109 protein-coding genes, 1 tRNA gene and 3 riboswitches (2 of these 113 cut by a window edge) are annotated in these 111,865 nt (G+C 64.1%); of the genes, 52 read left to right on the top strand and 58 right to left on the bottom strand.

From position 1 onward, the window contains the following. Window positions 1-288: the beginning of a TetR/AcrR family transcriptional regulator gene (locus ACFUCV_RS03925; RefSeq protein WP_380812233.1), read on the bottom strand. 465 nt of this gene lie to the left of the window's left edge; only the first 288 of its 753 coding nucleotides appear in the window; the start codon lies at window positions 286-288; its stop codon lies beyond the left edge, outside the window. An 87-nt stretch (window positions 289-375) separates the two neighbouring features. On the opposite strand from ACFUCV_RS03925, the gene ACFUCV_RS03920 reads away from it, so the two are divergent. Further along, on the top strand, window positions 376-1,416 hold the full coding sequence (locus ACFUCV_RS03920) for a hypothetical protein (RefSeq protein ID WP_380812231.1): 1,041 nt from the start codon (window positions 376-378) through the stop codon (window positions 1,414-1,416). 17 nt (window positions 1,417-1,433) lie between these two features. Here the strand turns inward: ACFUCV_RS03920 and ACFUCV_RS03915 are convergent, their stop codons facing one another. The 6 genes from ACFUCV_RS03915 to ACFUCV_RS03890 all read right to left on the bottom strand — a co-directional run bounded on the left by ACFUCV_RS03915 (window position 1,434) and on the right by ACFUCV_RS03890 (window position 5,506). After that, on the bottom strand, window positions 1,434-2,078 hold the full coding sequence (locus tag ACFUCV_RS03915; RefSeq protein ID WP_380812229.1) for an FMN reductase: 645 nt from the start codon (window positions 2,076-2,078) through the stop codon (window positions 1,434-1,436). A 66-nt stretch (window positions 2,079-2,144) separates the two neighbouring features. Further along, window positions 2,145-3,101: an asparaginase gene (locus ACFUCV_RS03910; RefSeq protein WP_380812227.1), complete on the bottom strand. Its 957-nt coding sequence runs from the start codon at window positions 3,099-3,101 to the stop codon at window positions 2,145-2,147. Between the two features lie 204 nt (window positions 3,102-3,305). Continuing rightward, window positions 3,306-3,737 (bottom strand): protein-tyrosine phosphatase family protein, encoded by a 432-nt coding sequence (locus tag ACFUCV_RS03905; RefSeq protein WP_380812225.1) that lies wholly within the window; start codon window positions 3,735-3,737, stop codon window positions 3,306-3,308. 29 nt (window positions 3,738-3,766) lie between these two features. Continuing rightward, window positions 3,767-3,937, bottom strand: coding sequence for a hypothetical protein (locus ACFUCV_RS03900; RefSeq protein WP_380812223.1), 171 nt, complete (start codon window positions 3,935-3,937; stop codon window positions 3,767-3,769). Between the two features lie 7 nt (window positions 3,938-3,944). Continuing rightward, window positions 3,945-4,844, bottom strand: a complete 900-nt coding sequence (locus ACFUCV_RS03895; RefSeq protein WP_380812221.1) for a TIGR01777 family oxidoreductase — start codon at window positions 4,842-4,844, stop codon at window positions 3,945-3,947. After that, complete coding sequence (locus tag ACFUCV_RS03890; RefSeq protein ID WP_380812219.1) at window positions 4,841-5,506, bottom strand: TetR family transcriptional regulator; 666 nt, start codon at window positions 5,504-5,506, stop codon at window positions 4,841-4,843. Before ACFUCV_RS03890 ends, ACFUCV_RS03895 begins: the two co-directional genes overlap by 4 nt. An 89-nt stretch (window positions 5,507-5,595) precedes the next feature. Between ACFUCV_RS03890 and ACFUCV_RS03885 the strand changes: the two genes are divergently transcribed. Beyond that, the gene (locus tag ACFUCV_RS03885; RefSeq protein WP_380812217.1) at window positions 5,596-5,949 is read left to right on the top strand and encodes a DUF4193 family protein; all 354 of its coding nucleotides are present in this window, start codon (window positions 5,596-5,598) and stop codon (window positions 5,947-5,949) included. A gap of 11 nt (window positions 5,950-5,960) precedes the next feature. Here ACFUCV_RS03885 and ACFUCV_RS03880 read toward each other — a convergent pair whose 3' ends face one another. Beyond that, window positions 5,961-6,227, bottom strand: a complete 267-nt coding sequence (locus tag ACFUCV_RS03880) for a helix-turn-helix domain-containing protein (protein ID WP_380812215.1) — start codon at window positions 6,225-6,227, stop codon at window positions 5,961-5,963. Window positions 6,228-6,293: 66 nt separating this feature from the next. On the opposite strand from ACFUCV_RS03880, the gene map reads away from it, so the two are divergent. Then, window positions 6,294-7,064 carry a type I methionyl aminopeptidase gene (map, locus tag ACFUCV_RS03875; RefSeq protein ID WP_380812213.1) on the top strand — a complete coding sequence of 257 codons (771 nt, stop codon included), beginning with the start codon at window positions 6,294-6,296 and terminating at the stop codon, window positions 7,062-7,064. Here map and ACFUCV_RS03870 read toward each other — a convergent pair. The 3 genes from ACFUCV_RS03870 to speB are packed head-to-tail and all read right to left on the bottom strand — an operon-like array spanning window position 7,061 to window position 10,510. Next, complete coding sequence (locus ACFUCV_RS03870) at window positions 7,061-7,702, bottom strand: hypothetical protein (RefSeq protein ID WP_380812211.1); 642 nt, start codon at window positions 7,700-7,702, stop codon at window positions 7,061-7,063. The two genes, map and ACFUCV_RS03870, sit on opposite strands and share 4 nt — an antisense overlap. 55 nt (window positions 7,703-7,757) lie before the next feature. Continuing rightward, window positions 7,758-9,434 carry a thiamine pyrophosphate-binding protein gene (locus ACFUCV_RS03865; protein WP_380812209.1) on the bottom strand — a complete coding sequence of 559 codons (1,677 nt, stop codon included), beginning with the start codon at window positions 9,432-9,434 and terminating at the stop codon, window positions 7,758-7,760. Further along, window positions 9,431-10,510, bottom strand: coding sequence for an agmatinase (gene speB / locus ACFUCV_RS03860; protein ID WP_380812207.1), 1,080 nt, complete (start codon window positions 10,508-10,510; stop codon window positions 9,431-9,433). The genes ACFUCV_RS03865 and speB overlap by 4 nt, the downstream gene beginning before the upstream one ends. Window positions 10,511-10,795: 285 nt before the next feature. Here speB and ACFUCV_RS03855 point away from each other — a divergent pair, with 285 nt between their 5' ends. Then, window positions 10,796-12,775 (top strand): amino acid permease, encoded by a 1,980-nt coding sequence (locus tag ACFUCV_RS03855; RefSeq protein WP_380812205.1) that lies wholly within the window; start codon window positions 10,796-10,798, stop codon window positions 12,773-12,775. Window positions 12,776-12,807: 32 nt separating this feature from the next. Here ACFUCV_RS03855 and ACFUCV_RS03850 read toward each other — a convergent pair whose 3' ends face one another. After that, entirely contained in the window at window positions 12,808-13,386 is a 579-nt protein-coding gene (locus tag ACFUCV_RS03850) for a helix-turn-helix domain-containing protein (protein WP_380812203.1), read from the bottom strand. A 185-nt stretch (window positions 13,387-13,571) separates the two neighbouring features. Between ACFUCV_RS03850 and ACFUCV_RS03845 the strand changes: the two genes are divergently transcribed. From ACFUCV_RS03845 to ACFUCV_RS03835, 3 genes are all read left to right on the top strand, one after another. Next, window positions 13,572-15,062 carry a sodium:solute symporter gene (locus ACFUCV_RS03845; RefSeq protein WP_380812365.1) on the top strand — a complete coding sequence of 497 codons (1,491 nt, stop codon included), beginning with the start codon at window positions 13,572-13,574 and terminating at the stop codon, window positions 15,060-15,062. 108 nt (window positions 15,063-15,170) lie between these two features. Continuing rightward, window positions 15,171-15,281: riboswitch (SAM riboswitch) on the top strand. A gap of 12 nt (window positions 15,282-15,293) precedes the next feature. Next, window positions 15,294-15,605 carry a hypothetical protein gene (locus tag ACFUCV_RS03840; RefSeq protein ID WP_380812201.1) on the top strand — a complete coding sequence of 104 codons (312 nt, stop codon included), beginning with the start codon at window positions 15,294-15,296 and terminating at the stop codon, window positions 15,603-15,605. A 142-nt stretch (window positions 15,606-15,747) separates the two neighbouring features. Further along, a complete protein-coding gene (locus ACFUCV_RS03835) occupies window positions 15,748-16,839 on the top strand; it encodes a VIT1/CCC1 family protein (protein ID WP_380812199.1) in 1,092 nt (363 codons plus the stop codon). 234 nt (window positions 16,840-17,073) lie between these two features. Here ACFUCV_RS03835 and sucD read toward each other — a convergent pair whose 3' ends face one another. The 5 genes from sucD to ACFUCV_RS03810 form a co-directional block, all read right to left on the bottom strand. Beyond that, window positions 17,074-17,976 (bottom strand): succinate--CoA ligase subunit alpha, encoded by a 903-nt coding sequence (gene sucD, locus ACFUCV_RS03830; protein ID WP_380812197.1) that lies wholly within the window; start codon window positions 17,974-17,976, stop codon window positions 17,074-17,076. Window positions 17,977-17,989: 13 nt separating this feature from the next. Further along, a complete protein-coding gene (gene sucC, locus ACFUCV_RS03825; protein WP_380812195.1) occupies window positions 17,990-19,159 on the bottom strand; it encodes an ADP-forming succinate--CoA ligase subunit beta in 1,170 nt (389 codons plus the stop codon). Window positions 19,160-19,325: 166 nt separating this feature from the next. Further along, the gene (locus tag ACFUCV_RS03820) at window positions 19,326-20,045 is read right to left on the bottom strand and encodes a hypothetical protein (protein WP_380812193.1); all 720 of its coding nucleotides are present in this window, start codon (window positions 20,043-20,045) and stop codon (window positions 19,326-19,328) included. Window positions 20,046-20,077: 32 nt separating this feature from the next. Continuing rightward, a complete protein-coding gene (pcrA, locus tag ACFUCV_RS03815) occupies window positions 20,078-22,606 on the bottom strand; it encodes a DNA helicase PcrA (protein ID WP_380812363.1) in 2,529 nt (842 codons plus the stop codon). Between the two features lie 78 nt (window positions 22,607-22,684). Beyond that, window positions 22,685-23,575, bottom strand: coding sequence for an inositol monophosphatase family protein (locus ACFUCV_RS03810; protein WP_380812191.1), 891 nt, complete (start codon window positions 23,573-23,575; stop codon window positions 22,685-22,687). Window positions 23,576-23,607: 32 nt separating this feature from the next. Between ACFUCV_RS03810 and ACFUCV_RS03805 the strand changes: the two genes are divergently transcribed. From ACFUCV_RS03805 to ACFUCV_RS03795, 3 genes are all read left to right on the top strand, one after another. After that, window positions 23,608-24,249 (top strand): hypothetical protein, encoded by a 642-nt coding sequence (locus ACFUCV_RS03805; protein ID WP_380812189.1) that lies wholly within the window; start codon window positions 23,608-23,610, stop codon window positions 24,247-24,249. A gap of 45 nt (window positions 24,250-24,294) precedes the next feature. Continuing rightward, a tRNA-Arg gene (locus ACFUCV_RS03800) sits at window positions 24,295-24,366 on the top strand. A 69-nt stretch (window positions 24,367-24,435) separates the two neighbouring features. After that, on the top strand, window positions 24,436-24,771 hold the full coding sequence (locus ACFUCV_RS03795) for a YnfA family protein (protein WP_380812187.1): 336 nt from the start codon (window positions 24,436-24,438) through the stop codon (window positions 24,769-24,771). Window positions 24,772-25,277: 506 nt separating this feature from the next. Here ACFUCV_RS03795 and ACFUCV_RS03790 read toward each other — a convergent pair. The 3 genes from ACFUCV_RS03790 to ACFUCV_RS03780 all read right to left on the bottom strand — a co-directional run bounded on the left by ACFUCV_RS03790 (window position 25,278) and on the right by ACFUCV_RS03780 (window position 30,049). Then, entirely contained in the window at window positions 25,278-27,164 is a 1,887-nt protein-coding gene (locus ACFUCV_RS03790) for an HNH endonuclease (RefSeq protein WP_380812185.1), read from the bottom strand. A 380-nt stretch (window positions 27,165-27,544) separates the two neighbouring features. Beyond that, complete coding sequence (locus ACFUCV_RS03785; protein WP_380812182.1) at window positions 27,545-29,437, bottom strand: ABC transporter ATP-binding protein; 1,893 nt, start codon at window positions 29,435-29,437, stop codon at window positions 27,545-27,547. A 240-nt stretch (window positions 29,438-29,677) separates the two neighbouring features. Then, on the bottom strand, window positions 29,678-30,049 hold the full coding sequence (locus ACFUCV_RS03780; protein WP_380812180.1) for a VOC family protein: 372 nt from the start codon (window positions 30,047-30,049) through the stop codon (window positions 29,678-29,680). Window positions 30,050-30,107: 58 nt separating this feature from the next. Here ACFUCV_RS03780 and ACFUCV_RS03775 point away from each other — a divergent pair, with 58 nt between their 5' ends. The 8 genes from ACFUCV_RS03775 (at window position 30,108) to ACFUCV_RS03740 (ending at window position 36,526) form a co-directional block, all read left to right on the top strand. Beyond that, entirely contained in the window at window positions 30,108-30,533 is a 426-nt protein-coding gene (locus tag ACFUCV_RS03775; RefSeq protein ID WP_380812178.1) for a MarR family winged helix-turn-helix transcriptional regulator, read from the top strand. 127 nt (window positions 30,534-30,660) lie between these two features. Further along, a complete protein-coding gene (locus tag ACFUCV_RS03770) occupies window positions 30,661-31,104 on the top strand; it encodes an ACT domain-containing protein (protein WP_380812176.1) in 444 nt (147 codons plus the stop codon). 182 nt (window positions 31,105-31,286) lie between these two features. Continuing rightward, window positions 31,287-32,090, top strand: a complete 804-nt coding sequence (locus ACFUCV_RS03765; protein ID WP_380812174.1) for an amino acid ABC transporter substrate-binding protein — start codon at window positions 31,287-31,289, stop codon at window positions 32,088-32,090. Between the two features lie 30 nt (window positions 32,091-32,120). Continuing rightward, window positions 32,121-32,780 (top strand): amino acid ABC transporter permease, encoded by a 660-nt coding sequence (locus ACFUCV_RS03760; protein WP_380812172.1) that lies wholly within the window; start codon window positions 32,121-32,123, stop codon window positions 32,778-32,780. Next, window positions 32,767-33,588 carry an amino acid ABC transporter ATP-binding protein gene (locus ACFUCV_RS03755; RefSeq protein ID WP_380812170.1) on the top strand — a complete coding sequence of 274 codons (822 nt, stop codon included), beginning with the start codon at window positions 32,767-32,769 and terminating at the stop codon, window positions 33,586-33,588. Before ACFUCV_RS03760 ends, ACFUCV_RS03755 begins: the two co-directional genes overlap by 14 nt. A gap of 122 nt (window positions 33,589-33,710) precedes the next feature. Continuing rightward, window positions 33,711-34,538, top strand: a complete 828-nt coding sequence (locus ACFUCV_RS03750; protein ID WP_380812168.1) for a hypothetical protein — start codon at window positions 33,711-33,713, stop codon at window positions 34,536-34,538. Beyond that, window positions 34,535-36,067, top strand: coding sequence for a hypothetical protein (locus ACFUCV_RS03745; protein ID WP_380812166.1), 1,533 nt, complete (start codon window positions 34,535-34,537; stop codon window positions 36,065-36,067). Before ACFUCV_RS03750 ends, ACFUCV_RS03745 begins: the two co-directional genes overlap by 4 nt. A gap of 15 nt (window positions 36,068-36,082) precedes the next feature. After that, a complete protein-coding gene (locus ACFUCV_RS03740; protein ID WP_380812164.1) occupies window positions 36,083-36,526 on the top strand; it encodes a hypothetical protein in 444 nt (147 codons plus the stop codon). On the opposite strand, the gene fdhD is transcribed toward ACFUCV_RS03740, so the two are convergent. Beyond that, a complete protein-coding gene (fdhD, locus tag ACFUCV_RS03735) occupies window positions 36,523-37,350 on the bottom strand; it encodes a formate dehydrogenase accessory sulfurtransferase FdhD (protein WP_380812162.1) in 828 nt (275 codons plus the stop codon). The genes ACFUCV_RS03740 and fdhD overlap by 4 nt on opposite strands. A gap of 65 nt (window positions 37,351-37,415) precedes the next feature. Here fdhD and ACFUCV_RS03730 point away from each other — a divergent pair, with 65 nt between their 5' ends. Further along, on the top strand, window positions 37,416-39,752 hold the full coding sequence (locus ACFUCV_RS03730; RefSeq protein WP_380812361.1) for an FdhF/YdeP family oxidoreductase: 2,337 nt from the start codon (window positions 37,416-37,418) through the stop codon (window positions 39,750-39,752). A gap of 135 nt (window positions 39,753-39,887) precedes the next feature. On the opposite strand, the gene ACFUCV_RS03725 is transcribed toward ACFUCV_RS03730, so the two are convergent. The 6 genes from ACFUCV_RS03725 to ACFUCV_RS03700 all read right to left on the bottom strand — a co-directional run bounded on the left by ACFUCV_RS03725 (window position 39,888) and on the right by ACFUCV_RS03700 (window position 45,454). After that, the gene (locus ACFUCV_RS03725; RefSeq protein ID WP_380812160.1) at window positions 39,888-41,153 is read right to left on the bottom strand and encodes a molybdopterin molybdotransferase MoeA; all 1,266 of its coding nucleotides are present in this window, start codon (window positions 41,151-41,153) and stop codon (window positions 39,888-39,890) included. Window positions 41,154-41,160: 7 nt separating this feature from the next. Continuing rightward, entirely contained in the window at window positions 41,161-41,490 is a 330-nt protein-coding gene (locus tag ACFUCV_RS03720) for a DUF6457 domain-containing protein (protein ID WP_380812158.1), read from the bottom strand. 3 nt (window positions 41,491-41,493) lie between these two features. Next, window positions 41,494-42,165, bottom strand: a complete 672-nt coding sequence (locus ACFUCV_RS03715) for a molybdenum cofactor guanylyltransferase (RefSeq protein WP_380812156.1) — start codon at window positions 42,163-42,165, stop codon at window positions 41,494-41,496. A 118-nt stretch (window positions 42,166-42,283) separates the two neighbouring features. Next, on the bottom strand, window positions 42,284-43,102 hold the full coding sequence (locus ACFUCV_RS03710; protein WP_380812154.1) for an NlpC/P60 family protein: 819 nt from the start codon (window positions 43,100-43,102) through the stop codon (window positions 42,284-42,286). Window positions 43,103-43,106: 4 nt separating this feature from the next. Beyond that, window positions 43,107-43,306: riboswitch (cyclic di-AMP (ydaO/yuaA leader) on the bottom strand. Window positions 43,307-43,457: 151 nt separating this feature from the next. Then, complete coding sequence (locus ACFUCV_RS03705; protein WP_380812152.1) at window positions 43,458-44,282, bottom strand: M23 family metallopeptidase; 825 nt, start codon at window positions 44,280-44,282, stop codon at window positions 43,458-43,460. A 2-nt stretch (window positions 44,283-44,284) separates the two neighbouring features. After that, window positions 44,285-44,507: riboswitch (cyclic di-AMP (ydaO/yuaA leader) on the bottom strand. Window positions 44,508-44,758: 251 nt separating this feature from the next. Continuing rightward, window positions 44,759-45,454 (bottom strand): metal-dependent transcriptional regulator, encoded by a 696-nt coding sequence (locus tag ACFUCV_RS03700; RefSeq protein ID WP_380812150.1) that lies wholly within the window; start codon window positions 45,452-45,454, stop codon window positions 44,759-44,761. Window positions 45,455-45,709: 255 nt separating this feature from the next. On the opposite strand from ACFUCV_RS03700, the gene serC reads away from it, so the two are divergent. Then, window positions 45,710-46,837 carry a phosphoserine transaminase gene (gene serC, locus ACFUCV_RS03695; protein ID WP_380812148.1) on the top strand — a complete coding sequence of 376 codons (1,128 nt, stop codon included), beginning with the start codon at window positions 45,710-45,712 and terminating at the stop codon, window positions 46,835-46,837. A gap of 72 nt (window positions 46,838-46,909) precedes the next feature. On the opposite strand, the gene ACFUCV_RS03690 is transcribed toward serC, so the two are convergent. Together ACFUCV_RS03690 and ACFUCV_RS03685 are read right to left on the bottom strand one after the other, a co-directional pair. Then, window positions 46,910-47,587: a DUF3027 domain-containing protein gene (locus ACFUCV_RS03690; RefSeq protein WP_380812146.1), complete on the bottom strand. Its 678-nt coding sequence runs from the start codon at window positions 47,585-47,587 to the stop codon at window positions 46,910-46,912. A gap of 11 nt (window positions 47,588-47,598) precedes the next feature. After that, the gene (locus ACFUCV_RS03685; RefSeq protein ID WP_380812144.1) at window positions 47,599-47,979 is read right to left on the bottom strand and encodes a cold-shock protein; all 381 of its coding nucleotides are present in this window, start codon (window positions 47,977-47,979) and stop codon (window positions 47,599-47,601) included. Between the two features lie 187 nt (window positions 47,980-48,166). Between ACFUCV_RS03685 and ACFUCV_RS03680 the strand changes: the two genes are divergently transcribed. The 5 genes from ACFUCV_RS03680 (at window position 48,167) to ACFUCV_RS03660 (ending at window position 53,977) form a co-directional block, all read left to right on the top strand. Beyond that, window positions 48,167-48,406, top strand: a complete 240-nt coding sequence (locus ACFUCV_RS03680) for a hypothetical protein (protein ID WP_380812142.1) — start codon at window positions 48,167-48,169, stop codon at window positions 48,404-48,406. Between the two features lie 11 nt (window positions 48,407-48,417). Further along, complete coding sequence (locus ACFUCV_RS03675) at window positions 48,418-50,301, top strand: helicase-associated domain-containing protein (protein ID WP_380812140.1); 1,884 nt, start codon at window positions 48,418-48,420, stop codon at window positions 50,299-50,301. After that, window positions 50,294-51,946 carry a DNA repair helicase XPB gene (locus tag ACFUCV_RS03670; protein WP_380812138.1) on the top strand — a complete coding sequence of 551 codons (1,653 nt, stop codon included), beginning with the start codon at window positions 50,294-50,296 and terminating at the stop codon, window positions 51,944-51,946. The genes ACFUCV_RS03675 and ACFUCV_RS03670 overlap by 8 nt, the downstream gene beginning before the upstream one ends. A gap of 111 nt (window positions 51,947-52,057) precedes the next feature. Continuing rightward, window positions 52,058-52,849, top strand: a complete 792-nt coding sequence (locus ACFUCV_RS03665; protein WP_380812136.1) for a class I SAM-dependent methyltransferase — start codon at window positions 52,058-52,060, stop codon at window positions 52,847-52,849. Between the two features lie 222 nt (window positions 52,850-53,071). After that, a complete protein-coding gene (locus tag ACFUCV_RS03660; RefSeq protein WP_380812135.1) occupies window positions 53,072-53,977 on the top strand; it encodes a formylglycine-generating enzyme family protein in 906 nt (301 codons plus the stop codon). A gap of 37 nt (window positions 53,978-54,014) precedes the next feature. On the opposite strand, the gene ACFUCV_RS03655 is transcribed toward ACFUCV_RS03660, so the two are convergent. Then, window positions 54,015-54,950: a sugar phosphate isomerase/epimerase family protein gene (locus ACFUCV_RS03655; protein WP_380812133.1), complete on the bottom strand. Its 936-nt coding sequence runs from the start codon at window positions 54,948-54,950 to the stop codon at window positions 54,015-54,017. 148 nt (window positions 54,951-55,098) lie between these two features. On the opposite strand from ACFUCV_RS03655, the gene ACFUCV_RS03650 reads away from it, so the two are divergent. Together ACFUCV_RS03650 and ACFUCV_RS03645 are read left to right on the top strand one after the other, a co-directional pair. Then, window positions 55,099-56,634, top strand: coding sequence for a sulfatase-like hydrolase/transferase (locus ACFUCV_RS03650; RefSeq protein WP_380812131.1), 1,536 nt, complete (start codon window positions 55,099-55,101; stop codon window positions 56,632-56,634). A 520-nt stretch (window positions 56,635-57,154) separates the two neighbouring features. Further along, entirely contained in the window at window positions 57,155-59,530 is a 2,376-nt protein-coding gene (locus tag ACFUCV_RS03645; RefSeq protein WP_380812129.1) for a polysaccharide lyase 8 family protein, read from the top strand. Here ACFUCV_RS03645 and ACFUCV_RS03640 read toward each other — a convergent pair. From ACFUCV_RS03640 to ACFUCV_RS03630, 3 genes are read right to left on the bottom strand one after another with little or no spacing between them, the layout of a single operon-like run. Beyond that, entirely contained in the window at window positions 59,527-61,446 is a 1,920-nt protein-coding gene (locus ACFUCV_RS03640) for a DUF2264 domain-containing protein (RefSeq protein WP_380812127.1), read from the bottom strand. The genes ACFUCV_RS03645 and ACFUCV_RS03640 overlap by 4 nt on opposite strands. Beyond that, the gene (locus ACFUCV_RS03635; RefSeq protein ID WP_380812125.1) at window positions 61,443-62,438 is read right to left on the bottom strand and encodes a Gfo/Idh/MocA family protein; all 996 of its coding nucleotides are present in this window, start codon (window positions 62,436-62,438) and stop codon (window positions 61,443-61,445) included. Before ACFUCV_RS03635 ends, ACFUCV_RS03640 begins: the two co-directional genes overlap by 4 nt. Window positions 62,439-62,444: 6 nt before the next feature. Continuing rightward, on the bottom strand, window positions 62,445-63,572 hold the full coding sequence (locus ACFUCV_RS03630) for a substrate-binding domain-containing protein (protein ID WP_380812123.1): 1,128 nt from the start codon (window positions 63,570-63,572) through the stop codon (window positions 62,445-62,447). Between the two features lie 271 nt (window positions 63,573-63,843). On the opposite strand from ACFUCV_RS03630, the gene ACFUCV_RS03625 reads away from it, so the two are divergent. The 8 genes from ACFUCV_RS03625 (at window position 63,844) to ACFUCV_RS03590 (ending at window position 72,660) form a co-directional block, all read left to right on the top strand. Next, complete coding sequence (locus tag ACFUCV_RS03625; protein ID WP_380812121.1) at window positions 63,844-65,151, top strand: ABC transporter substrate-binding protein; 1,308 nt, start codon at window positions 63,844-63,846, stop codon at window positions 65,149-65,151. After that, entirely contained in the window at window positions 65,151-66,131 is a 981-nt protein-coding gene (locus tag ACFUCV_RS03620; RefSeq protein ID WP_380812119.1) for a carbohydrate ABC transporter permease, read from the top strand. Before ACFUCV_RS03625 ends, ACFUCV_RS03620 begins: the two co-directional genes overlap by 1 nt. A gap of 10 nt (window positions 66,132-66,141) precedes the next feature. Continuing rightward, a complete protein-coding gene (locus tag ACFUCV_RS03615; RefSeq protein ID WP_380812117.1) occupies window positions 66,142-67,065 on the top strand; it encodes a carbohydrate ABC transporter permease in 924 nt (307 codons plus the stop codon). Further along, entirely contained in the window at window positions 67,065-68,519 is a 1,455-nt protein-coding gene (locus tag ACFUCV_RS03610) for a sulfatase (RefSeq protein WP_380812115.1), read from the top strand. Before ACFUCV_RS03615 ends, ACFUCV_RS03610 begins: the two co-directional genes overlap by 1 nt. Beyond that, on the top strand, window positions 68,516-69,835 hold the full coding sequence (locus ACFUCV_RS03605) for a sulfatase (RefSeq protein ID WP_380812113.1): 1,320 nt from the start codon (window positions 68,516-68,518) through the stop codon (window positions 69,833-69,835). The genes ACFUCV_RS03610 and ACFUCV_RS03605 overlap by 4 nt, the downstream gene beginning before the upstream one ends. Before the next feature lie 87 nt (window positions 69,836-69,922). Then, complete coding sequence (locus tag ACFUCV_RS03600) at window positions 69,923-70,633, top strand: response regulator transcription factor (protein WP_380812359.1); 711 nt, start codon at window positions 69,923-69,925, stop codon at window positions 70,631-70,633. Window positions 70,634-70,681: 48 nt separating this feature from the next. Then, window positions 70,682-72,259: a sensor histidine kinase gene (locus tag ACFUCV_RS03595; RefSeq protein WP_380812111.1), complete on the top strand. Its 1,578-nt coding sequence runs from the start codon at window positions 70,682-70,684 to the stop codon at window positions 72,257-72,259. A gap of 107 nt (window positions 72,260-72,366) precedes the next feature. Next, on the top strand, window positions 72,367-72,660 hold the full coding sequence (locus ACFUCV_RS03590) for a WXG100 family type VII secretion target (protein WP_380812109.1): 294 nt from the start codon (window positions 72,367-72,369) through the stop codon (window positions 72,658-72,660). A gap of 46 nt (window positions 72,661-72,706) precedes the next feature. On the opposite strand, the gene ACFUCV_RS03585 is transcribed toward ACFUCV_RS03590, so the two are convergent. The 6 genes from ACFUCV_RS03585 to ACFUCV_RS03560 all read right to left on the bottom strand — a co-directional run bounded on the left by ACFUCV_RS03585 (window position 72,707) and on the right by ACFUCV_RS03560 (window position 79,193). Then, entirely contained in the window at window positions 72,707-73,753 is a 1,047-nt protein-coding gene (locus ACFUCV_RS03585; RefSeq protein ID WP_380812107.1) for a hemolysin family protein, read from the bottom strand. Then, the gene (locus ACFUCV_RS03580; protein WP_380812105.1) at window positions 73,750-75,108 is read right to left on the bottom strand and encodes a hemolysin family protein; all 1,359 of its coding nucleotides are present in this window, start codon (window positions 75,106-75,108) and stop codon (window positions 73,750-73,752) included. Before ACFUCV_RS03580 ends, ACFUCV_RS03585 begins: the two co-directional genes overlap by 4 nt. A gap of 133 nt (window positions 75,109-75,241) precedes the next feature. Then, window positions 75,242-76,216 (bottom strand): RNase H family protein, encoded by a 975-nt coding sequence (locus ACFUCV_RS03575; RefSeq protein WP_380812103.1) that lies wholly within the window; start codon window positions 76,214-76,216, stop codon window positions 75,242-75,244. 111 nt (window positions 76,217-76,327) lie between these two features. Beyond that, complete coding sequence (gene groL, locus ACFUCV_RS03570) at window positions 76,328-77,956, bottom strand: chaperonin GroEL (RefSeq protein ID WP_380812101.1); 1,629 nt, start codon at window positions 77,954-77,956, stop codon at window positions 76,328-76,330. A gap of 280 nt (window positions 77,957-78,236) precedes the next feature. Next, on the bottom strand, window positions 78,237-78,854 hold the full coding sequence (locus ACFUCV_RS03565; protein ID WP_380812099.1) for a LytR C-terminal domain-containing protein: 618 nt from the start codon (window positions 78,852-78,854) through the stop codon (window positions 78,237-78,239). A 42-nt stretch (window positions 78,855-78,896) separates the two neighbouring features. After that, window positions 78,897-79,193: a DUF3263 domain-containing protein gene (locus ACFUCV_RS03560; RefSeq protein WP_380812097.1), complete on the bottom strand. Its 297-nt coding sequence runs from the start codon at window positions 79,191-79,193 to the stop codon at window positions 78,897-78,899. A gap of 127 nt (window positions 79,194-79,320) precedes the next feature. On the opposite strand from ACFUCV_RS03560, the gene ACFUCV_RS03555 reads away from it, so the two are divergent. Both ACFUCV_RS03555 and ACFUCV_RS03550 read left to right on the top strand, forming a co-directional pair. Then, complete coding sequence (locus tag ACFUCV_RS03555; protein ID WP_380812095.1) at window positions 79,321-80,067, top strand: uracil-DNA glycosylase; 747 nt, start codon at window positions 79,321-79,323, stop codon at window positions 80,065-80,067. Window positions 80,068-80,146: 79 nt separating this feature from the next. Next, window positions 80,147-80,986: a siderophore-interacting protein gene (locus tag ACFUCV_RS03550; protein WP_380812093.1), complete on the top strand. Its 840-nt coding sequence runs from the start codon at window positions 80,147-80,149 to the stop codon at window positions 80,984-80,986. A gap of 34 nt (window positions 80,987-81,020) precedes the next feature. On the opposite strand, the gene ACFUCV_RS03545 is transcribed toward ACFUCV_RS03550, so the two are convergent. The 8 genes from ACFUCV_RS03545 to ACFUCV_RS03510 all read right to left on the bottom strand — a co-directional run bounded on the left by ACFUCV_RS03545 (window position 81,021) and on the right by ACFUCV_RS03510 (window position 88,731). Next, on the bottom strand, window positions 81,021-82,502 hold the full coding sequence (locus tag ACFUCV_RS03545) for a threonine/serine exporter ThrE family protein (RefSeq protein ID WP_380812091.1): 1,482 nt from the start codon (window positions 82,500-82,502) through the stop codon (window positions 81,021-81,023). Between the two features lie 72 nt (window positions 82,503-82,574). Continuing rightward, window positions 82,575-83,648, bottom strand: coding sequence for a lipid II:glycine glycyltransferase FemX (locus ACFUCV_RS03540; RefSeq protein WP_380812089.1), 1,074 nt, complete (start codon window positions 83,646-83,648; stop codon window positions 82,575-82,577). Window positions 83,649-83,788: 140 nt separating this feature from the next. Then, window positions 83,789-85,450: an MDR family MFS transporter gene (locus tag ACFUCV_RS03535; RefSeq protein ID WP_380812087.1), complete on the bottom strand. Its 1,662-nt coding sequence runs from the start codon at window positions 85,448-85,450 to the stop codon at window positions 83,789-83,791. Then, window positions 85,447-86,079: a TetR/AcrR family transcriptional regulator gene (locus ACFUCV_RS03530; RefSeq protein ID WP_380812085.1), complete on the bottom strand. Its 633-nt coding sequence runs from the start codon at window positions 86,077-86,079 to the stop codon at window positions 85,447-85,449. The genes ACFUCV_RS03535 and ACFUCV_RS03530 overlap by 4 nt, the downstream gene beginning before the upstream one ends. A gap of 64 nt (window positions 86,080-86,143) precedes the next feature. Next, window positions 86,144-86,557, bottom strand: a complete 414-nt coding sequence (locus ACFUCV_RS03525; RefSeq protein WP_380812083.1) for a hypothetical protein — start codon at window positions 86,555-86,557, stop codon at window positions 86,144-86,146. 46 nt (window positions 86,558-86,603) lie between these two features. Then, a complete protein-coding gene (locus tag ACFUCV_RS03520) occupies window positions 86,604-86,966 on the bottom strand; it encodes a nuclear transport factor 2 family protein (RefSeq protein ID WP_380812081.1) in 363 nt (120 codons plus the stop codon). A gap of 292 nt (window positions 86,967-87,258) precedes the next feature. Then, window positions 87,259-87,735: a hypothetical protein gene (locus ACFUCV_RS03515; RefSeq protein ID WP_380812079.1), complete on the bottom strand. Its 477-nt coding sequence runs from the start codon at window positions 87,733-87,735 to the stop codon at window positions 87,259-87,261. 3 nt (window positions 87,736-87,738) lie between these two features. Further along, window positions 87,739-88,731, bottom strand: a complete 993-nt coding sequence (locus ACFUCV_RS03510) for a Ku protein (protein ID WP_380812077.1) — start codon at window positions 88,729-88,731, stop codon at window positions 87,739-87,741. 145 nt (window positions 88,732-88,876) lie between these two features. On the opposite strand from ACFUCV_RS03510, the gene ACFUCV_RS03505 reads away from it, so the two are divergent. After that, on the top strand, window positions 88,877-91,354 hold the full coding sequence (locus ACFUCV_RS03505; RefSeq protein ID WP_380812075.1) for an ATP-dependent DNA ligase: 2,478 nt from the start codon (window positions 88,877-88,879) through the stop codon (window positions 91,352-91,354). A gap of 94 nt (window positions 91,355-91,448) precedes the next feature. Here the strand turns inward: ACFUCV_RS03505 and ACFUCV_RS03500 are convergent, their stop codons facing one another. Continuing rightward, on the bottom strand, window positions 91,449-91,661 hold the full coding sequence (locus ACFUCV_RS03500; protein WP_380812073.1) for a CsbD family protein: 213 nt from the start codon (window positions 91,659-91,661) through the stop codon (window positions 91,449-91,451). A gap of 69 nt (window positions 91,662-91,730) precedes the next feature. Further along, window positions 91,731-92,201: a hypothetical protein gene (locus ACFUCV_RS03495; protein ID WP_380812072.1), complete on the bottom strand. Its 471-nt coding sequence runs from the start codon at window positions 92,199-92,201 to the stop codon at window positions 91,731-91,733. A 336-nt stretch (window positions 92,202-92,537) separates the two neighbouring features. Between ACFUCV_RS03495 and ACFUCV_RS03490 the strand changes: the two genes are divergently transcribed. Then, entirely contained in the window at window positions 92,538-92,702 is a 165-nt protein-coding gene (locus tag ACFUCV_RS03490; RefSeq protein WP_380812070.1) for a hypothetical protein, read from the top strand. A gap of 95 nt (window positions 92,703-92,797) precedes the next feature. On the opposite strand, the gene ACFUCV_RS03485 is transcribed toward ACFUCV_RS03490, so the two are convergent. Continuing rightward, window positions 92,798-93,058 (bottom strand): DUF4235 domain-containing protein, encoded by a 261-nt coding sequence (locus ACFUCV_RS03485; protein WP_380812068.1) that lies wholly within the window; start codon window positions 93,056-93,058, stop codon window positions 92,798-92,800. A 242-nt stretch (window positions 93,059-93,300) separates the two neighbouring features. Here ACFUCV_RS03485 and ACFUCV_RS03480 point away from each other — a divergent pair, with 242 nt between their 5' ends. The 5 genes from ACFUCV_RS03480 to ACFUCV_RS03460 all read left to right on the top strand — a co-directional run bounded on the left by ACFUCV_RS03480 (window position 93,301) and on the right by ACFUCV_RS03460 (window position 97,476). Further along, window positions 93,301-93,873, top strand: a complete 573-nt coding sequence (locus ACFUCV_RS03480; protein WP_380812066.1) for a hypothetical protein — start codon at window positions 93,301-93,303, stop codon at window positions 93,871-93,873. A gap of 195 nt (window positions 93,874-94,068) precedes the next feature. Beyond that, complete coding sequence (locus ACFUCV_RS03475; RefSeq protein ID WP_380812064.1) at window positions 94,069-95,133, top strand: acyl-CoA dehydrogenase family protein; 1,065 nt, start codon at window positions 94,069-94,071, stop codon at window positions 95,131-95,133. After that, complete coding sequence (locus ACFUCV_RS03470) at window positions 95,127-96,497, top strand: PIG-L family deacetylase (RefSeq protein ID WP_380812062.1); 1,371 nt, start codon at window positions 95,127-95,129, stop codon at window positions 96,495-96,497. The genes ACFUCV_RS03475 and ACFUCV_RS03470 overlap by 7 nt, the downstream gene beginning before the upstream one ends. Then, entirely contained in the window at window positions 96,494-97,249 is a 756-nt protein-coding gene (locus ACFUCV_RS03465; protein WP_380812060.1) for a glycosyltransferase, read from the top strand. Before ACFUCV_RS03470 ends, ACFUCV_RS03465 begins: the two co-directional genes overlap by 4 nt. A 44-nt stretch (window positions 97,250-97,293) precedes the next feature. Continuing rightward, window positions 97,294-97,476, top strand: a complete 183-nt coding sequence (locus ACFUCV_RS03460) for a hypothetical protein (protein ID WP_380812058.1) — start codon at window positions 97,294-97,296, stop codon at window positions 97,474-97,476. Between the two features lie 80 nt (window positions 97,477-97,556). Here the strand turns inward: ACFUCV_RS03460 and ACFUCV_RS03455 are convergent, their stop codons facing one another. From ACFUCV_RS03455 to ACFUCV_RS03445, 3 genes are all read right to left on the bottom strand, one after another. After that, window positions 97,557-98,543 carry a DNA topoisomerase IB gene (locus tag ACFUCV_RS03455; RefSeq protein ID WP_380812056.1) on the bottom strand — a complete coding sequence of 329 codons (987 nt, stop codon included), beginning with the start codon at window positions 98,541-98,543 and terminating at the stop codon, window positions 97,557-97,559. A gap of 146 nt (window positions 98,544-98,689) precedes the next feature. Then, on the bottom strand, window positions 98,690-99,238 hold the full coding sequence (locus ACFUCV_RS03450; RefSeq protein WP_380812054.1) for a Dps family protein: 549 nt from the start codon (window positions 99,236-99,238) through the stop codon (window positions 98,690-98,692). 143 nt (window positions 99,239-99,381) lie between these two features. Next, on the bottom strand, window positions 99,382-100,470 hold the full coding sequence (locus ACFUCV_RS03445; protein WP_380812052.1) for an aromatic acid exporter family protein: 1,089 nt from the start codon (window positions 100,468-100,470) through the stop codon (window positions 99,382-99,384). A gap of 210 nt (window positions 100,471-100,680) precedes the next feature. On the opposite strand from ACFUCV_RS03445, the gene ACFUCV_RS03440 reads away from it, so the two are divergent. The 6 genes from ACFUCV_RS03440 (at window position 100,681) to ACFUCV_RS03415 (ending at window position 104,646) form a co-directional block, all read left to right on the top strand. Continuing rightward, window positions 100,681-101,160, top strand: coding sequence for a pyridoxamine 5'-phosphate oxidase family protein (locus tag ACFUCV_RS03440; protein WP_380812050.1), 480 nt, complete (start codon window positions 100,681-100,683; stop codon window positions 101,158-101,160). Window positions 101,161-101,205: 45 nt separating this feature from the next. Further along, a complete protein-coding gene (locus ACFUCV_RS03435) occupies window positions 101,206-101,643 on the top strand; it encodes a YtxH domain-containing protein (RefSeq protein WP_380812048.1) in 438 nt (145 codons plus the stop codon). A gap of 65 nt (window positions 101,644-101,708) precedes the next feature. Then, on the top strand, window positions 101,709-102,608 hold the full coding sequence (locus tag ACFUCV_RS03430) for a glucose 1-dehydrogenase (RefSeq protein WP_380812046.1): 900 nt from the start codon (window positions 101,709-101,711) through the stop codon (window positions 102,606-102,608). Between the two features lie 128 nt (window positions 102,609-102,736). Beyond that, on the top strand, window positions 102,737-103,240 hold the full coding sequence (locus ACFUCV_RS03425) for a CinA family protein (RefSeq protein WP_380812044.1): 504 nt from the start codon (window positions 102,737-102,739) through the stop codon (window positions 103,238-103,240). Window positions 103,241-103,348: 108 nt separating this feature from the next. Further along, window positions 103,349-104,395 (top strand): iron-containing redox enzyme family protein, encoded by a 1,047-nt coding sequence (locus ACFUCV_RS03420; RefSeq protein WP_380812042.1) that lies wholly within the window; start codon window positions 103,349-103,351, stop codon window positions 104,393-104,395. Then, on the top strand, window positions 104,392-104,646 hold the full coding sequence (locus ACFUCV_RS03415) for a CDGSH iron-sulfur domain-containing protein (RefSeq protein WP_380812040.1): 255 nt from the start codon (window positions 104,392-104,394) through the stop codon (window positions 104,644-104,646). The genes ACFUCV_RS03420 and ACFUCV_RS03415 overlap by 4 nt, the downstream gene beginning before the upstream one ends. Here ACFUCV_RS03415 and ACFUCV_RS03410 read toward each other — a convergent pair. Beyond that, the gene (locus ACFUCV_RS03410) at window positions 104,643-105,149 is read right to left on the bottom strand and encodes a DUF6328 family protein (RefSeq protein WP_380812038.1); all 507 of its coding nucleotides are present in this window, start codon (window positions 105,147-105,149) and stop codon (window positions 104,643-104,645) included. The two genes, ACFUCV_RS03415 and ACFUCV_RS03410, sit on opposite strands and share 4 nt — an antisense overlap. A gap of 263 nt (window positions 105,150-105,412) precedes the next feature. Here ACFUCV_RS03410 and ACFUCV_RS03405 point away from each other — a divergent pair, with 263 nt between their 5' ends. Both ACFUCV_RS03405 and ACFUCV_RS03400 read left to right on the top strand, forming a co-directional pair. Further along, window positions 105,413-106,087: a DUF6766 family protein gene (locus tag ACFUCV_RS03405; RefSeq protein WP_380812036.1), complete on the top strand. Its 675-nt coding sequence runs from the start codon at window positions 105,413-105,415 to the stop codon at window positions 106,085-106,087. A gap of 94 nt (window positions 106,088-106,181) precedes the next feature. Continuing rightward, window positions 106,182-107,357 (top strand): zinc-dependent alcohol dehydrogenase, encoded by a 1,176-nt coding sequence (locus ACFUCV_RS03400; RefSeq protein WP_380812034.1) that lies wholly within the window; start codon window positions 106,182-106,184, stop codon window positions 107,355-107,357. A gap of 17 nt (window positions 107,358-107,374) precedes the next feature. On the opposite strand, the gene ACFUCV_RS03395 is transcribed toward ACFUCV_RS03400, so the two are convergent. The 4 genes from ACFUCV_RS03395 to rfaE2 (ACFUCV_RS03380) form a co-directional block, all read right to left on the bottom strand. After that, the gene (locus tag ACFUCV_RS03395; protein ID WP_380812032.1) at window positions 107,375-108,322 is read right to left on the bottom strand and encodes an SDR family NAD(P)-dependent oxidoreductase; all 948 of its coding nucleotides are present in this window, start codon (window positions 108,320-108,322) and stop codon (window positions 107,375-107,377) included. Between the two features lie 44 nt (window positions 108,323-108,366). Further along, window positions 108,367-109,893: a D-glycero-beta-D-manno-heptose 1-phosphate adenylyltransferase gene (gene rfaE2 / locus ACFUCV_RS03390; protein ID WP_380812030.1), complete on the bottom strand. Its 1,527-nt coding sequence runs from the start codon at window positions 109,891-109,893 to the stop codon at window positions 108,367-108,369. Between the two features lie 69 nt (window positions 109,894-109,962). Next, window positions 109,963-110,667, bottom strand: coding sequence for an SDR family oxidoreductase (locus tag ACFUCV_RS03385; protein ID WP_380812028.1), 705 nt, complete (start codon window positions 110,665-110,667; stop codon window positions 109,963-109,965). 45 nt (window positions 110,668-110,712) lie between these two features. Then, on the bottom strand, window positions 110,713-111,865 hold the 3' portion of the coding sequence (gene rfaE2 / locus ACFUCV_RS03380; protein WP_380812026.1) for a D-glycero-beta-D-manno-heptose 1-phosphate adenylyltransferase. 278 nt of this gene lie beyond the right edge of the window; only the last 1,153 of its 1,431 coding nucleotides appear in the window; the start codon falls outside the window, past its right edge — the gene reads right to left on this strand; the stop codon is at window positions 110,713-110,715.

Here is a 111,865-nt window from a genome sequence, read left to right as displayed (position 1 = left end):
GAGCTGGCCGGTAAGCTGTGCATACAGAACCGTCAGCAATTCCTCCCGGGATCTGAAGGACTCGTAAAAGTACCGTTCGCTCACCCCGGCATGTTGGCACAGTTCCTTGATCTTGACGTGCGCGAAACCGCGGGTTCCAAAAAGTTCCAGCCCTGCGGCCAGCAGGCGCCCGCGCCGGGCCAAAACCCGCTCTGAAGGAACCTGCCCGGAGTAGATCCGTCCGGCGGCAGCTTCCGCGGGCCCAGCAGGACCCCCGCGTGCCCCACTTCTTGGTGTTGGCGTGCTCACAGCCCCATCCTACGCCACCATACCGGTCAGTAACGTTTGTTTGGCTGCTGACTTTGAGACTACACATGACACAATAAATACGATCCCATGAGAACTGATCCCAGCACTGAGCCCGCCGGCACGGAACCACAGACCCCCGCCGCAAAGCACGCACGGCAAATTCCGGACATGCCGCGCAGGTGGCTCCTGGCCTCCCTGGGGACCGCCGCCGTGACCACTGCCTTTGAAGCCAACATTGCCTTCGACGCCCGGCTCACCGAGCAAAGCAAGTACCGCATCACCACCCCTGACAATGCGGAGAACCAGACGGCGGCGCAGCGTTTCCCCGGCAGGACCTGGTATCTGCTGGGCGGCTTCCGGGTCAGTTACCGGGACGCGGGGCGGAAACTGGCAGCACTGCAGGCGGCCATGAACCAGCGCGCACCGGCGTCGTACATTGGCTACTCCAACGACGGCATTGACGTGGCCCAGCTTTTCATTGCCATTCAGCGCGACATCCACAGCCGCAAAATTGACACCGTGTACTTTTACGGGGACAGCTTTGGCGGCATGGCCGCCACCGTGCTGGCCTCCCTGCTGGCGAAGATCAATGTCACCGTCAAGGTCATTGTGATGGGATCGAGTCCCAGCAATGTGGCGGACACCCTGGACCCGGGCAAGGAGTACATTTCCCTGGCGGGCCGCGTGGTGCCTTATCTGGGCATTGTGGGCCGCATTGGCGCCGGCCTGTGGGGTGGATTGGCCAACCCCAATGGGCAGGGCATGTACCAGGCGGTGCGCGGCGGGGTGCAGCGGTCCTTCAGCCCGGAGAGCAATTCGTTGATTCTAAGCACCACCCAGGCCACGTTCCTGCAGGCCTTCCCGCAGCAGTACGACGGCGGCCTGCCGGTCACCACCGGGATCGGGCTCATCTACGACCCCGAGGATTTCATTGTCAGCGCCGACAGGGCCGTCCGCGGTTGGGAGGCGCTTTTGCCGCGCAATCCACGCTTTTTGTACTCAGTCCCCAACACCGGGCACGCCAGCCCGGAAATCCACCCGGAGATCTACCGCACCGCCTTGGCTGTGGTCCTCACCGAACTGGACCCGCCGCCGCTGACCACCAAACCGGTGCAGCCCATCTTCTAGGACTGGCCGCCTGCGGCTCAGCGGCGCCGGGTCTGCGCGAGCAGTTCCTCAAAGGGCAGGGACGTCATCTCCCGTGCCAGGCGTTCGGCCCGCTTTTGGTGGTGGCCGGGCGCCCCTGCGGTTCCTGCACCCAGGTGGCCGGCGAGTTCCGCGGCGCCCTGGGCAATGCGGCGCTCGAGCGTGTTCTCCCCGGAACCGCCCCAGTCCTGGGGAGAGGCGTAAACGGCTGTGGGCATGGTCAGCGCCCGCAGGTAGCTGAAGAGCGGCCGGATGGCCATGTCCAGCACCAGCGAGTGCCGGGAGGAACCGCCCGTGGCACCAAAGAGCACCGGCATGCCGTCCAACAGCTTTGGCTCCAAAACGTCAAAGAAGGACTTGAACAAACCCGAATAGGAGGCGCTGAAGGTGGGGGTGACGGCAATCATGGCATCGGCTGCCTCCACCTGGCTGATCGCCTGGGCCAATTCGGGACCGGCGTAGCCGCTGACCATGGTGTTGGCAATGCCGGTGGCATGGTCGCGCAGATCCACCACATCCAGTGTCACCTCAACGCCTTGGCCGGCAAGGGCAGCCTGCACCTGGGCGGACATTTGATCCGCCAGCATGCGCGTGGAGGACGGAACGCCCAGCCCTGCGGAAATGACTACTACCCTGCGCTGCATCTTTGACTCCTTAGTTCATGCGTTTGCATCTACTTGGATCAACTGCGCCGGGTGCCGCGTTATTCCCTACTCCACGCCCCGCAGCTCACCCACGGGCAGTCCGCCACCGAACACCTGCAGCGCGGTGAAGGGCGCCATCAGCTGTGCCTCCACGCCCAGGGCACGCAGCGCCGGAACCGCAGCGGGCATGCGCGCCCTGTCGCCGCCGTCGGAAACCTTCAGGGCCACCGCTGAACCATTGGGCAGGGCAATGAGCTGAATTCCCTCAAAACCGTCCTTGGCCAGCAGGCCCGGCACCGCCTGCATCAGGGCGGTGACGTCACGGCCGGCTCCGGCCACCAGCTGCGGGTGGGCGCGCATGGCATCGGCCACGCGGCGTTCAGGGCTGCCGGGTGCTGCGCGGACCAGGCGCGCGAAGGCCCGCGCCATGCCTGTCAGGGACAGCGCGAAGACCTCGGTGCCGCAGCCGTCGGTGCTCACGGTGGTGATGGCCTCACCCGTCAGCTCGGCCACGGTGGCGCGGATTAAAGCCGCCAAGGGGTGACCGGGAGCCAGGTAGTCCTGTGTTGGCCACCCGTTGTGCACGCAGGTGGCCAGCAAGGCGGCGTGTTTGCCGGAACAGTTTTGCGCCAGCTGCGTGGGGCCCTTTCCAGCACGGAGCCAGGCACTGCGTTCGGCCGTGCCGTAGGGCAGATCGAAGGAGTTCCCCAGGTCCTGCGGCGTCAGCCCCGCCCCTGTTAAGATGCCGGCGGCAACGTCCTGATGCTCCGCCGCACCCGAATGGCTGGCCGCGGCCAGGGCCAACTGCTGTTCAGTCAGCTCCACCCCTGCACGCAGCATGGCCACTGCCATCAACGGCTTCAAGGCGGAACGGGGGTACACTCCGGCGGTGGGCTCCCCGCGCGCAAGGAGGGTGCCGCCGTCGGGCGCCAGGGCAATAAGCGAGCCGTAATGCACGCTCTCCACCAGCTCCCCGCGGGTCTGGACGGCAAGGGGCGCATGGGCGGGGATGAAGTCATTCACGCCAAGCCACCTTACGCGCATTTGCCCGGAAGCGTCACGCAGCCGCCGGAGCCGGGCCCTGCTTTTGCCCACCGGCAGTTGGATTTACGCCACGATGCGAAGTTGGGGGCGGGCAGTTGAACCGGACCTTTGGCGCGGCTGCCCGTCAGCCCGGGGCAACACATGCCGGCAGCAATGCAGCATGCACCGGCGGCACGCGTGGATTTACAGCATTCGAGCGGCATCCAGCACCCACCGCCGCTGGCCGCGGGTCTCGATGGCGCGCCGGTGGTAGCTTCTTCGCACCCACGCTGCGGCGTCGCTGGCGGGAAGACCGGCCATGACCGCCATCAGGGCCAGGGCTGTCCCGGTCCTCCCCACACCGCTGCCACAGGCAATTTCCACGCGTTCCTCCAGTGATCTGGCAAATGCCTCCTGCAGGGCATCAAGGGCGGCCGGGGTGGAGGCAGGGATGCTGAAATCCCGCCACTTCACCCACTGGCTGTCCCATGGCCTGGCGCCTGGATCACGACCCAGCAGGTAAACGGCAAAATCAGGGTCCGGCAGTGAGCCGCGGGATTGACGCACACCCGTCCCGCGCACTTGCCGCCCGTCGGGGAGCATGACTACACCGCGTTGGCCTGTCCACGTGTTCATGGCTTCACGGTACGTCAAACATCCCAGTGTCAGGAGATTCCAGCAACGGCCACACCGGGGTCGGGGTGCGGATCCTGACCGGGCTGCGCCGGCTCAAAAAGGGTGGCCGGGGTCAAGGTCAGGAACTGCTCCAGTTTTTGGGCAGCGGCCGGGTCTTGGCAGTCCACCCAGGGAGCGTTGGACTTGATGGGGTGTTTCATAGTTGGTTTATCCTTCACCGCTGCTTTGGCCGGCAATGTCCGCGAGCGCGGCGCCGAGCGTGGGGAAGGTCCAGTGGAAACCGGCGTTTTCGAGCTTCCCGGCGCGGACCCAGCGGCTTTTCAGCACCAGCTCGGTTTCCGTGCGGATCAGCACGGCGCCAAGGCGCAGCAGCCATGCCGGGGTGGGCAGTCCCAGCGGCGCCCTGTTGGCGGCGCGCACCGCGGCCATGAGCTGGGCGTTGCTGACCACCTGGGGCGCCGCCACATTGACCGGGCCTGTGATGTTCTTGTTTTCGTGGAGGAACAGGATGGCCCGGAAAACGTCAAGGACGTGGACCCAGCTGAATTTTTGTCCGCCGTCCCCCATCCGGCCGCCAAGTCCCAACCGGGCCAAATTGTTGAAGGGTCGCATGACTCCACCGCCGGAGCCCAGGACAATGGTGATGCGCAAGGGGATTTTGCGTGTTCCGCCGGTGGGCGCCGCGGCCAGCGTCCGCTCCCATTGCTGCGCCACCTGGACGGAAAAGCCGGAGCCCGGTTCGCCGTCGTCCTCCCCCTGCGGCCGGTCCCGCGCATCCCGGTAGATGGTCCCGGTGCTGGCATTGAACCAGTCCGCCGGCGGGTGGGCACAGTGGGCCAGGGCGCGGCCCAGCTCGGCGGTGGTTTCGAGCCGGGAGCGGAAAATTTCGGCCCGGTTCGCCGGAGTGTAACGGCAGGAGACGGATTTTCCCGCCAAGTTCAACAGCAGATCCGACCCCTCCAGCAGCTGCGTGATGGCGGCGGTGTCTCCCCAGACCGCGTGGCCCGTGCGGCCCACTGTTTTCACGGTCCACCCGGCAGCTGCGAACTCCCGGGAAAAGTGCGCGCCCAGGAAGCCCGAGGCTCCGGCAATGACCACCGTCTTCATGCACGCACCCGCTCCCGCAGCGCCAGGGCCTCAACCACCAGCGGCTTGACCGCCGGCAACCGGGCAAAACCCACCATTTTGGCCACCAGCGGCGCTGCCCCGGCAATGAGCGTGCGGGTCCGGCGCTGCCCGTCCGAGCTGTCATACACCCAAAACAGCACCACGCCCATGTACCCCAGCCAGAGCAGTTCCGGCAGCTGTGCACGCAGGTATGGCGGCACCCTGGAGCCCTCCAGCACCTCCTGAAAAAGCTCGACGGCGTCCCTTCGCGCCTGCCGCGAGGGCCCGGCAAAGGGGTTCACCGCCGAGCCCGGCGGCAGCGCGCTGCCCAGGAAGGCACCGCCAAAGCGGTGGTAGGGAGTCAGGGCGTCCACCCCGGCATTGAGCGCCGCCTGCAGCCGCTCCCCCAGCCCGGTCAGACCTGACAAGGCCTCGCTTGCAGCCACCCGCTGCTCCTTCACCGATTCACGGTACAGCTCCAGCACCAGTTCATCCTTGGAGGCGAAGTAATGGTAGGCACTGCCGAGGGCCACGCCGGCTTCCGCGGCTATGGCGCGCATGGTGGTCTTGGCGTAGCCGTGGCTGCGGAACATGGAAAGCGCGGTGTCCAGAACCAGGGCCCGGGTTTGGGCCCCCTTGCCGGACAACTCGGTGTCGTTCATGGGCACTCCCTATTGTTGAACGTGTTCAACTGTCAGCATGCCATGGATGGTCGAACACGTTCAACTATGTCGGAAGAGGCTTTTCGGGCTTGTCCACCGGCGCAGGGCACGGACCTGCCCGGAGCCGACCTCTCCAACAAGGTACGGACCTGCCCGGAGCCGACCTCTCCAACAAGGTATTGATCATCCAGCTCATTCCGGCCCGGGAAGACGAGTTCAGCTGCGGTTCCTGCTTCCGGGTCCGCCACCGCACTCAGGTGGCGTGTGAGAAACAACGTGCAGGAAACATGAAACTAAGAATTCCAGTGGTCTTGGCCTGGGCGCAGCTCAAAGCAATTCCCCGGTGCCGGCCAGCTCCGGATCCTGCAACCGGGCCCGATTCCCTGCAGCTTCCCCGGCAGGGCCCTCCGCCCGAAGGGACAGGGCGGCATTTGCCCGCCTGAAGCCCCAGCGCCTAGGAGGCCAGGGCGGCCGGGGACGCCTCGTCGTTGAACGTGCTGAAGGCATCCATGGACAGGCCAAGCTCTGCGCAAATCCGGGCAATGGTGAAGAATTCCGGCGACGGGCTGCGGCCGGTTTCAATTTTTCGCAAGGTTTCCACCGAGATCCCGGCACCAAGGGCCACCTCCACCATGGTGCGTTGGCCGCGCGCCAGGCGCAGGGCGGCACCGAGGTCTTTGCCCCGCCTCACTTCTTCCGCCGTCAGCGGCACGCGTACCATGGCAACCATGCTACATCCGGTAAGGTTATACCGGTACCATCGTTGACTGCCCGAAAGGCCCACGCCGTGATTGAACTCCGTTCCCCCCAAGAGATTGAGCAGATGAAGGCTGCCGGGGAATTCGTTTCCCGCACGCTCGCGGCCCTGAAGGAGCGTGCCGCCGTGGGCGTCAACCTGCTGGAACTCAACGCCCTGGCCCATGACCTCATCCGCGAGCGCGGCGCCACCTCCTGCTACCTGGACTACGCACCGTCCTTTGGCTCCGGACCCTTTGGCCATGTGCTGTGCACCTCGGTCAACGACGCGGTGCTGCACGGCCTGCCCCATGACTACCGGCTGCGGGACGGCGACCTGCTGACGGTTGATTTTGCCGTCGCCGTTGACGGCTGGGTGGCTGATGCCGCCATCAGCTTCGTGGTGGGCACGCCCCGTCCGGAGGACTTGGAACTCATCGAAATCACGGAACGCGCCCTGGCGGCCGGGATTGCCGCCGCCGTGGTGGGCAATAAGACCGGCGACATTTCCTACGCGATCGGCCGCGTGGCAAAGGACGCGGGGTTGAAGGTCAATGTGGAATTTGGCGGCCATGGCGTGGGCAAAACCATGCACGGGGAGCCCTTTGTGGCCAATGACGGCCGCCCGGGCCGCGGTTTTCCCCTGCGCCCTGGACTCGTCATTGCCATTGAGCCGTGGTTCATGCGCGGCACCGACAAACTCACCATGGACCAGGACGGCTGGACCCTGCGCAGCGCCAATGGCAGCCGCACCGCCCACTCCGAGCACACGGTGGCTGTCACCGCCGACGGCCCGCTGGTTTTGACCCGCCCCCGCGACTAGCCGGGAAGGGCCGCCGCCAACACCACCGGGGCCTTTTGCTGCGGCCAGGTGGCCGTAAGTGCGCTGACAGCGGATCCGGCTGCCTCCGGCACCACACCGGCTGTATCCAGCACGCGGTGGATCACCAGATTGACGTCGCCGGCGGGAATCCGCGTCACCGCGTCCATGGTCACCAGCGCCCCCAGGCGCAACTGCGGCAGCCCGGCATGTGATGGCCGGGTGTTGGCCACCTGCGCGGTGAAGGGAAGTATTTCCAGCTGCCCATCCACCTCCCTGCTCTCCACCGCCTGCGGCTTGCCCGCAAGCAGTGCGGCGGCCAGTTCGGCTGCGTAAACGGGATCCCCCGCGGCGTCGTACACCCATCGGCTGCCCAGCACCGAGTGTTCCATGGTGCCCATCAAAAATTCCTCCGCCCCCTCCAGGGGTGCCCCGCGGTAGCTCAGCGGCACCTGGTAGACGCGGTCACCATGACCCACAATGAGGGTTTCCATGCCCACCACGCCGGCCGGATCGTTAAAGCGGAAGGCGCCCAGCCGGCCCAAGGGCACTTCGGCGTCAAACCATGCCTGTTGTGGCAGCCACGCTGCAATGAGTTCCATTTTTGAAGGCCGCAGCTCGGCGGCGTACACCAGTCCCATGCCCCCAGTGTAGGCATGGGACCGGTGCCATGAAACGCACATTTTGGCCCAGGCGCTAGAACTCCAGGTGGGTGGGGCCAAACATTTTCAGCAGCACATCCACCACCACCACATTGGGCCCGTCCGCGGCAAAGCCGGCCCGGAGCGCGTCCGCCACCTCCTCAGGCTTGACCCGCCGGGCCGGGACGCCAAACGACTCCGCCAGTTTCACAAAGTCGGGGCGGGCCAGTTCGGTGTGGGTGGCTTTGCCGAAGGTGTCGATCATGTACTCGCGCAGGATGCCGTAGCCGCCGTCGTCCACGATCAGCCACGTCACGGGTGCATTGTGCTGCTTGGCCGTGGCCAGCTCCGCAATGGAGTACATGGCCGAGCCGTCCCCGGACACCGCCAGCACCCGCGGCGGCCTCGCGGCGCCCTGAAGCCCCAAGGATCCGCCAATGGCGGCCGGGAAGCCGTAGCCCAGCCCGCCGGCGCCTTGGGCTGAGTGGAACTCCCCGTCCCGGGAATCCCAGCAGCTCCAGGCCCAGTAGGCGGAAATGGTCATGTCCCAAAAGGTCTGCATGTCCGCCGGGACGGCCTCACGGATGCCGGCCATAAAGGCCCTCTCCACGGCCAGGTCCTGCCCGTCCAGGCGGGCCTGCACCTTGGCCAGGGTTTCCGCCACCACCGCCTGCGCCGTGGCACCGTGCCAGTTGGCGCCGGGGGAACCGGTGCCGGCCGGACCAAGGGCGGCACCAAGTGCCTCGTCGAGCGCGGTGAGGGCCTGGCCGGCGTCGGCCCTGATGCCCAGGGCCGGACGGTTCGATTCGAGCACCCGCGGCTCGGCGTCAATTTGAATGATGCGCCCGCGCGGCTCCATGGTGAAGTAGTTGCTGGACACCTCGCCCAGGGAGGAGCCGATGACCACCAGCACATCAGCATCCTCAAGCACCTCCGTCACGTGCCGGTCCTCCACCCAGGACTGCAGCGAGAGTTCATGGTTCCACGGGAAGGCGCCATTGCCACCGGGCGTACACACCACCGGGGCGTTGAGCTTCTTTGCAATGGCCAGCAGCTGCGGCTTTGCCAGCCCGCGGCGCACACCGCCGCCTGCCACAATGGCCGGCCGGCGCGCTGCGGCCAGCCACTTCACGGCCTCGCGGACCAGCTCCACCCGGGGCGGATTGTCAAAGGGTTCAGCGAGCGCGTCCTCCACTGCGGGCACGAAAATGGGGTCCAGCAGCACGTTTTGTGGGACCTCCACCCACACGGGCCCCTGCGGGGAGGAGACGGCCTCCGTCCAGGCGTCCTGGATGGCCGAGGGGATGCCGGAGGCGTGCTGGATGAGCCGCTGGCTCTTGGTCACATTGGCGGCCGAGGCCTTTTGGTCATCGAGCTGGTGCAGCATGCCCTTGCGGCGCGCGCCCAGTCCCTCCAGCGGAATCTGGCTGGCCACCACCACCATCGGAACGCCCGTGGCGTAGGCCTCCTGCAGGCCGGCCAGGGCCGTCAAGGCGCCCGGACCCGTGGACAGGAACAGCACGCCCACCTCTCCGGTGGCGCGGGAGTAGCCGTCCGCGGCAAATGCCGAGTTGTTCTCCACGCGGGAGGAGACAAAGTGCAGCGGGGAGCGGCTCAGTGCGTCAAACAGTCCCAGGGCGTGCTGCCCCGGAATGCCGAACACTGTTTTGGCGCCAAGGGCTGTGAGGGTTTCGACGACGAGGTCACCGCCATTGCGCTGGGCGTCACTCACTGGGCACCTGCTTCGGTGCCGGCGGGCTTGAACCCGGCCGGACGGCGTCGTGCATCTGCGTCCAGCGCCTGGGCGGCGTAGCCGTTGGGGGTGCCAAAGCGGTCACCGGGGACAAAGTTGTCCGCCAGCAGGGTGAGCAGTTCGTAGCTGACATGGCTGGCGGCAACGCCGGTGATTTCAGCGTGGTCGTAGGCCGGGGCCACTTCCACGAGGTCTGCGCCCACCAGGTTCATGCCCCGGAAGCCGCGGATGATCTCGATGAGTTCGCGGCTGGTGATGCCGCCGGCTTCGGGGGTGCCGGTTCCGGGGGCATGGGCGGGGTCCAGCACGTCAATGTCCACGGAAATGTACAGGGGGCGGTTGCCGATCCGGTCCCGGATCTTCGCCACCGTCTCCAAAACGCCCTGGTGGTAGACGTCGGCGGCGGTGACGATGCCAAAACCAAAGCGGTGGTCGTCGTCGAGGTCCTTTTTGCCATACAGCGGGCCGCGCGTGCCCACGTGGGAGATGGCTTCGGTGTCCAGGATGCCCTCTTCCACGGCGCGGCGGAACGGGGTGCCGTGGGTGTATTCGGCGCCAAAGTAGCTGTCCCAGGTGTCCAGGTGGGCGTCAAAGTGCAGCATGGCCACCGGTTCCCCGGCACGTTCGGCGGCGGCGCGCAACAGCGGCAGCGCAATGGTGTGGTCCCCGCCAAGGGTCAGCAGCTTCGCGCCCCCGGCTGTCAGGTCCAGGGCATTTTGCTGGATGGTTTCAATGGCTTCATTGATGTTGAAGGGGTTGACGGCCATGTCGCCGGCGTCGGCCACCTGGCAGTTTTCAAAGGGCGAGACATCCCAGGCCGGGTTGTAGGGGCGCAGCAGGCGGCTGGCTTCCCGGACGTGGTTGGCGCCGAAACGGGCGCCGGGACGGTAGGAGACGCCGCTGTCAAAGGGCACCCCCACCACGGCAATGTCGGCCTTGGCCACCTGGTCCAGGCGCGGCAGGCGCGCATAGGTGGCCGCGCCGGAATAACGCGGGATCTGGGCGGAGTCGATCGGCCCAAGGTTGCCATTGGCCTCAATGCGGATTTCTTTCACGGGAACCTCGTTTTCTTCGGGAAGCTTGCACCGGTGCCGCGGATAGAGCTGCGTCACATGGTGCGGTTGTCCCCCATGCTACAAGCCTTGTTGTCTAATGTGAACCAAATGTTTTCCGTGAGGTACCTTCGGCCAAGATCTTCGCTGGTCCGGGCGCCTGCGGCGGGCGAAAAGGCGGGCCCTGAAAACGGGGCGTAAAAGTTTCGTCAAGACCGGGCTGCCGGGCCGTGGGGCGGTGCTAGTCTCGCTGGGCCGGGACAGTCCGGCACCGCTGAGAGGATTCCCGTGACAACCCTGACAAAAGCACCCGCCGGGCCTGGCCGGCCGGCGAAGCTGAAGGGCCGGCGCGCCCTGCGCCACTGGCTTCTGGAGGGGCTGCCCGAAGGCGGCGGGAAGCGCCAGGGTCCCCATGGACGTCCGGGGAAGAACCACAGGCGGCGCCCTTGGTGGCAGGTCATGTGCCTGACGGGGCTGGACTACTTTTCCACGCTGGGCTACCAGCCGGCCATTGCGGCACTGGCGGCCGGCGTGCTGGCTCCGCTGGCAACGGTGGTGTTGGTGTTGGTCACGCTGCTCGGCGCACTGCCCGTGTACAAGCGCGTTGCCCGCGAAAGCCCGCATGGAGCCGGCTCCATTGCCATGCTTGAGCGGCTGCTGCCCCGCTGGTGGGGCAAGTTCTTTGTGCTGGCGCTGCTTGGTTTTGCCGTCACCGATTTCATGATCACCATTACCCTCTCGGGCGCCGATGCCACCGCCCACATCATTGAAAACCCGTTCACGCCCGATTTCCTGCATGGGCACAACGTGGCAATAACCTTGATCCTCGTTGCCGGCCTTGCCGCCGTGTTCCTGCGGGGCTTCAAGGAAGCCATCAACATTGCGGTGGTGCTGGTCGCGGTGTTTTTGTCCCTGAACCTGGTGGTCATTGGCACGGCGCTGGTCCACGTGGCGGCGAACCCGCTCCCCACCGCGGACTGGTGGACTGCCCTCACCACCCAGCACGGCAACCCCCTCACGGCCGTGGCCGTGGCCCTGCTCGTCTTTCCGCGCCTGGCCCTGGGACTCTCCGGCTTTGAGACCGGCGTGGCCGTCATGCCGCAAATCAAAGGGGAACCCCTCGATACGGCCGCACACCCCGCCGGCCGGATCAAGGGCGCCCAGCACCTGCTCACCACGGCAGCTGTCATCATGAGCACCTTCCTCATCACCTCCTCCCTGGCCACCACCATTCTGATTCCCGCCGCGGAGTTCCAGCCAGGCGGATCCGCCAACGGCCGCGCCCTGGCTTTTCTGGCCCATGATCTCCTCGGTGAGGGTTTTGGCACCGTCTACGACGTCAGCACCATCGCCATCTTGTGGTTCGCCGGAGCCAGCGCCATGGCTGGCCTGCTGAATCTGGTCCCGCGTTATCTGCCCCGCTTTGGCATGGCACCACAATGGGCCGGCGCGGTCCGTCCCCTGGTGCTGGTGTTCACCGCCTGCGCCATTGTCATCACCATTGTTTTCAAGGCCGACGTCGACGCCCAGGCCGGCGCCTACGCCACGGGTGTACTGGTCTTGATCACTTCGGCGGCCGTGGCCGTGACACTGTCGGCCAGACGCCAGGGACAAAAATGGCGGGCACTGGGCTTTGGCGCCATCTCGCTGGCTTTTTGCTACACCACCGTCACCAACATTGTTGAGCGGCCCGATGGGATAAGAATCGCGGCATTGTTCATCGTGGCCATTGTGGTGGTCAGCCTGCTCTCCCGCCTGCGCCGGTCCTTTGAGCTGCGTGCCAGCTACGTTCGCCTGGATGAAGCCGCCCTGGCCTTTGTGTCAGCCGTGGACGGCGGCCACATCCGTGTCATTTCCCACGATCCCAAGACCCGCAGCGCCGCCGCCTACCGCCGGAAGCTGGCCCACGCAGCGCAGGTCAACGAGATTGGCCAGCCCTCCGCGGTCCTCTTCATGGAGGTCATCGTGGACGATTCCTCGGACTTTGAAACCGCCTTGGAGGTGCGTGGCATCACCCGGCACGGATTTAGGATTCTGGAGGTTCATTCCTCCAATGTGCCCAACACCATTGCCGCTGTGCTGCTGCACATCCGCGACATCACCGCAGTTGTCCCCCACATTTACTTCAGGTGGACCGAGGGAAACCCCATCACCAATCTTCTGAAGTACCTGTTCGTGGGTGAAGGCGAGATTGCGCCCGTCACCCGGGAGGTGCTGCGCGAGGCCGAACCGGTTTTGACCCGTCGGCCCTGGGTGCATGTGGGCTGAGCGCACCATCCCGGCCGGCTCCCTGCGCCGCCCTAGGCCCCCGAGGCGGCAGGCACCAGGATCCACAGGACCTCCACGGCCTGGGCCGAGCTGTTTTCCCAGCTGTGCGGTTCCCGGCCGGGGAAGGACAGTGTGTCCCCTGCCTTCAAGTCGTAGGATTCCTGCGTCATGTGCAGCGTCAATTCACCGCTGATGATGTGCAGGACGTCCACATCGCAGTCCACGGCGTAAAGTTCAGCCTCGCCCCGGCCAAAGGGTTCAATGACGGCGCCCAGGATTTGCAGGCGGCGCTCGGACCGGGGCGTGAGCAGCCGCTCCACGATCCCTTCGCCGCCAAGGGAAATGCGCGGGCCCTCACCTTTTCGGGTCAGATGGGTTTCCGGCGCGGCGAAAAGTTCCCCGATGGACAACGACAGGACCTGGCAGACAGTCACCAGCGAGGCCACGCTGGGTGAGGTGAGGTCACGCTCGACCCTGCTCAGGAAACCCTTGGTCAAGCCGGTGGCATCGGCCACCTGTTCAATGGTGAGGCGCTGGTTTTGGCGTGCGGCACGGATGCGGGAGCCAATGGCGACGGGGCTGACGCTGGGTTCTACAGGCAATGCTTTCACGGCGGTTCCTCACGTCCCTGACCCACGCGGGCGCTGCGGGATTGACTGTGCTAACGGTCACAGTTTAGCCTAATAGACAACAAATGTTGTTTAGAAGGCAATATTTTTGGGGGATCCTACTACTTCACTCTTTGGAGCATCGCGTGGACTTGAATATTGCCATTGTTGTTTTATACCTGGCGGCCATGCTGGCCTTTGGCTGGTGGGGAAAGTCGCGCACTAAGAACAATAGCGACTTTTTGGTGGCCGGACGGCGGCTGGGACCCTTCCTCTACACCGGAACCATGGCCGCCGTCGTGCTCGGTGGCGCCTCCACCGTGGGCGGCGTGGGGCTGGGCTACAAATTTGGCATCTCCGGCATGTGGCTGGTGGTGGCCATTGGTGTGGGCGTGCTGCTGCTGAGCCTGCTCTTTGCCCCCACCTTGCAAAAGCTGAAGATCTACACGGTCTCGCAAATGCTCAGCCTGCGCTACGGCAAGGAGACCACCAAGGCCTCCAGCATTGTCATGCTGGCCTACACCATTATGATTGCCGCCACCTCCACCGGCGCCTACGCCACCATCTTTGTGGTCCTCTTTGACTGGGAACGCTGGGTGGCCATTGCCGTGGGCGGTGCCATTGTGCTGGTCTATTCCACCATTGGCGGCATGTGGTCCATCACCTTGGCCGACCAGGTCCAGTTCGTCATTAAGACCGTGGGCATTTTCCTGCTCATGCTGCCCTTTACCTTGAACGCCGCCGGCGGCCTGGACGGGGTCCGTTCACGCCTGGAGGAAAGCTTCTTCCAGTGGGACGGCATTGGCGTCAGCACCATCGTGACCTACTTCGTGGTCTACACCCTGGGTCTTTTAATTGGCCAGGACATCTGGCAGCGCGTCTTCACGGCCAAGACCCCTTCCGTGGCCCGTTGGGGCGGCGCCACCGCCGGCATCTACTGTGTCCTCTACGGTGTGGCCGGTGCCTTGATTGGCTTGGCCGCGAAGGTGGCACTGCCCGCCATTGATGTGGCCGGCTTGGGCAAGGACGCCGTGTACGCCGAAGTGGCCACGCAACTGCTGCCCATTGGCATTGGCGGGATCGTCATGGCGGCCGCCGTCGCAGCCATGATGTCCACTGCCTCCGGCGCCCTCATTGCCGCGGCAACGGTGGCCCGCGCCGACGTGGTGCCGTTTGTGGCCAGCTGGTTTGGCAAGTCCATTGACAACTCCGACTCCGACAACCCTGACGAGGACATCAAGGGCAACCGCATGTACGTGCTGGGCCTGGGAATCCTGGTGGTGGCGATTTCCATCCTGGCCACCGACGTGGTCTTCGCCCTGACGGTTGCCTACGACATCCTGGTGGGTGGGCTGCTGGTGGCCATCATTGGCGGGCTGGTGTGGCGCCGGGGCACCGGAGCCGGCGCCGCCTGGTCCATGCTGGCCGGCTGCGCCGTGACGCTGGGATCCCTGGTGATGTACGGCACCGGCATTTGGCACAGCCTGGACCCCCTTAACGACGGCATCTTCGCCAATGAGCCCATCTACTTCGGTCTGGCAGCGTCGCTGCTGGTCTACGTGGTGGTCTCGCTGCTGTCCACGCCCACCCCGGCCCACGTCCGCCAGGGATGGGACGACCGCCTGGCGGCAGCGGCCGCCGACAGCAACCCGGAGCACACCGCCGGCGTTTCACGGTAGTTGGTCCGGCTGGTCGGCACTGCCTGCAATGGTCGACGGCGGGAGCTTGCGTCACATATGACGTAACCTCCCGCCGTCGACCATTTTAAGAAGTATTCTAGGTGGCAGCTTCAAGAGATGCGGCGCCAAGCTCCGACTGGCCGCACACCAACCCCATGCTTCACGGGTGGTTCGGATGAGGAAGCGGCCGGCGGTGACCTCCGCGGGCAAGAGCAAGCAAAGGGTTTTGTCATGCCGTTCCCCCCTGCCGTAAAGTCCGCTGCGTCCACTTTGCCCACCCGCCACCGCCCAGCCAGCGCCGGCGAACCCATAGCGATTCCCGTGCTCCCGGCCGTGGAGGTGCAGTCCGGCGCCGTGACGTTCATGACCCCGGGGAGGTTCCACCAGTACTGGTCGGCGGAAGCCTCCGAACTCAATGCCGCGCTCGATCAAGCAGTGCGGGCAGCGCAGTGGATGCCTCAAATCGGCACCCTGGTGGTGACGGTGGCCCAGACAGGCGTCCGCTCGGGACGACGCATTGGTTTCCGGCTCGCGGCCCGCTAATTTTCGGGCTGATGGGTGAGGCGTCGTGGGGTGACCACGGCACCGCAGGTTCCGGTGTCCCTCAACCTATTTGTGAGGATCACCGGCCAGACATTCCTGCCGGGAAGCGTTACAGTGGTGGCTGACTTTGAGGAGCAGTGCCGTGGCAGAAAGAATTCCCACCCCCACCGAAATCAAGCGGTGGCGCCAGTATCTGGCCGATGAACGGGCCGAAGCGGCTGTCTACCGGGATTTGGCCAGCCGACGCGAGGGTGAGGAACGTGCCATCCTGTTGGCCCTGGCCCAGGCCGAGGGCCGCCATGAACAGCACTGGTTGAAGCTGCTGGGCCCTCATGCCGAACCGCCCTTGCGGGCCTCCACCCGCAACCGGTTTTTGGCCGCGATGGCCCGCCGTTTTGGCTCGGTGTTTGTTTTGGCGTTGGCGCAGCGTTCGGAATCCCGCTCCCCCTATGCCACCGATGCCGATGCCACCGATGCCATGGCGGCGGATGAATCCATTCACGAGGAAGTCATCCGGGGGCTTGCCACCCGCGGTCGCATACGCCTCTCCGGGTCCTTCCGTGCAGCTGTGTTTGGCGCCAATGACGGCTTGGTCAGCAATCTCTCCCTGGTGGTCGGCATGGCCGCCACCGGTGTCTCCAGCCAAGTGGTCCTATTCAGCGGCATTGCCGGCTTGCTGGCCGGGGCACTTTCCATGGGTGCCGGGGAGTTTGTGTCCATGCGCTCCCAGCGTGAACTGTTGGACGCTTCCCAGCCCACCCAAATCACCCTTACGGCCGCCCCTTCACTGGATTTGGCGAACAACGAACTGGTGCTGGTGTACCGGGCCCGCGGCATGTCGCTGGAGGCGGCCGAACACCGTGCCGCCGAAAGGTTGGGCCAGTTCACCTGCGATTGCGATCCGAGCCTGTCCCTGCAGCCGGAGAACTTTGAAAAGGCCGATGAGCATGAATCGCTGGGCACCGCCTGGGGCGCGGCAGCCTCCAGCTTTTGTTTCTTCGCCTCGGGCGCCATCATTCCCATCCTGCCGTTCCTTTTTGGCATGACGGGCATCAATGCCCTGCTGCTCGCCTGCGCGCTGGTGGGAGCAACACTGATGGGAACCGGTGCCGTGGTGGGCCTGCTCTCGGGTGCCTCCCCGTTGGGACGCGGACTGCGGCAATTGGCCATTGGCTTGGGCGCCGCTGCTGCAACGTACCTGCTGGGCCTGGTCTTCGGCACCGTGGTGGGCTAGTTTTCCAGCGGCAGGCCCGCGGCGCGGCTTGGCGCGGGCTGGCGCGGCTTGGCGCGGGCCAATCCGTCGAGACCGACCCAGCGGCTTCGAACCCGACGTGGCGCTGCGGCATACCCGGCAGTGCCGGGTCGGTTTCGGCGAGGGACCCGCAGCGAAGGCGGACCGGCGGCCCCGGCCAAGGCAAGAAGAAGGGCCCCACGGGTATCCGTGGGGCCCTTCCTTAAAGCAACGGCGTTACAGTGCGGCGTATACTTCGCGCAGCAGTGTGGCGGTCTCGGAAGGCGTCTTGCCAACCTTGACACCGGCAGCCTCAAGGGCTTCCTTCTTGGCCTGGGCCGTGCCCGCGGAACCGGAGACGATGGCGCCGGCGTGGCCCATGGTCTTGCCCTCGGGAGCGGTGAAGCCGGCCACGTAGCCAACAACGGGCTTGGTGACGTTGGCCTTGATGTACTCGGCTGCGCGCTCTTCAGCGTCGCCACCAATTTCACCAATCATGACAATGGCCTTCGTCTCCGGATCGGCCTCGAACGCAGCAAGCGCGTCGATGTGCGTGGTGCCGATGACAGGGTCGCCACCAATGCCAATGGCGGTGGAGAAGCCCAGGTCACGCAGCTCGAACATCATCTGGTAGGTCAGGGTGCCGGACTTGGAGACCAAGCCGATGGGGCCCTTGCCGGTGATGTTGTTGGGCGTGATGCCTACAAGCGCTTCGCCGGGGGTGATGATGCCGGGGCAGTTGGGTCCAATGATACGGGTGATCTGGTTCCCGGAAGCATCGACCTTGGACTGGGCCAGGGCCCAGAACTCGGCGGCGTCCTGCACCGGCACGCCTTCAGTGATGACAACCACCAGCGGAACCTGCGCTTCAATGGCTTCCACCACGGCGTCCTTGGTGAAGGCCGGGGGGACGAAGACGATGGAGACGTCTGCGCCGGTCTTTTCCACGGCCTCTGCCACGGTGCCGAACACGGGCAGTTCGACGGCGCCGTGCACAACCGTGGTGCCGGCCTTGCGTGCGTTCACGCCGCCCACCACCTGGGTGCCGGCCTTGAGCATCAGGGCGGTGTGCTTGGTGCCTTCGCCGCCGGTGATGCCCTGGACGATGACCTTGGAGTCCTTAGTCAAAAAGATAGACATAGTTTCTAAACCTCTACTTTGCTGCGTGGGCGAGCTCGGCAGCCTTGTCGGCGCCCTCGTCCATCGTGGCGGCCAGGGTGACCAACGGGTGGTTGGCATCGTTGAGAATGCGGCGGCCTTCTTCAACATTGTTGCCGTCGAGGCGGACGACCAGCGGCTTGTTGGCAGCTGAGCCCAGCTCGGCCAGTGCACCGACAATGCCCTTGGCGACAGCGTCACAGGCGGTGATGCCACCGAAGACGTTGACGAAGACGCTCTTGACCTGGGGGTCGTTGAGGATGACGTCCAAACCGGCGGCCATGACCTCGGCGGATGCTCCACCACCAATGTCCAGGAAGTTGGCGGGCTTGACGCCGCCGTGGTTTTCGCCTGCGTAGGCCACAACGTCCAGTGTGGACATGACCAGGCCGGCACCGTTGCCAATGACGCCCACTTCGCCGTCGAGCTTGACGTAGTTCAAGTCCGCGGCCTTGGCCTTGGCCTCCAAGGGGTCGGCCGCTGCTGCATCTTCGAGCTTGAGGTGGTGCGGGTGGCGGAAGTCGGCGTTCTCATCCAGGGAGACCTTGCCGTCCAGGGCGACGATGTCGCCGGCGCCGGTGCGTACCAGCGGGTTGACCTCCACCAGGGTGGCATCTTCTTTAACGAAGACGTCCCACAACTTGATGATGGTGGCGGCGACCTTGGGGGCCAGCTCGGCGTTGAAGCCTGCGGCGGCGACGATTTCGTCAGCCTTGGCCGCATCGATGCCAACGGCCGGATCCACAGCCACACGGGCCAGGGCCTCGGGGCGCTCAACGGCCAGTTCCTCAATTTCCATGCCGCCTTCCACCGAGCACATGGCCAGGTAGTTGCGGTTGGCGCGGTCCAGCAGCACGGAGAAGTAGAACTCCTCGGCAATGTCGGCGCCGGCGGCGATCATGACCGTGTTCACGGTGTGGCCCTTGATGTCCATGCCCAGGATGTCCGAGGCGTAAGTGAACGCTTCATCAGCGGTCTTGGCAACCTTCACGCCGCCGGCCTTGCCGCGGCCACCGACCTTCACCTGTGCTTTGACGACTGTGACGCCGCCAATCTTCTCGGCTGCTGCCTTTGCTTCTTCAGGGGTGTGCGCCACGATGCCGGCCAACACGGGAACGCCGTGAGCCTCAAACATGTCGCGCGCCTGGTATTCAAACAGGTCCACGGATTGGTGTCCTTCTACGTCGAAGTAGTGATGATCAGGAGCGTCAGCCCCTTTTTTACACATTACCGCCTTGGCGTGGAAGCACATATTTGAATAATGCACCACAGTGCTCAACAGTTATTCGGCTCACAGAGCGGTGGCTTGGACGCACAGATGCGTTGCGCAGCTACCCGGCGGGGGCCGCCGTCGCCGCCGGGGCAAAAAGTTCATAGCTTTGCGCATCCACAAAGAAGCCGACGCCGGCGGCCAGATTGGCGCACGCGACGCCGTCGTCCATGGCCCCGCACCGGTAGCCTTGGCCGTCCATGGCCTGGCCCGGCGAGAGCACCGGCAGCTCGGCCAGTTCCTCGCTGACGGTGCCGCGGGGGCCGAAGGCCGCTTCTATGGCCGTCACTCCGGCCCGGCAGCCGCCGTAGCTTGCCTTGTCCGGGGCCAGCAACACGGTGCCGCCGAGGTAGCCAATGTTGGTGCCGGCGCAGTTCCCGTCGCGGTCCTTTTCCTGCACCGGCGGATAGTTCACCATTTGGCAGTTCACCACCGGGATGATGGGCGCGGCGGCATTGGCGCTGTCGGTGTAGTTGTTCGGTTCCCAGGGCTGGTTCAGATGTCCGGCCCGCGAGGAAGTGAAGACGCAGGCAGTGTTGCGCGAGTCCGTCACGAACTGCTGCAGCGTCTGGCCGATGGCGTCCTCGCTTGGCTGCGCCACCGGCATGGCCTTGAGCCGCTGCACATAGCTCAAGCTTTGCTCCGGTGGCTGCACCGCCGACGGTTCCGTGGGGGCCACGGGCATGGAAATGCAGCCGCTCAGCGCCAGGACGGCCGCCGCCCCCACGGCGCCCCAAGCCGCCACCGGACGTGCCGGCAGGGTGCGTTTGTTAAAAATCATGCCACCAGCTTGCCCCCTGGCGGCCCGTGGGCTCAACCATCCTCCTTCACCAGCGGCGCGTAGCGCAGCAGCAGGCGCTTCTCGCCAATCTCAAAGCGCACCTTGGCCACTGCCTTGTCCCCGGCGCCGGTCACTTCCAGCACCGTGCCGGTGCCAAAGCTGGTGTGGTTCACCTTGTCCCCCACCTTGACGGAGATGACCTCCTTTTGCGGCTGCACCCGCCCGGCCGCAGTGCGGGCGGAGATGCTGGGCGGCAGCATTCCTGCATCCGCGCCGCCCACGGCCGAACCCGCACCCCAGGAGGAGCCTGAGTAGCGGCTGGTGCCGAAGTTCCCCGTCACAGGCGCCGTCCGGGCAGCTCCTTCGCGCTTCCACGCAATGAGCTCGGCTGGGATTTCGTCGATGAACTGGCTTGCCGGGTTGTACTGGCTTTGCCCCCACATGCTGCGCACCTCGGAGCGCGTGAGGTACAGCCGCTTCCGGGCACGCGTCAACCCTACATAGGCCAACCGCCGCTCTTCGGCGAGTTCCTGGGGATCCGTGGCGGAACGGGCATGCGGGAACAGGCCATGCTCCATGCCGGTCAGGAACACCACCGGGAATTCCAGCCCCTTGGCCGTGTGCAGCGTCATGAGTGTCACCACTCCCAGCCGCTTGGCTTCGGCGACGGCGGCGGCTGCCTCGGCTTCGGAGCCTCCCGGCGCGTCCGGGATTTGGTCCGCGTCCGCCACAAGGGAGACCTGTTCCAGGAACTCCCCCAGCGTCCCTTCCGGGTTTTCCTGCCCAAATTCACGCACGACGGCGAGCAGTTCCGCCAGGTTCTCCACGCGTGACTCGTCCTGGGGGTCGGTGGAGGAACGCAGGGTGGCCAGGTAGCCGCTTTGCTCCAGCACGGCTTCCAGCGCGGTGGCGGGGGTGGCGCTGGCGGCCACTTCGGTCAGGTCCCCCATCATTTTGGCGAAGGCGTTGACCGCGTTGAGGGAGCGCGAGGCCAGCCCGGGCGCTTCCTGTGCCCGGGCCAGGGCGGCCCAGAAGGAAATCCGTTCCCGCTGCGCCAAGGCCGCAATGGCACCTTCGGCCCGGTCCCCAATGCCGCGCTTGGGTTCGTTGAGTATCCGGCGCAGGTTGACGTCGTCGTCCGGATTGACCAGGGCACGCAGGTACGCCAGCACGTCCTTGATTTCCTTGCGCTCATAAAAGCGCGTGCCGCCCACCACGCGGTAGGGCAGGCCCACGCGGACCAGGATGTCCTCAATGGCACGGGACTGGGCGTTGGTGCGGTAGAAGATCGCCATGTCGCCGGGGCGCAGATCGCCCTCGTCCTGCAGCCGGTCAATTTCCTTGGCAATGAACCGGGCTTCCTCATGCTCTGATTCGGCCACGTAGCCGACAATCTTTTCACCGTCGCCCTCAGCCGTCCACAGGCGCTTCTCACGGCGGTTGGGGTTGCGGGAAATGACCGCGTTGGCGGCGCTCAGGATGTTTTGCGTGGAACGGTAGTTTTGCTCCAGCTTGATCGTGGCCGCGTTCGCGTAGTCCTGCTCAAACTCCACAATGTTGCGGATGTCCGCGCCACGGAAGGCGTAAATGGACTGGTCGGAATCGCCCACCACCGTCAGCTGCGCCGGCTCAATGCCGCCGGCCCCGCCCACAATCTCACGCACCAGCGCGTACTGGGCGTGGTTGGTGTCCTGGTATTCATCCACCAGCACGTGGCGGAAGCGGCGCCGGTAGTATTCGGCCACTCCGGGGAAGGCCCGGAACATGTACACGGTTTGGGCAATGAGGTCATCAAAGTCCATGGCGTTGGCTTGGCGCAGCCGCTGCGTGTAACCCTTGTACACCTCGGCCACGGCTGCGGCAAAGGGGTCGTTGAAATCGGTGTTCATGGAGTTTTCATCGTCGTCAATGAGCTCGTTTTTTAGCGCCGAGATCTTATGCATGATGGATTTGGGGGTGAACTTTTTGGCATCCAGGTCCAGGCTCTTGGCCACCAGCGTGATCAGGCGCAGGGAATCGGCGGAGTCATAGATGGAGAAGTTGGAGTTCAGGCCAATGTTTTTGGCCTCCCGGCGCAGGATCCGCACGCAGGAGGAGTGGAAGGTGGAAATCCACATGCTCTTGGCGGCTTCGCCAATGAGCGCCGCAATGCGCTCGCGCATTTCCGCCGCGGCCTTGTTGGTGAAGGTGATGGCCAGGATCTGGCCCGGATGCGCCTGCCCCGTGGCCAGCAGGTAGGCAATGCGGTGGCTGAGCACGCGGGTTTTGCCCGAGCCGGCGCCGGCCACAATGAGCAGCGGCGGGCCGGTGTGCACCACTGCCGCCTCCTGCTGTGGATTCATTCCCTCCAGCAGCGCCGCCGGGTCGGGCCAGCGCCGCAGCGGATCCCGTTCACCGGGGTCCGGCACGGCACCAAAGGCGGGGCTGCCCTGCGGCCCGCCGGCACCGAATTCGGGCGCGTCGGCGCCGGGATCGTCCTGCTCGAACGGTTGCCAAGCAGGCAATCCAGCGCCTGGACTGAGTGTCACTTTGGGCTTTGGGGGGTAAGGGTCAAACAACATATCCATGGTGGAATCCAGTGTAGTTCGCCCCGCTGACAATCCCCTGACGGCCCTGTGCACAAGACCTGCGGGCGGACGCTAGGGCGCCAACTCCCCTGCCCGCAGGGCTGCGGTGAGCTGGGCCACCGCCGCATGCGGTCCCGCCACAAACCAATCAAGTCCATTGACGCGTTCGACGGCGGTGTCCCCGCCCGCAGCGACAACCAGCCCCTTGCCGGGAAGCCAGTCCCACGACGGGCAGCTGTGCTGGAACCATGCACCCAGTTCGCCCTGGGCCACCCGGGCCAAATCACAGGAACCGGAGCCCATCATGCGCAGGGTCGCGGGCAGCTGCGCCGCCTGCTGCCACGGCACGGCCGCAGCAGGCCGGCCCAGCCAGGTGGGATGCAGGTAGGTCCCGGCGGAGAGCTGCCCCAATTGGTCCTGGCCCGCCACACGGATTGTCTGGCCGTTGAGCGTGGCTGCATGTTCGGTGCCGCCCAGCCACAGCTTGTCCTCCTCCGGCTGGTACACGGCGCCGAGGAGGACCTCCACACCAGCGGGCACATCCGGCGTCGCACCCTCAGGCACGGCCGCGGATCCCGGCGCGGGGCCCACCCCAGCCACGAGCTCAGGCGCGCGCACGAGGGCAATCGCCACGCACCAGTAGGTGGACCCGCTGGCAAAATTGAAGGTGCCGTCCACGGGGTCGATCACCCAGCACCGTCCGGAGGTGCCCAGATGGGCGGCGCCCTCCTCACCTACAATGGAATCGTGGGGCCGGGCGGCACGCAGGGCAGTAAAGATGTGGGATTCGGCGGCAAAGTCCGCTGCCGTGGCAAAGTCGGACGCCCCGCTCTTGACCTGGCTTCCCGCACGCAGCTTCACCAGGCCCCCGGCCCGGATGGTCCGGGCCGCTTCCCCTGCACTGCGCAGAATACTGGCCGCCAATTCACCGTCGTTGGGCGCTGGTGCGTTAAAAGTTGCCATAGTGGAAGCCTAAACTAGGCGATAATGGGGCCATGGCCAAAACCCCAGCACAACGCGCCGCCAAGCACGGCGAAGCAGCAACTCCCCCCATTGCCGCTGCAGGCAGCCCGCAACGGACACCGCAAAAGGCGCAAAGCAATGCGAACCTGCTGCTCATTGCCGGTTCCGTGGCGGCACTGTTCCTGTTCTGGTACTTCCACCTGCTGACCCTGAACCAGATGAGCGGCATTTCCGGCGGGTTGGCCATGCCCGACTCCATGGTTCTGGGTTTTGACGTGGCCCATGTGGAGACGCTGCGGGCAGCCATGGACGACGACGCCCTGGGCCAGCTGCAGTTTGTGCACAAGACCGCCGGCATGCTGTTCCCCCTGGTTTTTGCCCTGATTTCCATGACGGTCATTGCCATGAACGTGGCCAAGCGGGCCATCCGACGCATGCTGTGGATCATCCCGATCGTCTTCGCGGCCATACAGTTGTGGGCCAATGTTGCCATTGACAACATGCTCGGTGCCGACGTGCTCGACGCCGGATCCGTCACCCTGGCATCCACCCTGGTGGTGCTCAGCTGGCTGTTTTTGGTCCTGAGCCTGGTGGCTATGGGCGTGTCGCTGTTCCTGGGCCGCAGGCGCAGGCACACGTCTCCCGCCGACGCCGGCCGTGGCCCCGCGGCCTGATCCGTTTTTTGCTTGCTTCCCACTTCCGCTAGGCTGGGGGGGCGCGCCTCTGTAGTCCAATGGATAAGACAGCCCTCTCCTAAAGGGCAGATCCGGGTTCGATCCCCGGCGGGGGCACTTTTCATGCCCGCTCCCAGGTGCCGACTGACAGCTGGGCAGGCTGGCCCGCTCGGGCACAATGGGTGCATGGGCATCATAAAAATCATCATTCTCTTTGTGCTGGCCGCGGCGGCCGAGATCGGTGGCGCCTGGCTGGTGTGGCAGGCGGTGCGCGAAGACAAGACCTGGTGGTGGGCGGCACTGGGCGTGGTGGCCCTGGGCGCCTATGGCTTCATTGCATCCCTGCAGGCCGACGCCAATTTTGGCCGCGTCCTGGCGGCCTACGGCGGCGTGTTCATTGCCGGGTCCCTGGTGTGGGGCATGATCTTCGACAAATTCAGCCCCGACCGCTGGGACATCATGGGCGCGCTGGTGGCCCTGGCCGGGGTCAGCATCATCATGTTTGCCCCGCGGGGGGCTTGAAGCCGGGCCCATATTCCGTGTGGCTGCAGCACCGCCAGCACTATACGGCCTTGACTGGCGACGTGCCGGTTTGCACTCCTTCAATGTGAGCCGCCGCTGGCCCTTGGGGTCTGCTTGCTCCCCGTTCAGCACTCGGTCGGTTGTGGATAGCCCACCATCACTTCTTCCAGCTGTGTCCCCAAGATCAAAAAGTGCGTCTGCGGTCCTGATTTTCTTTGATGCCCGTACCTTGAGGGCCTTGGCAGCGGGCGGCACATGATGGGGATCTTCCAGATATGAAACACCAGTCTTTCCCTACAGGAATGGTTGGTGTTTTAGCCGGTCCTTGCGGATCGGGATTTGCCAGCCGCCCAAAATCAGCCGCCTACGAAACGATCTCCTCGAACCTCTCGATCAACCGTCTGCGCGAAGTCCTGGCCATCGGCTGACGCACCGAGGGGCTGAGGTCAATCAACAGGACGCCGGCCGCTGGGGAACCGCCGTGCCGGAGCTGCTGCCGGCGTTTTTCAGCATCGGCGCTGCGCGTTGCGGTTGGCGTGTCTGCGTTCGGTGCCTGAGAGTGGGGGTGCGGTGGTGATGTAGCGGTGGCCGGTGGGGGTTGTGATCCGTGTTTCCGGGTGACCGTTCCCCGCCCCGGGGTCCCTTTCGAAGGACCACCCGGGGGCTTCCTTGGCCAGGTTGCACGCCGTGCACAGCCCTTGGCCGTTGGTGCTGGTGGTCGGGCCACCGGCTGCGTAGGACTTGATGTGGTCGTATTCCCTGATCGGAGCGTCACAGTATGGGCTTTGACAACGCTGGTCCCGGATCCGCAGGAATTCCTTGAGCCCTTCAGGGAACAGGCGGGCCCTGGAATCCATCGCCAAAAGGGCGTTGGTTTCCGGGTGGGTGAAAAGCCGCTTCAGCCAGACCCGCCCTGGACGGGCACCCCCGCGGCCGCCGGGGCCCGGTGCCCCGTCACCGAGGATCATGTCCCGCGCCAGGGGCGCCGGGAGGGCCTCGTAACCGACCAAAACTGCAGGCTCATTGCCATTGCCGAACAGGGCCCTGTCGGTCATGACCAGTTCCAGTGCCACCTCCGGCTGCCCCACCGCGGTGCACCACGGCTCCCGCACACCACCCACCACGGCAACGGGGGCAGGCGGGGCAAACGATGCCCTGCTGACCGCCCCACCCGGCGCGTCGCCGGTCCGGGCGGCGGGACCCGCCGGGGATCCGCGGTGGTCTGTCAACGTCCCGGCGCCCTCGTCGCAGGGTGCGTGGTGGATCAGGCGGTGCATCAACGCATCCGCCATGACCTGGCCTTTGCCCCGCCCGTCACCGGCGGCGCGGGCACTGGCGGCGACCTTGGTGAGCGTGTTCAGGATCCGCACCCCCTGCTTCAAAGGAATCAACGCGGTCAAAAAAGTCATTCCGTCCGCGGCCGGACGCAGGGAAACATAACGGTCCCCCGCCGCTTTCTGGTGGCGCTTGATGAACGACTCCGGATCCAGGGCGTAGGACGCTTTCCGCACCGAAGCCCTGAGCTCCCCCGTACCCCTGGACTCAATATTCGAGGCCGGGCCGCACATGTCTTCATCGACGCGGGCACGGTCCGTGCGGGAAAGGAAAACCGTTTCAGCGGCCATGACCGTGGCCCGGTACTCGCTGAGCCGGCCCTCGGAGAAGGCCTGCATGCTGCACGGCATCTCCCGCACCAGCACCTCGGACAATTCACACAACTGACGTCCCCGGTGCGGTGATTCACACCGGGCCAACGCAAGCTGCTGCGCAATGCCCTGCCCAAGCTTCCGGTGGGGGACCCCGTCCCGGGCCTGGACGAGCCGCTGTTGGGCCACAAACAATGCCTGCACCTGGGCTTGGGCCGCGGCCATCGCGTTCTTCGCCTTTTCAAGGACGCCCACCACATCAATCAACGCCGAAGCGGACAGGGCCTCCACTGCGGCGGCATCAAAACCACACCCCGCTGGGATCCCGCCCAACGCCATGGCCACGGCCGTTGCCTGGACGGCGAGTTCTTCGGCCTTCCCGGCCTCCTTTCGCGCCCTGCCGGCACGTTCCCGCATTGACAAGAGCCGCTCCGCAGCGTGCTGCTCCCCCACTGCGGCGGCAAAATCACCCTCCGCAACCTCTGCCCCCTCCCTGGCCCGGCCCGCAAGCTCATGGGCCAAAGCAGCATCCAACTGCGCCAATAGGGAAGGATCAAAAAACGCCATGCCGCTCTCCACGACAGCCGAGCCAAGCATCGCCAGTGAGCCGCACTTCTCCATCACCACGGCCCCGGCATTACCGACGACCTTCCCGGCGGTACCGGCATCACTGGGGGCGTACCCGGCGCCGGGCCCGTCAGCCAGAAGACCGGGACCAGCGCCTTCAACAAGCCCATCCCAGGACATGGGGGCCGCTTCCGGCCCGGCCGACGTAAAAAGCTCTGGAACCACCACCGCCACCACCACCTCTGCCGGGAGCCCGGTCTGCAGCCAAACTCCAACGAACGGAAAACAACGCACACTAAACATTCCGTTCGATGTACGTCTATTTTCCTAGTACTTCCATTCTAATTAACAGCGGTGACGTTGGTAATGGAAAAAGGAAAACCCGATAAATCTGTTGACGGACGCAGCCACGGCCGTGCCTGTGGAGGAAACAACGAGCCGAAACCCCGGCCGGGACCACATTCCAGGCCAAGATCGCCCAAACAAGGGACGCAGCACAGCCGCACCCACCACAACCATCTTGAGAACAGCCCTCCGCGCCCAAGGTAACGGCTTTGGAGTCAACCGTTCCCGGCGTCGGTCACGGCCTCCACAGCCTGGGCGAACTGCGTCTGGTGCAGCTCGGCGTAGCGTCCCGAACGGGCCATGAGTTCATCGTGGGTGCCACGTTCCACAATGCGCCCGGCTTCCAGCACCAGGATCATGTCGGCTGATCGGATGGTGGAGAGCCGGTGGGCAATCACCAACGCCGTCCGTCCCTCCAGCGCCTCGGTCAGCGCCGCCTGCACGGCCGCCTCATTGGTGGAATCCAAAGCGGCTGTGGCCTCGTCCAAAATCACCACCGCCGGCTGCACCAGCAGCAGGCGGGCAATGGTGAGGCGCTGGCGCTCGCCGCCGGAGAGCCGGTAGCCGCGCTCCCCCACCACCGTGTCCAGACCGTCGGGCAGGGCCTGGGCAAAGGCCTCCAGCCGGGCGCGGTGCAGCACATCCCAAATTTCGGCATCGGTGGCGTCGGGCTTGGCCAGCTGCAGATTGGAGCGGATGCTTTCGTGGAAGAGGTGCCCGTCCTGGGTCACCATGCCCACGCCGGCGCGCAGCCCGTCAAAGGACAGCTCACGCACATCCACCCCGCCCAGCAGCACACTGCCTGAGTCCACGTCGTACAGCCGCGACAGCAGCTGGGCAATCGTGGACTTGCCCGCGCCGGAGGAGCCCACCAGGGCCACTGTCTGGCCCGGTTCGGCGCGGAAGGAAATGCCATGCAGCACATCCTCTCCACCGCGGGAATCCAGCACCGCCACATCCTCCAGGGACGCCAATGACACCCGCTCGGCCGAGGGATAGCCAAAGCGCACGTTCCGGAATTCCACACCCAGGGGTCCCCTGGGGAGTTCGGCCGGCTGCGGCTTTTCCTCAATGAGCGGCTTGAGGTCAAGGATTTCAAAGACCCTGTCAAAGCTCACCAGCGCGCTCATGACGTCCACGCGGGCATTGGCCAAGGCTGTGAGGGGCGCATAGAGGCGAGTCAACAGCAGGGCCAGCACCACGACGTCGCCCGCGTTCAGATTGCCGCTGATGGCCAGGGAACCACCCAGCCCGTACACCAGCGCCAAAGCCAGGGAGGAGACCAGCATGAGCGCGGTGAAGAACACGAACTGCATGATGGCCGTGCGCACGCCAATGTCGCGCACACGGTTGGCACGGGCGGCGAACTCGCGGGACTCATCGGCCGGCCGGCCAAAAAGCTTGACCAAGGTGGCGCCGGGGGCCGAGAAACGCTCGGTCATTTGCGTGCTCATGTCCGCGTTGAGATTTGCCGCCTCCCGCCGCAGCCCTGCCAGCCGGGCACCGAAGCGGCGGGCCGGCAACAGGAAGATGGGCAGCAGCACCAGGGCCAGCAACGTCACCAACCAGGAAGTGTTGAGCATGACTATCAGCGTCAGAATCAGCTGTACCGAGTTGGAGACAATGCCGGAGAGGGTGCCGGAGAAGGCCTGTTGGGCGCCAATGACGTCATTGTTCAGCCGGCTGACCAGCGCGCCGGTGCGGGTGCGGGTAAAGAAGGCGATGGGCATCCGCTGCACGTGATCAAATACGGCTGTGCGGAGGTCCAAAATGACGCCCTCGCCCAGGTTTGCCGAAATCCAGCGGATCACCAACGACAGCCCGGCGTCGAGCACCGCCACTATGGCAATGAGCACGGCCAGGCGCACCACCACATCCAGCGCCGTCTGCGCCACAATGGCATCCACCACCTGGCCGGCCAGGACCGGGGTGGCCACGGCGAGCGCGGCGGAAATGACTGAAAGGACCACAAAGATCAACAGCTTGCGGCTGTAGGGCTTGGCGAACGCGATGGTTCGCCGCAGCGTGTCCTTGGAAATGCCGCCATTGGACTTGTCGTTGCGCATGGTGCTCCACAGGGAACTCCAAGCCGCGCCTTCCATGCTCATGCGTGGGCTCCTCGGGTTTCGTCAGTGGGCAAGCCACCAGCTTAACCCGCTGCGCGGGTCCATAAATTCCCCGGCCGGTGGTTCCACCCGGCAGTGGTTCCACCCGGCAGGTGCCCGCCGGATGGAACCACCATGCAGGTCCAGCTGCCGCATCAATTGTTGCCAGCACCGCAGCCATGCACCACAGGCCCTTGTTCTGGCGGCCTTTCGTTGTGCCGGCGCACGTTCCCTGCGGCAAACTCAGCCGCGGGTGGCGCGGTCGTGGATGGTCACCGCGTATCCGTCCGGATCCTGGAAGGTGAACGTGACGCCAAAGGGGCCTTCAAAAGGTTCCCGAAGGATGGTTGTCCCGGCTTCCACCAGGGTGCCGTGGAGGGCCGTGGCGTGGGGGTCATGGAGCCACAGTGCCACGCCCAAACCTGGCTGGCCCGCATCCAGATCCACTCCCGGTTCGGGATCGCGGACCGCGAACGTGGGCTGGGTGTCAAAGACCACCGCATGCGGCGGCGAGAAGGGTGCCCGGGACAGTCCCACGGTGTTCTCGTAAAAGTCGGCGGCCTTGCCAAGGTCGCGTACCTGCAGGGCGATGAAATCGGGGCCGGTGATGGTCATGAAGGGTCTCCTTGTATGTCAGTTTTCTTACATGGCAAGGCTATGTCAGAATTCTTACATGAGCAAACGGGAACAGCAGGTCGGATATTTGGTGAAACAGCTGCAATCGTTGCTGCGCCTGAACATGGAGAAGGCCCTTATCCCCCACACCCTTACGGTGTCCCAGTACTCCTGCCTTCACCATTTGCGCAGCGAACCGGGCATCTCCGCGGCGGAATTGGCCCGGGCAATTTTCATGACACGGCAATCCATGAACACCCTGCTGCAGCAATTGCTGGACCGCGGCCTGGTTGCACGCCCCGCCCGCCCGGATTCCGGCCGTGCCCTGCCAACCCGGCTCACGGCAAAGGGCGTCAAACTGCTCGAGGCAGCCCAGGCCGGGGTGGACGAGGTGGAACAGCGGATGCTCGCGGGCCTGGACCCCGCCGGACTGAGCGCCCTCAGCCAGGGACTCAATGCCTGCGTTCGGGCCCTGGGCGGCTGAGCCGGCGCCCGCAGCAGCCATGGTGTTCACCGGGTGCCTGCCGGGGCGTTGTCTGCCATACTTGGCAGGCGATCAATGTGGCGCCATCCATGGGCGCCTTCCGCGACCCTGAAGTGAAGTTCCCACGATGAAAACCTCCCTAAATGATGCGGCGTCCGCGATCAACCTTCAGCTGCTGCCGGAACGACTGAGCATCTACCGCTTCGAGCCGTCTTTTCCCGTGGCGGAGCTGCCCCGTTTCACAGGCGTGTGGTCCATCACCCGCACCCGGCGCGAACTTTCCGTGGTGGCGCCCGAAGGCAGCTGCCCTGGCGCGGACCACGAGGACCCCGGGTGGCGGTGCCTCTACCTTGCAGGCCCCATCCCGTTTAATCTCACCGGCGTGGTTTCCGGACTCACCTCGGTGATCGCCGCCCAGGGCCTGCCGGTGTTTGTGCTGTCAACCTTTGACAGTGACCTGCTCCTTCTGCGCGGCGACTCCCTGAACCAGTCCCTGCAGGCACTGGACCGGCACGGCCATGTGGTCCATCTCGAGGAACTGCCCGCCGCCAGGCGGCAACCGGACAACTGAGGCGGCAACCGGGCAGCTGAGACGGCATCGCCGCCCTGGTCAATGCGTAACAGAAGGGAATATTCATCCCCGTCCCCTTCGTTCCCAGTGGTACCGTCCACAGGACACCCCGCACCACCCCCGTACCGGAACGACCGGCAGCCCACACCCGCTGCTGCTCCACCAGCAAAGGAACACTTATTATGAATCGTCGCAGCTTTGGACTTGTTGGCCTCCTCGCAGCAGCATCGTTGGCCCTCGCAGCGTGCGGCGGTTCAAGTGACACGGCTGCAGGCGGTGACACTTCCCTGAGCGGGATTCAGGATGCCGGGGAAATCATCTTCGCCACGGAGGGCACGTACAAGCCCTTTAGTTTCCACGAGGGCGGGGCCGGGGACTTGACCGGGTACGACGTCGAGGTTGCCAAAGCCGTCGCCGGGAAGCTGGGCGTTGAAGCGAAGTTTGAGGAAACGCAGTTCGACTCGATCTTTGCCGGATTGGAGGCCGGGCGCTTTGACGCCATTGCCAACCAAATCACCGTAAACCCCACACGCCAGGAAAAGTATGAACTCTCCACCCCCTACACCGTCTCCCAGGGCGTCATAGTGACCCTGGACGGGAACAATGACATCTCCTCCTTTGCCGAGTTGAAGGGCAAAACCACAGCCCAGTCCCTGACCAGCAACTGGTACACGCTGGCCACCGAAAGCGGTGCACAGGTCGAAGCCGTGGAAGGTTGGGCCCAGGGCGTCTCCCTGTTGAAGGATGGACGGGTGGACGCCATTGTCAATGACAAGCTCACTTTCCTGGACTATGAGGTCACCAACCCTGATTCGGGCCTGAAGATTGCCGCCACCACCGAGGAGTCCTCCGACTCCGCCCTGGTGTTCAGCAAGGGTGCCACCGCCCTGAAGGAGGCGGTCGACACGGCATTGGCGGAACTGTCCAGCGACGGCACCTTGGCCGGACTCAGTGAAAAGTACTTCGGCCAAGACGTCAGCAAGTAGTCCGGAAGCTGCGTGGTTTAGAGTTCAGACATGGACCTTGACCTGTTTTGGAGTTCCCTGGGCCCGCTGCTTGAAGGTGCCGTCAAAGGGACCATCCCGCTGACGTTGGCGTCCTTCGCCCTGGGGCTGGTGCTTGCCCTCGTGGTGGCGGTGCTGCGCATCAGCTCCAACAAAGTGGCAGCGGGCCTGGGGCGCTTTTACGTCTCCATCATCCGGGGCACCCCCCTGTTGGTGCAGCTGTTCGTGATTTTCTACGGCCTGCCGGCGGTCGGTGTGAAGATTGAACCCTGGCCCAGCGCCATCATTGCCTTCTCCCTGAACGTGGGCGGCTACGCGGCGGAGATCATCCGGGCCGCCATTTTGTCGGTGCCGCGCGGACAGTGGGAGGCCGGGCACATGATCGGCATGTCCAGGAACCAGACGCTGCTGCGCATCATTTTGCCGCAGGCCGCCCGCGTGTCCGTGCCGCCGCTGTCCAACACCTTCATTTCCCTGGTCAAGGACACCTCCCTGGCGTCGCTGATCCTGGTCACCGAAATGTTCCGGGTGGCACAGCAGGTGGCCGCCTTCAGCCAGGAATTCATGCTGCTGTACCTGGAAGCGGCCGGAATCTACTGGATCATCTGCCTGATTTTGTCCACTGCCCAGACACGGGTGGAAAAGAGGTTGGACCGCTATGTTGCCCACTGACTCCGTCCTGCAGGTCCGCGGCCTGAGCAAGGCCTTTGGCGCCAACACCGTGCTGCGCGGCATCGACCTCGACGTGCCCCGCGGCAAGGTGGTGGCCCTCATCGGCCCGTCCGGATCCGGCAAGACCACCGTGCTGCGCTGCCTCAACGGCCTGGAAATGCCCGACGCCGGAACCGTCACCGTGGGTGCGCGCGACGCCGCCACCAAGGGTTCACAGCAGGATCCCCCCGCGGCACTGACGGTGGATTTCGCCGCCCTCGCCAGCAAGGCAAAACCACGGGCCCGTCAAGTGGCCCAGCTGCGCGACCGCAGCGCCATGGTGTTCCAGCAGTACAACTTGTTTCCGCACAAGACAGTGCTGGAAAACGTCATGGAAGGTCCGGTGCAGGTGCAGAAGCGTCCGCGAACCGAGGTCCTCGCCGACGCCGAGGCACTGCTGGACCGGGTGGGACTGCTGGAAAAGAAGGACGCCTACCCCTTCGAACTTTCCGGCGGGCAGCAGCAACGCGTGGGCATTGTGCGGGCACTGGCCCTCAAACCCCAACTGCTGCTCTTTGACGAGCCCACCTCCGCCCTTGATCCCGAGCTGGTCGACGACGTGCTGGCGGTCATCAAGGAACTGGCAGAGGAAGGCTGGACCATGGTGATTGTGACCCATGAGCTCGCCTTTGCCCGCCAGACCGCCGACGAGGTCGTGTTCATGGCCGACGGCGTGGTGGTGGAGCGCGGGCCCGCCAGCCAGGTGCTCCGCGAGCCGCGGGAGGAACGCACCCAGGCCTTTGTGCGCCGGCTGCTGCACGAAATCTAGGCACACCCCATGGGCAGCGCGCCCCATCGCCGTCGGCACCGCAGTGACGTAACTTGGTGCACGGATCAACAATGCCCGCCGCCGCCGGTTGGCCCGCCCACCACGTACCAGGGATGAATTTTATGAGCGAATCCGCGCAACCGCGCCCCACCGTCCTGCGCCGCGTCCAGCTCAGCACCGCCGCCTGGCAGCTGCTGTGCCAGTCCACCAGCGACACCCTGGCGCTGCCCCAGGACACGGCCGAAGGGGCAGAGGCAGCGCTCGACGGCGCCACCACCAAGGCCGCCTGGGCGGAACTTCAGGCGCTGGGCATGTCCCCACACCCCGGTGAGGTCAAGCGGCAGTGGACCGGCGCCGTCGCCCTTTTGCTCACCGCCCCCATCAAGGTCACGGCACGGGCCACCTACAACGGCGTCAGCACCACCAGTGTGCTGGGCCTGCGTGCCGGCCGCGGGCTGGCGGCCCACCAGCGGCACATTTCGGAACAGGCCGGGGCGCAGACTGTCATCACCGGCAGCGAAGACAGCATGGAAATCACCTTGTTCGACGAGGAAAAACTGTGGGGCGCCACGGCGCGGCTGCTGCCGCCGCTGGCTGCCGTGCGCGCCGGCGCCAAGGCCGCACCCCTGAATTCGCGCCCAGGAACGGAAATCGGCGCGGGGGCAACGCCGGCCCAGGCTGCGGCGCTGACGGCCGGCGAGGAAGCAAATATCACGCTGAGCGTCACCGCCGCGGCACCGGGGCTGCCCGAACGGCTCTGGGCAGGCATGTGGAGCGTACGCGGCGGGCAACTGTTTTCCATCACCACCGGCACGGCCGCGGATCCGGCGGTGCGGCTCAGCGAAGTGCCGCCGGGCCATATTGCCAATGAACTGTTGTTTGCAGTGGTGGGCGCCCATGAAGCGCTCTCCGGCGCCGGCCAGGGCGCCGGCGAAGGCGGTGCCTTATGAGCATGTTGGGCCTGGATCCACTCGCCTGCCGTGATCTGGTCCAGGTCCTGAACCGCTCGGCGCAGCAATTGGAGCAGGCGGGCACGCATCTCAACAGTGCCATTGCACGCACCAGCTGGCGGGGAGCTGACAGCCAACGCTTCCGCAGCCAGTGGCCGGCCAACCGGCAGCGGTTGAACCGTGCGGCCCGCGAGCTCGAAGGCGCGGCCACACAACTCTTGCGTGAAATTGCCGAACAGGAACGGGCCAGCGCCGTGGACGGCGGCAACAGCGGCGGCCAGGACGGCGGCGACAGCCTGTGGGACAGCCTCGTGAACGCCGGTGCAGATCTGTGGGAGGACTTCGGCGACGGCGTTGACGGTGCAGTCGACTCCCTGCGGGACGGGTTGGACTGGCTGGCCGGCGGCATCACCAAGCTTCCCGGCATCAGGTCCACCTGGAACTTTGCCGAACAACTGGGCCAGCTCGGCGCCATGGGCTTTGCAGCGCTGATCGGGAATCCGCCGTCGTTGTCTGCAGTGGTGGCCCAGTTGGTGCTGGCCGGCGGGACCGGGGTGGATGCGTGGTTCAACGCCGCCACCGGAGGCGGGGTGGACCTGCGCCTCTTTGAAGACGGTGAACCTTATGCCGGGGAGCCCATTGCCGTGGGGGAAAACCTGGAACGGAACGCCCTGACGCTGCCCACCTCCGCCAGCGCCATCTTTCAAGGCGTCATTGACGCCTACGACGCCGCAGCTGTCCCCGGCACCGAGGACGGCGAAGTGCGGATAGTGCAGGTGGAGCAGCCCGACGGAAGCTTTGCCTACATTGTCAACATCCCCGGCACCGAGGACTGGGGTGCCGCGGGCGGGGGTCAAAGCCGGGATCTGAGCAGCAACTTGATGGTCATGGCAAGCCAATCCAGTGCCGCGCAGCAGGCGGTGGCCCTGGCCATGGCACGTGCAGGCATTCCGCCCGGTGCCCCGGTCATGCTCACCGGGCACAGTCAGGGCGGCATGCTCGCGGTGGCCCTCGCCTCGGATCCGGCGTTCATGGACAACTACAATGTCACCAATGTCATGACGGTGGGATCTCCCGTGGACGGCGCCAACATTGACCCGCGCGTCAACGTGCTGCAGGTGCAGCATGCCGGCGACGTGGTGCCGCAGCTCGACCTGGGCGGGGTCCGCCACGACGGTTCGGCGCCGGAACAGCCCGCAAACGTTTCAGTGGTGACCATGGCGAACCCACCGCGCAATGCGGAACAAAACGCCGGGTTCGGCCAAAGCGGCGGCGCCATTGGTGCCGGTGCGGGACCGTGGATTCCTGGCATGGGTGAAGAAAACGGGCGAAACGCAGGCACCGCCGCCGGAGAACTGGCCAGTGATGCCATCAACAACCACGACTTTGTCAACTACCGCGAATCAATGGCCAACACCGGTGCCAATCCCGGCATCACGGACTACGAAAACGACCCGTCCATGCGGGTATTTTTCAGCGACGACCCGGACCGGGTCAGCGCTGTTGACGTTGCCACCGGACGCCGTTAGGAAGGGATGCTGGAAGTGTTCACGAAAACAAAAACGACTGTGGCCATGGGGGTCCTGGTCCTGGCTCTGACAGCCTGCAGCCCCGGCGGCTCCACCAACGGCGGTTCCTCCAACGGCGGTTCCTCCAACGGCCAGGGCAGCCAGGAAGCGCAGAACCTGCAGACGGCAATTTCCGCAGTGGACAATGTTTCCGAGGTCACGGCCCGTTACACGGTGAAAAGCGGCATGGGCTCCACGGTGAATGTGCGCATTACAGCCGCCGCCGGCACGCCCTCCCTGGAAACCGTCATGACTGATTCCCTCACCGCTTTTGCCGGCGCGGCCGAAGGGATCAAGACCACCGCAGGCGTTTCCTTTCAAGTGACGGAATCCGGAGCGGACAACACCATCAACCCCACGGCAGTGGGCCTGCAACAGTCCCCCACCGTGGCTGAAATCATCGATTTCGCCGGCCTTTAGGAAATCCGCCCCGGATGGGTGTAGATGTTCATGCTGCTCCCACGGCTGAAACCCACCAAGGTCACCCCCACCTCGCGGGCCAGTTCCACCGCCAACGACGACGGCGCACTCACCGCCGCGAGCACCGGCACCCCGGCCATGGCCGCTTTTTGCACCAGTTCAAAGGACGCCCGCCCCGATACCTGCAGGATGCGCCCGGCCAGGGGCAGCTGCTCTTCACGGAACGCAGCCCCCAACACCTTGTCCACCGCATTGTGCCGCCCCACATCCTCGCGGGAAATCAGCAGTTCCCCGGCGGCGCTGAACAGTCCCGCGGCATGAACGCCGCCGGTCTTTTCAAACAAAGCCTGCTGTGCGCGCATGACGTCGGGGAAGGTTGCCAATAGCTCAGCATCAAGGAGGTGCTCCGCTGCCTCGGGCAGCAGCGCGAAGCGGGAGGATTTGCGGACAGCCTCAATTGAATCCGTGCCGCAGATGCCGCAGGCACTGCTCACATGACGCTGCGGTGCCGCCCGGGGCAGAACCACATCCGGACGCAACTGCGCCTCCACCACATTGAAGGTCTGGCGGCCGTTCTCATCCTCGCCGGCACAAAACCGCAGGGAAATCAGCTGCCCAGGGTCAAAAATGATCCCCTCGGACAACAAAAAGCCCGCCACCAAATCAAAATCGTCCCCCGGGGTGCGCATGGTGACGCTGAAGGACTCGTGCGCCAGGCGGATTTCCAAGGGCTCCTCCACAGCCAGCGGTTCCTCGCGCACCACGCGGCGCCCCCTGGAAAGATCAATCCTTGTAGCCTTGACGCGCTGCAGCAGCCGTCCCATGCAATCCTCCAAAAGTGAATACGGTCTAAGATCACAGTAGTTGCTCAATGGCGAAGGGACCCCTCATGGCTGGCAAGGCGCCGCAGGAAAACATCAACGAACAGCGGCTCTTAGTGGGCGAAGCGAAAAAGAAGGCCGTGGGAATTCCAGGGGTCCTGCACGCTCTGGATGTGTCCCTGCGGCAAATGGGTCCCGTGCGTTCGGTGCAGACGCTGGTGCAGGTCAACCAGAAGGACGGCTTTGACTGCCCCGGCTGCGCCTGGCCCGAAACCGAACGCCGCCACCGGGCCGAATTTTGCGAAAACGGTGCCAAAGCCGTTGCCGAAGAGGCCACCAAAAGGCGCGTCCCGCCGTCGTTCTTTGCCGAGCACAGCGTGCATGAACTGCGCGGATGGGATGATTTCAGGCTGGGCCAGCAGGGCCGCCTGACGGATCCCATGTACCTGGCCGAGGGCAGCGACCACTACGTGCCCGTGACGTGGGAGTACGCGCTGGGGCTGTTGGCCGATGAGCTCAAAGCGCTGCAGGATCCCGACGAGGCCATTTTCTACACCTCCGGCCGCACCTCCAACGAGGCGGCATTTTTGTACCAGCTCATGGTGCGCGGCCTGGGCACCAACAACCTGCCGGACTGCTCAAACATGTGCCACGAATCCAGCGGCTCCGCGCTGACCGAAACCCTGGGCATAGGCAAGGGCACAGTGTCCCTGGAGGACATCCACCAATCGGAACTGATCCTCATTGCCGGACAAAACCCGGGCACCAACCATCCCCGCATGCTTACGGCCCTGGAGAAGGCAAAGAAAAACGGGGCCGCGATTGTGGCCATCAACCCGCTGCCCGAGGCCGGCTTGATGCGCTTTGAAAATCCGCAGACGCTGCGCGGGATGGCCGGTGGCGGCACCGCGCTGGCCGATGACTTCCTGCAGATCAAGCTGGGCGGGGACCAGGCCTTGTTCCAGGGACTGGGAAAGTTCCTGTTGGAAGAGCAGCGCCGCCCGGGGACCGCGCGCACGGGACGGGTGTTTGACACTGCCTTCATTGAAGCGCACAGCAGCGGCCTGGAAGCTTATTTAACACAGCTGGACCAGGTCGCGTGGGCGGAAATTGCCACAGCCACGGGCCTGTCCCAGGAGCAGATCCGGGCCACGGGCCGGCGCCTGCTGGATTCCAAGGCCACCGTGGTGTGCTGGGCCATGGGATTGACGCAGCACAAACACTCAGTGGCCATGTTGCGCGACGTGGTCAACGTGCTGCTGCTGCAGGGCAATGTTGGCAAGCCCGGCGCAGGCGTGTGCCCGGTCCGCGGCCACTCCAACGTGCAGGGAGACCGGACCATGGGCATCTTTGAGCGCATGCCGGACTCCTTCCACGATGCCCTGGATCGGGAGTTTTCCTTCGCCTCCCCCCGCGTACACGGCTTTGACACCGTGGCAGCCATTGCCGCCATGCGTGATGGAAAGGCCCGGGTCTTTGTGGGCATGGGCGGCAATTTCGTCCGCGCCACGCCGGACTCCAATGTGACCGAGGCGGCCTTGGCCCGCTTGTCCCTGACAGCGCAAATCTCCACCAAGTTGAACAGGTCCCACCTGGTCACCGGCGCCAGGGCATTGATTCTGCCCACCCTGGGCCGGACGGAAAAGGACACCCAGGCCAGCGGAGACCAGCGTGTGACCGTGGAGGACTCCATGAGCGCCGTGCATGCCTCCCGCGGCAGGTTGGCCCCGGCGTCGGAAAATTTAGTGTCCGAGGTGGCCATTGTGGCCCGCCTGGCCAAACTGCTCTTCTCCACGCCCGGCGGTGGCACCCGCCCCGGGGCACCGGCCGCCGACTGGGATGCCATGGCCGCGGACTACAGCGTGATCCGTTCCCACATTGCCGCGGTCATCCCCGGGTTCGAGGACTTCGAAGCCAAAATCGCCCAACCCGGCGGCTTTGTGCTGCCCAATGGCCCCCGTGATTCGCGCACCTTCACCACCGCCACCGGCCTGGCCAATTTCACCGCCAACACCCTGGAATACCCCAAAGTTCCCGCGGGCCGGCTGCTGCTGCAGACCCTGCGCTCCCACGATCAATACAACACCACCGTCTACGGCAAGGATGACAGGTACCGGGGCATTAAAAACGGCCGCCGGGTGGTTTTTGTCAACCAGAAGGACCTCGATGCGCTGGGCATTGCCGACGGTGCCATGGTGGATCTGGTGTCCGAATGGAAAGACAATGTGGAGCGCCGGGCAGCGGATTTCCGGGTGGTTGCCTACTCCACACCCGTGGGCTGCGCAGCGGCCTACTATCCGGAGACGAACGTTTTGGTTCCGTTGGATTCCACGGCGGACGTCAGCGGCACACCCACTTCAAAGTCCGTGGTGATCCGCCTGGAAGCCGCGGCCCAGGCGAGCTGAGGCCCCGGCCCCGGCCCCGGCCCCGGCCCCCCGAGACCGACCCAGCCCTGCCAAGGCAGACGCAGCGCCGCGTCGGTCACGGCAGGGCTGGGTCGGTTTCACGCAGCGCTCCGAGCAGGCAGGGCTGGACCGGTTTCACGCAGCGCTCCGGGTCCAGGGCAGCACCATTGCGGGCAACAACTCCCCCATTTTGGCTCCGTGCGGCGGAACCGCCATGACGCCCTGGGCTGCAGCCAAACCACGCATCATGGCCGAGTCGGTATGCGCACACGGCGACGCCAGGCCATAAACCAGCCGGTACGGCATGAGCCGGGTGGGACCGGAAAACGCCTTGATGGGCGATCCGCAGGGCACCTGCACCAACGCCGGTTCCGGCAAACTGCCCAGCTTTGCCAGCAATGGCGTACCCAACACCATCAGGCCCACCATGGCGGCCAGCGGATTGCCCGGCAGGCCAAGGATGAAACGTCCATCGGGCAGTTCAGCCAGCAGGGTTGGCTGCCCCGGGCGCATGGCGATCCTGGGAATGTGGAAGGTGCCCCCCATTGCCGTCACCGCCTCCCGCAGGAAGTCGGCGCTGGAGTTGCCAGTGGCACCGGTGGTGATCAGGACGTCGGCAGGGTCATGTTCGTCATCGGCCAGCGCAGCCAGCATCGAAACCAGGGTGTCTGCCGCGCGTTCCAAGCCCACCACAGTCCCGCCCAACATTTGCACCACTGCGCCCAGCTGTGGGGAAAAGGCGTCGCGGACAAAGCCCGCCTCCGGAATCCCTGAGGGAATCACCTCATTGCCGGTGAGGATGATCTTCACCGTTGGCCGGCCCAGGACGGGGAGCTCATCCATTCCGCCCAAGGCAGCCAGTGCCACGTGCGCGGGGTTCAACGTGGTCCCCGCCTTGATCAACAGTTCCCCGGCGGAGGCCTCCTCGCCGGCGGGGCGAATGTGCTGGGCGTTCCTGGGCTCCCCGGGACGGGCCGCACCGCCGAGTACCAGAACAGGGAGGCCTTCCTCATCCCGGCCCAGTTCCCCCGACTCGCTGCGCAGCACGGACTTCGCGCCAGCCGGAATGGTGCCGCCGGTCAGGATCGGAACGGCCTGGCCGGCGCTCAGGCGGGTCCCCCGTTCAGCCAGGATCCACGGCGGACTGCCAGCCACGGCCCAGCCATCCATGGCGGAGGATGCGTAGTGCGGCATGGGGTGGGCGGCTGCCACATCGGCTGCCAGGATGCGTCCCACCGTTGCCGCCAATGGCAGCGGGTGGGCGGGCAGCGCCTGGGCCACGTCCCAGGCGCGCTGCCGCGCCTCCAACCAGCTATGCGCAAGCCTCACGCCACCGGCAGGACCTGACGTCTCCGCCACGGCCGCTTCCACGGACGCCGGCTGCCCGGTTGAGGCGGACACCGTCTTGCTACTGTCCGGCAGGAACGGAAGGGGCGCCGGGTTCCACGGAATCAGCCGCGTCATCCTGCTCGGCGGCCTGCGCAGCTGCCAGTTGCCTCGCCATGGCCAGGGCAGCCTTCATGGCAACGGCCTCGGAGGCCTGGCCGGAACCGGCGGCAAGTCCGGCAGCAAGACCTGCCACAAAGGTGGTCAGAGGGGCAGCTGGACGCACCACCGAATGCGCAGCGACCCCTGCCACCTTCAGCACCGCGTGGATGTCCACCTCAATGTCGGCGATTTCAAAGGCCTCCAGCAGTTTTTGCGTCCACTGCTGCAACAGTTCATCATGATTTTCCATGTGTCATCCCTCCGCCGTGGCCGGCCCGGGCGCCAAGCCCTGCACGCGCGCGTCGTCCCAAGTGTCAATGTCCGCCGCGAGCCCTTCCGGCACCGGGCAGTCCTTGAGCAACACATTAGCAAGCAGGGAGAAAACCGAGGCGTTTTGAAGCCGGTGCGCCTCGCGGGCCTTTGCCACTGCGGAGCGCAGGGCACCTTCGGGATAGATGGCAGCCAGGGGCTGGGCCCGCCCGGCATCGACCGCAATCACCCCGGCGTCGCCCGCCAGCTCTTCCAACGCGCCAAAGAGGACTGTCAGCAGCTCGGCGGCACGCGGCATGTCACAGGCCAGCACCAGCACCCGGCCCCGACGGTCCGGCAGTACGGACAATCCGGCCGCAATGCCTGCCGCCGGTCCGGAGTGGGGCGGATCCTCCTGAACGACTGTGAGCTGTGGCCGGCTGTGCGCCTCCCCCAGCCAAAGGCCCAGCTGCGCGGCAGGACCGACGACGGCGATCCTGGGCCCGGTGTCCTGCGGAACCCCAGCCGTGGCCGCCAAAGCTTCGTGGACCTCAAGCAGTTGCGCAGCCGCGTCCACGGTCCGCGCCAGTAACGTCTGGCCGTGCAGGATGAGGCCGGCCTTGGGCGTGCCACCCAAGCGGCGTGACAGGCCCCCGGCAAGAACTACCGCCTGCATGCCCACCCCTGCGCCCCCATCATGTCCACCCCTGCCACTTTCGGGTTAAAGCCATGAACCCCGTTTAAAGTAATGAACCCCGTCCGGGGACGGGGTTCATTACCTGAAAAGGTGTTTCTTAGTGACCCATTGCAATGAAAACGGGACCGGAGCCGACGTTGGCTGAGAAGACGGCAGTCATGCCGCCACCCCATCCGCCGTGGACGGCCTGGCCGTTGCCAATGTAAACAGCGATGTGGGCCATGCCCATGCCGCCGTCTGCGTAGTAGATCAAGTCGCCGGGCTGTGCTTCGCCGGCGGAGACCGTCCGGCCCAAGCTCAAGTAGCTGGCCGGCCAACCGTGGTGGTTGATGCCAGCGGCAGCAAGAGCGTTGGAGGCCAGGCGGGTGCAGTCCTGTGCGACGCCGATCTGGGCCAAGGCGGCGCTGGCGATGGTGGCGCCAATTCCGCTTTGCACAACGGTTTTGGTGGGCGCGGGCGCCTCCACGGACACAGCTGCGGCGGGAGCAGCAGCAGGTGCGGCAGCAGCTGTGGCTGCCGGCTGCACTGCAGCGGCGGCGACGGGAGCAACCTCGTTGTTGGAAAGAGTTTGGCTCTGGGCCTCTACAACTACCGGCGCTTCAACAACAGGAGCCGGGGTGGAGGTGATTGCGGGGGTGGCGAAGGCAATCTTCACCGTTGACGCTGCCGTGATCGTGGGAGCAAGTCCCGTGTTCAGGTTGAGCGTCGTTGCACCATCCGAAGCGCGCTCCACGGTAGGAGTGGAGGCGTTTGCAGCGATGCCGGATGTCAGAACCAGGCCTGATGCAGCTGCAATAACAGCTGCCTGACGACCAACCCCGCCGACATTGGAGCTGACGGCTTTCGTGAGGGTGGAGATCGGGCTGGTCTTAACAACCTCGGCGCGGTGGCGCCCGAGGGCAATGTTTGAAGCCAAGAAGGATTCCTCTCCCAATGCCTGCGAGGTAAGCTGTCGGATTCGGATGGGAGTCACCCGGCCGCTCCACGTTCCAGGATCACCACGGCATCCGCCCTGATGGTCCCTGCACGTTTCGCGGCTTCACCCCAAGGGTCCTGCGCATGGCGCATGACCCGATTATTGGTTCCCCCGCCCCTGCCAGACGAATGATACGAACGGACCGTGAGCAGTGGCAGAGCTAGGCAATCCACTCACGGGCGCCAGCTTGATTCGAAGTTGGCGCGATTATGACGGTACAACAGATTTTTCCCAATGTCACGTTCAGGTCACGGTCGTGTGACTAAGTCGTGATCAAACTGGGGGTGTGGAGGACTTAAAGCCAGTCCATGGGGTCGACGGTCTCGTCGTCCACAATGACCTCGAAGTGCAGGTGGCAGCCCGTGGAGGCGCCTGTGGTGCCACTGAGTCCGACCAGTTCGCCGCGTGCGACCTTTTGGCCCACGGTGACGCTGTTCTTGCTCATGTGGTTGTAGGAGGTGGACAGCCCGTTGCCGTGGTCGACCACCACCCGGTTTCCGCCCCCAAAGTCATGCCAGCCGGAGAAGGTGACCACGCCACCGGCGGCGGCAAGCACTTCGTTGCCGCACTGGATGGCGAAGTCCTGGCCGGTGTGCTTTTCATCCAGCTGCCCGGTGATGGGGCTGATGCGGTAGCCAAAGGGTGAACTGGTCACCAGGTTCTCCAGGGGCGCTGACAGCGTTCCCTTGGAAGCCTGCGCGGTGACGTTGGAGGCGTTGACCTTCAGGGTCTCCTTCAGCTGCCCGTCCGGGTTCAACGCGCTGGCCACCTCGGGAGTGGCAAAGGCAATGGGCACATCCGCCCCGGCGGTCACCACGGCGTCAACAACCGCTGCGGCGCTGCTTTCCACCGGGAGGATCTCGGTGGCCTGCGTGCCTTGAAGGGACACCGCCATCACCAGGCCGGTGGCGGCCATGGCCACCCCGACGCGTTGGCCGGCGCCGCTGGAGGCGCCTGCCCGCAGCAGCTGGGACACGGACATGCCGGCCGGTGCCTGGGCACGCTCTGCGGCCAGGGCCTCGCGGCGGCTGCCATGGAAGGAACTGCCGGGGGTTGAGCTGAGCTCATGAGTTGCTGGCGACGACGCGCGACGGCGTCCCCGCTGCTTCACTTCTGACACTAAAAACCTCTCTGTATGGCACCTGCGAAGTTAGCTGTCGGATTCGGATCAGAGGGTTAGCTTTTGATCCGGCCCAGCCTCGTGGCGCAGCCCTGCCAGGGGGCCGTCGCTGTTGACGGCTCCTTGAAGGGCTTTGTTCGAGTTCGGGCTTCACCCCAAGACAGACTGTGCAGTCTGCCGAAAGTGGTTCCCCCGCCCTTGCCATGGGAATTGCCGCCCAGCACGCGAAGGCAAGGTTAAGTGTCGCGAGTTGGTAACGCTTTGGTCACAGCGTCGATTTATTACTATACGGTACGCACAGCGGCCGTAACAATTCCGTTATCTGCCGCGTCGATAAATTTTCATCAAAATGTGACGGGGACCTCGCTGTGCCGCTGCAGGCCAAAGGTGCCAAGGCGGATCAGGCAGGCCTCAAAGGGGACCTAAAGCTGTGATGCGGCCCGCATTGCCCATGTGGTGAAGGCAACGGAAAAAAACTAGCTCATGGAGACAAAAACATGCGCGGCAACTTCCGGAGGAAGCTCCAAAGCCCCTTCAATGCCCGGAACACGCACGGAAATGTACTCCCCCACCTGCTCCAGTGAAATGCGGGCGCCGGGACGCAGGCCGCCTTCGTCCAGCTGCTGCAACAACTCCGGTTCCACCTGGATGCGCTCGGACAAGCGGTGGATGATGACTTCCTGGCCGGGGGCATAGCTGGACATGGCTTCCACCAGCGTCACAAGCCCGGCCGTGAACACCGGCGCCATGGTTCCGCCAAGTTCTTCCAGGCCCGGAATGGGGTTTCCGTACGGGGACTCCTCGGGATGGCCCAGCAGATTGAACAGCCGCTGCTCCACGCGCTCGCTCATCACATGCTCCCAACGGCAGGCCTCCTCATGAACATAGGACCAGTCAAGTCCAATGACATCAGCCAGGAGCCGCTCGGCAAGCCGGTGTTTGCGCATCACGCGCGTGGCCTTGACCCGCCCGGCCGGAGTGAGTTCCAGGTGCCTGTCCCCTGAGACAATGACCAAGCCGTCACGCTCCATCCGCCCAATGGTCTGGGACACTGTGGGCCCGGAGTGGTGGAGACGCTCGGCAATGCGTGCCCGCAGGGCCACAATGTTCTCTTCTTCCAACTCCAAGATGGTGCGCAGGTACATTTCAGTCGTGTCAATCAGATCGGCCACGGCAGCATCCTCCTGTTGTTGGTCGCCTTGTCAGGGCAGGGACTATCCTCTCTACGTTATCGTGCTTGCCGCGTTACTGGAGAACCGGGCGGCTGAACCCGTTTCCGGCGGGAACCGTGAGCTGCGTGCCGTGTCCATTTCCTGACATGTGAGACAGCGCCGGTACATTTTTTCCTCTGCAGGGGATCTACGGCAGAATTGCCATCAGCCCCTGTCATTTTCCTAACTTCCACCGCTTAGATCCCGGAGCAACCAGTGAGCGAATCAACGCCCCTCACCATTCCAGCCCATCTGCGCCCGGCCGACGGCCGTTTTGGCTCTGGCCCCTCCAAGGTCCGGCCGGAGCAGCTTGCCGCGCTCAATGAAGCCCGCACCTTGATCTTGGGCACGTCCCACCGCCAGGCGCCGGTCAAAAACCTGGTCGGGGAGGTACGCAGCGGCCTCAAGCAGTTCTTCAAGGCCCCCGATGACTACGAAGTGGTCCTGGGGGTGGGCGGGTCCACGGCGTTTTGGGATGTGGCGAGCTTTGGTCTGGTTGAAAACAAGGCCCAGCACCTCTCCTTTGGCGAGTTTGGTTCAAAGTTTGCCGCCGCCACCAACAACGCCCCCTTCCTTGAGGCCTCCTCCATCATCAAGGCCAATCCCGGCACCCGCCCGGTGGCCGTGGCCGAAGCCGGGGTGGATGCCTATGCCTGGCCGCAAAACGAAACATCCACCGGCGTCGCAGCTCCGGTGCAGCGCGTGGCAGGTGCCGACGACGGCGCCCTGGTCCTCATTGATGGCACCTCCGCCGCGGGCGGTTTGGCGGTGGACGTGCGTGAAAGCGACGTCTACTACTTCGCTCCGCAAAAGAACTTTGCCTCGGACGGCGGCCTGTGGCTTGGCCTGTTCTCCCCGGCGGCGCTGGAGCGGGCGGCCCGCATTGGCGCGTCAAAGCGCTGGGTGCCTGACTTCCTGAACCTCACCACGGCCATTGACAACTCCCTGCTGAACCAGACCTACAACACGCCGGCGCTGTCCACCCTGGTGACCTTGAACAACCAGGTGCAGTGGCTCAACAGCAATGGCGGCATGGATTTTGCCTCGGCCCGCACGGCCGACTCAGCGGGGCGGCTGTACAGCTGGGCCGAAAAGTCCGCCGTCGCCAGCCCCTATGTGGCCAAAGCCGAGGACCGCTCCAACGTCATTGTCACCATTGACTTTGACGAGTCGGTCGATGCTGCCGCCGTGGCCAAGGTCCTGCGCGCCAATGGCATTGTGGACACCGAACCCTACCGAAAGCTCGGCCGCAACCAGCTGCGCATAGCCACCTTCGTGGCCATCGATCCCGAAGACATCACGGCATTGACCGCGTGCATCGACTTTGTCATTGAGAACCTCTGACAGCAGCCACTAAAAAGCCTCCGGGTGACGGCAAGAAACTTGCCGTCACCCGGAGGCTTTTTTTGCTTTTAGCTAGTATTCCCCGGCCGTCGGATCAACACTGGCGGCCTGGTCGGCGTCGGGGGCAAGGCCGTCGTCGGACGCTGTGGGGGCAGTTTGCTCCAGCACGGATGCCTCCGTGGTGGCGGCCGGCTCTGCCGGGGCAAAAGCAGCGTCGTCGTCATGTGGCTCCTGCCGGGAGGGCGCGGCCCCGTCCCCGGCGTCCTGCTGGGCGTCTTCGGGGCGCACCCGCTCGGCCCACGGCAACCAGGCCGGCGCCAGCACGGCGCCGTCACCGGGCAGCAGCCCCACTTCGTTGACGGTGGCTGCCTTGGCACGGGCCACCCGGGCCAGGGTGGCAAACCAGACCCAGCCGCGGTATCCCGGCTTGGTGGATTCAAACAGGTGGGTCACACAGCGCACGCCTTCACTACGCGCACCCAAATGCCTGCCAATTTCATCCTCGCCTGCAATGGTGAGCACGGCGGCGCGGGCCGTGGCGGCGTCGGCGGCCAGGAAGGCATCGGGTTTGCCCACCCGCCACACCGGAACGCCGGCACGTGGTGCGCTCTGCGGAGCGGGCGCTGCCACAACCGCAGCGGCGGCCGCTCCGGTGACGGTGCCCCGGGTGGCGGCGTCTGCTGCCTCGGCAATTTCGGCCAGGGCAGTGCTGTCGGCGGGCTCGGCGGGGGTGCCGGAAGCTTCACTCATGGCCGGCCCCGTTACGCGTCGAAGTTGTCGGCAACCTTGCGCAACGCTGCGGCAATCTTGCTCGCGTCACCCTCCGGGTACTTGCCGTTGGTCAGGGGTCCCACCGCGTGTTCCAGCAGGGAGACCAGGTCCTGCACAATGGGGGCCAGGTCCCGGGCCGGCATGCGCTTGGCCTTGGCAACGGAGGCGCTGCGGTCCAGGATTTTCGCGGCCATGGCCTGGGCTCCCTTGCGCCCGTCGGCCACGCCAAACTCCAGACGCATCCCCGGCTTGATGTCAGCGGCACCGGCCGGCAACGCATTGGCGCGCAGGAACACTTCGCGGCCGTCATCGGCGGCGATGATGCCAAAGCCCTTTTCGTTGTCGTACCACTTCACTTTGCCAATTGGCACTTGTCTTACCCCTTATAAAAGTCGTTGGCATGAACTGCTGTTGCGCTGCCTGTCCCGGGCTGTCTTCGCCGTGCCCGTGTGCGGGATGGGGGCGGACCGTGCCTGCGGCGGCAGCTTGTGCGGTTCTACTGCATCTAGGTTACCGCCTTGGCGGTGGAGCCGCGGCTTTGTGGCTAAAATTATGGGTATGAGCCCCCATTATTCAGCGCCACAGCCCCAAAGCGGCGGTTGGCAGATCTTCAACTACACGGCCATGGCGCTGGCTTTGACGGCGCTCGTGGCCCTGGTGGTGGTCCTGGTCAGCAAGTGGGCAGGAGCTGCCCCCTGGCCCGGCCTGAACTGGATTGCCATGATTTCCCTGCCGGCGGCCTTTCTCATGATGGGTGCCAGCGTCTTGCGTTCGGTGGCAATCCGACGACGCCTCTAAGCCCCCCACCCATGGGCACCCTGCCGGAGTTGGCAGCGGATTTGGCAGCCCGCACCGACGCCCAGCTGACGCGTCTGTTGATCCTGCGCCCGGACGCCATGACCCCGCCGGTCGCCAACTTTACCGACCTGGCCAGCCGCCTCTGCTCCACCCAAAGCATCAATGCGGCCCTGGACCAGCTGGTCCTGCCCGCGCTGCTGTCACTGCACCGGCCCTCCCCGCAGGCCGCGGCCTGGCTGCCGACCCTGCAGGAGCTCGCCCTGGTGGCCGTCAAGGAAACGGACGACGACGGCACCTGCCCCTTCCTGCCTCTCCCGGCCGTGAACCTCGCCTTGATTTTGTCCCCGGCACCGGATTCTGCGCACACGGCCCGTGCAGTTCGGACGGAATGCGGGTTGACCGACATGCCTCTTCCCTTCCCTGCCCTGCCCCCAGCTCCCGAAATGTTCTCGGTCAGCGGCGCACTGCGGGACAACGCCGCCGGAAGTGCCATTGAAACCCTGCTGCGCACCATGACAAATCTGCTCGAGTTGCTCTCCCACACGCCGGTGGCGGCTCTGCGGGATGGGGGCGTCGGCGTCCAGGCGTTGCGGAAGTTGTCCCGGACCTTGGATACGGAAGAAACCCTGACGGGCTTTTACCTGGAACTTGCCGCCATGGCCCGCCTCATTTCGCTGGACCGCAAGGCCCGGCACTGGGTGGCAACGGCGGAGAGCTGGCTGCCGCTGAACCGCCCCGCACAGTGGCTGGAACTGGTGCAAGCCTGGCTGGACAGCAATCGCGGCAGTGCGGCCCGCCCCCTGGCGCCGGAGCTTCCGGAACCCGGCCAGGATCAAGCCGGCAGGAGCAACACGGTCTCGATCCGCCGCATCCTGCATGCCGCGGTGCTGGAGTTGACGGGCCGCACACCATCACGGCCCGCAGCCTCGTCCGTGCGCAAGCTGCTGGACTGGCGGCATCCACGCCTCAGCACCCACTACTCCCCCCGAATCCCCGGGATCCTTCGGGAAATGGAACTGCTCGGCATCACGGGAGCGGGAGCGCCCAGCGGTCCCGGACTGGCCGTGGGCTCCGGAGTGGCCGTGGGCTCCGGACTGGCCGTGGGCTCCAGTGGCGGGACGGCCACCGACATAACCGCCGCGGTGGCTGCCCTGCTGCCGGAACCCATAGAGCACTTTGTGGTCCAGGGAGACTTGACGGCGATCGCGGCAGGGTTTCTTGCTCCCCCTGTTGGCGCCCGGCTCAAACGCATGGCGGTTTCGGAAGGACAGGGAACCGCCAGCATCTTCCGTTTCAGCCAAACCTCGCTGGAGAGGGCCATGGTGGCCGGCGAGAGCCGGGAATCCATTCGGTCGTTCCTCGCCCAACATTCCAGGACAGCTCTGCCACAGTCACTGGATTACTTAATCGATGCGGCAGCCATCCGCCAGGAAGCCGCCCACTTTGAGGCGCCGGCACGCCCCGCACCCCCGGCCGTCCGGGCCCTGCAGGCGCGGTCCACAACCAGTGGACTGGCCGGACGTGCCCCGGCAGCGGCCATTCCCGCCGCGACCGTTCCCGACCCCGCCAAGATTGCAGCGCAAATTGCGTGCCTGCGCAGTCAAGCTGCGGGGGGCGGGCAGGACGGCGGCGAATCCGGTCCGGCGCTGGTCATGGAACAATTACGACAGGCAATCAGGGCCGGTGCCGAAGTATGGCTGCGAGCGGTCAACAGCGTCGGGGACGTGGAACGGGTGCTGGTGGTGCCGACGTCGTTCGAGGCAGGGCTGCTGCGCTCACGCCTGCCAGGCACCGCCCGGGAACGGCGCTTTGGCATTCACCGCATCATTGCCGCCGAACCGGCCACACGGAACGAAGCGGACTTAGAGACCGGTAAGGGGCCATGGCATGAGTGAGGGACCCCTGATTGTGCAGGGCGACAAGACGATTCTGCTGGAAGTGGCGCACCCCGACTCCACCGAGGCCCGTCATGCCATCGCCGCCTTTGCCGAGCTGGAACGCGCCCCGGAGCATATGCACAGCTACCGGATCACGCCGTTGGGGCTGTGGAATGCCCGGGCGGCCGGGCTCGATGCCGAACACGTGGTGGACACGTTGCTGCGTTACTCACGTTACCCAGTGCCGCATCCGCTGTTGTTGGACATTGCCGAGATCATGGCCAGGTACGGCCGGCTGCGCTTGGAAAAGGACCCCCTGCATGGTTTGGTGCTGCGCAGCGATGACGAGTTGATCCTCACTGAGGTCAGCCATGCAAAGAAAGTCGCGGCGCTGCTCGGTGCCCGGATCGATCCGCTCACGGCAGTGGTCCACGGTTCGGCGCGGGGCGAGCTCAAGCAGCTGCTGCTGAAGACCGGGTGGCCCGCTGAAGACCTCGCGGGCTACGTGGATGGCACGGCGCACTTAATTGCGCTCACTGAGGGCCCCGGCTCGTGGACGCTGCGCGACTACCAGCGCACCGCCGTGGAGAACTTTTGGGCCGGCGGTTCCGGTGTGGTGGTCCTGCCATGCGGTGCGGGCAAAACAATCGTGGGTGCCGCCGCCATGGCCGCCTCCGGCACCACCACCTTGATCCTGGTCACCAATACGCTCTCGGCCCGGCAGTGGAAGGCCGAACTGTTGCGGCGGACCACCTTGACGGAAGCTGAGATTGGCGAATATTCAGGTGCCGTGAAGGAAATCCGCCCGGTCACCATTGCCACCTACCAAGTGCTGACGACCCGCAGGAATGGTGCCCACCCACACTGGGATTTGCTCAATGACAACGACTGGGGGTTGCTGGTCTACGACGAGGTCCATCTGCTGCCCGCCCCCGTTTTCCGGATGACGGCGGAGCTTCAGGCCCGCCGTCGTCTCGGCCTGACCGCCACCCTGGTGCGGGAGGATGGCCGGGAGGGCGAGGTGTTCGCATTAATTGGGCCCAAACGGTATGACGCGCCGTGGAAGGACATCGAGGCGCAGGGCTACATTGCCCCGGCCGACTGCGTGGAGGTTCGCGTGGACCTCTCACGTTCCGAACGGCTCGCCTATGCCACCGCGGAAGACGGCGCGAAGTACCGGCTGTGTGCCACCTCGCTGGCCAAGTCCGTGGCGGCCCAGGCGTTGGTGGCCGGTCATGCCGGTGAACAGATTCTAGTGATTGGGCAGTACATCGACCAGCTCGATGAATTGGCTGCCCGGCTCAATGCCCCGCTGCTGAAGGGCACCACGGCCGTGAAGGAACGGGAGCGGCTCTTTGCGGAATTTCGGCGCGGGCGGGTGCCGGTGCTTGTGGTGTCAAAGGTGGCGAACTTCTCCATTGACCTGCCCGAAGCGTCGGTGGCCATCCAGGTGTCCGGGGCCTTTGGGTCGCGGCAGGAGGAGGCCCAGCGCCTGGGACGGCTGATGCGGCCCAAATCCGACGGACGTACGGCCCGCTTTTACACGCTCGTGGCCCGCGACACGGTCGACGCTGATTTTGCAGCCAAGCGCCAACGTTTTCTTGCCGAACAGGGCTACGCCTACCGCATCACCGACGCCGCAACGCCCCCTTCCGGTTCCTAAAAAAGCCCTTTGCGCCCGCGACCTGCCGGGCCCTGCGGCGTAGGATGAACAACGAGATTCGCTGCCGGGTCCAGTGGTTCGCTGAACACGGTTCCACACCCTGAAGGCGTCATGAACACCGAAGAATCAGTTGCCGCACACTACGGCCGCAACGATGTGCAAGAGCAGTTGTTGGGCATCATCCGGGGCGCAGGGGGAAACCCGGAGAATTTTTTGCCCGCCGAGCTGCACGGTGCGGATCAACTGCACGTGGGCGGTGCGGCGGCCACCACACGGGTGGCTACCCGTGCCGGCATCAATGCCGGCAGCCACGTGGTGGATCTGGGTTCCGGGCTGGGAGGCGTCTGCCGGCACCTGGCCCATGACTTTGGTGCCACCGTCCACGGCGTGGATCTGACACCGCGGTTTGTCGATGCCGCCCGCTCCCTCACTGAACGGACCGGGTTGTCCGGGCAGGTGGCGTTCAGCCAGGGCAGCATCTTGTCCCTGCCCTTTGCGGACGACAGCTTCGATGCCGCATTGCTGGTGCACGTGGGGATGAACATTCAAGACAAGGACACGGTGTTTGCCGAAGCTGCACGGGTTTTGCGGCCCGGTTGTGTTTTGGCCGTGTACGACATCATGATTGTGGGCGGCGAGCCGGAGGAGTATCCGCTGCCCTGGGCGGTTACGCCCGACACCTCTTTTGTGCAGCCACCGCTGGCGTACAGTGACGCCCTGGCGCAGGCCGGGTTCACCGTGGATCATGAAGCGAAGCCGCTGGCCGAAGGCATTGACTTTTTGGAAAAGTCCCTGGCACGTGGCGGTCCCGCGGGAGTGGGCGAGGTGGCGTTGGAAAACCTGTTGTCAGCGTTCCGCGCCGGTTTCCTGGCGCCCGTGGAGATTTACTCGCATTTGCCCTAGCCGGTCCCGTTCTTCCGTCCGGGTCCGGATTGCGGGCCGTCGCCTGTTCGGAGCGGGCGCATTGGTGAACCTGCAGCCGAGCTGACAAACTTGTGCCACGTTGATTCCCGCCGCGAAAGAGAGCCCATGTCCAGTTGCTGCAGCCCAGCAGGCCGAGCTGAGCCCGGTCAGCCTGATGTACCCGCCGCCACAACGCCACATGGCGGAAGTCCCGCTTCGTCAATGACCTTCACAGCTGCCGCCCGCCGCGGAGCCAACGGCCACCGTGACGTTGCCATCCCCGCCGGGACCTTTGCCATGGGGGATCCGTTTGATGAGGGCTACCCGGCCGACGGCGAATCCCCCGTCCACCCCGTGCGCCTGTCAGCCTTTCGCATCGACGCCACGGCCGTGACGAACGCACAGTTCGCAGCCTTCGTCGAGGCCACCGGGTACCGCACCGAATCGGAGGCCTACGGCACGTCGGCCGTCTTCCACTTGGCCGTGCAGGCCGACAAGACGGACATTGTGGGCACGGCCGCCGGGACACCCTGGTGGTTGAATGTGCGCGGCGCCAACTGGGCTCATCCGGCGGGACCGAGATCGCATTGGCAGGATTCCCCCGAACATCCCGTGGTCCAGGTGTCCCATACCGACGCCCTGTCCTATTGCATCTGGGCTGGGCGGACGCTGCCCACCGAAGCGCAGTGGGAGTACGCTGCCCGCGGGGGATTGGTGCAGGCCCGCTACCCCTGGGGCAATGAACTCCATGGCGGGGTCAGCGGCGCCGGGCACCACTGCAACATCTGGCAAGGCACCTTCCCCACCGTGAACACGTGCGACGATGGCTTCCTTACCACCGCGCCCGTTGAGCGCTTCGAGCCAAATGGATACGGCTTGTACCAGACCAGTGGAAACGTCTGGGAATGGTGCGCCGACTGGTTCCTGCCCAAGTATTACAAGTCCTGCCTGGCCCGGGGCACGGTCGCGGATCCTCCCGGGCCTACCATTGGCCGGGGCCGGGTCATGCGCGGCGGCTCCTACCTGTGCCATGATTCCTATTGCAACCGCTACCGGCTTGCTGCCCGCAGTTCCAACTCCCCCGACTCGGCCAGCGGGAACTGCGGGTTCAGGACCGTCTCAGCTTAACCAAAGAGCCGTGCCAAGGCCCGGGGTGCGGGCAACCTCAAACGGCCCGTGATTGCGCGTCGGCTTCCTGGCGCACAGCGGGAGGGTTCACCAACACAGCCTTGAGGGAAGCCAGCGCCTCGGCGACCGGCGGCAGCTCAGGATGCCACGCCCGTTCCCATTCCAAGGACACCCATGGATCAGTAGTGCCATCTGCAGCCGCAAGGTCCGCGGCCAATGCGTGCATCCGGGCCAGCGGAAGCTCGCCCTGCCCCGGCAGTGTAAGCGTCACGGTATGCTCCCCCGGGTTCCGAACGCCGTCTTTGAACTGTGCGTACGCCAGGGAACCAGCTAACAGCTCCGCCGTGCGTTGAGGCCGTTCGTCGTACCGCCACGGATGCATGAGATCCCAAATCACCTTAACCGGCACATTGGGATCAACGTGCTCCAGAATTCGCACAACATCGGAGGCCCGCGGGTGCGAGTCGTGGGTTTCCAGCAGGATGGTCACGCCGAGTTCCCTGGCACGCGGAGCCGCGGCACTGAGCCTGCGAGCCCCCAGCCTGTCCGCCGCCACCAACTCCGGGGACGGCTCCGCCCCCGATTCACAGGGGTTGATCCCGGCACCCGGAAACACCCGCAGCTGCGCACCGGCTCCGGCGTTTCCCACCGACAGATCAGCGGCCAGTTCGAGGGCGGACAACAAGTCCGCGAGCACCGGATCTTCCGCGTTGGAGGCGCCCTGGGCGTGGGCGGCCGCAAACTCCGTCGGGGCGCACACGCGGACGTAGCTGGCCAGCGTTACAAGCGTGAGCCCGGCGTCGGCGAGCGCCGAGGCGACCGCGGCGCGGGCATCCTTGTCCATGCCGGAGTGGACGAACTCTTCGTCGGCCACGCGGATCTCCAGACCCGTGGCCCCGGAGTCCCGGGCGGTGGCCATGACCTGGGCAAGCGTGTCCCCGGGGCAACCCAAGGTGGAGAACGCCAGAGGCATGGTGGCCCCTTCCAGAGCAGTCGGTGATGTTCCTCAACACTAATCCGGCAAACGCTTTCCAGCAATGTTTGCCCCCTTTTGACTACTCCTTTATTCCTCTCCTGAAATGCTGGTATTCCTGGATGTTCCACCCTCTTAAGGAGCAATGATGACCGGTCCGGTACACCCCACCCCCGCCACCGGCAACCATTCCACCCAAGCTGGGGCATCGGAACTGCCCAACATTGTGTTCATCCTCAGCGACGACCAAGGAGCGTGGGCCCTGGGTTGTGCCGGCAATGCGGACATCCATACGCCCGTCCTCGACCGGCTTGCCGCCGACGGCACCCGGCTGGAAAACTTCTTTTGCGTCTCCCCCGTCTGCTCCCCGGCACGGGCCAGCCTGATGACGGGGCAGATTCCGTCCCGTCATGGCGTGCACGACTATTTGACGGGCATCGAGGTGGGCGCCGGCGCCCCCGACTACTTGGCCGGGCAGCGGATGTTTACAGACGTCTTGGCCGAGAACGGCTACCGGATGGGGTTGTCCGGCAAGTGGCACATGGGTGCCAACGACGCACCGCGCCAAGGCTTCGTCCACTGGTACGGGCTCGAAGGCGGCGGCAGTCCCTACACCGGTGCCACGATGTACCGCAACGGCGAGCGTGAGGAAACCACCACGTATCTGACGGACGCCATTACGGAGGACGCACAGGCATTCCTTGACAGGGAAGCGTCGCGGCAAGCTTCGGCACCTGCCGAGGGTGCGGGTCCAGGCGCCGAGCCGTTTTTCCTGGCCGTCAACTACACGGCCCCGCACAAGCCGTGGAAGGGCCAGCATCCCAAGGAATTCGAAGACCTCTACAGGGATTGCGCGTTTGAGAGCTGTCCGCAGGAGGAGCCGCACCCTTGGCAACCGGCAGTTGACGGGACGGCGATCGGCGGCGAGCCTGATGTACGGGCCGCCCTGGTTGGTTATTTCGCCGCGGTCAGTGCCATGGATGCCGCAATCGGCCGGATCATGGAGCAGCTGGACCATCTGGGCCTGCGCGAGAACACGCTTGTCATCTTCAGCAGCGACAACGGCTTCAACTGCGGTCACCACGGCGTGTGGGGCAAGGGCAATGGCACCTTTCCACAAAACATGTACGACTCCTCCGTCAAGGTTCCCGCCATCTTCCAGTGGCCCGGTCGCATCGCCAGGGGCAGGGTTCTCCAGGAACTGCTCTCCGCCTACGACGTCGCCGCCACCATCTTGGACCTGGCAGGCCTTGACGCCGAACCTTTCGAGACGGGGCCGGGCACTTCCTTTGCCCCGCTCCTGCAGGCCACGGACAGCACAGGCAAAGCTGTCAGCCGGGCGGAAAACGCCGTTGTCGTGTATGACGAATACGGGCCCGTCCGCATGATCCGCACCCGGGAATTCAAGTACGTCCACCGCCACCCGCACGGCCCCCACGAGCTCTATGACCTGGTGGCTGACCCAGGGGAACGGCACAACCTGATGGACGACGGCGTCGGCCACCCCGTACTTGCTGGCTTGCGTTCGCGTCTGGCCGGCTGGTTCACACGGCACGGTTTGCCGGAATTTGATGGCTCCGCGCTGCCGGTTGTTGGGGCAGGCCAACACAGGCCCCTCTATTGCCGGCCTGGGCAGCCGGATCCGCTGGGGGCGTTCACCGCACCGAACTGGGACGGCACCTAGGGGCGGTGCCAGGCGAACACGGTGCGCCATCGACTGGACTTGGGTGGCGGCAAAAAGCCAACGGTATCCTGCACAGGGCAGCGGCCACTGGGATGACCCACCACACCAAGACTTTCAGTTACACCCGGCAACGCCGTGCCGACGGTAAAAACGAAAAGCGCATGAAATGGATTGACAAGACATGGAAGAGTCCACATGCCAGTGTGTTCCCGTCATGCCCAATGGCTGCACCCTCGCTGCCCGGAGCGCCCGAAGAACGCAGGCTCCCCAGCGGTACCTCCACACTCAGCGATGAACAATCCCCTCGGGGCGCGACCACGCGGCCGCTGCAGCAGTGGGCATTGCACGTCGATTGATGTTCAGGGGAGAAAGGGCAGCTGCCCCTGCAACGCTGTCTGAAAGGCCAGGGTTGCAAAGTACTGCTTTATTCCTTGCTTTGCCGTGGTCTGTACTGTCAGGGACCCCAGTGATCCGGGTCACTCTCACCGGATCAAGACGCACAGACAAAAGGAATCCTGCAATGACGCCTGAACTTTCCCGCCGCCACATCCTCCAAGGCACGGCGGCCCTGACATTTGCGGGCCTGCTTGCAGCCGGCTTCACTCCCATGGCCCATGCCGCCGAAACAGCCACCCCGGCCGACCTTGACGCATTGCGGGAACGTTGGGTGGACCAGATCACGGGGCGCACAGTAATCAACCCCGCCGATCCTGACTTCGCAGCAGCCACCACCACGCTGGACAATGCCGTGGCAAAATCCATCACACTCCTGGCGCCGCGTCCCGGCCAGCTGGGTGTCTTCACGGACGCGCCCTTCTCTGGGGAAGCCCACATCGTGTCCACGTACAAGCGGCTCGCCCAGATGGCCACCGCCTGGGCCACCCCCGGCTCCAAATACATGGGCTCCGCAACGCTGCTGGACCAGATCCTCGGCGCCCTCGAGGACGGCAACACCTACATCTACAACGATGCCCAGGCCGAATACGGCAACTGGTGGTCATGGGAGATCGGCACCCCCAAGGCGCTGACGGACACTCTCGCCATCCTGGGCAGCCACGTCAGTGCCGAACTGCGTGCCAAGTACTGCTCTGCCGTGGACCACTTCATCCCGGATCCCACGAAACAGTTCCCTGACTCCCGCGGCAAGATCCTCTCCGAAGGCGCCAACCGGGTGGACATTTGCCAGGCCATCATCATCCGCTCCATCGTGGGCAACGACGCCCCCCGCCTCGCCGCAGCCATTGCTGCGCTGAGCCCGGTATGGCAGTACGTCACCTCCGGCAACGGCTTTTATGCCGACGGCTCCTTTGTCCAGCACAGCACCATCCCCTACACCGGCACCTACGGCGTGGTGCTGCTAGGCGGGCTGGCCAAACTGTTCTCACTCCTCGGCGGCTCCGATCACGCCGTGTCCGACCCCAGCCAGAGCATTCTGTTTGACACCGTGGAAAATTCCTTTGCCCCGTTCTTGCACGACGGGCTCATGATGGACTCCGTCCGGGGCCGGGCCATCTCCCGAACCCAGGAACGGGGCTTTGACGACGGGACCATCACCATCGAGGCCATTTTGTGGCTGGCCAAGGCAGCCGATGCTGCCACTGCCGCCCGCTGGCGGGCCCTGTGCAAGGGCTGGATTGCCCGCAACAAGTACAGCAACCCCTTGGCCGGAGCCTCCATCCCGCGCACCGCCCTGCTAAAGGAACTTGCGGCCTCCCCGACCGGCGCCGCGGCCGAAAAGCCCGGGCACAGCTTCTTCCCCGGCATGGACCGCTCCGTCTACCGGGGTAGAAACTGGGCTTTCGCGCTGGGACTGTCCAGCCGCCGGACCACTTGGTATGAATGCGGCAATGGCGAGAACAACCTCGGCGCCCAGACCGGCTCCGGCATGAGCTACCTCTACGCCGGCACCCAGGGACACTTCGACGACGACTTCTGGCCCACCGCCAACCTCAGCCGACTGCCGGGCATCACCGTGGACACCACACCCCTGCCGCCGCAGGTGGAAGGCCAATGGGGCGGCAAAACACCTGCGAACGAATGGACCGGGGGCGTCACCCTGGAAGGATCCGGCACCGTGGGCATGCACTTGATCGGCCCCGGCGGAACAGGCCTGCAGGCCCGCAAGGCGTGGTTCTACACCACGGACATGGTGGTGGCGCTGGGTGCCGACATCCACACAGCAAGTGGCGCCGCCGTCGAAACTGTCATGGAACACCGCAATCTGGGTGCCGACGGCGGGCAGGCCATCACCGTGGATGGCCGTCTTCACACGGCGGCGGCGGGCACGCCGGCGAGGTACGGGGCACCGAAATGGGCGCATGTCGAAGGCACCGGAGGGTACCTTCTGCTGGGTGCGGACGAACTGACGGTGTTGCGTGAGCAGCGCAGCGGCGCCTGGCAGGACATCAACACCGGCGGCACACCCGCCGTCGTCAGCCGGCAGTACGCCACCCTGCTCTTTGAACACGGCACAGCCCCGGCCGGCGCGTCCTACGCTTATGCACTGTTGCCCGGCGCTTCAGCCAAGGACACGGCAAAAGCCGTCCACAAGCTTGCTCCGCGGGTATTGCGTAATGACGCCGCGGGCCAGGGTGTGGAACTGGGAAAGAGGGCTGTGGCAGCCGTATTCTGGCAAGCCTGCACGGTGGGGCCGCTCTCCGCTGACAAGGCCGCCTGCGTGCAGTGGGAAGGCAATCCCGGCCAGGGCAGTTTGGCCGTTTCCGATCCCACCCAGGCAGCGGCCACCGTCACAGTGACGCTCGAAGGTGTCAAGTACCGGCGCCTCACCTCCGACACGGAGGCCACCATAAGCCTTGACCACCTCGGAAACACTGTGGTCATCGTTTCCGTTGCAGGGCTGATGGGCCGCCCCGCCCTGTTCACGCTGCGCAGCTAATCTTTAGGTGGTTCCCAACGGAAGACGCCCTGGTTGATCGAATCTGCCGGCCAGGGTGTTTTCCGCTGCCACGGCAGCACCAAGTGCCGCTCCCCCACACTCAGTTGCACTCCGTCCGGCGCCCACCTCCAGTGCAGGCCTGCAGCAAAGGTCTGCAGCTGGGCCAGGGTCAGGTCCAGGCCCACCAGATACAGCGCCCGGAGTTCATTGGAGCGAACCGGCAGCCAGTCAAGAACCGGCACCGCCGAGTGTGCACCTAAAATAGTCGCTCCGCCGTGGACCACTCGAGCGCCTGGCTCTGCGCTGCTGTCCAGCAGAAGCAAGCTGGAGGACGTGCCGTCTTCAGTCCCTGCCTGAGCGCCCTGCGCTTCCGTCTGCCCGCGCAGAATCCCGTGGGCGCTGCACGAGTAGCCGGAGACGGCCGGGGTCAACCCCACAACTCCCGTGAGATAAACAGCCCGCACTTCCACGCCGTCGAGCGCGGCAAAGGTGTACTGCACGTGCACGTCCCGGCCGTGGGCATCCAAGGCAAAGGAGCTGGAGCCACCGCCGGGACGCACACTGCCACCGCGCAGGCCCCGGTGCCTGCTCACGCCCCCGGGGCTCGAAACGTAGACGTCATTGTCACGGACACAGCTATCGGTTTCCAGCCACGGGACCGTGGCGGTGGAAAAGGCCATGCGCCGGTAGAGCGGGTCATCCTTTTGCGGGTGCCCGTCACTTCCGGCATTCAGTACCCTGACTGTTCCCGTGGCCTGGGTACCCACTGCCAACCAGCCGGGCCCCGCCAGCGGCAAGCTGAAGTTTCCCTCTTCCACCGGCAGTTGCCGCTCCGGCTCGGTCCAGGCTGGATGGTCGGCGGGGAGCAGCAGCCCCAGGAAACCTTTGGCGGCCCACTGCGGTGAACCCGGGGCGTTGTAGGGCTGCAGAATGCTGCTGTCCGCACCATGCCAGCCGAGGCTGAGGACACCTTCCGGGGCTGCACCGCCGTCGAGAAAGTATTTCAGCGTCCCGGAGGCAAGCCGACGGATTTGACCGGCAGGAACCACTGTGATGCCTTCGCGCAACGCCATCCAAAACGGTGCGGTGACACCCCAGCGGTAAATCAGCGACCTGCCGTGAATCAATGGCGCGCCATTGGCCCCAAACAGGTGGCTGTAGCCACGTACAAAGTGTGCCAGCCGGTCCCGATACACCTGGCGCCGGCCCGTGGCCTCGGCCTCGGCCTCGGCGAGCAAATCAAGAATAAAAAACGGGTAAAGGTGGAAGGTCCACGCGTTGTAATGGTCAAAACGGCGCCCTTCTCCATCTGAATACCAGCCGTCACCCACATACCAGTCTTCGATTCTTGCCAAGGCCCCCTCGATGCCGGCAGCGTCATGGGCGTAGCCGGCAGAAGCCAGAAAAGCTTGAATGGTGGCCGCGAACATGACGTGGTTGTTATCTGCGCCGAAGGACTGCGCCGAGGGCGCCAGCCAAGCCGCCGTATTGTCCCGAACCCGCTGCGGCACCACCTCCCATATCCACGGACGGCTAAAGTGCAGGCCCAACACCACGGCCGTGGCCTCCACGGTCGCTTGTCCATGATCGGTCAGTGCGGGCCACCGTTCAGCGGAGTGCGGATCCGTCCCGGCGTCGAGCGCCCGGGCATACCATTGGGCAGTTTCAGACAGTCTTCCGGAAAGCTCCCCCTCAGCCCCCGCCAGCCGCAATGCTGCAAGCAGGAAGGTTCTGGCAAAGCCTTCCAGCAGGTCCACACTGTCTTGTTCCCCCTCGCGAGGGAACCGTACGTGGGCCCCGCGGAAAGATGAATACCGCCAGGCCGCAGCGATTTGCTCATCAGCCACAGCCTCCCACTGCGCCCTGTCCCAGCCAGTGCAGAGGTCCGCGCCCTTTTTAAGTTCCGGGCTGATCATTGCGTGGGCTGCAGGGTTGCCGCCACGTTCACTGCCGTTCCACTGTCCGCGGAGTGGTAGGCGGCGAGCACCAGTTCCACTACATGCTTGGCATGTTGTCCACTCACACTGGGTTCGGCCCCGCCCACTGCGGCGATGAAATCAGCAAGTTGGGCCGTGAAAGCGTTTTGAATGTCTGCCGGAGTGCTGGTGTGCAAGGTGGACCGGACGCCGTCAATCTCCATGAACGAACCCCGGCGCGGATCAACGGTGACGGTGCCAAATTCACATACCACCAGCATTTCATCAATGTTTTGGGGCGTGTCAGAGACAATGGTGATCCGCAGCTGCACCCCGTTGGCCAAGAGCAGTTCCATGGTTCCATCAGTTTCCACCGGTGAACCAAAGCGGTTCAACGTGGTGGCTGATATCCGTGTCGCGGGGGCACCGCCCACCCAAAGGCTGCGGTCCAGGCAGTGGGCGCCAATGTTGATGAACGCCCCGCCGCCGGAGATCGACTTGTCAAAAAACCAGGCTGGCCGGGTACCCGGACGGTAGTCGGTGCTGCGGTAGTCGTGGATCATCAGCACTTGACCCAACGCCCCGGTGGCCAAAGTGTGTTGCAGTGCAATTTTCTCCGCCATGAAGTGCTGGATGAGGCCCACCACCATAACAACGTCGGCACCGGCGCAGGCCTGTTCCATCAGGTGACAGTCAGCCATCGTGGTCGCCATGGGCTTCTCCACCAGGACGTGAACGCCGTGCGCGGCCGCGGCCAGCACCATCTCCTTATGCAGACTGTGCGGAGTGTTAATGACAACGGCGTCCACCACCCCCGCAGCCAGCATGGCCAAGTAGTCGGTAAAGACATCAGCACCCCACGGTTCCGCCACGGCTGCGGCCGCCTCCGGCAACAGGTCACACACGGCGGTTAGCTCAACGCCGTCAAGGGCGGCTGCACCTTTTGCATGGAGTCCTGCCACTGCGCCCGCGCCAACAATTCCCAATCGCATTTTCACTCATTCCTTGTCGTGCTGCACGGATGGCGTCTTGGCCCCGCACGATTCTCTAATGACCAGCCGCGGACGCAGCCGCACCTGGTGGATGGGGCAATCGTCACCCTCCACCAAGCGGCGCAACAGAATTTCCGCCGCCATTTTTCCTATCCGGTGTTTGGCGGGGGCTACGGCGGTCAAGGGGACCTCGGCAAGGTCCGCCAATTCGTCGTCGTAGGAAACCAATGCCAGGTCCTCCGGGATCGACACGCCGGCTCGGCGTGCCGCAGCTTCCAGCAACGTTGCTTCCCGGTCTCCGAAGACCAGGGCGGCTGTGATGTGGGCATTCCTCAGGCTGGCCAGCAGCCGCTCGGTGGCACCCGCTTCCCAATCACGCTTTTGCACCGGGAAGATTAAAGGCGCAAAACCAAAATCCTTTGCGGAACGTTCATAGCCGGCCACAATGGCGGGTTCTGTGGGTGTCTGGGTCCGGGTCAGCAGCGCCACTCTGCGGTGCCCCAGGCCGATGAGGTGCTGGACGGCGTCGTACGCCCCTCCTTGGTGGTCCGAGCACACATGTTCGGTGCGGTCCCCCGGACCTAGATCCATCAAACTGCGTTCCAACAGGACCACGGGCACGTTCAAGGCGGCCAGCTCCCGCACCCGCTGCTGCGGATCATTGATTCCACTTAGAGTGGGCACTAAAATCAGCCCATCCACACCGGAATCAATGAGGAAGTCGATGCCGGCATCCTCGCGTTCCGGCTCATAGTTGTACGTCGAGAGCTGCAGACCCACGCCCTGAGCCGAGAGTGTCTCCTCGATGCCTTGAAGCACGCGCGGGTAGTACAGCTGGGTGTCCGGAAGCAGCACACCCACGGCGAGTTTGGACCGGCGCCGCACGGGCACTTGTCCGGCAACAAAGCTGCCCGCCCCCTGCCGCCGCACCACAATTCTGGCTTGCACCAAATCATCGAAGGCGCGGCGCACAGTTGTCAGCGACAACCCGGTCTCGGCCGCCAACTTCGCCTCAGTGGGCAGTTTCGCACCCGCAGCCCAGGTGCCGGCCAAAATGCCGCGGCGAAGCTCATCAGCCAGCGCTTGGAATTTCAGTTCCCTGGAACCGGCATCGCGCACTGTTCCGGATTTCACTTGTCTAGTCACGGCGCCCTTTCTGCTAGCCCGCCTGTGACGAGCCTGACAGACGAATAAGAGATGAATAAAGGTGTATTTCCAATGTATGCGCAAAATCCTGTTGCAGATTCGTTGAGGAGAAGTCTAATTTCCGGCGGTAGCGAGACAGCACTGGGATGGGTTTTTTAAAACGGCTTTCAAATACACCTTGATTCCTACCTTTTTCGACTGTTTGAGTCTTCTCACCAAGTCGTGATCCACGGCACAACAACTTCACGAGGTGTCTTGCATGAGTACCAAATTCCGCATCGTACGGACGCTGGCCGTTTTGGCTGGCTCATCATTGGCCCTGGCCGCCTGCGGCGGCGGCACAGACAACGCACAGAGCGGCACAGAGGGCGGTTCATTGTCGTACTGGTCCATGTGGAAAGAGGGTGAACCGCAGCAAAAGGTCATCGCCGAAGCCATCAAGGACTTCGAAGCGGAAACCGGGGCCACCGTAAAGGTGCAGTGGCAGGGCCGTTCCAACGTCCAAAAGCTCGTTCCCGCACTGAACACCAACAACGTTCCGGATATTGTCGACGGTCCCTACGCCAAGCTCGCTCCGGTGGTGGGCGACACCGGCCAGGCACTGCCTCTGAACGACGCCTACTCGGCGGAGGTTGACGGCAAGAAGGTCTCGGAGCTGATTCCGGCCAAATACATTGAAGTCAGCAACATCAAGGATGCCGATGGCAAACCTTGGATGCTGCCTTACAGCCTGAGTTCCGACGGTTTCTGGTACGACGCCGCCAAGAACCCCGACCTTGAAAGCACCCCTCCCGGCTCGTGGGATGACTTCATCGCCGTTCTGGACAAGTACAAGTCAGAGGGCAAGGTTCCGCTGGCTGCCGATGGTGACATTTCCGGCTACAGCTCCATGTGGTTCACCACTGCCCTGGTGCGCTCTAAAGGCACCGGCGCCTTCGCCAAGGTCGCTGAAGACAAGACCGGCGCTGCCTGGGACGCTCCCGAAGTGCTGGCAGCAGCCAAGAAAGTGGAGCAGATCGCCCAGGGAAACTACTTGATCCAGGGCTACAACGCCAGCAAATGGCCGGCACAACAGCAGGCGTGGGCCACCGGCAGCGCCGAGTTGCTCCTGAATGGTTCCTGGATTCCCACGGAGACCAGCACTTATGCAGATCCTGCCTTCAAGTTTGCGTCCTTCCCTTTCCCGCCCATGGCTGGCCAGCCGGACTCCGTGCGAGCCGACTTCGTGGGCTGGGCCGTCCCCAAGAAGGCGAAGAACCCGAAACTGGCCCAGGAATTGGCCACGTTCATGCTCGGCAAGAAATACCAGGACGCCTACGGAACCGACGCCAAGGTCCTGCCGGTTCGCCAGGATGCCGCGACAGCCCCTGAAATGGCCTCCGTGAAGAAGGCCCTGGACAACGCCGAGGAAGTGTACCTGCAAAATGACGGCGTCACCTCTCCGGGCTATGTGGAGAAGATCCTCTGGCCCATCAACGACGAACTCTTCCTGGGCAAAATCAAGGCAGAGGAATTTGTTGCCAAGATGAAGGCAGCACAGATTGGTTACTGGAAGGACAACGGCTGATGTCCACCACCACTGGACGCCGCACCGCCGCCAACACGGTTTCACCTGCCCCGGCTTCGGCGAAAAAGTCGAAGCCGGGGCAGGGCGGCAGCAGCATTGACCGGCAGCGCCGCAAGCTCCTGATCCCGTTCGTCGGCCCGGCCTTTATCTTCTACACGGTCCTGTTCATTGTCCCGGCCATCGGCGCCGGCTGGATCAGCCTGCACGTCTGGGCAGGTTCCGGTCCGATGACGTTTGTGGGCCTGGAAAACTACGTCCAGGTTTTCAAGGACGATCTGTTCATGAAGTCCTTCGGCAACACCTTGCTGTTGCTGTTTGTGGTCGGTGCCGTGATCTTCATCCTGGCGTTTGCCATGACCCTGGTGCTGCGCGATATGGCCGGGAAGAAGGTGGTTCGCAACGTCATTTTCTTCCCGCACCTGATCAACGCCCTGGTCTTTGGCGTGCTGGCCGGCTTCATCTTCAACCCCGGCGGCATGGTCAACACCCTGCTCAAGCCGTTGGGCGTCACTGAACCGCCAGCCTGGTTGGCCCAGGAAAACATCTTCCCGCTCATCATGGCGACCCTCGTGGCCACCACCACCGGTTACTTCACCACCATCCTGATGGCCGGCGTGGACCGCATTCCCCCGTACTTTTATGAGGACTGCGCCCTGGCTGGAGCCACCGCCTTCCAACGGCTGCGCTATGTGATCCTGCCCCTTACCTGGGATGTCTTTGGCACCTGCGCGGTGCTCTGGACCATCTCCTCCGTCAAGATCTTTGAAATCATCTGGGTCTTTGGCGGCAGCAGCGGAGCAGGCATTCCGCCCACACAAAGCTGGACCACCGCCGTGTACACCTACGTGACAGCCTTTTCCGGCCAGTCAACGCCCGCCTACGGCGCCGCCACAGCCTCGGCCATCATTTCTCTGGCCCTGGTCTCGGTGCTGGTTGTGCTGCTGCGTCGTGCGATGCGCCGCGACGCCATTGAATTTTAAGGAACCCTTCATGAGCACCCAGACAGATCCCCAACCCCCGGCACCGGCCAAATCCGCCGCCCGCCGTCCCAAAAACTTCCACGGCGTCAGTCCGGCCCTGCGTGCCGAACACAATGCGGTCCGCTCCGTGGGGGTTGTGCTCCTTTGGGCTGTTGTGGCCATCAGCATCGGCATCCTGTTGTGGATGCTGCTGCAGTCCTTCCGTGACACCCGGAGCATCCTCGGCGACCCCTGGGGGTTGCCGGACACCTTCGACTTTTCCAATTTTGTCCGGGCGTGGACCGTAAGCGACTTTGCCACGGCCACCTACAACTCAGTGGTGACGACGGCGGTTTCATCCTTCGTCTGCGTCGCCATTGCCGCCCCTGCCGCGTACTACCTTGCCCGCGTGGAAAGCCGTCTGACGGGCGGGCTGAGCCTGTACTTCATCCTGGGCCTGGGCATACCCGCACAGGTCATTCTCATTCCGTTGTTCGTCATGCTGAACAAAGTGAATCTGACGGACAGCCTCCTTGGCCTAAACCTGATCTACATCGCCATGTCCATGCCCTTCACCGTGTTCTTGCTGACGGCATTCTTCCGCAGCCTGCCCGTTGAAATGGAGGAGGCGGCAGCGCTCGACGGCGCGACGGCCTTGCGCACATTTGTCCAGGTCACACTCCCGCTGGCCAAGGGCGGCATCCTGACGGCGTTTGTATTGCAGGTGGTGGCGCACTGGAACGAAACGCTGCTGGCGCTCACGCTGATCCAATCCACCGAAAAGTACACTTTGCCTGTTGCCTTGATTTCCTTCGTGCAGCAGCAGACATACTCAGGCGCCGACTGGGGCGGCCTCTTCGCGGGCCTGTGCATCGTCGTCCTGCCCATGTTGATCATCTACGTCTGGCTGGGCCGTCGCCTGACCGAGGGGCTGACTTTGGGCATGGGCAAGTAATGCCGGCTTCCAACCTGTTGTTCGTTATTGCCGACCAGTTCCGGGCCATGTGTCTGGAACCAGGTGGCGACCCCGTTTCCACCCCGTTTTTGGATGGCCTCGCAGCCGATGGCGTCTCGCTGGCCCACGCCGTCAGCAACTACCCCGTGTGCAGCCCGCACCGGGCAATGATGATGAGCGGGCAATACCCGGTCTCCAACGGCGTCACCCACAATGTGAACTCCGAAACCGCCCAATGGGGCGTTGGCCTGCGGCCTGGTTCTCCTTCTTGGGCTGCCGTGCTCAGAGACGCTGGATACGCCACCGGATACATTGGCAAGTGGCATTTGGAGGCACCCGTCCCCGAGGATGCCATACACGGCACAGGCGTGTTGGCGGACGGCCGGTATTGGGATGCCTACTCCCCCCGGGACCGCCGCCACGGATTCGACTTTTGGTATTCCTATGGCTGCTGTGACGAGCACCTGAGCCCGCATTATTGGACGTCCGACGCCGAACGGCATCAGCGTCTCAACGTCACCGGGTGGTCGGCGGCCCATGAGACGGACGTTGCCGTGAAGTTTTTGCACGGTGCCGCCGGTCCCGCCCATGGTGGCACGCCCTTCGCCCTGGCGCTCTCTTGGAACCCCCCGCACCAGCCCTTTGACCAGCTGCCGCCGGACCATGAACGCGGCTACGGCGGCCTGGCCCCCGAGTCCTTGTTGAACCGGCCCAACGTGAACTTGAAATCCGATGCCGGTCGGGAGGCGGCAGCCATCGCTCCCCTATATTATGCAGCGGTCAGCGCCATTGACGCCCAGCTGGGACGGCTTCTAAAGACGCTGGATTCCCTGGACCTGGCCCGGAATACGCTGGTGATTTTCACCTCCGACCACGGCCAGCAAATGGGCAGCCACGAACTTCTTTACAAAAATGTGCCCTATGAGGAATCCATGCGGATCCCCTTTGTCATGCGGTGGCCCGAACGTCTTGACGCTTCCGCGGCTGCCACGGTGGGACTGTCCAGCGTCGACATCGCCCCGACGCTCCTGGGGCTGCTGGGTTTTAGCAGCAAGGTGCCCGCCACCATGCAGGGCCGGGACGTTTCCGGGGCATTGCTTGCGGCGGAACCCGGATCCGCAAAAACGCATGATGGTGATCTTCCGCAGGGGCAACCCGGGGCATCTGGTTCAGGGGCGCCGTCGGCCTTGTACTTCTACTACCCGCGCGATGTCCGTGACATTGATGTGCGTGGCCTGCGGACGGCCACAGGGAAATTCATTGCCCGGTTCCATCCGGATGAGGGCCTGTCCACGTCCCTGTTCAATCTGGTGGAGGATCCTTTTGAACTTCACAATATCGCGGACCCCGACCAGCTGAGCAGGTGGTCGGGTGAGTTGTTGGCGGCCCTCAAAACCGCTGGCCAGTCCTGGATCGGGGAAAACACCCTCGCGAAGTTGGTGCACCCTGCATGAACATCGTGTTGATCATGGCTGACCAGTTCGCCGCGCATGCCTTGGCGCGTCTGAGGGACACTGATGCGCATTTTCGGACACCGAATCTGGACCGGCTGGCGGCAGTTTCCACCGTCTTTACGGAGGCCTACACTTCATTCCCGTTGTGTGTTCCGGCGCGAAGTTCCATGATGACAGGCATGCACCCGCACCAGCTTGGCATCATGTCCAACGAAAAGGACCTGCCGGACAGGTCCCACGATCCCGGACACGGGACGGCGTCCCTGGGGCACTGGTTCACTGCAGCCGGATATGACTGTGCCTACGCTGGAAAGTGGCATGCCCGCCAGGCCAGCGCCACCGCCGCGGACGGCTTCGCGCCCATTCATCCCTTCGGCGACGAGGGACTGGTGGAAGCCTGCACGGACTGGCTGAGCCGGCGGGACAGCGGACAACCCTTTCTGCTCGTGGCCTCCTTCGACGATCCGCACACCATTTGTGAATATGCCCGCTCCCAGCCCATGCCGTATGGGAATGTTACTCCTGTGGATTTACTGGACGCGCCGCCATTGCCGGCAAACTTCCCCGCCGCACCCTTTGAACCCGAAGCAATGCGGTTTGAGCAGGCGGCTGCAGCACGGATGTATGGCACGGGCACGTTCGGCCCCGAGGACTGGCGCCACTATCGGGCAGCGTACGCGGAGCTGGTAACGCGCGTTGACCGGCGCATTGGGCAGCTGCTGGATTGCATCGAGCCCGCCAGCACCGCCGTCGTTTTCATCAGCGACCATGGAGACGGCGATGCGTCCCACGGTTGGAATCAAAAGACCGCCCTGCACCAGGAATGCATCAAGGTGCCGTTCATGGTGCACGTGCCGGGCCAGTCCGCGGGCGTGGTGGACATACCCGTTCCGGCCGTCTTGGGGATCCTGCCCACGCTTTGCGAGGTGGCGGGAATCGACGCGCCAGACGGCCTGGCCGCGGGTTCCCTGCTGGCGCCCCAGGCGGATCGGGTGGTGGTCCAGACGGCCTTCCCGGGCGCTGCGGACCTTCCCGGGGCTGGCACCTCCGGCCGCGCGGTAATTTTGGAGCAGTGGAAATACACCGTCTACGACTGGGGAAAGCATCGCGAGCAATTGCATGACCTCAGCGCCGACCCCGGCGAGCAACGGAACCTGGCCGTGGAACGCCAATATTTTCACGTGCTTGAACAAATGCGTGAGCATCTGCTGCAGTGGTCACGGGCCACCGGAGATGTTGGATTTTTAAAGCGGCTGGTGTTGCCCAGCTCCGCAGCGGCAGGCATGCAGCAGGAGATTTTCAAAATACCCTTCTAGTCACTGGGAACTGTCTGGGCGTAAGCTGACAGTACACATCCATGGAATAACCAGCCTATTCCCAGCCAATAGTCGGAGACTGAAATGGTGAAAAACACTGGACCTGAAGCAAAACTGCTAGTCGTCGATGATGAGCCCAACATCCGGGAGCTGCTGTCCACGTCCCTGCGCTTTGCTGGATTTGAAGTCATTGCCGCCGCCAATGGACGCGAGGCCCTGGCCGCAGCCGAAGAGCACAACCCGGATTTGGCAGTTTTGGATGTCATGCTCCCGGATATGGACGGCTTCACCGTCACCCGCCGCCTGCGTGCCGCCGGCAGGCATTTTCCGGTGCTGTTCCTCACCGCCCGCGACGACACCGAGGACAAGGTCACGGGTCTGACGGTGGGCGGGGATGACTACGTCACCAAACCGTTCAGCCTCGATGAGGTGGTGGCCCGCATCCGTGCCGTGCTGCGCCGCACCCAACCCATGGAAGACGACGACGCCGTGCTGCGCGTTGCCGATCTGGAGCTTGACGACGACGCCCACGAAGTGCGCCGGGCCGGAAAAACCGTGGAGCTCTCCCCCACCGAGTTCAAGCTGCTGCGCTACCTGATGCTCAACCCCAACCGGGTGTTGTCCAAGGCGCAGATCCTTGACCATGTCTGGGAGTATGACTTCAACGGCGATGCCTCCATTGTGGAGTCCTACATTTCCTATCTGCGCCGCAAGGTGGACATTGATGCCTCCCTGCCTGCCTTGATTCAGACCAAGCGTGGCGTGGGGTATGTTTTGCGGACTCCCGACAAGCGCTAGCACACGTTGGAATCTTGAACACCCCTGCATCCTGCTTGGCCACGTCCCTTGATTAGCCTGTGGAAAAGCGCGTCACTGCGCTCGCAGCTGGTGGCCATCATCAGTGCGCTGTTGAGCGTTTCCCTCCTTGCCCTGGGGGCCACGACCTTCCTTTTGCTGCATTCCTTCCTGGAGGAGCAAATGGACACCCAGCTGAACACTTTTCAAAAGTCGATTGTGCAGGTGGGCACAGTCAACCCGGAAAACACCCAGACCCCCTTTAGCTTTGACTACTATGTGGGCTTTCACTTTGACAACGGTGCCCTGGCTGATCAAAACCGCTCGGGTAGGGACAAGCCCGTTTATCCCGGATACACCGCAGAAGAGGCCCAGGCCCTGAGCGGCAAAATCTTTACAGTACCCAGCAGTGACAATGGCGCGCCCTGGCGGATTACAGTGGTTTCCCCGCAAAGGTTCAACTACGGTCCGGCGGATCTGGCCCAAAACAGGCCGGAGTACCAAGGCTACGTGGTGGTGGCACTGCCGTATGAAAACCTGAACATGACCATGGACCGCCTAGCGGTGGTCATTGCCGGCGTGGCAATTTTGGCAGTGACCTTGGGGACCATGATTGCCTATTGGACTGTGACACGCTCCTTCGGGCCCCTGAGCCGCGTGGAGAAAACCGCCGCCGCCATTGCCGCAGGTGATTTGTCCCGGCGCGTGGAGATTGAAAACCCCGCCACGGAAGTGGGCAGGCTCTCGGGTTCGCTGAACACCATGCTGGCCCATATTGAGCATGCCTTTGCGGCCCGTACGGCGTCGGAAAAGAAAATGCGCCGTTTCGTCGCCGACGCCTCCCATGAGCTGCGCACTCCGCTGGTCACCATCCGCGGCTTCTCCGAGCTGTACCGCCACGGTGCTTTGCAGACATCCGAGGACGTGGGGACGGCCATGGGCAGGATTGAGAGCGAGGCCAAACGGATGGGTGAACTCGTGGAGGACCTGCTGATGCTGGCCCGCATTGACGAGCAGCGCCCCTTGCAACTCAAGCCCGTGGACCTGCTCATCATTGGCCATGACGCCGTCTTGGATGCCCGTGCCTCCGCCCAAGACCGCAGCTTTGCCGTTGTTGGGCTTGACGGCGGGCCCGGCATGCAGGCGCCCAGTGTTGGGGACGAAGCCAAATTACGTCAAGTGGTGGCGAACTTGATGGGCAATGCCCTGCGGTACACCCCTGAAGGTTCGCCCATTGAAATCATGGTGGGAACCCGCACCGAGGGCGCCGCAACGTTCTCGGTGATTAAGATCCGTGACCACGGCCCGGGCATTTCGGACGAGGAGGCCCCCCGGGTGTTTGAGCGGTTTTACCGTGCTGATTCCTCCAGGGACCGCAATACCGGCGGCAGCGGTCTGGGCCTTGCCATTGTGTCCGCCATTGTTGCCTCCCACCACGGCACTGTGCGTTTGGAGCACACCCCCGGCGGCGGCGCCACCATGTCCATTGAGCTGCCGCACCATCCCCTGGGCCAGGGCGGGGACGGCCCGGGGGAAGGCGAGGGCGGGGACGGTGAGGGCGGGGACGGCCACCGGGAAGCCGACGGCGAAGACCCCGGCGCGTCCTCCACAGCCCACGCGCGGCTTTAGGCCTTCCACGGTGGCCAAGGGCAGGGCCAGGATGCTTCCAGTTTTGCCCTAGTCTGGTGTTCGTCAGGGATGCACAGGCAGCATTTGTTGGAAAGCAGGAGCCCACCATGGCACAATTCAACGTCAACAGCGACGATCTGGCGCTTAAGAGCACGGCGGTCCGGGGGTCCGTGGACAGGATCCGGCTGGAGGTGGATGCCATGAGGCGCAACCTGCTGGAACTGCAGTCCACTTGGACCGGCGCGGCAGCGAGCAGCTTTCAGGCCCTGCTGCAGGAATGGCATGCCACGGAAATGAAGGTGGAGGCGTCGCTGGAAAGCATCAATGGGGCGCTGTCGCTGGCAGCCGTCCAGTACGCACAGGCCGAAGAAGCCAACACCCGCATGTTCACCGCCAGGTGAACGCCGCGGGCATTGGCTGCTTCGGCTGTGGTGGCCCCGCCTTCGCCTAACCGGCGATGCTGGTGCTGTCCTGCACCTCACCCACCAGCACTTCAATGATGTCTTCCAAAAAGAGCATGCCGGTGGTATTGCCCCCTTGGTCAAACACCCGGGCCACATGGGCGCCCGTGCGGCGCATGGCGGCCAAGGCGTCCTCCAGTTCGCTGTCCCGGAAGGCCGAGGCGAGGATCCGCACCCGTTTGGCCGGGACCGGCTGGCTGAATTTCTCCGGGGACGTCAAGTCCATGACGTCCTTGAGGTGCAGATAACCGGCAGGCTCGTTGTGGGCGTTGGTGATGATGTACCGGGAGTAGCCGTGCTCAGCCACCGCCCGTTGCAGATCCGCAGGGGTGGAACCTTGGGGAAGCAGCACCATGTCATCGATGGGCACCTCCACATCGGCGACACTCTTGGAGGTGAACTCAAAGGCCTTCACCAAGGTGCCGCTGGCATCATCGAGGACTCCGTCACGGGTGGACTGCTCCACAATGGTCGCCACCTCATCCAAGGTGTAGGCACTGGTGGCCTCATTTTTGGGCTCCACCTTGAACAGGCGCAGAATCGAGTTGGCAATGCCGTTGAGCGTCCAAATGACCGGTTTGAAGACGCGTGCCACCATCACCAGCGGCGGGGCCAGAATCAATGCCGCCCGCGTGGGGACGGAGAAGGAGATGTTTTTGGGTACCATCTCACCAATGACCACGTGTAAAAAGGTCACCAACAGCAGGGCGACCACGAAGGCCACGATGCCGATGACGTCGGCGGACAAGGGCGTCAGTCCCAAGGGAATTTCCAGCAAATGGTGGATTGCCGGTTCCGAGACATTCAAAATGACCAGCGAGCACACTGTAATGCCCAGCTGGCTGGTGGCGAGCATCAGCGTTGCGTGTTCCATGGCCCACAGCGTGGTTTTGGCCGCCTTGCTGCCCGCTTCGGCCCTGGGTTCAATTTGTGATCTGCGCGCGGAAATCACGGCAAATTCAGCACCGACAAAGAATGCGTTGACCAGGAGCAGGACAACCAGCCAAATGATTCCGGGGAGGTATTCGCTCACTTGTTCAACTCCTGGGTCAAGCCGTCAACAATCGCATCATGGGTGCTTTGGGGAGCGGCGGATGTCTCTTCCGGGGTGAACTTCAGCCGCTCCACGTGCGTGCCCAGCACGCGCTCAACACGCAGTGAACCCTCAGCCAACGCCACCTCGTCCCCCGGTTCGGGGATGCGGTCCAGACGGTCGGCGACAAAGCCGGCAAGGGTGTCGTAGTCTTCGCCGTCCGGAACCTTGATGCCTGTCCTGTCCAGGAGCTCATCGGGACGCAGCGCGGCATCGAAGGTGATGGAGCGGCCGCTGCGGATGACGCCCACCCTGGCCCTGTCGTGTTCGTCCTCCAGTTCACCAACAATTTCCTCCACCAGGTCCTCCAAGGTCACGATCCCGGCGGTGCCACCATGTTCATCGGAGACAATGGCCACCTGCAAACCCTGCTTGCGGAGCAGTCCCAGCAGCGAATCAACGCCCATGGATTCAGGAATCATCAGCGGATCCACCATCAGCGCGGAGGCAGCAACACTGCTGCGCTGATGCATGGGCACGGCAAAGGCCTGCTTCACGTGCAGCACCCCCAGGATGTCGTCCCGGTCCCGGCCAATGACGGGGAAGCGGGAGTACCCGGTTGCTGTGGCCAAAGTCAGAATTTCGTCTGCATGGCTGTGTTCGTCCACCGCCACCATGCGCACCCTTGGTGTCATCACGTCAGCGGCGGTATGGTCTGAAAAGCGCAGCGTGCGGTGCAGCAGCACTGCATGGTCCATGTCCAACATGCCTTCCAGCGCTGAACGGCGCACCAGCGAGCTCAGCTCCTCGGCACTGCGTGCGCCGGAGAGTTCCTCCTTGGGTTCTATGCCAAAGGAGCGGATGATTTTGTTGGCGGTGTTGTTGAAGAGCAAAATGACTGGTTTGAAAATGGTGGTAAAGGCTGCCTGGAACGGCACCACTATTTTGGCCGTGGCCAACGGCAGCGCCAGGGCGAAGTTCTTGGGAACCAGTTCGCCAATCACCATGGAGAAGATCGTGGCAAGGAAGATCCCCACCACAGCTCCAATGCCCGGAACAAAGGTGGCGCTGATCCCAGCGGCCAGCAGGGGCTCGCGCAGCAGCGAACTAATGGCCGGTTCAAAGGTGTAGCCAGTGAGCAAGGTGGTCAGTGTGATGCCCAGCTGGGCGCTGGAGAGGTGGGTGGATGTGATCTTGAGGGCCTTGATGGTGGGCCCCAACCGCTTTTCACCACGGTCTTGGCGGGATTGCAGTTCGTGGCGGTCCAGGTTGACCAGCGCAAACTCGGAGGCAACAAACAATCCTGTGCCAACTGTGAGGACCAGACCGATCCCGATCATGATCAACTCATACATTGAGCGCCCCCTTTCCCACTGCATCCGGCATATTTCGGTTCAGCAGGCAAGGGGGCTGGGGCATGTGCGTTGGGGGGTCATCCATAGTAGAAGCCACTGTATCTGAGATCCTTGGGAATTGCCTGTGTTGCGCTTAACCTTCCCTTGTCCCCTGGTGGTGGCGCAGGCGCCACTGCCCCTGATGGCGCAGCCACAGGGAGCTGCGCAGGGAACTGCCGCTGCTGGCGACGCTGCGGTAGCTCAACAGGACGGCATCCTGGTCAAGCTGGGCCAGCGAGAGGACCTGCATGTCCACGGGGGTGAAGTCCTCCTGGCGAAACTTTGCCAACATTTCCTCGCGGGACCAGTGGCGCCCGGAAACGCCGATCTCCTCAAAGTCCGGGTGCAGCAGTTCCCCCACGCGCAGCGGGTCCGTGCGGACAAAGGGATCGAGCAGTTCGCGTTCCAGCGCCACCACTTCGGCAAGTGGGCCCGGGCCACCGGGGCCAAAGGCCGGGTCCAACTCGTCTTCCAGCAGGGAAAACAGATCCGACTGCCCGGGCCCGCCGTGGTATCCACCCGTCGGTGCCGCCCCGACCGCTCCCGCCCCCGGGGCGGCGGGGACGGTGACAAAATCCAGGGTGGGGGGATCGGCCGCGGTGGCACCTGGAAAGCCTGGTCCGCGCAGTGGTTCCCTTTTGGCCTGGAAGGCAGTGGCGGCTTCACGGGCCCTGATGTCGGCGGCTTCATTGAGCTCATGGCCGGCGTGGCCCTTGACCCATTCGAAGGTGTACGTGCGACCCTTGATGGCGGCGTCAATGTCTTTGAGCAGCTCAACATTAAGCACTGGCTTGCCGTCGGATTTGCGCCAGCCCTTGCGCTTCCAGCCCGGCATCCATTTGGTGATGGCGTTGATGACGTATTGGCTGTCGCACAGAATGTGCAGCGGCTCCTGCGGCATGTGCGCGGTGGCACGGAAAAGATCCAGCACAGCCATGAGTTCACCCATGTTGTTGGTTCCATGCGGCCAGCCGCCAGCGGCCCAGCAGTCCCCATCCACGTACCAGGCCCATCCTGCGGGCCCGGGATTTCCTAAAGCCGAACCGTCGGCGGCAGCAACAATTGTCATGGAACCATACTTTCAGACTTGACAGGGCATTAAATGCCATGGGCGCCCCCTCCCGCAGTGGAAGGAAGCGCCCGTGGCAGCAAAGGGGTTTATGGGCCCCAGGGATGGGTGCTAGAAGCCGCCCATGCCACCCATTTCGTCGCCGCCACCGGCAGCCGGCGCAGCCTTTTCAGGCTTGTCGGCCACAACGGCTTCGGTGGTGAGGAACAGTCCGGCAATGGAGGCCGCATTCTGCAGGGCAGAGCGGGTCACCTTTACCGGGTCGTTGACGCCTGCGGCGAGCAGGTCCTCGTAGATGCCTGTTGCAGCGTTCAGGCCGTGGCCGGTGGGCAGTCCGCGGACCTTGTCCACGACCACGCCGGGCTCCATGCCTGCGTTGAAGGCAATCTGCTTCAACGGGGCATCAATGGCAACCTTGACAATGTTCGCGCCAGTGGCTTCGTCACCGGTGAGCTGCAGGCCTTCAAAGGCCTTCACGCCGGCCTGGATCAAGGCCACGCCACCGCCGGGGACAATGCCCTCTTCCACAGCTGCCTTGGCGTTGCGCACTGCATCTTCAATGCGGTGCTTGCGCTCCTTGAGCTCAACTTCGGTTGCGGCACCGGCCTTGATGACTGCAACGCCGCCGGCCAGCTTGGCCAGGCGTTCCTGCAGCTTCTCACGGTCGTAGTCCGAGTCGGAGTTTTCAATCTCGGCACGGATCTGGGCCACGCGTCCTGCAATGGCTTCGGCGTCGCCGGCACCATCGACAATGGTGGTCTCGTCCTTGGTGATGACAACCTTGCGGGCCTTGCCCAGCAGGTCAAGGGTGGTGTTTTCCAGCTTCAGGCCCACTTCCTCGGCGATGACCTGGCCACCGGTGAGAATGGCAATGTCGGCCAGCTGGGCCTTGCGGCGGTCGCCAAAGCCGGGGGCCTTGACTGCAACGGACTTGAACAGGCCGCGGATCTTGTTCACGATCAAGGTGGCAAGGGCTTCGCCTTCAACGTCTTCGGCGATGATCAGCAGCGGCTTGTTCGACGCCATGACCTTCTCCAGCACTGCCACAAGATCCTTGACGCTGGAGATCTTGGAGTTGACGATCAGGATGTACGGGTCTTCAAGAACCGTTTCCTGGCGCTCGGTGTCGGTGACGAAGTAGGCGGAAATGTAACCCTTGTCGAAGCGCATGCCTTCGGTGAGTTCCAGTTCCAGGCCGAAGGTGTTGGACTCCTCGACCGTGATGACACCTTCCTTGCCAACCTTGTCCAAAGCCTCGGCAATGAGGGCGCCAATTTCGGGATCGCCGGCGGAGATTGACGCCGTGGCAGCAATCTCTTCCTTGGTCTCGATTTCCTTGGCGGAGGCCAGCAGCTGCTCAATGACGGCTGCAACAGCCTTCTCGATGCCGCGCTTCAGCGACAGCGGGTCGGCACCGGCAGCTACGTTGCGCAGGCCTTCCTTGACCAAGGCCTGTGCCAGGACGGTGGCTGTGGTGGTGCCGTCACCGGCAATGTCGTCAGTCTTCTTGGCGACTTCCTTGACCAGCTCGGCGCCGATCTTCTCGTAAGGGTCGTCGAGTTCAATTTCCTTGGCGATGGAGACACCATCGTTGGTGATGGTGGGGGCACCCCACTTCTTTTCCAGAACAACGTTGCGACCGCGCGGGCCCAAGGTTACCTTGACGGCGTCGGCGAGGATGTTCAATCCACGCTCAAGACCGCGGCGTGCCTCTTCATCAAATGCAATGAGCTTGGCCATGGAGGCTTCAGTCCTTTCGGGACAGTCATTTTCGGATACACAAACCCCATGTGGTGCCCGCGACGGACGGCTTGGTGAGGACCGCTTTCTTTACGGCCCGCAACGAAGCCTCACCCCATGGAGATAATTCTTTACCCTGGTGGCGGCAGCCGGCTAAAAATTAGCAGTCGCCCCCTCAGAGTGCTAACTCAATAATTAGCACTCGACACTCAAGAGTGCAAGCGCGGCGCGGACTATGTGCTTGCGGCGAACGGTCCCTTCAAGCCTTTCAGAGGTCCCCTCAGGCGCCCGGGCCCAGGACCACAGCCAGCGGCAGGCCAAGGTCGGCGGTTTCCAGCACCGTGGGGATCCCCAACAAGGCCGCCAGTGCCTGGGCATTGGCCGTCTGGGTGGCGTCCTGATAGAAAATGACCGAACCGCCCTGCGGCTGTCCTGCCCAGTTGGCTGACGCCGAGACGGTCCAACCATTGGTGGTGACGGTTGCGGCATAGCGGGCAGCCAGGCCGGAGACGCCCGTGGCGTTGTAAATCGCAACGGGCACGGCCGGGTCCACCACTGCAGTGGGCTCCGGGGACGGGGTGGGTGAAGGTGCTGCGGAGGGGGTGGGCGCCACGCTCGGGGCGGCTGTGGTTTCGGCCGCGGTGGCCTCCGGAGTGCTTGCTGGAGCTGCGGCGCTGCTCTGGGCCGCCAGCAGGGGCGCGGAGGACCCCGCATCCGGGGTGTCCAGCAGCCGGGGCAATGCAAAGAACGCCACCAGGCCCACACACAGGGCAGCCACTCCCACCATCAGGATGGGAAGCAAGGAACGTTGGGGCAGTTCCATGGTTGCCCGGTGGACGCCATGGCGTGCCGAACTCTCCGGGACGTCGTCGAATTCATCCCGCGGGTAATTACTCATAGTGCAGTTGTGTCCTTGTGGGTGCTTGGGGGGACCGGTCTGTCAGTTGCCCAGTCGGCGGGCTGACCGGGCCTGTTGGCGCGACACACGTAGTCTACGCAGGCGCTTGACCAGCATGGGGTCGTAGGCCAGCGCCGCCTCCGTGTCAATCAAGGCATTGAGCACTTGATAGTAGTGCACGGCTGAAAGGTCAAATTTTTCCCGGATCGCTTGTTCCTTGGCGCCGGCGTATTTCCACCACTGCCGCTCCAAGTCCAGCATCTGCTCATCGCGGGAACTCAGGGACTCCGCCGCGGCCGGGCTGCCGGGATCCTGCCCTTGGGGGGCTGCTTCAGTCACGCCTGCCCCCTCCCTGAAAAAATCCCTGCACCAACATGAACGTGCCTCTGCCATAAATCAGCCTGCCCTGTCAATGATAAGTGTGAATCACAGCGCTGTCATTCGGGCATGGGCCACAATGGGATTCATGGACAACTTCCCGCCCCCCGCCAACCGCCCCGCGCCCCCTGCAGAAGAGCTGGCGGCGCTGGCCACGCTGCAGTCGGATCCCCTGGCCCTGATGGCCCCCGACTGGGCGCAGACGCTGCATGCCCATGAGCCCACCTTGCGCCGCCTGGGGGCCATGTTGGTCCAGGAGTACGACGCCGGCACCTCCTTCCTGCCCCGTCCCAGCCAGGTGTTGCGCGCCCTGCAGACCCCCTTGGCTGCGGTGAAGGTGCTCATTGTGGGACAGGATCCCTACCCCACTCCAGGGCATTCGGTGGGCTTGGCTTTTTCGGTGGATAAATCCACCCGCCCCCTCCCCCGCAGCCTGAACAACATTTACAAGGAACTGGCCAGCGACCTGGGCATCGTCCCGGCAGCCCACGGCGACCTCAGCGCCTGGGCCGGGCAGGGCGTGCTCCTGCTCAACAGGGTGCTGACAGTGGCGCCTGGAGCAACGGGCTCGCACCGCCGCCGGGGGTGGGAAGAAATCACCGATGCGGTGATTGCCGCCCTGGCCGCACATGCGCAGCCGCTGGTAAGTGTGCTGTGGGGCAGGGATGCCCAGCGCCTGGCACCGCTTTTGGCGGGCACGGCCGTCATTGAGTCCGCCCATCCCAGCCCCCTGTCGGCGTCGCGGGGCTTCTTTGGCTCACGCCCCTTCAGCCGCACCAATGATCTGCTCGCGGCACAGGGCAGCGCGGGCATTGACTGGAAATTGCCCGCATGAACTAGACTCCTTAGGATAACCTAACTTGGCGCTTTCCAGCGCCCCAGGCCGGTTCACCAGCCGGCGACAGGAGTTTGCCGTGAACGAGACCGTCTCCGCCCCACCCGCCCGCAAGCCGCGCCCGCATTTAAGCGTTGTGGTGCTGCGGACCGAGCAGCTGGGCCCGCACATGGTGCGCATTGTGGCAGGGGGTCCGGAACTGGCGAAGTTCGAGCCCAAAGACGCCACGGACATGTACATTAAGATCCACTTCCTGCAGCCCGGAATTGAGTACGCCGAGCCCGTTGACCTTGCCAAGCTGCGCGAGGAGCTGCCGCGTGAGCATTGGCCGGTGACGCGCACCTACACCGTCCGCCGTTTTGATGCCGCGGCGCAGGAACTCACAGTCGATTTTGTGGTCCATGGCGACGCCGGAATAGCCGGGCCGTGGGCGGCGTCGGCCGTTGCCGGGGACCGCATGATCTTCTCCGGGCCCGGCGGCGGCTACACCCCCCAGGCCGACGCCGACTGGCACTTGTTCGCAGGCGACGAATCAGCCCTGCCCGCCATTGCCGCAGCCTTGGAATCCTTGCCGGCCACCGCCCGCGGCCACGCCTTCATCGAGGTGGACACGGCAGCTGACATCCAGGCGCTGGCCAAGCCCGACGGCGTCGAACTTTCCTGGGTGTTGCGCAAGGGCACGGCTCCGGACGCCGGCAACAACTTGGTGGACGCTGTTGCGAAGCTGCCGTGGCCGCAGGGGCAGGCGTGCGCTTTTGTCCATGGGGAACGCGAGCAGATGAAGGCGCTGCGCGATCTTTTGTTCAAGCAGCGCGGCCTGGACCGGGCCCAGGTCTCCCTGTCCGGCTATTGGGCCCGGGGCCGTACGGAGGATTCCTTCCAGGCTGAAAAGCGTGAACCCATCGGCAAAATTCTTTAGCGGCCCAACCGCCGCCGGCGCCGGCCCGGTGCAGTCAGCGGCGGCGGTTGCGGCGCCGGTCCTTTTGGCCGTCGCTGCGGGTGAAGGGCCTGGCCATGTTGTCGCCCAGCACCACACCGGCGGCCACCGCCAGGATGACAATGAGCGCGTTGAAAATGCCCACGGCCCCCGTGACGGAATCTTCCGGCGTAAGGGTCATGACAAACATGGCCCGGAAGATGGACAGCCCCACCAACAGGAAAATCACTGAGGGAACGGCAACCACCAGTTGGGGGGCGCCCAGCCGCAGGGCCACGACGCGGGCCAAAATGCCAATCACAATGGCTGCCACGGCGGGGGCAAAACGTCCGCCCAGGCCAATGGCCATGCCGAAGTGATATACCAAATAGCCTGCCAGGGCCACGGCGGTGGTGGGCACCACGAGTCGCCGCGCGGTCTGCTCGGCAATGCAGATGGCCACTGTCGCCACTGCAATAAGCACCAGCGCCACTGCCAGCGGCAGGGAACCGGTGATGGGTTCGGCCACATTGAGCCTGTCCATGCCCAGCAGCGCGCTGGTCACCAGGGCCACGGAAATACCTGCCACGATGGCGCCAAAGGTCAAAAAGGCTGAGAGGAACCTGCCTGCCGCCGTCACCGGGAAGCCATTGATGGCATCCTGCACGGCTGATACCAGACGCCCCGAGGGCAACATCAGCAAAATGCCGCCAGCAACCACTATGGAGGGGCTCAAAGGGACCTTGAACATGAAGCACAGCACCGCAACCACCGTGACAATGAAGGAGCTGATGGCTGTGATGAAAAAGTCAGGCACCCGCCACCTGCCCAGCACGCGGGCCAGCTGGCCGGCCAGCAAAATGGTCACAAAGGACACGGCCATGCCAAAGCCCGTGCCGCCAATGACGCCCACCACTGCCGCGGCAAACACGGCTTCGGCCACCGACACCACCCAGCGCGGGAAGGGCTTGGGCTTTTTGACAATGACGTCCAGACGCCTGTAGGCCTCATCACGGCTAACACCGCCGCTGACCACATCGGTGACAAGTTCATGCACTTCCACCAGGCCCGCGTAGTTGTTGGTCCAGGAACGCACCACCCGCAGCAGCGTAATGGGCACCGCGTCCCGAGGCGCATAGTTGATGACCACCGACTGGTTGGTGATGTCCACTTCAATGTTCCGCAGACCCAGCGCCGCCGTGACGGCAATGATGCTGGTCTCCACCTCGAGGGCACCGGCCCCATAGCGGAACATGGTCTCGGCCAGGCGCAGGGCAAAGTCAATGGTCTTGCGTGCGGATTCCTCGGCCTTGCCCACTTGAATGGTGAAGTTGGCGTAGGGGCTGCCGGCAAGCCGGTCCACAATGTTCATGGGCGCCGTGGGCGGCGCTTCGCCCTGCACCAACTTGCGCAGCACGTTGCGGGCGGCCTTGTTGGGTCTGGCAGGCGCCACCACCGGGATAAGGCCTGCGGCAGGAGCTGTACCCTGCGTTTTCCGGCCGTGGGGATTGGTGGTCATTCATGCTCCCTGATGCCTGGTGGCGCGTCGACTGCAGGATCTGCTGCCGCGTGCGCGCCGGTGAAAAAGTATCTAGTAAAACTGCTTGCCTGTGCGGCGGGTGTAGAGCTGACGGAACACCCGTTCCCCCACTTTTGTCCACACTTGGTAGCGCAGAGGGCTCAGCGGCAGGTCATAACAGCCCACAAAGTCTGTGACGGTTTTAGAGAAGCTGGTCTTGAACAGGCCCAGGCCGTGATGGGGGTGGGTGGGGTCCTTGAGCCTGTCCGACGGCGGTGTGCCACAGAAGTCGTACTCCACCGCCCCCAGTTCCTTCATGTCATTGATGGCCACCCACTGAACCAGATGGGAATCGCCGTACTGGTTCCGTTTTTGCAGCGAACCGCCGTCCTTGTACGTGGCCTTCGATCCGTAATTGATGACAAAGGCACCTACGGAAGCCACGTTGTTTTCAAAGACAAAATAGAAATGCCCCTGGCTGCGTGCTGTGAACTCACTCCAGAACTGGCGGTAATACTCAAAATCCCTGGCCTTGGTGGTGGATTTGGCAGTAATGGTGCCCACCATGAGCTGGTACATGGTGCGCATGGTTGATTCGGTGGGGTCCATCCGCACCACTTCAACACCCTCACGGATGGCCCGCCGCACGGCGTTGCGTCCGCGTGAATGCAGTTTGCGCAACAGCTCGTTGGATTCAGGGGAAATGTCCAACAAGGCGGTGCTGTCATTGGGCTGCAAATCGGGAACCTTGATTAACTTCGCCTGGCTGAGCACGGCCCGGGACGCTTCGGTGGCCACCACGTCAGGCTCAATTTTGACGGCAAAAACATTCAGGCGCGCGCGTTTCACAAAACTGTCCAGCGCAGCAAGCATGGCCGGAATGTGTTCCACCGCGGCCGCGTCGGGGCCCTTGATCAAATACCAGAGCTTGCCCAAAAGCGGAAAGGACTTCTCCAACACCAGGTTGTAGCTGGTGTAATCAGCGCTTTCAAGGGCAATGAACTGGGTGTCCCAACCGTAGTTTTTCTTTACTGCGGCGAAGGCCGCGGATTGCAAAATATTGCCCCCCTGGGGGTTGCCAGTAACCAGGGTGTCCCACTGGGCAATCTCGGCGGCGGTGGCAAATCGGGCAATAAACTCTGGCAAGGGACCCTCAACTACGTTGGCATGTGTTAGCTCTTTCCAGTCTAGCTGGCATGATTCCAAGCGCGCATTCGGCTCCTGGAACACCTTCCCCAGCCGCCCATACCGGGCGGCTTGGGAGCAAGTGTTGGGGCAGAAAAATGTCAGCGTCGCGGCGCAGCCGGCCCATCCTCCGCGGCGGCGGCAGCCGGCCCAGTGGCCGTGGCACTGGCGGAGACAGCGGCGACGTCCCCTTCAAAGCCGGCCATGGCGGAGGCGGAAACGTCCACCGCCGGATCGCGCTCAATTTTGGTGGCCAGCGGCACTTCCTTGACAAAGCACAGGATCACGGCCGCCAGCACGGCCAAAGGCACCATCCATAGGAACAGGGGAATGAGGGATTCGTTATAGGACTGGATGATCAAAGCCTTGACGGGTTCCGGAAGGCTGTTGACCAAAGCCGGCGTGAAGGAGTTGGCTCCATCCCCGCCGGTGGTGCCGCTGGGGATCTTTTCCGCAACCAGGCTATGGAGCCGGGTGGCGAACAATGAACCAATCACTGCCGTGCCCAAGGTGGCACCGACTTGACGGAAGTAGTTTTGCCCGGCGGTGGCCGTGCCCACAAATTTCAGCGGGAAGGAGTTTTGCGCCACCAGGGTCAGGATCTGCATGCTTGCACCCAGACCGACGCCCATGATGCCCAGGTACACGCAGATCATGTAGACGGGGGTGTCGGCCTTCAGGGTCGCCATCAAGGCCAAGGCAAGTGCCAGGATCACCGATCCGGCAATGGGTGAAACCTTGTAGCGCCCCGTGGCGGAGACACGGCGGCCAACAATTACGGAAACAAGCAGCATGCAGGCCATCATGGGGATCATGAGCAGGCCGGCTTCAGTTGCCGAATAGCCTGTGGCCATCTGCATGTAGGTGGGCATGTAACCAATGGCTCCGAACATGGCAATGCCTGTGAGCAGCCCAGCCAGGGTGGTCAGATTGAAGTTGCGGCTCTTGAACAGTGTCATGGGCATGACCGGCTCAGCGGCACGGCGCTCCACCATCACAAACAGCACGGCCGTCACCACGGCAACTGCCGCCAGGCCCAGAATTTGCGGGGACATCCAGGCAAATTCAGCACCACCCCAGGTGCCCACCAAGACCAGCGCAGTGGTGGCAATGGCAATGAGGATCATGCCCGGGTAGTCAATCCTGGGCCGGACGGCGTGAACCACTTTAGGCACGTGCAGCAGGAAGATCGTGGCCAGGATGGCCAGCACCGCCAACGGCACATTCATCCAGAAGGCCCAGCGCCACCCCGGCCCTTCCGTGAGCCCGCCACCAATAAGCGGCCCGGCCACGGAGGAGAAGGCAAATACGCCGCCCATGATCCCCATGTACTTTCCACGCTCACGGGCAGGAATGACGTCGGCAATGGTCGCCTGCGAGAGGATCATCAAGCCTCCACCACCCAGGCCCTGGACCACGCGGGCAATGATCAAGGTGGTCATGTCAGGTGCCAAGGCACCAATGACCGAGCCAACGGTGAAAATGGTGATGGCAAAGAGCAGCATGGGTTTGCGGCCCAGCAGGTCACCGAGCTTGCCATAGACGGGCATCATGATGGTGGAGGCCAAAATGAAGGCCGTAATGACCCAGGCCATGTGTTCCACGCCATTGAGCTCCCCCACCAGCGTGGGCAGTGCGCTGGAGAGCACCGTCTGGTTCAGGGAGGCCAGCAGCATGGTGACCATCAGCCCTACAAACAAAAGGACTATTTTTCTTTTTTCGCCAGCATCGGCCGGCGCTTCAATGGTTTGTGTCTGGCTCATAGTGTGGCCTTTATTACCTCTCGAAAAATCTCAATGGCGTTGTTCACTGCCCTGTCCTCGCCCACTGCAAAGGCGCTGGGATTACGCTTGAACGCAAAACGCAGGGCAGTGCTGGCCATCATGAGGAGCACCCGGGCTCCATCCCGGCCATGGGGTATTCCGGCGCGCGCCAGTTCCGGATCCCCTTCGGCATATTGATCCAACAAAATGGATTCCACGAGCAGCTCCGACGCCGTTAAATGCAGCATCACCGTACGGTTCAGCTCCGGATACTTGGCCTTGAGCTCTTTGCGCCGGTCCGTCTGGGAAGCTGCCGGAAACATGGAGCGGACCACGGCAACCATGAGCCGCACCGTGCGCCCAAACAAGTCTTCACCACCGTCCGCCCTGAAGGCCGCGACCGCCTCCTCAGGAAGCGTGGGCGGCTGGGTGCCCAACACTGCGTCTTCCTTGGTTGCAAAGTAATTGAAAAAGGTGCGCTTGGAGATGCCGGCCGCTTCGGCAATGGCTTCCACCGTGGTTTTGCCCAGGCCCACTTCCAGGGCCATGGCCGACGCCCGATCGTGGACAAGCGCCCACGTTTCCAGCCGGTTACGCTCACGCAGGGGCACGGCAGAGGTTTTTTGCATAACTACATTTTATGCATTGAGGCAAACATTGCACAAGTGCAATGTTTGCCTCAAAGGGGATGTTTCAGCTCACAGCCTGCTGCAGGAGCTCAATGATCTTCCCCTTCACCTGGGCATCGAGCCCGGTCAGAGCGAAGGAGGTGGGCCAGAAATTGCCCGCGTCCAGGTGCGCGTCCGCTTGGAAACCGATGGTGGCGTACCTGGCCTGGAATTTGGCCGCTGCCTGGAAGAAGACCACCACTTTGCCTTCGGCGTTGGCATAGGCAGGCATGCCGTACCAGGTTTTTGCACGCAAAGACGTGTGCTGGCGCACCAATTCATGCAGGGCGCTGGCCAGTTCCTGATCCAGGCCGCTCATCTGCGCAATGGCGGACAAACATGCCGCTTCGAGGTCCGCCCCAGCTTGGGCAGCCTTCGCTTCTGCGGCCGCCGCACGCATGGCCGCTTTTTCTTCCTTGTTGAAAGTGGTGTTTGCCATGACCGGCACCTCTCCGCGACGACTGTGTGGTGTTCACCAACCGTGTTCAGCTTTGGCTCAGTGGGATGAGATAGGAATCCACCCGGGCTATGAGCCCATCCTTGATGGTGAAGACATCATTAAAAGCAAAGGTGAAGGGCCCTGTGGAATAGCTATGCGCGGCGCCCGTGCCCAGCGCTATGACGGCTGGACCGTCCTGATACATGCGTTCAATGCTGTAGCTGGGGCTGCCCGTAATGGCTGGATGGTCAATTTCGGCATCGAAGGCTTCCTTGCCGCGCATCACTTGATGCCCATAAACGACCCATTCCACATCAGGGGTCAAGGTGGCAAGAATCCGTGCGTGGTCGCCGGCCTCAAAGCCGGCAAAATACTCCACGACCAGCTCACTTTCACTGGTCCTTTTCACTGGCAGCTCCTCCAGTCAAACCCCCGGCGGAGGTTGTTCAGCTTCGAATGGAGCCTCTTTTGCGGAACCAGCCAACCGCGGCGGTGGCAACAAACAAAACCAAACCAACGACGGCCAACCAAAACAGGCCTTTAATTACAAATCCCAGTATTGAAAGGACAATCCAAATGACCAGCAGTCCAATGATGATTCCCAAGGTGTTGTCGCTTTCCGTTGTGTTTGGTGCAGCTTGTCTTATCTCTCAGGCTAGGCCCCCGCCAGGTCCTTTACAACAGGGCCACGGCCATGAAACTCATTGTTGGACATCTTCGGGCAGGGCCTCGTGGTGCCTGCGCCCCTGAGTTCGCCGGTCCTCTTTCATTTCCGCTTCAAACAAATGCCGCTTGCCGTCGCCCAACTCCTCGCGGGCCTGCTTTTCCAAGGTCTTGAACTCCGCGTAATAGCCGTCGTCGTAGTCTTCCACGATCTGAAACGTCCACCGGCCCTTGATGACGTTCCGGCCCACCAGACGTTCTTCCACGTCACGGGCCATGGCCCCGTGACCGGCTTCGCGCAGGAGCTCGGCCGCCTCACCCAAGGCCAGGTCGGCCTTGCCGGTCAAACGGTGGAAACCATACAACAGGCCCCGGGCGTGCTCCACCACTTCCAATGCTTCCGAGAACTTGCCCAGTGCCGTCACGGTCTCGTCGCTGATGCCCTCCCCCCTTTGGTGGGCAGCGTCGGGACCGTCGGAGGGGTCATTGTGCAATGAATCTTGGGATTGGGACACGGTTCAGGCACCTTTCTTGACGTGGGTAGTGCTGTGGCTGGCTGCAGCGGCCGTTTTTTGCTTGGCCGCTTTACCGCCGGCGGACTTTTTCTTGGCCGCGCCCTTGCTTGATTTCTTGGAGGCGCCCTTTTTCTTCTCCGCGGATGTGCCGGTGGTGGACTTTTTGCTTTCCGCCTTGGCGTCTTCCTTCGTCCCCTGTCTGCCGCGCTTTTGATCCACGCTGCGCTTGAGCGCTTCCATCAGGTCAATGACATTGCCGCCCCCGGCATCCTCCGCCGCGGCTTCCTTGTCACCGAAGGTTGCCGCCGTGTCCAAGGAGTCACCGTGCTTGAGCTTCTCGTCTATGAGCGTCTGCAGTTCCTCCTGGTATTCATCGCTGTAGTCATTGGGGTTGAAGTCACCCTTGAACTGATCCACCAAGGCGGAGGACATTTTAAGTTCCTGGGCACTGACAGCCGTCTTGCTCGGAACCTTCACCTCCTGGGGATCGCGCACTTCATCACCCCAGAGGATGCCTTGCAGCACCAACATATTGTCCTTGATGCGCAGGGCTCCCAGCCGTGTTTTTTGGCGCAGTGCAAACTTCACCACGGCAGTGAGTTCCGTGTTCTTCAGGGTCTTGACCAGGAGTGCATAGGCTTTGGGTGATTTGGAATCCGGCTCCAGGTAATAGCTGCGTTCCAACATGATGGGATCAATTTGATCATTGGGCACAAATTGCACCACTTCAATTTCACGGCTTTTCTCCGCCGGCAAGGAGTGCATGTCCTCATCACTGAGCACCACTGTCCGGTCCCCGTCGTCGTAGGCCTTGTCAATGTGCTCAAAGTCCACCTTTTTATTGCACACTTCGCAGCGCCGCTGGTAGCGGATGCGGCCGCCATCGGCGTCGTGCACCTGATGCAGGCTGACATCGTGGTCCGCCGTTGCCCCGTACGCCTTGACGGGAACGTTGACCAAGCCAAAGGCAATGGAACCTGTCCAAATTGATCTCATGTTTCCAGCTAAGCATCATCATTTGTTCTGCGCCAGAGCAGTCCTACCTGCAGCTGGCACGGTGGGCCTGATTCATGGGCGCGTCACGGTGGCACCGGGCGCGGCTGTGCAGGCACAATGGGCCCATAGCTGCAAAGGAGCCACCATGAGCCGATCCAAGGAACAATTGGTCAGTGTTGCTGGCCGGCGCCTAAAAATCAGCAATCTGGACAAGGTGCTGTACCCGGAGACGGGAACCACCAAGGCCGAGGTGCTGGAATACTTCGCGCAGGTGGCCCATGTACTCATTCCGCAAGCGGCATGGCGCCCCGCCACCCGCAAGCGCTGGGTGGACGGGGTGGGACCGGCGCACGATCCGGGGCAGGTATTTTTCCGCAAGGATCTGGAAGACTCTGCACCGGATTGGGTTCCCCGGCAAACACTGGGCCACAAAAACCATGTCAACAGCTACCCCCTAATCAATGATCCGGCCGTGCTGGCCTGGCTGGGACAGGTGGCGGCATTGGAAATCCACGTGCCGCAATGGCGTTTTGCTCCCGATGGAAAAGCTGCCAATCCAGACCGGCTGGTGTTGGATTTGGACCCCGGCGACGGCGCCGGACTGGCGGAGTGTGCGCAGACGGCGCTGTTGTGCCGGGAGCTTTTGACAGGCATGGGATTGGAAGCTTTCGCCGTGACGAGCGGCTCCAAGGGCATTCACCTGTATGCACCCCTGGACGGCAGCCACGCATCGGCTGAAATTTCACAACTGGCGCATGAACTGGCGCGGTCCCTGGCCCAAGACCATCCGGATTTGGTGGTCTCGGACATGAAAAAGTCCCTGCGCCCCGGGAAGGTCTTGGTGGATTGGAGCCAAAACAACGCCGCGAAAACCACCATTTGCCCTTATTCCCTGCGGGGAAGGTCCCGCCCCACGGTGGCGGCTCCGCGCACCTGGGAGGAAATAGCTGATCCACAGCTGCGCCAGCTGGATTTCCGTGAAGTGCTGGGGCGGGTGCAGCAGGGCCTGGATCCGCTCGCCCCGCTGGGCTGGACCGCGCCGGACGGCGCGGACAGGCTGCAGAAATACCGTTCGATGCGCGACCCCAGCAAAACCCCTGAACCTGTTCCCGCCGAACCTCCCCGCAGTGGCCGGGGAACGGCCCCCAAATTCGTCATTCAGGAACACCACGCCTCCCGTCTGCACTGGGACTTCCGCCTGGAACATTCGGGGGTGCTGGTCTCTTGGGCCGTGCCCAAGGGCCCACCCCTGGAGGCAAGCGGGAACCGTTTGGCCGTCATGACCGAGGACCACCCGCTGGACTACGCGTCCTTTGCAGGAACGATCCCCAAGGGTGAATACGGCGCTGGCCACGTCACCATCTGGGATACCGGCAGCTATGAGCTGGAAAAGTGGCGTGAGGGCAAGGAAGTCATTGCCGTATTGCACGGCCTGCCCGACGGCGGACTCGGTGGTGTTCCGCGCCGGTACGCCCTGATCCATGCCCCGGGAATGGGCGCAGGGAAAAACTGGCTCATCCACCTGATGAAGGACCAACCCGGTCACGGCAGTGCCGCCAAGATCCCCGACGCAGGCCATACCCGGTTGTCCACCCCGGATCCCACCGCCCAAGCGGCCAAAACGTGGGCGGAACCGCTGTGGAACGGCGGCCAGGGCCAGCTTCCGGCACCCATGTTGGCCACCGCCGGCTCCCACGTGGATCCGGAGCGGACCTGGAGCTTTGAAATGAAGTGGGATGGCATCCGTGCCATTGCCGGAGTCCGCGAAGGGGCCGTGCGGTACATGAGCCGAAACGGCAATGACTTGACCCGGCAATACCCGGAGCTGCAGGAGTTGGCGGCGCTCGCTGGGGAGGGCATGGTGGTGGATGGTGAAATTGTGGCATTGAACAAGGCCGGGCGGCCCGATTTTGGCCTGTTGCAAAGCCGCATGAAGCTCACATCGGCCCGGGACATTGCCAAGGCAGTGGCTGCCAGTGAAGTGCAGTTCATGGTTTTTGACATCCTGCAGCTCCCCGGCGAAAAAGGCAACGCCAGCCGGTCCCTGGCGCACGAACCCTACGGCACGCGCCGCGGGGCCCTGATGGCGGCTTTGAAGGGCGGCACCCATATCCATCTGCCGCCCGCCTTCAACGGCTCCTTGACTCAGGCCCTGGCGATCAGCAGGGAGCTGGAACTGGAGGGGGTGGTGGCCAAGGCGGTCGACTCCCCCTATGTTCCGGGGCGGCGCAGCAGGGACTGGATCAAAATAAAGGAAGTACAACATCAGGAGGCTGTGGTCATTGGCTGGCGCAGGGGCACCGGATCACGCAGCAGCACATTTGCTTCGCTTCTTTTGGCGGTCCCCCAGGATGGCCACTTACGGTACGCGGGCCGGGTGGGCTCGGGTTTTTCCGCTTCAGCATTAACTGACATTGCCGCGCAGCTGGCCAAGATCACCCGCAAGACTCCGCCTGTGGCAGATGTCCCCGCGGAGGACCGCAGGGATGCCGTGTGGGTCACTCCGCGGCTGGTGGCTGAAGTGAAGCTGGCCGGCATCACCGCCGAGGGCCGCTTTCGTCACGCCAGCTGGCGGGGCTGGCGGCCGGACAAGCCAGCGGCGCTGGTGCAGTGGGAACACTGAAGGCCGGCACCAACGGATGCTGCAGACGCGCCAGGGCGGCACCTTTGCTAAGGTGCCGCCCTGGTGCCACTGCTCAAACTTGCGGCTGGCTCAATTAGAGTCGGCCGCCACCTTCGGTGTCGTCGGTGTGTGCATCTTCGGAGAGGTGGGCCTTGGCATCAGCCACCGTGTCCTTGGCGGAGCCTTTGGCCTGGTCAAGCTTGCCTTCGGCGGCCAGTGAGTGGTTGTCGGTGGCCTTGCCCGTGGTCTCCTTGACCTTGCCGGCCACCTTGTCTTTGGCTGCATCAAACTTATCTGCGATTCCCATAATGTTCCTCCTCATAGTTTGTTACTTGTCCCCACTGGAACGGGTTTCACCCTCGTCCCAGGAAGTGTTTTAAACCTTGGCCGGGCCGGTATCTTCGACGTACGTTGTTCCGTCGTCGTCCGTGTGGACCAAAAGGTTGCTTGTTGCCGCAGTGTCGCGGGCATCCTCGGAACGCTGCGTGGCCGGCTCGTCAATGGCTGACCGCTCCGCATCACCAAGGACGGCACCCAGGCCCTGCGAGTCACGGGTGGGCTCGCCGGCGGGAATGTTCTCACCATAGCCCCGTGAAACGTCGGCTTCCGCCACGGTGTTCTGTCCCATGTCGGAGAACGTCCGCACTCCCGTGTGGCGCCAGCTGACATTGACGAAGGCGGAACCGTCCTCCGGGGTCTCCACCACCGTTTCAATTTCCTGGGCTGTAGCCCCCATCTCAGCCAGCTTCTGCTGGTAGGAGCGCACAAGTTCCTCCAAGGATTCCGGAGTCCACTCACCCGGACGCATCCGGGTTGAAATCTCCACCGGTTCAGACGCTTCACTCATGTCCACTCCTCAATCCTGGCTCACTGCCTGCCGCGCGGGGCCGCAGTGCCAAGACTCTTGGTTTCTTGGTTACCTCGACTCTAACGAGGGTCATGGGAAATTTCCACGTCCCGCAACAACCGAAAAAGCATAAAGACGGCTTTTGACGGCGGAATTCCGCAATTTTTGAGCCAATCAAGTCTTAACAAACAGACCAAAAAACCGCGTACCAACCGCCACCGGCAGGGTCTTGTCAATGTCCGGCGTCCTTGCGGCCAGCCATCTGGGTCACCGTGGACTTTCAGCAACTTCGGTGGTTAGCATGAGAATCGTCCCAACCAATGAGAGGGAACCACCATGAATGATCACATCCCAGGGGAACCCAACCCCTTCCCCGGGTCTCCGGACCCCACCGAACCCACCATGCCGCCGGAACCAGGTGAAAACCCCGTACCGTCACCCGATCCCAGCTCGCCCGGCCAGCCGGATCCGTTCCAGCCACCCGTGCCTCCGGTCATTTAGGCAGGCACCCGTACAGGAGCGGCTGTTCCCCATCATTCCTGCCCGGGGAACAGCCGCTCCTTGCTGTGGTGTGGAACCACAGCGTGGCTTTGCGCCTAGACCTTTTCCGGGTGGCGCTCCAGCCCCAGGCTGGCCTTGCGGGCCAGGCGGGTGGTCAGGACCTGAATGACAGCGCCCGTGGCCGCCGTCGCCAAGGCAAAAACAAGCACACCTGGCAGGGGGTTGCTCAGGTCATCGGCCTTCTTGGGCGGTTCGTGCCCCGTGCCCTTTCGCCAACCGACGGAAAGTGCCTTGCGTGCAGCGGCACCGGCGGCAACGCTTGCACCGGCGCTGAGCAGCTTAATCAAGATGTTCATTGGACTCTTTTCCCAAATTCCTGCAGTGATGTGTTGTGTTCCACCTCCACTCTCGCCAAGTCCGCAGGCCAGCGCAAGCAGTGCATGGGTGCGTGGGGCCACATGACGTCGCGCAGTGCTTATGGTTACAGTAAGAGCAGCGGGCCCCCACCGGAACGTGGACGGCAGGGGCCCTGGCCGGCCCGTCCGGTGATGTACCTCCAAACGAGACCACTTGATGCAGTCAACGAAGGAGAATGACGATGAGCGCCACCAACACCAACGAACCCGAAAACCGCCTGGAGTCCCCCACGGAGGGCGGCTATGGCTCCCCCTCACCGGAGCAGGAACTCCCCGATGGCGTGGACAGCGTCGACGGCGGTGACAACGGGGCAGATGCTGACACTGAGGTGTCACTGGATGATGCCGCAGTGGACGACGCCGAGGAAGACGTGGCGCTTGGCGAAGTTCCTGATGATGCAGCCACCAACCCCGGTTCGCCCGACCCCACACTTGCCGGCGACGAAAGCGATGCCGCAGCCCTCGGTGATGACCCAAGCCTGGGGGCGCCGGACAAGAACTTTTTCCAAAATGAGGATTCCGGCAGTGACGGCGAACCGGGGGCAGGACGCTTTGGCGGCACTGACGACCAATTCAACGAGGAGCTTTCCTCGGTTGATCCGGGCGATGAAAACCTCGACGCCGGTGACGGCAGCCCGGTCCCCACGGAGGCCCCTTCCACGGACGCCCCGCTGTCGGAGGGAAACACCTCGGACTCCGAGCGCGGGCCGTTCTCCTCGGAGTCCGACGCCGACGCCTCCGGGGACCCCGTCTAGCCCCCTCCGGCTCCCCCTGCGGGATGGCCCACGCGGGATTCCGCGTGGGCCATCCCATGCCACCGGGCAGTCCACCGGCGACAAAAGACAGCCCCAGCACATTCCTACAACCCGCGGAGATGCATGACCAGCCCCGTCATCGAGCCAGAGGCTCCACAGCACGCCGTCAACACTGTGCCACGCCATGGAGTCCTTATGGCAGCCGTTGCGCAGCGTGGCACTGCCGAAGAGCTGACGGCGCTCAATGATCTCCATGCCCAGGCGCTGGCCTGCCGTGGCCAGGTTCCCGCCATCCTTGAACTGGCCCGTGGGCTCGGGGCCGGCGCTCCGCACCCCCAGCAGGGCCGCACCCGGGAGTTGTGGCAGCTTTTGGCGACGCTGGGATGCGCTGATTTGAGTGTTGCCCGCATAGTGGAGCCACACCTTGACGCGCTGGCCATACTGCACCAGGCAGGCCGGGATGACCTCCACCATGCTGAATCCACCTGGGGTGTCTTTGCGGCCCAGGGTCCCGGCAAGCCCCTGGAAGGCAGCAGACATGGCGGGCAATGGCTGCTCACCGGCGACAAGCCCTGGTGTTCCCTCGCCGGCGAGCTCAGCCATGCGCTGATCACGGCCAACACCCCGCAGGGCGTCCAACTCTTCGCTGTGGATTTGCGTCAGCCGGGCATCACGGTTTCCCCCCGCCCATGGCAGGCGTTGGGCCTGCCAACCGTCCCCAGCGGCGGGCTAAGCCTTATCAACGTGCCGGCCGCCGTGGTGGGCGGACCCAACTGGTATCTACACCGGGCCGGTTTCGCATGGGGCGGCGTTGGGGTGGCCGCGGTGTGGCATGGTGCGGCGACCGCCGTGGCCAGACGCCTCCATCAGCACTGCGTGTCACGCCAAGCCGATCAAATTGCGCTGTGGCACCTTGGCGCCACCGATCAGGCGCTCTGGTCCGCTGCGGCGGCCTTTGAGGCAGCGGCACTGATGGCCGACGGCGCTCCGGCCGGGTCCGGCCCGGACGCTGCGGGAGCGGCAGCCCTCATGGCCGCGAGGCTGCGGGCCACCGTGGTCGCAGCCGCAGAAACGGTCTTGACCATGGCAGCCCACGGCATGGGACCGGAGCCCCTGGCTTTTGAGTCGGAGCACGGCCAGCGCGTCGCCGATCTGGAACTCTACCTGCGCCAGGACCACGCTGAACGTTCGCTGGCCCGTCATGGGGCGGCATTGCTTGCGGACAGCAACGCCGAAACCGCGGCTGTGCCGCCATGGTGATTTTCAGCCACGAACAGGACTCCGTTTCCGAATCCCGATGGCTGGATTCCGCGGGAATGGCCGGCATGTCCGGCCTGCGCCTTGACTGGACCACCATTGCCAAGCTTGTGGTGGTGGCGGCACACCCTGACGATGAGACGCTGGGGGCAGGCGGTCTGATCCACCAGGCCCGGCACCACGGGGTTCCCACGGAGATCATTGTGGGCACCTGGGGTGAACATTCGCACCCCCGCTCACCCACGCATGGTCCGGCGCAGCTGGCCCGCCTCCGCGCCGCCGAGTTGGAGCGGGCACTGCAGAGCCTGGCCCCCGGGGCGCGCACCAGGGCACTGTCCCTGCCCGACGGCGCACTGGCCGCCCATGCGCACACCCTGGAGCAGGAGATTGTGGCGTCCGCAGCCGCCACGGGAAGAACCTTGATTGTTGCACCGTGGTCCGCCGACGGGCACAGCGACCACGATGCCGCCGGCGCCGCGGCGGCCAATGCGGCCAGGTTCAGCAACAGCCTGTTCCTCGAGTACCCCATTTGGATGTGGCACTGGGCGGATCCCGACGATCCCGCGCTCCGGGACCTGATCCCCTGGCCGGCCCTGCGCCGTTTGGAACTGCAGGGAAAAGACATCCAGGCCAAGGCTGCGGCCATGTCCAGCCACCACAGCCAAGTGGCGCCGCTGTCCCCGGCGCCCGGCGACGAAGCGTTGCTGTCCGAGGCCATGCTGGCCCATTTTGCACGCCCCTTTGAGACGTTCATTGACGTGGCGGGACAGTTCGCCCCCACCGGAAATGAAGCTGTGGAGTGGACCCGGAGACAATTTGACTCCGTCCACGCCGATGGGGCGGAACCTTGGAGCCCCCAACGGTGGTACGAACACCGCAAGCGTGGTTTGCTCTTGGCCGGTTTGGACCGGCCGCTTTTTGACTCAGGCCTGGAGATCGGCTGCTCCACCGGTGCGCTCCTGGAAGAGTTGGCCCCGCGCTGCCGCCAGCTGCTGGGCACTGACGCCAGTGCCCAGGCCATCAAGAGCGCACAGCGGCGCACGGCCCAGCTGGACAATGTCAGATGCCTGGTGGGCACCCTTCCCGACGACTGGCCCGAAGGAAGCTTCGATCTGTTGGTCCTGTCCGAAAGCGGGTACTACTTCACCGCCTCGGCCCTGGCCCAGTTGCTGGACCGAATGGCAGGCTCCGCGGCTCCCAACGCCGTGTTGGCGGCATGTCATTGGCGCCACCCCATAGCGGGATGGCCGCTGGACGGGGCCTTTGTGCATAGCCGGCTGCGCCTCGATCCACGATGGACCCTGGAAGCCTCCCACCTTGAAGAGGACTTCCAGCTGGACTTCTTCAAGCTGGCGGAACTCCCATGACCCTTCCCTTGGCGCAGGTGGCAGTGGTCATTCCGGCGCGGAACGAGGCAGCACTGCTCCCTGCCACCTTGCGGGCCACAGGGATTGCCCGGGCCAGGCTGTTGCAGAGCCATCCCCACCTGGCCGTCACCGTGACAGTGGTGTTGGATTCCACCACCGACGAATCGGCCGAACTCCTGGCCCGCCATGCGGACGTCACCACCCTTTCCGTGACCGCGGGACTTGTGGGCACCGTCAGGAATGCCGGGATTGCGGCTGCCTGCACGGCCGCCGCCCTGCCCTTGGCCCAAATGTGGATTGCCAATACGGACGCCGACAGTGAAGTTCCCCCGCATTGGCTTCAGCGCCATGTGGAACTGGCCGCACAAGGGGCACAGATGGTGGTGGGGACAGTTGAACCACGGCGCCACGAGCTTGAAGCGGCGCAGCTGCAACGGTGGCTGGCGCAGCACCAGCTGGGCGAAAACCACCCCCATGTCCACGGAGCCAACCTGGGTGTCCGGGCCGACGTATTCACCAGACTCGGCGGCTTCAAGGACCAAGGGCTGCATGAGGACAGGGATTTGGTGGCCCGGGCCCGGGCCCGGGGGGTCACGGTGGTCGCCACTGATTCCTGCCGCGTAAAAACTTCCGGGCGCATGCGCGGGCGGGTATCGGGAGGATTCGCCGACTTTCTTGCCGGCTTGGCCGACGCCGAGCAGGCTGAACGGGTACTATCACCACCACGGCCAATCACGGCTTTAACGCCATGAATGACCAGGGACCAGAAATCAAACAACAACTATGCGGAGGACCCATGGAAACGAATCACGAATCCCAAGACCCCAAGCACGAGTCCGGGGACCCCACCCCGGACGCCAAGTCCGGCGACGGGGGCAAGGATGCCAGCACCCTCCCCGACGGGTCCGGCACAAACCGTGAAGGCGGCGGTTCCGAGCAGGGGCAGGAAGACGGCGGATCGTCCTTCGACGCCGGATAGTCAATTACAGCCCCAAGTGCATTTCCCACAACAAGGAGCAGGCCCCCTGGCAGGGGGCCTGCTCCTTGTTGAAGCCAGCCCTAACTGCCCTTCGTCAGCAATGCCAGCACGGCGGCATCGGGCTGGCGCTTCAAGGAAGCCACCCTGCCCTGCTCAAAGAGGGCAATCACCCGCGGATTCACGTAGGAGTCCCTGGCAATGGCGGGAGTGTTGTGCAGCCACGCCGCAGCGTCCTTGATGGCTGCCGTCACGGCGGCGGGGGACGATGCCCCGGAGCGTTGTGAGCGCGCCAGCGAGAGGGCTGCTGTCACAGTTCCCTGCCAGGTCCTGAAGTCCTTGGCGGTAAAGCCTGACCCCGCCACCTGCCCCAAATAGGCATTGACCTCCGAATCGGAAATGGACTGCCACGTCTTTTTGCGTCCGGACTTCACCGGGTGGCTCAGTGCCGGTCCGGTGCGTGGCGTGCGCGGCATCGCAGCAAAGAAGTCACTGAGCAGGGCATCGTTGAGGTGGATGTCCCAGGTGCCGGCCGATTTCCCACGGAACATCAAATGCAGCGCCTGTCCTTCAACACTGACGTGGCGCCGCTGCAGGGTGGTGGCTCCAAAGGAACCATTTTCATCTGCATACGCCGCACCCCCCACCCGCAGTGCAGCCCGGTCCATGAGCCGGACCGCCGCTGCCAGGGCACGCCGTCGAGCATTTTCCTCCTGTTTCAGGTCCCTGGTCACCGTCCTGCGCAGGGCAGGCAGGCGCTGGGCAAACGCCAGGGAACGGATGAATTTTTCATCATCGCGCAGTTCCCGCCACTGTGGATGGTAAATGTACTGGGTGCGCCCTGAAGCATCCACGCCTGTTGCCTGGATATGGGCCCGGCGGTCACTGGCAATCCAGACGTGGTCCCAGGCGGGGGGAATGGCCAGGGCCTGGATGCGGCCCAGCAGGGCCGCAGAGCTGATGCGCCGGCCATTGGCTGAGGTGTACGTGAATTCGCCACCGGTGGTTTGGCGGCTGATCCCGCCTGTCCCGGGCTTGACGCGATGGAGCTGCTGCACTTCTTCAGCCAAGGTACTCTCCTGCCGCTCGCGCCTGCCCGGCGCCTATGAATGCTGTGGCCACTACTGCTGCGCAATGCCAGGCGTTAAGGCGCTTGCCCCGCCAGCAATCATGTGCTGGCGGGGCAGATTAATTCGCCCCTGGTGGGCGCTTTTTATTACTTCTTGGGGGCTTTGGCCTTGACCTCTTCAGTGGTCAAGGCACCCGCTTCCGTTTCCAAATGTGCGCGCATGAACCACTGGAAAAGTTCCAGCTGGCCGGTCTGGCCAATCAACAGATCCTCCGTGACGGGGTCAAGCTCGCCCACCGCTGAAATGGCGTCGCGGTGGCTGGAGACCACACCGTCGTAGACCTTGTCCAACGCCGCCAAGTGTTCCTGCGTGGTGGCACGGCCCAATTCGTAGTCGTCCCATGCCCTCTCGCGCACCAAGGCGCCGGGCAGGCCGTTGGGAGAGTCCCCCAGGGTGGCAATACGTTCGGCGGTTTCATCAATCATGGCCCGCACCAATTCAATTTGCGGGTCAAGCATGGTGTGGACGCCAATGAAATCCCGTCCCACCACATTCCAGTGGGCGTGCTTGAGCGTGAGTTGAAGGTCATTCAGGGCGTGCAGCCTGCCTTGCAGAATGGCGGCAACCTGGTGCCCGTCTTCCAGCGCCAGGCCCGGAACTGTGAATTTCGTTGTGGAAGTCTTCTTGGTGACCATGAAAAATTATCCTCTCGAAACCGATTGGTCGGTAGCGACCGTTGTAACTGCCACGCTAACGAGTTGCAGGAGGCGGCGCCAGTGCCGGACCCATTCATAACGGCCTTGGAACCACCCCGTTGCCCTGTGTTTGCCTGCTTTTGTCACGGGTTTTCGGCCCTGAGCGAAAGCCTGCTTTCCAATGCCTGCAGCAGGCGCCGAAGGTCCAAGGCCACTGCAGCCCCCGGTGCCACCGAAGCGGTCTGCGACGGGGGTGAAGCGGCAATCGCCTGGTTTAAGTGATCCAGGCTTTCGTGGGCGGCAGCGAACACCGGCTCCAGGGGATCGCCCTCATCCCAGGTGAGCAAAATTTCCGCCACCGCTGACAAACTGTCGGCCACGGGACTGCTCAATTCTGGCGGCAGCCGCAGCTGCAGGGGGCCTTCCCAGATGGCACTGGCCAGCACTTCCGACAAATCGCGCACATAGAAGGAAACATTCTCCAACACAGCCAGATCCTCATGGCTGCCGGCCAGCAAGGCGTTCCGGGAACGGCGCCGGGCCCGTGGATTGGCCCGCTGGCTTTCGGCAGCTTCATGCACGGCGCCCCGCACCTCTGCCACGACGTCGTCAAGGAGACGTCCGCGGCTGGCCCATTCCTCATGGTCCGGGGGCCACTGCTCGGTCAGGGCGGCAGCTGCATCCTTCAACTGATCAGCCAGGACCTTGCGCGCACGGCGGATCTGGGCCTGGGCGGCGTCGAGGGCCAATGGCGGGAAAATGGTGCCGTTGACCACCAGTCCAACCACCACGCCCAAACCCATTTGAAGGCCGTAGCCCAGGGAAAACACCTCGGCGCGGCTGCTGCCACCAATGATGAGCACCAGCAGTGTGGCCACGGGAACGTAGTCCCGTCCGGCACCAAGCCTGGGCACCCCGCCCAAAAGCACACCGGCTCCCACCGCCACGGAAATGGTGATGATGTTGGGCGCGCCCAGCAGTAGCACCGCGGCGGCAAGAACGATGCCCAGAAGCACCCCGAGCAACGTCTGGAAAGCCGTCCGGAGCGAACCCATGAAGGTGGGATACATGCTCACCAGCACCCCAAGCGGGGCATAGTACGGATACTCGTTCACCACCCCGGGCATCAGCGGGGCCAGCACCCAGGCAATGCCCACGGCCACGGCCGTCTTTGCCGCCAGCAGAATGCGCTGGCCCGTGACAGTTGATTTAAATCCGCTTTTGAAGTCCATCAGTAACTTTCCGCCTTTCAGAACTCCGGCACCTGATCAGCCTTCCACCCTAGTGCCCGGAGCCGACTCCTTGGCGGGTGCAATGGCTGCAGGAGGCGCAACCGCCCCACATGTGACTAAGCTGTAAATGCCAGCCACTACAAGCGACCATTTCAAAAAGACACCAAAAGTCAGAGTTGAGAAGTTTCGTAGAATAGGAGTTTTGCCGCAATGACAGCAAACGAAGACCTGAGCAAAATCATTGACATCATTAAAGACCACCCGATCGCCATGTTGACCACCCAGGGACCTGAAGGTTTGCTCAGCCATCCCATGACGGTGCTCAAGGTGGAGGATGACGGCGAGCTGTGGTTCTTCAGCTCGGCGGGCACCACCCCGGTGGAAAATATTGAGCAACGGGCCCAAGTGAATGTGTCCTTTGCCGCCAAGGACCAGTGGCTGTCCGTGCAGGGCGAAGCGGCAGTCATCACCAGTGAACCCAAGGCCCGTGAACTATGGAACCCCGCCGTGGCCGCCTTCTATCCCGACGGGCCTGAATCCCCGGAACTGCGCCTTGTCCGGGTCCGTCCCGACGGTGCAGAATATTGGCAGACGCCCGGCGGCACCTTGGCAACAGCGTTGAGCTGGGCCAAGGCGCGCATCACGGGCGGGAAAATGAACGCCGGGGAAAGCCACACCGTAGACCTCTAAGGCTTCACACTGCTTCCCACGTCCTCATGAACCAAGGAGAATGCCATGAAAGCCAAGTTGTCCTTTCTCGCCGGAGCCGCACTGGGTTATGTATTAGGCACCCGTGCCGGCCGCGAAAGTTACGAAAAAATCAAGGCCTCCGCCCAGCAGGCCTGGTCCAAGGACGCCGTGCAGGACACGGTGGCCACAGTGCAGGACACGGTAAAGACCCAGGCCGGCGAGGTGGTGCACAAGCTGGTGCAGCAGGTTCTGCCCGGCGAGAAGTCCGATACACCGGATGCGGAGGCAGGCGGTGCGGAGCAAGGTTCAACGGAGCCAAGCTCGCCGAACTCCAAGACCCCGTCCTCGGAGAACGGCTTGTACGGCTCCGGCGGCAACCCGCTGGACATCGTCCCGGAGGTTTCCGATGAATTCCCGGATGCCGGACTCGGCGGCGAAGGCCAAAGCCGTACCGGAGACAACCGGCCAGTAACCGGCGTTTAGGCCTTAGATCCCCCAGTGGATCCGCCATTGAAACGCGCAGCAACAGATGTTGAAAGGAATGACTGATGACACACCATGACCAGTACACCTTCACGAACCCTGTGACCCGTTACCCCAAGATCAGCCCGCCCATCCAGGACCAGCCCGAGCCGGGATTGGACCGGGATTTGGAACCACAGACAGACCGGGGCGAGAAGTCCTACCGCGGCACCGGACGCCTTGCCGGGCGCAGGGCCCTGATCACCGGCGCCGATTCCGGCATTGGCGCCGCCGTCGCCATTGCCTTCGCCAGGGAAGGCGCCGATGTGGCGTTGTCCTACCTGCCCGCGGAAGAGGCTGACGCCCAGGCCGTTGCCGAAGTCATTCGGGAGGCCGGACAAAAGGCGGTGTGCCTGCCCGGCGATATTTCCGATGCCGGCAACGCGCGCCAACTGGTGGCCGATGCGCTCGAACAACTGGGCGGACTGGACATCCTCATTAACAACGCCGGCCGGCAGATTGCCGTGGAGAACCTCGAAGAGCTCAGTGATGAACAGTTTGAAGAGACGTTCAAAACCAATATTTTTGCCATGTTCTGGATCACCAAAGCCGCACTTCCGCACTTGTCCGCAGGGGCTTCCATTGTGAACACCACCTCGATCCAGGCGTACAACCCCTCCCCCGAGCTGATTGACTACGCCTCCACCAAGGCTGCCATCAACAACTTCACCAAGGGACTGGCCCAGCAGCTGGCGCCACGGGGAATCCGGGTCAACGCAGTGGCGCCGGGACCCATTTGGACACCCCTGCAGGTCAGCGATGGCCAGCCCAAGGAAAAGCTGCCCGAATTCGGTCAAAGCACCCCGCTTGGCCGTGCAGGCCAGCCCACGGAACTTGCGCCGGCCTATGTCTTCCTGGCTTCTTCCGAATCAAGTTACGTCATGGGGGAAACGCTCAACGTCAACGGCGGCACCCCCAGCCCCTAGAACCCCATTGGCGCCCCGACGCCCCTGCCCCCACTGCCGGCCACCAGTTCGGCCAGGGGGCGGGGGCGTCCGGGTGGGCGAAGCACTGAAGTATCCGAGCCAGCAGCGTTATAAGTGAGGTGGCCAGCATGGCAGGCAAGGAGCCCAGCCGTTTGGTGGAGCAGTCCCTGGAGGTGGCTGCAGCCATTTCCCAAGCGGCCCGGACCAGTGGCACAAGCGTGGCCGTGGCCGAATCCTTAACCAGTGGCAGCATCTCCTGCCACCTGGGTGCCGCGGAGGAATCCTCCAACTGGTATTTGGGTGCCGTAACCGCCTACAGCTCCGAAGTGAAGTTCTCCGTGCTGGACGTGCAGCGCGGTCCCGTCATCACTGCCCTTTGTGCGCAGCAAATGGCTGCCGGGGTGGGCAAACTCATGGGCGCCGACTTTGCCCTGGCGGTGACCGGGGTTGGCGGGCCCGGTCCGGAGGAGGGCAGCCCCGCCGGAACGGTCTTTATTGCCATCCACCACGCTGGAAACAGCACCGTGGAGGAGCATCATTTCCACGGGGACGCATCCCACATTGTGCAGGCAACCACCCAGGCGGCACTGCGCATGCTTGAGGCGGCAATGCGAACCTCAACCGCCGCCTAGACCCCAGAACCGGCAACAAAAGTTGGCACAAAGGCACTAGGGTTTGGGTACCGCAACAAATCATCCACCCAGTGTCTGCCTTGCCGCACACCCACAAGGAGATTGACCATGAAGTTTCCCACGCCCCGCGGACCGCTCAGTGGTGCGCTCTTGGAACTGCTGCGGTCTCCGGCAGACGGTGCCGCCGGGACCGTGGCAGGCTGGAACCGCGAGGTGGCTGAGGCGGTGGACAGGGCCCAGGACATCAGCACGCAGGAGGACCTGCAGCTGACCTTGTTCTGCCTGTACGAACTGCACTACAGTTCCCTGGATGGCGCGGATGAGCAATGGGAGTGGCATCCAGGCCTCCTGGCGGGGCGGGCCCTGATTGAGGCGGCCTTTGAACAGCAACTGCGTGCCGCCGTGGAACTGCCCGACCTTGATGCGGCCACCAGTGATGACGTGGCGCAGACACTTTTCTCCATGGCTGCGGCCGATTCCGGTCCATCCATGTCCCGTTATGTGGCAAAAAAGGCCAGCGAAGAACAATTGCTGGAATTCCTCATCCACAAGTCCATCTACCAGCTCAAGGAAGCCGATCCACACACCTGGGCCATTCCGCGGCTGACCGGGCGGGCCAAGGCCGCCATGGTGGAAATTCAAAGCGATGAATACGGCGGGGGCCGGGCGGCGCGCATGCACTCGGCACTCTTTGCCCGCACCATGCGCATGATGGAACTGGATGACAGCTACGGCAGCTATCTTGACGCGGTGCCGGCGTTGACCTTGGCCAATAACAACCTGATGTCCATGTTCGGGCTGAACCGCCGCCTCCGTGGGGCCATTGTGGGCCACCTGGCCATCTATGAAATGACATCCTCCCAGCCCAACCGGCTGTATGGGAATGGTTTCCGCCGGCACGGCCGCTCCCCGGAAGTCACGGAATACTTTGATGAACATGTTGAAGCCGACGCGGTCCACGAGCAGATTGCCGGCCGCGACCTGGCCGGCGGCCTCTTTGAAAGCGAACCCAAGTTGTTGGCTGACATTTATTTTGGCGCCGCCGCCGCCCTGCTTCTGGATGGGCGCTCCACTGCCCGCACCATGTCAGCCTGGGAGGCACACGGCAGCTCCCTGCTGACGGCGCTGCCCCAACAGGCGGGGCTGGCATCATGAGCGCGGCCTCCGAACAGGAAATCGTTGTCTGCCCCGACGGCCCCCTGCTGGTCCGGGGCGACTTTGAGATTGTTTCCACCACCGGCCAGGACATTCCGCGGCGCCGTAAAACCGTGGCCCTGTGCCGTTGCGGCGCCTCGGGCATCAAACCCTTTTGCGACGGCACCCACAAGCTCATCGGCTTTCGCAGCGAACCGCCGGCCAGTCCTGACCCATCCACCGCCGCCGGGCAGGCCGGGGACGCAGGCTAAAGACGGGCACGAATAATCCGCGGGGCCAGGTACAGTGCCAGAAGAAACACGCAGGCCCCCACAGCCCCCGCCACCGCGGCCTGCACACTGCCCAGCACCATGTAAAAAATCAGGGCCGTGGTGCCTGTGAGCAACAAGGCTATGAGCACAAGGACAATGGCCACCACGCGGTGCCCGGTGGCCACCAGTTTGTCCTTGACCTGCAGGCCAAAGAGCTGCCGGTGCACGGCCACCGGCATGAGCATCAAGGCGGTGGCCACCGCCGCCACCACCACCAGTGCCAGGTACAGCAGCACGCCCTTTTGATCCAGTTCCTCAAAGCGCCGTTGAAACGGCAGGGTCAACAGGAACCCTGCAGTGATCTGTGTGCCCGTCTGCATAACGCGCAGCTCCTGCAGCAACTCATTCCAGTGCCTGTCACGTTGTTCATTGCGGGTTTCATTCCGTCCGCTGCGGGCCGCCTGGCCACCACCGGAATTGTGGGGATCAACCTCATGTACCACCTGTGCCTCCTGCGCTTTAGAAGGCAGTTTAGCCCTCCTGCAGCTGCAAAGGGCAGCAGCTGCCGGCACGGACATGGGCGTGGTCCGGATGCGTGGGGACGCCGCCGGACGTATGATCCGGGCAACGGCAAAAAGGAAAGCGGAGTGCGAAAGGACTGGGCTACATCATGAAGCTGCAGTTTATTGGATACCTTGGCTGCATTGGGTTGATTCTGGCCTTCATATTTCTGATGGCCCTCATGGGCCGCTAGGAGTGAATTGTCATGAAGAAAATGCTGCGGAACAACGGCCTGGGTTTATTGTTTGGAGCTCTTTTTCTGCTTGCGCTGGCCGGCCAGGCCGTCACAGGGCACGCGTTGTTCAATGAAGAACAGCTCAGCTCCGGCTTTCCCACCGTGGGCTTCCTGCATTACATCAGCTCGTCCAGCTTTGGCGTGGACGTGGCGGAAAACTGGCAATCGGAGTATTTGCAGTTCCTGTTGTACATCACCGCCACCGTGTGGCTGGTCCAAAAGGGTTCACCGGAATCCAAGGACGTCCACAAGGCGGGGCCCGGCACCGCACAGGAACAGCTGACCGGCCCCTACGCAGGGGTTGCTTCCCCGGCCTGGGCCAAAATCTCCGGCTGGCGCCGGCACTTGTTTGCCAACTCCCTGGCCTTGGTCATGGGGACAATTTTTCTGCTGTCCTGGCTGGCCCAATCCGTGGCCGGGGTCAACGCCTACAACCTCCAGCAGCGTCAGGAGCTGCAGGAAACGCTGACGTGGGGGGACTATGTGATGTCCGCCGAATTCTGGAAGCGCACCTTGCAAAACTGGCAATCCGAGTTTCTTGCCGTGGGTTCAATGGTGGTCCTGTCCATCTACCTGCGCCAGGCCGGGTCCCCGGAATCCAAGCCCGTCGGCGCCGCCCACGGCCAGACCGGGGCCATGAATTAGCAGCCCCTGCACTGTGCGGACCCCTTTAGATCTGTACTGAAATATGGGCATACTGGCAGTGGCAACCGTTCTTCAAGAAAAGGAGCTACCAGCTATGAAAGCACTGACTTGGCAAGGCAAAAGGAACCTCAGCATCGAGGAAGTTCCCGACCCCGTGATTCAGGAGCCCACAGACGCCATCATCAAGGTCACCTCCACGGCCATTTGCGGATCCGATCTGCACTTGTATGAGGTTTTGGGCCCCTACATGCACAAGGGCGACATCCTGGGCCACGAACCCATGGGCATCGTCATGGAAGTGGGCAGTGCCGTGAAAAATTTGGCCCCGGGTGACAGGGTGGTGATTCCCTTCAACATAGCGTGCGGCAGCTGTTACATGTGCTCCCTGGGACTGCAGTCCCAGTGCGAGACCACCCAGGTGCGCGCGAAGGGCTCTGGGGCCGCCCTGTTTGGCTACTCCGAACTGTACGGCTCCGTCCCCGGCGGCCAGGCGGAGTATCTGCGTGTGCCGCACGCGGATTACGGCCCCATCAAGGTCGGCCACGATCTTGATGACCAGCAGTACCTGTACCTCTCCGACATTCTCCCCACCGCATGGCAGGCGGTGGCGTATGCAGCAGTGCCCGACGGCGGCACGCTGGCAGTTTTCGGGCTGGGCCCGGTGGGACAGTTCTGCGCCCGCATCGGCAGGCATTTGGGGCACCGTGTCATTGGCATTGACCCCGTGCCAGAGCGCCGCGCCATGGCACAGCGGCACGGCATTGAAACCTTGGATTCACATGAACACATTGGCGATGAGCTGCGCGAACTCACCGACGGCAGGGGCCCGGACGCCGTGGTGGATGCCGTGGGCATGGAGGCCCACGGTTCGCCGGTGGGCGGCTTCGCCCAGTTCGCGGCCGGGCTGTTGCCGGATGCGCTGGCGCAAAAAGCCATTGAGACAGCCGGTGTGGACAGGCTGGCGGCACTGCACGCCAGCATTGATGCCGTCCGCAGGGGCGGAACCATTTCGCTCAGCGGGGTCTACGGCGGCATGGCCGATCCCATGCCCATGCTGACCCTCTTTGACAAGCAAATCCAGCTGCGGATGGGCCAATGCAATGTCAAGCACTGGATTCCCGAGCTGCTGCCCCTGGTGGAGCAGTCGGGGGACCCGCTGGGTGTGCACGACCTCATGACGCATGAGGTGCCGCTGGAGCAGGGCCCGGAGGCCTATGAAATGTTCCAGAAAAAAGAAGACGGCTGCATCAAGGTGGTTTTGAAGCCCTGACCCCTCCAGCCCCGCTATCAGGGGCGGGCCTCGTTGAAGCGGCCGGCCGCCCGGCGTCCCAGCCGGGTGAGCCGGTCGTGGACGGCGCGTATGGCCGGGTCCATCCGGCTGCGGGCCTGCGCGCCTTCCATGGTGGCTTGATCCCCCGAAGCCGGACCGGGCAGCAGGCGGCCCGCGCGTCCCAACAGGGCCGCCGTGAATGCCGGGGCCAGGCCGTGGACGCGGATGGCCACCTTGGCCAGCGGCGTCAACACCACCATGGTGCGCCCGGCCAGGACCCCCTTGACCATGCGGGCGGCTGCGCGTTCCGCAGCCATGGAGACCACGGGGGTGGATGCACCGAGCGAAAACCAAAAGTATTCGGCGCTTTGCCGGCCCGTGAACAGGGCCCGCAGATGCGAGCCGGTGCGCATGAGTCCGGGCACAATGGTGGTCACTGAAACGCCGCTGCCGCTGAGCTCCGAGCGCAGTCCCTGCGAAAAGCCCACAGCCCCAAATTTGGCTGTGCTGTAAGGCAGCAGGTGTGGCACGCTGACCATGCCGCCAATGGAGGTCACGGTGGCAATGTGCCCGCTGCCGCGGCGGCGCATGGGCTCCACCACGGCCAGGGCCAGGTTGACGGGACCCCAGAGCATCGTGGAAACGGCTTGTTCAAAGTGGCCGTGGTCCAACTCGGCCAGGGGCCCCACCTGGATGGTGCCGGCCACTGTGATCAGCACCTCAATGGGGCCGATCCCGTTTTCAATGCCGGCCACCAGGTCAACGACTGCGGCATTGTCACCGACGTCGCAGACCCGTGGGTGGACCTCGAAACCGGCACCGCGCAGTTGTTGCGCCGCCGCATCCAAGGTGTCCGCGTCGCGGGCACAAATCACCAGCCGGTAGCCGCGGGCACCAAGCTCGTGCGCCAGCAACAGGCCCAAGCCGCGGGATGCTCCGGCCACCAGCGCAATTTTCTTAGTCATTGGGTTCTCCAAGCACTCCAGGGCCCCCGGGTGGGACTGCTGCCTTAAGCAGTATCAGAACTCGCCGCTTCCAGGGAGGCCGGCGGCGGTGCTGCGGCCATCTTTTCCACTAGCGCGGTGGTGGAGTGGTCAGGCACGTAGTCCAAAATTTCCACCCGCCCGCCATGGGCGAGCACTTGTTGTGTCTCAGCAAGCATTTCCGGACTGTAGTCCCCGCCCTTGGCATAAATGTCAGGTTTGAGCAGGCGGATCAAGTCCACGGCGGTGTCCTCGCCAAACACCGTGACATAGTCCACGCAGCTCAGAGCGGCCAACACACCTGCACGGTCCGCGGCCTGGTTCAGCGGCCGTCCGGAGCCCTTCAGGCGGCGCACCGAGGCGTCACTGTTCAGTCCCACAATGAGCAGCTCGCCCAGTTGCCTGGCCTGGTTCAAGTAGCTGGTGTGGCCCCGGTGCAGCACGTCAAAGCAGCCGTTGGTCAACACCACCCGCTGCCCTTGGGACCGCGCCGCGGCCACGTGACGGGCCAGTTCCTGCGGTTCCAGCACGCGTTCGGCGAAGTTGCCCAGCCGGTGCGCCAAATCCGCGGTGGAACACACCGCCGTGCCACTGCGGTGCACGGCAATGTCGGCGGCCATTTGGGCCAGATCCATGGCAGTGGTCAATGGCACGCCGCAGGCCCGCGCCAAGGTCAATGCCGCCACGAAGGTGTCCCCGGCACCAGCCGTCTGTGTCTCCGACACCGGACGTGCCCAGGTGCGGTGGGTGGTGCGTGCCGCCGCCAGCAGCACGGTGCCTTCCTGATCCAGCGTCACCACAACATTGGCGGCCTGCGCCGCAGCCAGCAGCGCCTCCTGGTGGTCCAGTGCCCACTGTGCCCGGGGGCGGCGGGGGTCGGGCAGTTGCACCAGGCGCAGCGCCTCCTGCCAGTTCGGTGTGACCACGTCCGGGGCCAGCGGCGCCCAGGGCCGCACATCGTGGGCGTCCACCACGAACACCGTGTGCGCGGCGGCCTTCGCGCGCAGGGCCGGCGCCAGGTGCACGGGCAGGCCGCCGGAGCCGTAGTCGGCAATGAGCACCGCATCCGCATCCGCGCAGGCCGTTTCCAACGCCGCCCCCAGCGCAGCCGTCTGCTCCGGGGCCAGGGGGGTGCCGCCGTCGTCCATGCGCAGCAGCAGCTGCCCGGAAGCCACCACCCGCGTTTTGGAGGTGGTGCGGTGGCCGGGGACCACCAGGACGTTGGAGGTGTCAATTCCGGCCTCCTGCAGCAGGGACACCACAGTGGTCCCGCCCCGGTCGAGGCCCACGGCACCAATGACTGTGACCTGTGCGCCCATCGCCGCCAGATTCACCGCCGTATTGGCCGCCCCGCCCGGGGCAAAGCGCCTGAGCCCCATGTCCACCACGGGTGCGGGGGCTTCCCGGCACATGCGCTCCACGGTGCCGTCCCACCAGCTGTCCAACAGCAGCTCGCCCAGCACCACAATGTGGGGGCGGGCCTCGGCCAGCAGCCCCGGCACCTGCGGGTTCAGGCCGCGCAGGGCGGCAAACTCTTCACTTCGGGCCTTCATGGACGGATCCTTCCTCTGTCACTGTCTGATTTGCCGGGTCAACGCCCAGGGCACCGGGTGCGGTTGTTGTCAGGGCCAGGAGTCCTCCTCCTCGTGGCAGATCACCAGCTCGCGCACCTCGCAGCCGCGCGGCTGGGTGAGGGCAAAAACCACCGCGTTGGCCACCGCCTGGGGATCATTGAGGCGGGAATCGTCGCTGGGTTTGTACTGCTCGGCCCTGTCATCAAAAAAATGGGTCTTCATGCCGGCGGGGATCAGCGTGGTGACACCCACCCTGCCCTTGTTCTCCGCCGCCAGCGCGCGGCTGAAACCAATCACCCCAAACTTGGAGGCACAGTAGGCGCTTGCCTCGGGCAGCGCCCGCAGGCCCAGGGAGGAGGCCACCGTGACCACCGAGCCGTGCCGCTCCTGCAACCACGGCATGGCGGCACGGATCACTGCCGCGGTGCCCAGCAGGTTCACCATGACCACCTTGTCCCACTCCTGGGCCGGGACGTCCTCCAGGCGTCCGCACCTGTCAATGCCGGCCGCCGTCACCACCGCGTCAATGCCGCCACACGATTGCGCCACATCCGCCACCGCCTGTGCCACGGCCGCGGAATTGGAGACGTCCACTTGATGCGCCTGCACATCCTGGACGGCCTGCACGTTCTGGTCCAGCACCACCGGCACTCCGCCGGCGTCGGCTACGGATTTCACCACCGCAGCCCCCAGCCCCGAGGCTCCCCCGCTGACAATGACAACCTTGTTGGCCAAACTTTTCATCTGTTGCATCTGTAATTTTCCTCTTCCTGTCATGGTGCGGATTGGCCGAACGTTTTAATTGCCGGCCCTGGCCAACGCCTGGGCCAACAAGGTGGTGGAGTGTTGGCGGTGGTACGGGACCGTGACCACCTGCCCGCCCCAGCTGCGCACCGCCTGCGCCTCCGGCAGTGTGTCCGCGGAATAGTCGGCCCCCTTGACCCACACATCCGGGCGCAGGGTGCGCAGGGCCTGTTCGGGGGTGTCCTGCTGGAAAAGCACGACGGCGTCCACGCTCGCCAAAGCGTGCAGCAGCTCCATCCGTTCCGCCTCGGCGTTGATGGGACGTTGGGGGCCCTTCCTGGCGCGCACCGAGGAATCGGAATTCAACAGCACAATGAGGCAGTCGCCCAGGGCGCGTGCCTGGGCGAGCATGCGCACATGCCCGGCGTGGAGCAGGTCAAAGCAGCCTCCCGTGGCCACCACCGTCCCGCCCCGGGCACGGACCTGCGCGGCCAGTTCCTGCGCACTTGTGAATCCCTGGGCCGGCACGGAGTGCCCGGTGCCGGATTCCGGCGCGCCGGGGGCGGTGTCAAATTCCGGCGCGCCGGTGGCGGGGTTGGGGGCCAGGGACGCGACGCCCCCCTGGTGCAAAAAGCGGCCTGTCAGGCCCACCGCTGCTTCCACCGCCGTGGAAATGGGTGCCGCCTGCGCCAGGTGCACCGCCAGCGCGGAGGCGAACCGGTCCCCGGCGCCGCAGGAGTCGGCCACTGTCAGCACCGGGGCGGGAAGCAGCAGCGGGGCGACGCCTTCACCGTCGCTGTTTTGCAGCATCAACGCTCCCCGCTCGGCCAGGGTGACCACCACCGCGCGGCTGTGCCACCGTTGCAGCAGGGCCCTGCCCGCCCGCGTGGCGGCCTCGATGCCGTTGCCCTGCGTGCCGGACAGGGTCAACGCCTCACCCAGGTTGGGAGTCACCGCCGCCACCCCCGGCACCGGCTCCACTCCGCGCGGATGCGGATCCCACACCACCGGCACCACCGCTGCCCGGGCCTGCAGGACCTCCCGCAGCAGCGGATCCCTAAGCAAACCGTGCCCGTAGTCGGCAACGACAATCACTTCGGCCCGGGCGCAGGCGGCCACCATGGCCGCCGTCGCCCCGCCTTGGCGGACGTCCTGACAGCCGGAGTCAATGCGCGCCACCTGGGCCTTGTTGGCCCGCAGGCGCGTC

The sequence above is a fragment of the Specibacter sp. NPDC057265 genome (genome assembly GCF_042668835.1).
Taxonomy (GTDB): Bacteria; Actinomycetota; Actinomycetes; order Actinomycetales; family Micrococcaceae; genus Specibacter.
This window is presented reverse-complemented; position numbering and strand designations above follow the sequence as displayed.

Excerpts from the sequence above, each read along its gene's own strand:
- ACFUCV_RS03920 (WP_380812231.1), top strand. The coding sequence starts at position 376 with ATGAGAACTGATCCCAGCACTGAGCCCGCCGGCACGGAACCACAGACC.
- ACFUCV_RS03915 (WP_380812229.1), bottom strand. The coding sequence starts at position 2,078 with ATGCAGCGCAGGGTAGTAGTCATTTCCGCAGGGCTGGGCGTTCCGTCC.
- ACFUCV_RS03905 (WP_380812225.1), bottom strand. The coding sequence starts at position 3,737 with ATGAACACGTGGACAGGCCAACGCGGTGTAGTCATGCTCCCCGACGGG.
- ACFUCV_RS03900 (WP_380812223.1), bottom strand. The coding sequence starts at position 3,937 with ATGAAACACCCCATCAAGTCCAACGCTCCCTGGGTGGACTGCCAAGAC.
- ACFUCV_RS03895 (WP_380812221.1), bottom strand. The coding sequence starts at position 4,844 with ATGAAGACGGTGGTCATTGCCGGAGCCTCGGGCTTCCTGGGCGCGCAC.
- ACFUCV_RS03890 (WP_380812219.1), bottom strand. The coding sequence starts at position 5,506 with ATGAACGACACCGAGTTGTCCGGCAAGGGGGCCCAAACCCGGGCCCTG.
- ACFUCV_RS03880 (WP_380812215.1), bottom strand. The coding sequence starts at position 6,227 with ATGGTACGCGTGCCGCTGACGGCGGAAGAAGTGAGGCGGGGCAAAGAC.
- ACFUCV_RS03870 (WP_380812211.1), bottom strand. The coding sequence starts at position 7,702 with ATGGGACTGGTGTACGCCGCCGAGCTGCGGCCTTCAAAAATGGAACTC.
- ACFUCV_RS03845 (WP_380812365.1), top strand. The coding sequence starts at position 13,572 with ATGCTGGCCTTTGGCTGGTGGGGAAAGTCGCGCACTAAGAACAATAGC.
- ACFUCV_RS03840 (WP_380812201.1), top strand. The coding sequence starts at position 15,294 with ATGCCGTTCCCCCCTGCCGTAAAGTCCGCTGCGTCCACTTTGCCCACC.
- sucD (WP_380812197.1), bottom strand. The coding sequence starts at position 17,976 with ATGTCTATCTTTTTGACTAAGGACTCCAAGGTCATCGTCCAGGGCATC.
- ACFUCV_RS03820 (WP_380812193.1), bottom strand. The coding sequence starts at position 20,045 with ATGATTTTTAACAAACGCACCCTGCCGGCACGTCCGGTGGCGGCTTGG.
- pcrA (WP_380812363.1), bottom strand. The coding sequence starts at position 22,606 with ATGTTGTTTGACCCTTACCCCCCAAAGCCCAAAGTGACACTCAGTCCA.
- ACFUCV_RS03810 (WP_380812191.1), bottom strand. The coding sequence starts at position 23,575 with ATGGCAACTTTTAACGCACCAGCGCCCAACGACGGTGAATTGGCGGCC.
- ACFUCV_RS03805 (WP_380812189.1), top strand. The coding sequence starts at position 23,608 with ATGGCCAAAACCCCAGCACAACGCGCCGCCAAGCACGGCGAAGCAGCA.
- ACFUCV_RS03795 (WP_380812187.1), top strand. The coding sequence starts at position 24,436 with ATGGGCATCATAAAAATCATCATTCTCTTTGTGCTGGCCGCGGCGGCC.
- ACFUCV_RS03790 (WP_380812185.1), bottom strand. The coding sequence starts at position 27,164 with ATGTCCTGGGATGGGCTTGTTGAAGGCGCTGGTCCCGGTCTTCTGGCT.
- ACFUCV_RS03785 (WP_380812182.1), bottom strand. The coding sequence starts at position 29,437 with ATGAGCATGGAAGGCGCGGCTTGGAGTTCCCTGTGGAGCACCATGCGC.
- ACFUCV_RS03780 (WP_380812180.1), bottom strand. The coding sequence starts at position 30,049 with ATGACCATCACCGGCCCCGATTTCATCGCCCTGCAGGTACGCGACCTT.
- ACFUCV_RS03775 (WP_380812178.1), top strand. The coding sequence starts at position 30,108 with ATGAGCAAACGGGAACAGCAGGTCGGATATTTGGTGAAACAGCTGCAA.
- ACFUCV_RS03770 (WP_380812176.1), top strand. The coding sequence starts at position 30,661 with ATGAAAACCTCCCTAAATGATGCGGCGTCCGCGATCAACCTTCAGCTG.
- ACFUCV_RS03765 (WP_380812174.1), top strand. The coding sequence starts at position 31,287 with ATGAATCGTCGCAGCTTTGGACTTGTTGGCCTCCTCGCAGCAGCATCG.
- ACFUCV_RS03760 (WP_380812172.1), top strand. The coding sequence starts at position 32,121 with ATGGACCTTGACCTGTTTTGGAGTTCCCTGGGCCCGCTGCTTGAAGGT.
- ACFUCV_RS03755 (WP_380812170.1), top strand. The coding sequence starts at position 32,767 with ATGTTGCCCACTGACTCCGTCCTGCAGGTCCGCGGCCTGAGCAAGGCC.
- ACFUCV_RS03750 (WP_380812168.1), top strand. The coding sequence starts at position 33,711 with ATGAGCGAATCCGCGCAACCGCGCCCCACCGTCCTGCGCCGCGTCCAG.
- ACFUCV_RS03745 (WP_380812166.1), top strand. The coding sequence starts at position 34,535 with ATGAGCATGTTGGGCCTGGATCCACTCGCCTGCCGTGATCTGGTCCAG.
- fdhD (WP_380812162.1), bottom strand. The coding sequence starts at position 37,350 with ATGGGACGGCTGCTGCAGCGCGTCAAGGCTACAAGGATTGATCTTTCC.
- ACFUCV_RS03730 (WP_380812361.1), top strand. The coding sequence starts at position 37,416 with ATGGCTGGCAAGGCGCCGCAGGAAAACATCAACGAACAGCGGCTCTTA.
- ACFUCV_RS03720 (WP_380812158.1), bottom strand. The coding sequence starts at position 41,490 with ATGGAAAATCATGATGAACTGTTGCAGCAGTGGACGCAAAAACTGCTG.
- ACFUCV_RS03715 (WP_380812156.1), bottom strand. The coding sequence starts at position 42,165 with ATGCAGGCGGTAGTTCTTGCCGGGGGCCTGTCACGCCGCTTGGGTGGC.
- ACFUCV_RS03690 (WP_380812146.1), bottom strand. The coding sequence starts at position 47,587 with ATGAGTGAAGCTTCCGGCACCCCCGCCGAGCCCGCCGACAGCACTGCC.
- ACFUCV_RS03680 (WP_380812142.1), top strand. The coding sequence starts at position 48,167 with ATGAGCCCCCATTATTCAGCGCCACAGCCCCAAAGCGGCGGTTGGCAG.
- ACFUCV_RS03675 (WP_380812140.1), top strand. The coding sequence starts at position 48,418 with ATGGGCACCCTGCCGGAGTTGGCAGCGGATTTGGCAGCCCGCACCGAC.
- ACFUCV_RS03670 (WP_380812138.1), top strand. The coding sequence starts at position 50,294 with ATGAGTGAGGGACCCCTGATTGTGCAGGGCGACAAGACGATTCTGCTG.
- ACFUCV_RS03665 (WP_380812136.1), top strand. The coding sequence starts at position 52,058 with ATGAACACCGAAGAATCAGTTGCCGCACACTACGGCCGCAACGATGTG.
- ACFUCV_RS03660 (WP_380812135.1), top strand. The coding sequence starts at position 53,072 with ATGACCTTCACAGCTGCCGCCCGCCGCGGAGCCAACGGCCACCGTGAC.
- ACFUCV_RS03655 (WP_380812133.1), bottom strand. The coding sequence starts at position 54,950 with ATGCCTCTGGCGTTCTCCACCTTGGGTTGCCCCGGGGACACGCTTGCC.
- ACFUCV_RS03650 (WP_380812131.1), top strand. The coding sequence starts at position 55,099 with ATGACCGGTCCGGTACACCCCACCCCCGCCACCGGCAACCATTCCACC.
- ACFUCV_RS03645 (WP_380812129.1), top strand. The coding sequence starts at position 57,155 with ATGACGCCTGAACTTTCCCGCCGCCACATCCTCCAAGGCACGGCGGCC.
- ACFUCV_RS03640 (WP_380812127.1), bottom strand. The coding sequence starts at position 61,446 with ATGATCAGCCCGGAACTTAAAAAGGGCGCGGACCTCTGCACTGGCTGG.
- ACFUCV_RS03635 (WP_380812125.1), bottom strand. The coding sequence starts at position 62,438 with ATGCGATTGGGAATTGTTGGCGCGGGCGCAGTGGCAGGACTCCATGCA.
- ACFUCV_RS03625 (WP_380812121.1), top strand. The coding sequence starts at position 63,844 with ATGAGTACCAAATTCCGCATCGTACGGACGCTGGCCGTTTTGGCTGGC.
- ACFUCV_RS03620 (WP_380812119.1), top strand. The coding sequence starts at position 65,151 with ATGTCCACCACCACTGGACGCCGCACCGCCGCCAACACGGTTTCACCT.
- ACFUCV_RS03615 (WP_380812117.1), top strand. The coding sequence starts at position 66,142 with ATGAGCACCCAGACAGATCCCCAACCCCCGGCACCGGCCAAATCCGCC.
- ACFUCV_RS03610 (WP_380812115.1), top strand. The coding sequence starts at position 67,065 with ATGCCGGCTTCCAACCTGTTGTTCGTTATTGCCGACCAGTTCCGGGCC.
- ACFUCV_RS03605 (WP_380812113.1), top strand. The coding sequence starts at position 68,516 with ATGAACATCGTGTTGATCATGGCTGACCAGTTCGCCGCGCATGCCTTG.
- ACFUCV_RS03590 (WP_380812109.1), top strand. The coding sequence starts at position 72,367 with ATGGCACAATTCAACGTCAACAGCGACGATCTGGCGCTTAAGAGCACG.
- ACFUCV_RS03580 (WP_380812105.1), bottom strand. The coding sequence starts at position 75,108 with ATGTATGAGTTGATCATGATCGGGATCGGTCTGGTCCTCACAGTTGGC.
- ACFUCV_RS03575 (WP_380812103.1), bottom strand. The coding sequence starts at position 76,216 with ATGACAATTGTTGCTGCCGCCGACGGTTCGGCTTTAGGAAATCCCGGG.
- groL (WP_380812101.1), bottom strand. The coding sequence starts at position 77,956 with ATGGCCAAGCTCATTGCATTTGATGAAGAGGCACGCCGCGGTCTTGAG.
- ACFUCV_RS03565 (WP_380812099.1), bottom strand. The coding sequence starts at position 78,854 with ATGAGTAATTACCCGCGGGATGAATTCGACGACGTCCCGGAGAGTTCG.
- ACFUCV_RS03555 (WP_380812095.1), top strand. The coding sequence starts at position 79,321 with ATGGACAACTTCCCGCCCCCCGCCAACCGCCCCGCGCCCCCTGCAGAA.
- ACFUCV_RS03545 (WP_380812091.1), bottom strand. The coding sequence starts at position 82,502 with ATGACCACCAATCCCCACGGCCGGAAAACGCAGGGTACAGCTCCTGCC.
- ACFUCV_RS03535 (WP_380812087.1), bottom strand. The coding sequence starts at position 85,450 with ATGAGCCAGACACAAACCATTGAAGCGCCGGCCGATGCTGGCGAAAAA.
- ACFUCV_RS03530 (WP_380812085.1), bottom strand. The coding sequence starts at position 86,079 with ATGCAAAAAACCTCTGCCGTGCCCCTGCGTGAGCGTAACCGGCTGGAA.
- ACFUCV_RS03525 (WP_380812083.1), bottom strand. The coding sequence starts at position 86,557 with ATGGCAAACACCACTTTCAACAAGGAAGAAAAAGCGGCCATGCGTGCG.
- ACFUCV_RS03510 (WP_380812077.1), bottom strand. The coding sequence starts at position 88,731 with ATGAGATCAATTTGGACAGGTTCCATTGCCTTTGGCTTGGTCAACGTT.
- ACFUCV_RS03505 (WP_380812075.1), top strand. The coding sequence starts at position 88,877 with ATGAGCCGATCCAAGGAACAATTGGTCAGTGTTGCTGGCCGGCGCCTA.
- ACFUCV_RS03500 (WP_380812073.1), bottom strand. The coding sequence starts at position 91,661 with ATGGGAATCGCAGATAAGTTTGATGCAGCCAAAGACAAGGTGGCCGGC.
- ACFUCV_RS03495 (WP_380812072.1), bottom strand. The coding sequence starts at position 92,201 with ATGAGTGAAGCGTCTGAACCGGTGGAGATTTCAACCCGGATGCGTCCG.
- ACFUCV_RS03490 (WP_380812070.1), top strand. The coding sequence starts at position 92,538 with ATGAATGATCACATCCCAGGGGAACCCAACCCCTTCCCCGGGTCTCCG.
- ACFUCV_RS03485 (WP_380812068.1), bottom strand. The coding sequence starts at position 93,058 with ATGAACATCTTGATTAAGCTGCTCAGCGCCGGTGCAAGCGTTGCCGCC.
- ACFUCV_RS03480 (WP_380812066.1), top strand. The coding sequence starts at position 93,301 with ATGAGCGCCACCAACACCAACGAACCCGAAAACCGCCTGGAGTCCCCC.
- ACFUCV_RS03475 (WP_380812064.1), top strand. The coding sequence starts at position 94,069 with ATGGCAGCCGTTGCGCAGCGTGGCACTGCCGAAGAGCTGACGGCGCTC.
- ACFUCV_RS03470 (WP_380812062.1), top strand. The coding sequence starts at position 95,127 with ATGGTGATTTTCAGCCACGAACAGGACTCCGTTTCCGAATCCCGATGG.
- ACFUCV_RS03465 (WP_380812060.1), top strand. The coding sequence starts at position 96,494 with ATGACCCTTCCCTTGGCGCAGGTGGCAGTGGTCATTCCGGCGCGGAAC.
- ACFUCV_RS03460 (WP_380812058.1), top strand. The coding sequence starts at position 97,294 with ATGGAAACGAATCACGAATCCCAAGACCCCAAGCACGAGTCCGGGGAC.
- ACFUCV_RS03450 (WP_380812054.1), bottom strand. The coding sequence starts at position 99,238 with ATGGTCACCAAGAAGACTTCCACAACGAAATTCACAGTTCCGGGCCTG.
- ACFUCV_RS03445 (WP_380812052.1), bottom strand. The coding sequence starts at position 100,470 with ATGGACTTCAAAAGCGGATTTAAATCAACTGTCACGGGCCAGCGCATT.
- ACFUCV_RS03440 (WP_380812050.1), top strand. The coding sequence starts at position 100,681 with ATGACAGCAAACGAAGACCTGAGCAAAATCATTGACATCATTAAAGAC.
- ACFUCV_RS03435 (WP_380812048.1), top strand. The coding sequence starts at position 101,206 with ATGAAAGCCAAGTTGTCCTTTCTCGCCGGAGCCGCACTGGGTTATGTA.
- ACFUCV_RS03430 (WP_380812046.1), top strand. The coding sequence starts at position 101,709 with ATGACACACCATGACCAGTACACCTTCACGAACCCTGTGACCCGTTAC.
- ACFUCV_RS03425 (WP_380812044.1), top strand. The coding sequence starts at position 102,737 with ATGGCAGGCAAGGAGCCCAGCCGTTTGGTGGAGCAGTCCCTGGAGGTG.
- ACFUCV_RS03420 (WP_380812042.1), top strand. The coding sequence starts at position 103,349 with ATGAAGTTTCCCACGCCCCGCGGACCGCTCAGTGGTGCGCTCTTGGAA.
- ACFUCV_RS03415 (WP_380812040.1), top strand. The coding sequence starts at position 104,392 with ATGAGCGCGGCCTCCGAACAGGAAATCGTTGTCTGCCCCGACGGCCCC.
- ACFUCV_RS03405 (WP_380812036.1), top strand. The coding sequence starts at position 105,413 with ATGAAGAAAATGCTGCGGAACAACGGCCTGGGTTTATTGTTTGGAGCT.
- ACFUCV_RS03400 (WP_380812034.1), top strand. The coding sequence starts at position 106,182 with ATGAAAGCACTGACTTGGCAAGGCAAAAGGAACCTCAGCATCGAGGAA.
- ACFUCV_RS03395 (WP_380812032.1), bottom strand. The coding sequence starts at position 108,322 with ATGACTAAGAAAATTGCGCTGGTGGCCGGAGCATCCCGCGGCTTGGGC.
- rfaE2 (WP_380812030.1), bottom strand. The coding sequence starts at position 109,893 with ATGAAGGCCCGAAGTGAAGAGTTTGCCGCCCTGCGCGGCCTGAACCCG.
- ACFUCV_RS03385 (WP_380812028.1), bottom strand. The coding sequence starts at position 110,667 with ATGCAACAGATGAAAAGTTTGGCCAACAAGGTTGTCATTGTCAGCGGG.